Origin of the sequence: Flagellimonas amoyensis (genome assembly GCF_003058265.1) — a bacterium.
Classification (GTDB): Bacteria; Bacteroidota; Bacteroidia; order Flavobacteriales; family Flavobacteriaceae; genus Flagellimonas; species Flagellimonas amoyensis.
In genome coordinates this window covers 57672-173014 of sequence record NZ_QBUK01000010.1, presented here as the reverse complement: position 1 = coordinate 173014, position 115343 = coordinate 57672, and the positions used below count along the sequence as shown (strand labels likewise).

Below are 115343 nucleotides of genomic sequence, written 5' to 3'. Positions count from 1 at the left end.
GCCGGAAACTGTTTTTTGCACTTTTCGATAAACCGATCTTCCCGAGTCTGGGTCTCCACCGCTTGGCGGTAATGTTCATTGGTGTTCAAATATATGGTATCGGCCTCGGTCATCAGGTCAAAAAAGATCTTGTCAAACTCTTTGAGCCAACAGATGGTCTCTATGCCGGACACTTCAGTGGCCTGTTCCTTCGTCAATTTGGCCCCTTCCCATACGGCAATGTGGTCGTTGGTCTCCCTTACAAAAAGGATTTGCCTTTTCTTTTCGTCCATTGCATCAGGAAAGAGAAGCAGGATGGTCTCCTCCTGATCGGCACCGCTCAGATAGAAAATGTCGCGGGACTGTTCAAAGGGCAGGGTACTGTCCGCCCCGATGGGATAAATATCGTTGGAATTGAACACCGCAATGCTATTTGGCTTCATCTGCGCCATGAATTTTTTACGGTTCTTCACAAAAAGATTACTGTCTATGGGAAAATATTTCATCAGAATAAATTGATTTGTTCAAATGTAGGTAATTGCGATACCGAAGACAAATTGTTACCTTCCATTTCAAAACAAGAACATGCAGCTCACCCTTGGCATTCCTGCCCTCCTTTTCCCGGCCATTTCCCTTACCATGCTGGCCTATAACGCCCGCTATTTGGCCATCGCGGCCCTGATCCGACAACTGCACAAACAGTTTGAGGAAACCTCGGCCCATCCGTTGCGGCAACAGATCCAACAGCTGCGGAAACGATTGGGCATCATCAAGAACATGCAGGCCACGGCCATCATCAGTTTTTTGTTGGCCGCAGTGACCATGTTCATGGTCTATGTGGAACTGAACGTCTGGGCCAACATCATCTTTGGCATAAGCTTGATCTTTCTGGTAGTCTCATTGGTGCTTTCCCTCATTGAGGTACAGGTGTCCACCAAAGCATTGGGCATTCAGCTGAAGAACATGGAAAACTGATTTAACAGTATTTCCTTCGTTCATTGTGCATTTTTCGATGCTTTTTCTGTGTATTTAGTAGGAATGCGCCTCTGAATAGGGGTGTGAAATCCTATTGGTCTGCCCTTTCATTTATCAACTATCAATTGAAAGCAGGGTTGTGCCAAATAAAAGGTCACATCCATAAAACCACTCTCCTTGAAGCCTTTTGGCCTCTTTATCTTTGTTCCTGTTCATCAACAAAAGTAAATGCCCAAATCATGAAAAGTGTAAAAGAGTTGGATTTTTTCAAGAACATCCGGGAAATCAGGGAATACGAGTTCGGTATTTTTTATTTCTTCGATGGATTGGTCATTTCCGAAATGAACGAAGGGGAAACCTTTGATTGGTCCATTGCCGAAAAAATCATTGGTGCCGCATACGAAATCTTGGGCGAGGACAAACCCATTGCCTATATCTCCAACCGCATCAACAACTATTCCGTGGTGCCAACGGATTGGCTAAAATTCTACAAGAACAGGCACAAACTGGAGTTGTATTCCATTGTGGCCTACAACAAAAATGGCCTGGCCAGCATTATCTTGGAAAAAATGTTCTTCAAGGACAGTATCCGACAGTTCACGGACCTTGAAAGTGCCATTTCGTGGAGCTTGGCCAAGATACGCGGCAAAAATGATTGCCTATCCGCCTAAACGGAACACTCTATTTTATCGATTTGAAGTAAATTGTGTGGTTGTCTGGCCCACAATATGAGTCCTTGCTTGCGTTAGCGTTTCCTCTGCCCGTCTCTTTCCACAAATTGAATCATCTGTTTGGCCACATTGATCCCTGTTGCCTCTTCGATCCCTTTCAGCCCTGGTGACGCGTTGACCTCTATCAACAAGGGTCCCTTTTTGGACCGGATAAGGTCCACCCCGGCAATTCCCAGACCCAGATGCTTGGTTGCGTCCAGGGCCATGGATTTTTCCTTGGGGGTGAGTTGGACCGCTTCGGTGTCCGCCCCCCGGTGCACATTGGACCGGAAATCATCCAACCCACTGGTCCGTTTCATGCTCGCCACGACCTTGTTTCCCACGACAATCACCCGAAGGTCTTCCCCATTGGCCTCCTCAATGTACTGTTGCAACAGGATGCTCGTATTCATATTGTACAGGGTGTCGATCATGGATTTTGCCGATTTTTTACTCTCGGCCAAGATTACCCCTTTGCCTTGGGTGCCTTCTTGGAGTTTGATGATCACGGGCGCACCTCCCAATAGGTCCATCTGTGCCTCTACGTTATCAGGGTTGATGGAGAAAACGGTCTCTGGGATGGGGATTCCTTTTTTGGCCATGATCTGTAAAGTCCTCACTTTGTTCCTGGCCCTGATGATTCCTGTGGATCGGGCCGTGCTGAAGACCCCGTTCATTTCAAACTGCTTCACGATGGCAGCGCCATGTCGGGTGACCGTAGTGCCGATCCTTGGGATGATGGCATCAAAACCTTCGGTGATGTTGTCCTCCCCAAAATAGATCTGGGGCATGCCCTGGCCCAATTTTACCGAGCACTTGGTGTGGTCTATAAGCTCCACATAGTGTCCCGCCTTTTGGGCTTCCACAACTATTCTTCTGGTGGAATATACATTAAGGCTCACAGATAGGATGGCGATATCCATTGTAGTGTTCAGGTTTTGCCCGTTCAAATTCGGACAAATCTTTTGGATTTTGGTGCCGTTTTGAAAATTTCTTTCAGCTTTAGTGATTTTCCAATAGCAATCGCGGCAGGGTAACGACCACTTTTGTGCCCAATGCCTTCCCCGATGCATCCACAAGGTCCTCCACCAAAAAATGGAAATCCCCGGCGTATTTTTTGGAGTAGAAGTCCAGACGGTCGTTCACAATGGAGAGTCCCAGTGATTGGCTCTTCAACGGGTTTTGACTGTTCCTTAACCGTGAGGCCCGCCTTCCGATGCCATTGTCCTCTATGGTAATCTGCAAATCGTTGGAAGGTTCCAACAGTTCCACCTTCAGGCCGAGCTTTTTTTTCCCCTTTCGGGTGGACAACCCATGCCAAATGGCATTTTCGACAAAAGGCTGCAACAACAGGGAGGGCACCAGAAGTTCCTGCGCCTCTATGGAACCCTCCAACTCAAAAGTGTATTCCATGCCGTTCTTGAAACGGTCACTCTCTATCTCCACATACATTTTGATGATGCCCAGTTCCTCTTCGAGCGTGATAAGGTCCTTTCGGGAGCTCTCCAATATGCCCCGGATCAGTTTGGAGAACCTTCCCAGATAATAGATGGCCTTTTCTTGGTTGTTCTCTATAAAGTACGATTTGATCGAGTTCAGGGCATTGAAGATAAAATGGGGGTTCATCTGACTGCGAAGCGCATCCAAACGCAGTTGGGCAAACTTGTTCTCCACTTTGATGGCCAATTTTTCCGTCCGCTCCTTCTGCGCTTCGGAACTCAACCCCTCTATCTCCGCCTTTGTCTGCACCAACTCGTCCGACAAGGCCCTGTTGATGCTTTCCTTGATGGAATGGTTTTCTTCGAGCTGGTCAATGTACTTTTTCTGGACATGGGCCTTTTCCTTATAGACCATTTTTTGTTCCAGCCCTATGGCCAGTGCAAACAACAAACTTTCGAACAGTACACCCAAATAAAAGATATACAGGGTTTCCGTATTTGCGGTCTTTGCCTTGATGGAGTATAGTGAAATAATCAAATAAGAAACAAAAAGCGAGGACATCCCCAATAGGATATACCACTTGATGATCCTGTTCTGCTTGAGCACGAGACAAAATCCCCAAACAAAGGCGATCAAGTTCAACGGTAACAAAACAAATACCTCACAATAATCGATAAGGAACGATCTGGGGTTGACCAAGTACATCACCCAAAACGAAAAATAAAAAGGGGCCAATCCCAAATAGCCCCAATACACAAATTTCACAAACCTCGGATGGTCCTTTTTGAAGCCCATGATCTCCAAAATGAAGAGGGTGAACAGGAAGGAGGCCATCCATTGGGAAGGATAATGGAACCATTTTACAAAGGTCTTGCCCGCCAATGAGTTCACAAAATCACTGAAGAAGACCCCATCCACATATTTGATCAGGGTAAGCCCAGTGATCAGGGCATATAGGGCATAGAAAAGATAGAACCGCTTTTTGTGCTGAAAAAACTGGATCAGGAAAAACACGAAGAGGTAAAAAAGAACGGACACCACAAAGAACCCAAACCCATTTTGGTTGCTTTCCTTTAAGAAGTCCATCAGGCCTTTGAGCATAATTGATATTTATTGTGACATTCGATGGAGAAAAGCCTCTCTCTTGTTTCTGGATACCGGGACCTTTCGGTCGTTGGAAAGCACCAGATACCCATCGGTGCGTATATACTCGTCCACTTTGAGCAGGTGTACGATAAAGGAATTGTGTATCCTGAAAAATATGTGGCTGGGCAAAAGGTCCTCCAACTCTTTGAGTTTCTTGGAGACCAAGACCTGTTCGCCAGATTCCAAAAAGACTTTGGAATAGTTCCCGTCCGATTCGCAATACACAATATCGGCCACCCGCAAAAACAAGATCTTGCCACTTACCGGAATCTGGACCACTTGGGGGGCGCTGGCTCGTGATAGGGCCTCAAAAGTCTGCTCGAACTGATGCTGAAAACTTTGCGACCCGTTCAGCTTCTTCAACTTTTCTATGACCCCTGAAATATCGTCCTGGTCCACAGGTTTGAGAAGATAATCCACAGCACTTTCCTTGATGGCCTGGATGGCATATTGGTTGTAGGCCGTGGTGATCACAATGGCAAAATTTCGGTATTCCAGTTTGTCCAATAGGGAGAACCCGCTCATTTCCGGCATCTCTATATCCAGAAAGACACAGTCCGGCTTCAAATAATTGATGCCCGAAATGGCCTCCTTTGGGGAAGTGAACGTTTCAATGATGGAAATGAAATCGGGATATTTCCGCAATTCCCACGAAAGGCTGTTTATTGCCGCAACCTCATCGTCAACTATGATTGCCCTCATAACTCTGGTGTTCTTTGCCCCAAATTAAAAATAGAAGCAGGATCATTTCCCCCGTTAGTGATACTTGACCTAAAAAGGTGTACGTACGACAGTTATACCGTATGGATGGGAAATTTCTTAAAAATAGGAAGAAATGGTGTTCCGTACACAAAAAAGGGTTGCCGACGAATCCAATTGGGCCCATGGTACTAATTGAAAGTTTCCATAGCACGATAGCTCCTAGATTTGGCCTCATGAAACCCAAAAAATTTTGAAAATCATGAAAACAAATGTTTTATCTATCAAAACTGTATTGATTATAGCTTTGTCCATGGCATTGGTCACCTCCTGTTCGTCAGAAGACGGTGAGGATGGTGCAACCGGCCCACAAGGAGCGCAAGGTCCCGCAGGCCCCGCCGGCCCACAAGGTGATCAGGGTGCCCAAGGAGAGCAAGGGGAACCCGGTAGCGCCAATGTGATGTACTCCGATTGGGTAGATACCGAGTTGGGGAACAGTATCGTTGCCTCATCGGCTTCTTTTGACATCGAAGCTCCTGAAATTGGTCCAGACATGTTGAACTTCGGAACCATTCTGGTATATGGCCGAAGAATAGAGCTTCCTGGGGATGGCAATATTGTTTATCCGCTGCCCATTGTATTTGGTGCTGCCAGACAGCAATCTTACTTCTTTGTGGCAACAAGCGACAATATCAGGATTACGGTCCATGCCAATGAAGAAGGCGAAAGTGTAGGGGATGGATCCTATTTGGAACAATACAGATATGTGCTCATTCCAGGTGGAGTTTCCACTTCTGGAAAATTGGCATCCGACATGGACCTTTCCAAAATGAGCTATGAAGAGGTGATTGAATTGTTCAGTATTCCTGAATAACATCCTAGATAGCCCAAGTTCCCCCAACTATCAACACTTAAAATTGAAACACATGAAAAGTCAAATCTTCTTATTGGGCTTGTTGGCAACCATCTTCCTGGCCTGCTCTGGCGATGATGGGGAGGACGGTGCCATTGGCCCCCAGGGCATTCAAGGGGAGCAAGGACCTGAAGGCCCGCAAGGCGAGCAGGGGGAAACCGGAACCGCCAACGTGATCTATTCGGATTGGATTCCTTCCGGTTTTGAATCCCCTATTGCGGACATCAATGCCTCCTTCAGCATCCCGAATGTGGAAGCACTAACGGATGAAGTGAAGGCAAATGGTTTCATTGCGGTATATGGCAGATATACTTCTATCTATACCACTATCGATCCATTGCCCAAATCGCTTTATGGCCTACGCATGCAACATTATGATTTTTCAATCAATGACTTGAACCAAAATATTGTCATTAGGATTGCTTCCATTGATGGTTCGGATATTGAGATTCCCCTTTATGATGATTACCGTTACGTCATCATTCCCGGTGGGATCCCTGCGGCAGGTAAGATGGCTACTGACTATTCCCAAATGAGCTACGAAGAGATCGTGGCCCATTTCAACATTCCAGAATAAAACCCACCACCCCGACCATTCCAGGCCGGGGTTCTTTTAACACCACGATCATGAAATCGATAGCATACATCCTATTGGCCTTTTTGCCATTGATGGGTATGGCCCAAGAGAAAAACACCACCATCAAAGTGAGTGCAAAGGCCGTCCATATAGACCCATCCCCCACCTACAAGGCCACTGTTTCCCTAAGTTCTGCATTTGCCAGCTACGCCACCGATGGCATAGACCTGGAGCAGTTAAAATCCAACTACAAAAAGGCCTTGGAATCACATGGATTCGCTTGGAACGAGATCAAAGAGACCCCTTACGAATTTGGTTTTGAGACCATGGGGTATGACAAGGAAGGTGCCGTGTATGAGTTCACCACGACCTCAGCAGAAAGAATGAGGACCTTTCTGGGAATAAAATCGTTGGGCATACAACGCTTGAACGCCATTGCCATTTTGGAAATCGACCCCGATGAGGCAAGATCTATCAGTGAAATGGCACTAAAGGATGCCACCGCCAAGGCCACCGCCATAGCATTGGCCCTAGGGAAGCAACTTGGACCCATTGAAGTTGTGGAGGACAACCAGTTTACAGGAAAACAAATAGAGACCTCCATCTACTACGACCGTCCTGTCGGTGAATATGTGTACACCCTTCAGGTGGTCTTTGCGACCAAATAAGTAGCTGATTCTACTACATTTAACTATTGAAAACTTAATTGTATAAGCCCCTTAGGGGCTTTTTTTGATTTTCACGGACCTGTCCTTTCCTTAAAACGTTTCTAAATAAGAGGTTTCGTGCAGTTTATTGCTTGTTAAAAACTCGATCGTGCCGTAAATTTGTCTCAAAACCAGCACTAATGAGTGGATTGATAAAATCTTCAATTGCCCGCAAAGTGGTAATGGCACTTTCGGGTCTTTTTTTGGTTGTTTTTCTTACACAACATTTTACCATTAACATCACCTCGGTCATTGACCCTGACACTTTCAATTCTTGGTCGCACTTTATGGGGTACAACCCCTTGGTCCAATTTGTACTACAGCCCATTTTGATTGCTGGGGTGATCGTGCACTTTGCCATGGGCTTTGCCTTGGAAATCAAGAACAAAAAGGCAAGGGGCGGCAGTTATGTGAAGTACAAGGGCAGTGCCAATGCCCCTTGGGTATCCAGGAACATGATCTATTCCGGATTGGTGATCCTTGCCTTCTTGGCGCTCCACTTCTATGATTTTTGGGTACATGAGATGGCCTACAAGTACATCGAGGTGTCTCCCGAAGACCCTACGCGCTACTACCATGAAACCGTGGAGAAGTTTGCCCCGGCTTGGAGGACCATTATCTACGTAGTGGCCTTCTTCCTGTTGGCCCTTCACTTATGGCACGGGTTCTCCTCTTCCTTCCAGACCATGGGTTGGAACAACAAGTACACCCCGGCCGTAAAGACGTTCACTAAAATATTCTCGGTGGTCATTCCATTGGGCTTTGCTTTCATCGCCCTGTATCACCACCTTAACCCAATAACACATTAAGTATGGGCATATTGGATTCAAAAGTTCCATCTGGGCCTTTGGCCGACAAATGGACCAAACATAAAAACGATATCAACCTGGTAAACCCCGCCAACAAAAGGAACATCGATGTCATTGTTGTGGGTACAGGGTTGGCGGGAGGTGCCGCAGCAGCCACCCTGGCCGAGTTGGGCTATAACGTAAAGACGTTCTGTTATCAAGATTCACCTCGTAGGGCGCACTCCATTGCCGCCCAAGGAGGAATCAACGCAGCGAAAAATTATCAAGGGGATGGCGACAGTAACTATCGCCTTTTCTACGATACCATCAAAGGAGGGGATTACCGCTCCCGTGAGGCCAACGTCTACCGTTTGGCCGAGGTATCCGGAAACATCATTGACCAATGTGTGGCACAAGGAGTCCCTTTTGCCCGCGAATACGGAGGGCTTTTGGACAACCGCTCCTTTGGAGGGGTTTTGGTTTCCAGGACTTTTTATGCCAAGGGACAGACAGGCCAGCAATTGTTGTTGGGGGCCTACTCCGCTATGAACCGACAAATCAACCGTGGCAAGATCAAATCCTATACCCGTCATGAGATGATGGATTTGGTTTTGGTGGATGGCAAGGCCCGGGGAATCATTGCCCGTGACCTGGTCAGCGGAAAAATTGAACGGCACAGTGCCCACGCCGTGGTTTTGGCCACAGGAGGGTACGGAAACGTGTTCTTCCTTTCCACCAATGCCATGGGAAGCAATGTAATGGCTGCATGGAGGGCACACCGCAAAGGGGCCTTTTTTGCCAATCCTTGCTACACCCAGATCCACCCCACCTGTATTCCCGTCTCTGGGGAGCATCAATCCAAATTGACCTTGATGTCCGAATCGCTCCGTAACGATGGACGAATCTGGGTGCCGAAGAAAATGGAAGATGCCGTGGCCATCCGCGAAGGAAAATTAAAGCCCACGCAGATTGCCGAGGAAGACCGTGATTATTATTTGGAAAGAAGATATCCTGCCTTTGGTAACCTAGTGCCCCGTGATGTGGCCTCTAGGGCCGCCAAGGAACGTTGTGATGCCGGATTTGGCGTGAACAAGACCGGTGAAGCGGTATTCTTGGATTTCGCATCGGCAATCAAACGGTACGGGAAAGAGAAGGCACTGACTTCGGGCATCAAGGATGCCGATGAGGCCACCATAATCAAATTGGGTGAGGAAGTCGTTGAGGCCAAATACGGAAACCTCTTCCAGATGTACGAGAAAATTGTAGATGAAGATCCATATAAGACCCCAATGAAAATCTATCCCGCGGTGCACTACACCATGGGCGGACTTTGGGTAGATTATAACCTACAGACCACCATCCCCGGTTGCTATGCTGCCGGAGAGGCCAACTTTAGCGATCACGGGGCCAACCGTTTGGGAGCCTCAGCACTGATGCAAGGCTTGGCCGATGGCTATTTTGTACTGCCCTACACCATTGGGGATTATCTGTCCAAGGACATTAGGACCGGCAAAATACCGACCGATTCCAAGGAATTTGAAGAGGCTGAAAAACAAGTCCGGGACCGTATGGCAAAATTGATGGGAGGTACAGGTATCCACTCTGTGGACTATTACCACAAAAAACTGGGCAAGATCATGTGGAACAAATGTGGTATGGCCCGTAATGCCAAAGGATTGGAAGAAGCCATCAAGGAGATTGCGGAACTGCGCAAGGATTTCTGGGAAAATGTAAAGGTCACCGGAACCATCGAGAGCAAAAACCAAGAATTGGAAAAAGCAGGAAGGGTTGCCGATTTCTTGGAACTGGGCGAACTTTTTGCCAAGGATGCCCTGCACCGAAAGGAATCGTGTGGAGGACATTTCCGTGAAGAGTACCAGACCGAGGAAGGCGAAGCGCTCCGTGATGATGAGAACTTTAAATATGTGGCTGCTTGGGAGTACAAGGGCGAGCCTAAAGATGCCGAATTGCACAAAGAGGATTTGGTGTACGAAAATATTGAACTGAAGACACGATCTTATAAATAATTATTGGGTTACTAGGTTATTGAGTTATTGGTAATTGAACATCGATAAAACATAGTGGGAAGTTTCAAATCTTTCGAAGAATTGGCTTGTTGGAAAGAATCCAGGATTCTTCGAAACTATATCAAAGATGAGATTATCCCTTTATTGCCAAATCATGAAAAGTTTGAACTTATAAGTCAAATCAAACGTTCATCCCGTTCAGTTGGAAACAATATAGCGGAAGGATTTGGAAGGTTCAATTATCAAGAGAATATACAGTTCTGCCGTATGGCAAGAGGCTCATTGAACGAAACCCTGGATCATGTCATCATAGCAATGGACGAAGCCTATATCACAGTTGAAAAACTTGATGGTTTTAGAGAATTGCACAATAGAACATTAAAAATATTAAACGGTTATATCAAATATCTAAAGGATGCCAAACTCAATTGAGGTTTACACCAATAACCGATTAACTTAATAACTAGCAAAGCAATGAAGCTACATTTAAAAATATGGCGTCAGAAAGACGCATCCTCAGCAGGAAAAATAGTGGATTATACCCTTGACGGTGTTGAAGGGGACATGTCTTTCTTGGAAATGCTAGACATCCTGAACGAAGAACTCGTTTCCAAAGGAGAGGAGCCCGTTGAATTTGACCATGATTGTAGGGAAGGTATCTGCGGAACCTGTTCGCTACAGATTAATGGAGAACCACACGGCCCCGATAGATTGGTGACCACGTGCCAGTTGCACATGCGCAAGTTCAACGATGGGGACACCATTGTAATTGAACCGTTCCGTGCAAAGGCATTCCCGGTGATCAAGGACTTGATCGTGGACCGAAGTGCTTTTGACCGCATCCAACAGGCCGGCGGTTATATTTCCGTGAACACCTCTGGGAACACTGTGGATGCAAATGCCATCCCGATAAACAAGCATGCTGCGGACGAAGCCATGGATGCCGCTACCTGTATCGGTTGTGGTGCCTGTGTGGCCGCTTGCAAGAATGCCAGTGCCATGCTCTTTACCTCTGCCAAGGTTTCCCAGTTCGCCCTGTTGCCACAAGGCCAGGTAGAAGCTGTGGAGCGTGTGCAGAACATGGTGCGCCAAATGGACCTCGAAGGCTTTGGAAACTGTACCAATACCGGTGCTTGCGAAGTGGAATGCCCCAAAGGCATTTCGTTGACCAACATTGCCCGTATGAACCGCGAATACCTATCCGCTTCTTTGAAGGGATAAGCGTTCACCATATCAAAATACAAAACCCAAATTCCAGCTGGAGTTTGGGTTTTTTGTTATCTTACGGTATGCCCAAAAAATATTCACAGGAACGTATCAAGGTGCCTCGGTTCAATGAAGAATCGGGCTTCTATACCACGCCGGAGCGTTCCAAGATCATGGGCAAGATCCGCGGCAAGAACACCAAACCCGAATTGGCTTTTCGGAAAGCGTTGTGGGAGGCTGGCTATCGGTACCGTATCGATTATAAAAAACTCACAGGAAAGCCGGATATCGCCTTAAAAAAGTACAAGACCGTCATCTTTATCGATGGGGAATTCTGGCACGGGTACAATTGGGAGGAACGCAAGCATAAGATCAAGACCAATCGTGAATTTTGGATCGCAAAAATAGAGCGAAACATCCAACGGGACGAGGAAGTGAACGACGCCCTGGATGAAAAGGGCTATAAAGTGTTCCGCTTTTGGGAAACCGAAGTGAAAAAGGACCTGGACCGTTGTTTGGAAGAAGTGCTCACCCACTTGGAGCGGGTCAAATCTGCTTTTTCATGATCCGGAACACCTGGAGCACATCGTCCATGGAAACCTCAAAATCCTGATATTCGGGGGATGTATTCAGGTTATGACACTGCAACGCATTCGTTTGTCTGTTGAAACCCATGAGCTGCTTGCAGATGATCCTATCCGAACAGACCAAAATGTAGGGCCGGTTCCATAGGTTTTCATCGTTCTTGGTCAAGGTTTCCTTTTTGGTTTCCAATGCGAGCACAAAGGCCTTATTGGGGATGGCATCCAGAGTGGGGCCGTTCATGGAGTCGCCGGACACCTCAAAGACCCGATGGGGCCCTTCGTTCAAAAAATCGACAATAAACCCTGCTTGGAAGGGATTCTTCACGCTATCCTCCTTGAGGTTCTCGATGTATTTTTTGTTCCATTCCACAAGTACCAAGGGCGCCATGACCAAATATTTTCCATGGCTCAATGGATAGAACACACTGCCATGTTTGGTAAAAGGTTGCTTTTTAGTATAGGCCTCCCCCATGTCGTTCACTTCGTTGAGATAGAGTTCGGCAATGGTGAGATCAAAAAATTCAGCAATCTTGGTGAGGTTCTTTATGGGAATGTTGGCATCTTTCCTTTCGTAGAGCTGTATGGTACGCAGGCTAACGCCAATTTCTTCTGCCAATTGGGATTGGCTCATATCTTTTTTTCGCCTTAATTGCTTTATTGTGTACATATAATTATTATATTGTGCAATATTGTTACGCAATATGATATAGCTGCAGCAATTTCACCGCTTTCTGTAATTGGGTTACAAGCCAAATATAGAAAATAGGATCTGACCCCAACATATTTATTAACGGACTACAAAACCTTTACAATGGGCTCAATCAAAAATGCAGGCTTTGTCATCAAGAGCGATGACATCTTTTCACCAGAAGATTATGGAAAACCGATCAGTGAACGGCTATCGGAAATCCTTCGCAGGAATGTTACCAAAAACGACTATGCCAATATTGCGATCCGCAGCAATGTGAGCTTCTCCACGATTCGCGATGTAGTCTATCGCACCAACAGTTTGACCAAGACAAATGCCCAGGCCATTGCGCTGCTCATCCATGCGGCCTTTGAAAACTCGATTGCCCACAAACTGCGTGTGGAAGGGGACTCTCTGGTTTTGGGCAGTTTGCTAAAGGTATAGGCGAAAAGTGCCGTTGGAAGCCTTCAAAAATTAGGGCAAAAAAAAAGAGCCGGACAAATGTCGGCTCCAAGTTTTTCAGGGGGATACTGAACTACAGCATAAAAAGCTTTTTGATCAAAAGCATGAATCCTGTAAAAAAATCGTTTCTGTAGACTTGGACATTCTCGTCCATTGCTCTGTGGGTAATTTTGAATGCCATGGTTGTTTGGTTTTAATGGTTTAATTTGGGTCAAATAATCGATATAACCAAATATAAATCCGATAAACGGCAATTTAAAACTATTGTTGTGTAATGGTTTTAATATGTTGTAAAAAAATCAAACATAATTGCTAAATATTCATTTCGAGGATTTCTCCTTCCACAATAAGATTGCCCTCGGTGGCCGCTTCTATTTCCTCCACGGAGATTCCAGGAGCCCTTTCCAATAGCTTGAAGCCTTCCGGAACGACTTCCAACACGGCCAGGTTGGTCACGATTTTCTTTACGCAGCCTACACCCGTCAGAGGCAGTGTGCATCGTTTTAGGAGTTTGGACTCCCCTTCCCTATTGGTGTGCATCATGGCGACGATGATGTTTTCGGCAGAGGCCACAAGGTCCATCGCACCGCCCATGCCCTTCACCATTTTACCTGGAATCTTCCAATTGGCAATGTCACCGTTCTCGGCCACTTCCATCGCACCCAAAATGGTAAGGTGCACGTGCTTGCCACGGATCATCCCAAAGCTTAGGGCCGAATCAAAAAAGGAGGCCCCGGGAAGGGTGGTAATGGTCTGTTTTCCCGCATTGATGATATCGGCATCTTCTTCGCCCTCATACGGAAACGGGCCCATTCCCAATACCCCGTTCTCACTCTGGAACTCCACACTGATGTCGTCCCTTACAAAATTGGCCACCAAGGTGGGAATACCTATCCCCAAGTTCACATAATAGCCGTCCTTGACTTCTTTTGCGATTCGTTTTGCTATTCCTTCCTTATTTAGCATTGTAATTTTTTTTCATTGATTTACATACTTCTACCATCAACTCAACCATATTTTTAATTGCTCAAAAAGGGCTTCATTTTTGGAAAAGGCTCCATTGAACCCACAAACGACGTATAAATCGTTTTCTTCTTTATCAACGTTTGACGAGCCAAACCGTATTCGAATAGGTGCCCAAGTCAATCCCATACCTCTTGTTTGAAATGTATTGAACGTTTCATCATATCCATGGTAAAGTTGATTGATATCTTCTTTTGCAATATTGAATTCTACCATTTCATTTGAAAACTCATCATACCCTTTAAATGTGAATGCTGCATCGTTAATTGCAACCGAGCCTTTAAATCGATAGGGTGGTGGCGCCAACATGATGTGGGACTTTATCTTATCAATCCAACTTCTTTTCCCAAAGTCTGCCTTGAAAATCAGATATGCATTATCTATTACCATGAGGCTTCAATTCAAAAATATGTTTACTCCCTCTGTCTCACCGTTCGTTGTTCAATTCGTTTCTCGTAGTTCTTTCCTTGGAAAATGCGCTGTACAAATATGCCCGGGATATGGATTTGATTGGGGTCCAAACTGCCTGCCGGAAGGAGTTCCTCGACTTCTGCTACTGTGATGGTGGCCGCTCCGCACATACAGGGGTTAAAGTTGCGCGCTGTGCCCTTAAAGATGAGATTGCCGGCCTCATCCCCCTTCCAGGCCTTCACGAACGAGAAATCGGCCTTAAAAGCGGGCTCCAACACATACATTTTTCCATCAAACTCCCGGGTCTCCTTTCCTTCGGCCACTTCGGTGCCAAAGCCCGCAGGTGTATAAAAGGCTGGAAACCCGGCCTGGGCAGCACGGCATTTCTCGGCCAAGGTCCCCTGGGGCGTAAGTTCCACCTCCAGTTCTCCACTCAACATCTGTCGTTCAAACTCGTCGTTCTCCCCAACGTATGAGGATATCATTTTCTTGATCTGTCTTTTTTGCAAGAGCAATCCCAGGCCAAAATCGTCCACCCCGGCATTGTTGGAGATGCAGGTGATGTCCTTTGTGCCCAACCGGACCAGTTCGGCTATGGCATTTTCGGGGATGCCACAAAGGCCAAATCCTCCCAGCATGAAGGTCATACCGTCCGCAACCCCGCGCAATGCTTCTTCCACATGGGCAACTGTCTTCTTGATCATTCCATTCGAATTTTGGATTGCTTGAAATTACGATATTAATAAAAAAGCCCCAAGCAAATTGCAATTTGCTTGGGGCAAAGTTTTTGAACAGTTGTCCTATTTAGAAATCAAGATCGTCAAGGTCATCATCGGTATCCAAATCGTCCTGATTGTCCTGTGATTCTTTACTGCAATCTATATTGATGGACATTTCCTCTGGCACCTCAAAGGCATCCTTCGATACTTCGAGTTCTTCATTGGCATAGTTCTTTTTCATATAGAGGGCCCAAATGGGCAGTGCCATGGAAGCTCCTTGCCCGTAGGCCAAGCGACTGAAATGGATGGATCGTTCTTCACCACCTACCCAGACTCCGGTCACCAAGTTGGGCACCATACCCATGAACCAACCATCACTTTGGTTCTGGGTAGTTCCTGTTTTTCCCGCTATGGGGTTGTTGAGTTCATAGGGGTATCCGGTAATGATTTCCTTGTACATGGACTGGTTCTTTGCATAGGCATGTCGCAACCTGCCCCCTGATCCGTATTGGGTAACGCCTTCCATCAAATTGACCATGGCATAGGCCACATCTTTGCTCAGCACGTCCTTGGTCTCCGGGGTATATTCGTAGAGCACGGTCCCGTTTTTGTCCTCGATACGGGTCACCATCACGGGCTTCACATAGACCCCTTGGTTGGCAAAGGTCCCGTATGCGCCTACCATGTCATATACACTAAGGTCAACTGTTCCCAAGGCAATGGATGGCACTTCGAGTATTTCTTTTTGAATACCCATATTCTTGGCTATATTAACCACTGAGCCTGGACCCACACGATCAATAAGCTGAGCGGTAATGGTGTTCACGGAGTTGGCCAACGCACTTTTCAGGGTCATGTTCTCTCCAGAGTATTTGCCATCGGAGTTTTTTGGGCACCATGCATCAATATTTCCATGTTTTCCGGGTTCGATGCAATACTGGTTGTCCGGCAAGGTATAGCATGGCGAATATCGCAACTGGTCTATCGCAGCAGCATATACAAAGGGCTTGAAGGTGGATCCCGCCTGCCTTGCTCCTTGATACACGTTGTCATATTGGAAATGTTTGTAGTCGATTCCCCCTACCCATGCCTTCACGTGGCCTGTTTGTGGTTCCATGGACATCATGGCCGTCCGCAGGAAGGTCTTATAGTACCGAATGGAGTCCATCGGCGTCATAATGGTATCCTTTTCAAAGGAATCGCTGTTCCAATCGAAAACCATCATTTCTGTCTTTTCTTTGAACGATGCCCGAATCTCATTTTCAGATTTGCCTTCTCGTTTCATGGCCCGCCATCTGGGTGAGGTCTTCATGGCCCGCTCCATGATATTGTCTATTTCGAAGGTTTCCAAGTCCAGAAAGGGAGCTGTGGGGTTCCTATCGGGTGTATTCTGGTGGAAAAATTCGGCCTGTAGGTTTTTCATGTGTTCCTGCACGGCCTCTTCAGCATTGCGCTGCATTCGGGAATCAACGGTGGTGTACACCTTAAGACCATCCAGATAAATGTTCCACTTTTCGCCATCAGGTTTGGGGTTCTGGTCCACCCATACATTCAAAAACTTTTGCATGTACATCCTGAAATAGGTGGCCAATCCTTCGCGGTGGGACTCTGGGTTGAAGTTGATCTTCATCTCCAAGGCCTGAAGGGAATCACTTTCTTTTTCGGTGATGTAACCATATTTGGCCATCTGCCCCAAAACCGTGTTTCTTCGGTCTCGAACAAGCTGTTCCCTTCGCATGGGGTTGTAATAGGAAGAGTTTTTCAACATGCCGACCAAAACGGCCGATTCCTCTGTTTTCAGTTCGGAGGGCTCTTTGCCAAAATAGATGCGCGCCGCAGAGCGTATCCCATCCGCATTATAGTTGAAATCATAAATGTTGAGATACATGGCTATGATCTCTTCCTTGGTATAGTTTCGCTCCAAACGAGTGGCAATGACCCATTCCTTGATTTTTTGGGTATACTTGGTCCAGTTTTTGGCCCTAATCCCCACAAATAGCTGTCGGGCCAACTGCTGGGAAATGGTACTGGCCCCTCCCTTGCTTCCTAAAAACACAACGGCTCTCAATGTTCCCCTGGCATCAATACCAGAGTGATCATAATATCTAGCATCCTCCGTTGCGACCAAGGCATTCACCAAATTCTCTGGAAGGTTTTCATAGGCAATCGGAGTCCTGTTATCGTCCAAATAGAGTTTGCCCAAGGTCTCTCCATCCGAAGAAAGGAACTCGGTGGCCAAATTGGTCTCTGGGTTTTCCAAGCGTTCAAAAGTGGGCATTTCACCAAACGCCCCCCATGATGCCAATAAAAAAATCAATATGACCGAGAGAACGCCGGCCCCAAAGAGGATCCAAAACCATTTTATAAACTTAAAGTAGCCTTGCTGTTTCTTTTGACTTGTCTTTGCCATTATCAATTATTGGGTGCTTTTTCTATTTCCAAACCAATGTCCGTGATGCCTTCCAGAGCAGTAAGACCCTCAACATCACCGTTTTTCCGCATAGCATGCGAAATATTCACCTTATATACGCCATCCCATGGAAAAACGACGTTTTCTCGGTACCAAAGTCTATTTTCCTTCACACCACCCATTCCTTTGCCGAGCCATTCCCCAGAAGGTTCCGCCATTCGGTATTCCAAAGTGTCCTTCATGGTGTTGCCATCGGGATGCTCCAGTTCGGTGATCAAAAAAAGATTACTGAAAGGAAAGGTATTGTCGTTCCTGACATTGATGAACATATTGTAGGTCTGTGTACTGTCCAACCCCGAAACTTCAAACTGTAGGGTATCATCCATTTCCCATTTCCCGTCCTGTATGGGTCTGTACTCGGAAAAAACGAGTGCATCGTTGCATGAGGCCAGTACAAGAACGGCCATCACGAGGACCAAGGTGCTACTTCGCATTGGGTTTTGCTTTGGATTTGTTGTTTCTGCGTTTTTTGTTCCTTCGCTTGTTGTTCCTCTTCGGCTTGTCAAAACGGGTAAGGCTATCTTCTCCCACCACATTCTCGTATGCCGTTTTTTCCTCGCTGGTCGTATTCTCCTCTGCATACTCCTCAAGGGTTGGGGCTTTCTCGTTTTTCTTGTTCAGCTCCAAGATTTCCAATACTTGTTGTTTGGTCAGGGGATGCCAGTTCGCTGGTTCGTCCTTGTATGAAAACCACAGTGTTTCCTTGAAAATGTCTGCCTTTTGGCAGAAGGCCAGTCCTTTTTTGGTCATCAATTTGCTGTCCTGCGGAGGGAAATCCTTGAGGGCTTCCAAGTACACATCCAACTCATAGTTGAGACAGCATTTGAGTTTTCCACACTGTCCTGCCAGTTTTTGGGGGTTCAATGCCAGTTGTTGGTACCTTGCGGATGCTGTACTGACCGACCTAAAATCGTGTAGCCATGTGGAACAGCAAAGCTCGCGCCCACAGGAACCGATACCTCCCAATCGTTGGGCTTCTTGGCGGTAGCCGATCTGTCGCATCTCGATGCGGATCTGGAAGGCCTTGGCCATGTCCTTGATGAGCTGCCTGAAATCGACACGATCCTCGGCCGTGTAGTAAAAAGTTGCCTTAGATCCATCTCCCTGAAATTCCACATCGCTGAGTTTCATTTCAAGTTTGAGGGCTATGGCTATTTCGCGGGAGCGTTTTTTGATCTCTTCTTCCCGGTCGCGGCATTTTTGCCAAATGTCGATGTCCCTTTGGGTGGCCTTTCTATAGACCTTGGGAAGGGTCTTGTCGTCAGGAGCGGTTTTTTTTCGCTTCATCTGTACCCGTACCAGTTCGCCGGTAAGGGTCACCACGCCCACATCATGGCCGGATTTGGCCTGGGTGGCCACCACATCGCCAATGGATAGGGGAAGGTTTTCCTCGTTCCTGAAAAATTCCTTTCTACTGTTCTTGAAACGTACCTCAACGCAATCAAAAGGTTTTTGACCGTTGGGCAACGACATATTGGAAAGCCAGTCAAAGACCGTTAGCTTGTTACAACCATCAGTGCCGCAAGTTCCATTGTTCTTGCAACCACGCGGTTGTCCATCCTTGCCGGTTGAACAACTGCTACACGCCATATTTTGTATCTTGATTGAGGTCCTTAAAAAAATCGTTGTCGGCTCGATCGCGGTCGAGACGAACTGAATCCCAATGCACATTTCGACTGTTCCCTCAACTCGCTCAGGATCAACGCTCGATGTGACATTATAACTGTCCTTATTTTTTTAGAACTACCTCAATAGGGTTCATAAAAAATTACTCAAATGTAAATATAGCACAATTTGTTGCAGTGGTGAAATGCTACTTCTTGTATTTCAACACCGGGGAGCGTCCTTTTTTGAAAATCTTGTTGCTGGCCCCCTTGCCCTTGCGCAGTTTTTTTTGCTCTTCACGGGGCAATGCGTGCACTTCCTTGCAATCCACCGAACAGCAATTGTCCATGGCTGCTGCACATTCCTCGCACTGTAAAAAAAGTAGGTGGCAGGCTTCATTGGCACAGTTGACGTGGGTGTCACAGGGTTTTCCACATTGGTGGCAGTGGGAGATCACGTCCTCGGAAATGCGTTCGCCGCGTCGGTGATCAAAAACAAAGTTTTTGCCCAAGAATTTGTTCTCCAGATTTTTTGCCTTCACCTGACGGGTGTACTCAATGATCCCACCTTCCAGCTGGAACACATTTTTGAAACCTTTGTGCTTGTAGTAGGCACTGGCCTTTTCGCAGCGGATGCCTCCCGTGCAGTACATTACCAATTTTTTGTCCTCCTTGTGCTCGGCCAAGTCCCTTTCAATGATGTCCAAAGAATCCCGGAACGTATCCACATCGGGGGTAATGGCGTTCTTGAAATGGCCTATTTCGCTTTCGTAGTGATTGCGCATATCCACCAGCACGGTGTTTGGGTCCTCGATGAGTTGATTGAATTGTTCGGCCCCCACATGGACCCCTTTGTTGGTCACATCAAAAGTGCTGTCGTTCAGTCCATCGGCAACGATTTTTTTCCTGACCTTCACCTTCAGCTTCAAAAAGGATTTGTTGTCCTGTTCTATGGCAATGTTCAGACGGACGTTTTCCAGAAATGAGATACTGTCCAAATGGGTCTTGAACTTTTCAAAATGATCCGCAGGAACGGAGAGCTGGGCATTCACCCCTTCGTAGGCCACGTAAATCCGGCCCAGAACGTCCATTTCGTTCCAAGCAATGAATAGGTGGTTCCTCAAAATGTGCGGATTGCCGATGTGTGCGTATTTGTAGAAAGAGATGGTGAGCCGATCCTTGCCGGCCTCTTCAATGAGCTGTTCCCTTTCCTTTGCGCTTAACGTATTGTACAGTTGCATGCTATACCAATAATTTAAGTTAAAGAATGGTTTTCAATAAAAATGGCCACAAAGATAGGGATTCTTCCGGGCAGGAACGAAAAAGGACCCATAAATGGGTCCTTTTTTTAAACGTATTCCTTTCTTTTTCAAAGCGTAATTTTTCTCCCTCCTTGGCATTTCGGGCCCCGCAAGGCCCTATTGTTATGAGTCAGTACTCCTTAGATTCGATAAAATCAAAAAGGTTGCGTGGCTTTTGTCGTATGAAGAAAGAAATGGTATTTTAGCCTTCCTAATTATTTAAAAACCATGAGCAACGAGAAAGAAGCAAAACTGAAAGCGCTTAAACTGACCTTGGACAAACTGGACAAGACCTATGGCAAAGGTGCCGTGATGAAAATGGGCGATAGTGTGGTAGAAGATGTGGAGGTCATTTCTTCCGGATCGTTGGGATTGGACATTGCCCTTGGGGTGGGCGGCTACCCAAAGGGCCGGGTCATCGAGATCTATGGTCCGGAATCTTCCGGTAAGACGACCCTTACCCTTCATGCCATTGCCGAAGCGCAAAAGGCAGGGGGTATCGCAGCCTTTATCGATGCGGAACATGCCTTTGACCGTTTTTATGCCAAGAAACTGGGTGTCGACATTGACAACCTCATCATATCGCAGCCCGACCATGGGGAACAGGCTCTTGAGATTGCCGAAAACCTCATCAGATCCGGTGCCATCGACATCGTGATTGTGGATTCCGTTGCCGCACTTACTCCAAAAAGTGAGATCGAGGGCGAAATGGGCGACTCTAAAATGGGTCTTCATGCCCGCTTGATGTCACAGGCACTCCGAAAATTGACCTCGACCATCAGCAAGACCAAGTGTACCGTGATCTTCATCAACCAGTTGCGGGAAAAAATAGGGGTGATGTTCGGAAACCCCGAGACCACTACGGGAGGAAACGCCCTTAAGTTCTATGCATCTGTCCGTTTGGACATTCGGCGCTCCACACAGATAAAGGACACCGACGGCGAAGTACAGGGGAACAAGACCCGTGTAAAAGTGGTGAAGAACAAGGTGGCCCCTCCTTTCAAGACCGCCGAGTTTGACATCATGTATGGGGAAGGTATCTCCAAAATTGGTGAGATCCTGGATTTGGGCGTGGCCTATGAGATCATCAAGAAAAGTGGTTCCTGGTTCAGCTATGGCGACACCAAGCTTGGACAGGGTCGCGATGCCGTAAAAGCACTCCTCATCGACAATCCTGAACTTTCAGAAGAGCTTGAAGGCAAAATAAAAGAGGCCATTGCTGCCGTCAGTAAATAAGCCTGCTCACTTTATCCGGGCAAATTAACTTTTGGTTGTGAAAATCCTACGCAACCCTTGTGTATATCGTACATCTAGGGAATAAAAAAAGGATTTGTATGAAAAAAGTGCTTGTGCCCATTTTAGTTTTAGTGGCATGCTCATGGTTCAGTTCCTGCGACCTGAACGATGATTCCCCCAATTTTTATTTTGCCGCCCTAAATACCGTGGAGGCAGATGTTCCCGAGTTTTTTGAGTTCGGGGAGACCTACGATATTGAGGTTACTTACCAAAGGCCCAATAATTGTACCTTCTTTGAAGGATTTGATGTGACAAGGACCGACCAAACGGACCGTGATGTGGTGGTGATCGGTTCCGTTCTTGTGGATGAGGACGAGGCCTGTACCCAAGAAGTAACGGAGGTTGTGGCCACCTTACAGTTCCATGTGATATATACCGGCGAATATCATTTCAGGTTCTATGCCGGTGAAGACGAAAACGAAGAACCCATTTATTTGGAATACACGGTCCCGGTAGATCCGGAACCCGAAAACTGAGTAGCAACAATCCAAAATTGACCAACATTTGGATCTTGAAGAGCTGATACATAATTGTAAAAAAGGGAAACGCCAGGCACAGTCCGAACTATACCAGAGATATTCGGGTGTACTTTTCGGTATGTGCCTGAAGTACTCGCGGAACAAAATCGAGGCCGAGGACAATCTGCACGATAGTTTCATGACCATTTTCAGCAAGATAGACCAATACAGCTTTCAAGGTTCTTTTGAAGGTTGGATCAAGCGGATAACGGTGAACACCGTACTGCAGAAATACAGAAAGGAAAACCATCTCAACGTTGTTTCCGAAGAAATAGAGGACGAGGCCGAGGTGGAAACCGATCAAGCGGACATTAGCCTGTCCACCCTTTTGGGATACATACAGGAATTGCCGCACAAATATAGACTGACGTTCAACCTTTATGTTTTGGACGGGTACAGTCATAAGGAAATCAGTGAGATGTTGGGGACATCCACTGGAACCTCAAAGTCCAACTTGGCGAGGGCCAAGACCATTTTGAGGGAGAAAATAGAAAAAGAGAAAATAAACATTGCTTAAAGAACTTAACAATGGGGAAAAAGAATGTAGAGCAATTGTTTAGGGACACCTTTCGGGATTATCAAGAGACCCCGGACGAAAAGGTGTGGAGGTCCATAGAGGCATCCCTGGACAAGAAGCAAAAGAAAAGAGTGGTCCCGATATGGTGGCAGCTTGGGGGAGTTGCCGCAGCTTTGGTCATACTATTATATGTGATAGACCCTTTCGGAACCGAAGTGAAACAAGATGTGGAGCAGACCATTACCGATACGGAAAAAGGAACGGATCCCGTTTCGACCGACAAAAAAGCCGGCACCACAGATTTTAATGATCCGGGCAATACTGCCGCAACGGAAGGTCTGGCGAACTCTCCTGAGGAAAATGACGCCTCCAAGGTCCAAGATCGTCAAAATTCAGGCAATGGTGACTTCCGTACCAGTTCCGAAGGTCAAGTGGCCCAAACCAACAAAAAAACAGCTCCCAATGAACGGATAACTACTCCCAACATCCAAAACCCAACCGAAAAGGAGACCATGGCGGTCGCGGACAACGTCCAAAAAAGAAACAGCAACGATCAGGACAAGGTTTCCAAACAAGACGTGCTGCCGGACAAGACATCCAATGACAAGGACGCCATCGCGCTCAACAATGCCAAAAACCAATCCTTGGAAAAACAGACAGGTTCCGATATTCAGGCCAAAAAAGAAGAGCAGGCCATTGCCATGAACGAGGAGCAAGAGCAGCCAAAGGAAGAATCCGGGAAAAAATCCATTTTTGATGCCATCAAAGAGCAGGAAGCGGAAGAAGAGCTCATCGCCGCACAGGACAATTCCGGAAAATGGTCCGTTGGCCCATCTGTGGCCCCGGTCTATTTTGGCGCGTCGGGCAATGGATCACCGATTCATTCCGATTTCTCGTCCAACTCCAAGTCGGGCAACTTCAACCTGAGCTACGGCCTTACCGTGGCCTACGAAGTGGGGAAAAAGGTAAAGATCCGGTCAGGGGTACACAAAGTGAACTATGGTTATGATACCAATGATGTTGTGTTTTCCTCAACATTGCGGTCTTCTTCGAACGAGATGTTCGCCAACATTGATTACCGCCAAACTTCGGAGAGCCTTGTGGTCCAAAGTGCTAACAAATCCTATAGCAGCCCTATTGCTTCGGATGGCAAAGAGGTGCTGAACGCAACGGCGGCCCTAGACGGAAAAATGGTACAGCAACTGGGGTATATTGAAGTCCCAGTAGAAATCAACTATGCCCTAGTGGACAAAAAATTTGGGGTGGACCTCATCGGAGGGGTCAGTTCCCTTTTCCTCGTGGACAACTCCGTATTGTTGGAGTCTCAGGATCTGGTCACCGAAGTGGGCGAAGCGAACAATGCAAATTCCGTGAATTTCAGTGCCAATCTGGGCATGGGTCTCAATTATGACTTTTCCCCAAAGGTGCAATTCAACATAGAACCCGTGTTCAAATACCAATTGAACACCTTTTCCAATACTGCTGGCGTGTTCCAGCCCTTTTCCATCGGGGTGTACAGTGGCGTCAGTTTCAAGTTTTAGGAAACAAAAGGTTGGTTAGGAAGATTGCTCCTTTAAGCAATCACTCAGTGCCCCGTTGTTTTGCGGGGCACTTTTTTTTCCACTATCTCCGTTCGCAAATTTTTAGTACTTTGACTACCAAATACTAACCTCCATATTGTGGAACACGATCGGTTTGAAGATGTTCTCATTTATTTTTCAAAATCGCTTCTGGGAAAAGAAGGCGAAGAGAATATTCTTTGGGATATGGCCAAGAACTGTATCTCCAAATTGGGGTTTGAAGATTGTGTGATCTACCTTGTGGACAACAACGATATTTTGGTGCCAAAGGCCACACATGGCCCCAAGAAAACCCAAAACATTGCAAGCGTCCCCATAAAAATTCCGATAGGACAGGGCATCTCCGGGCATGTGGCCCAGACCGCCACGGCCGAGATTGTGGACGACACCTCAAAAGACCCTAGATATATCACGGATGGCACAACACGGCTTTCGGAAATCTGTGTCCCTATCATCTGTGACGGTGTGCTGTATGGCGTCATCGATTGTGAACATCCCGAACCGGGATTTTTTACGGACAGGCATCTTAAGATGCTTTCGGCGATCGCCTCCATATCCGCCATAAAAATCAAAAGTGCCAGGGACTGCAAGGCCCTCACGGAAGAACGGGAACGACTCATCCAGATTAAGGAAGAGATGGTGGAGCTCAAGTTCAGGACGCTGAGTTCCCAACTCAATCCCCATTTTGTGTTCAATGCGCTGAATTCCATCCAATATTTTGTCACTTCCGAGAAAAAGAAACTGGCCATGGAATACCTGTCCATGTTCGGCAAGCTCATCCGGTTCTATTTGGGGCAATTGGGGCAGGATAGTGTCAGTTTGAAGGACGAAATAGAGATGTTGAACGCTTATCTGACCCTCCAAAAGCTCCGCTATGATGGCCTGTTCGATTATGACATCTATGTCCAAGAAAACCTGAAGAAAACCGAGGAGGCCACCATTCCCTCCCTTGTGGTCCAGACCCTTTTTGAGAACATTATTGAGAGTGTCATGTCCCATCAACAAAAGGGGCAGCATTTTGAGATAGTGCTAAAGGTGTTCTCTGCATCGGTCATATTGGAAGTGGTCCACAACTCACAGAGCATGGAATCCGCCAACAATCTATCGGGATATAGGGAAGGTATTTTGCAATGGCAGGATCAGATCAAACTGTTGAACACGGTGAAGGGCTATAACATCACGAACTCCATTAACACCCTTTCGGAGCATAAACGATTGATCACCATAGAGCTTCCCCGACTTTTATAACTTTTCTTTACCCGACAAGTTCGTTCAAAATAAGCTCCCTCACCTCTTCCCTTAGTGTAGAGGTGTCCTCCACACTCAGGATACCGGTTTCAAAAAAGTGGTGTACCCTTGCCCGTATCTGCCCAGGCCCACCATGGTTCAGGGTGAAGGGAAACCGTTTTTTATTGTCGTGGAATGTCATGGGGACTACAGGAATCTTATGGGCTATGGCCATTTTGAAGGCCCCGTCCTTGAACTCATCCAGAACAACATCTTCCTCCGGTACTCCGCCTTCCGGAAATATGCAGATGCTCAGCCCTTGGTCCAGCCTTCGTTGCGCGCGACGGTACACCCCGGTCCGGCTCCGTATATCTTCCCTGTCCACCATAATACAGACCCTTTTATAGAAAAATCCGAAAATGGGGATTTTTACCAGTTCTTTCTTGCCCACAAACACAAAGGGATTTCTGCTCACGAGCAACATCAGCATAATGTCCAACATGCTGGCATGGTTGGCTACCAACATATAACTTTTGTCCCTTTCCATCTGCTGCTCCCTGGTTATCTTGGGAAAACATCCCATCCCGAACAGAATGGGCCTGGCCCAAAGGTTACGTGCCAACCAAAAGAATTGCGGATAGGTCCGTTCCGAAAGGGTCGCCATCAGCAAAAAGGGGAAGAAGAGGAAAATGGGAACCGCCACCAGCAGATAAAACCATACCCGATAAAGGAACTGCCCCATATGTTTGATTGTATCAAGCATGCGCTAATGTAAAGTTTTTCGGACTTTAAATTCCTGGGCAATCACAATATCCAAACCTTTTTCGTTGAGTTGATGTGTATCTCGAAAATATTTGGGAAATTGTGTTGACAATACCACTTTCTGTTTATCGTGAAAAACAACGTCTTAAGAAGATCATTGCTCATTATTGGTCTTTTCCTAATGGTTAAGGGTATGGCCCAAAATGGACCGCATATCCCTTTTAAGGTGTTCAAAAGCGAAAACGATTCCACGACATTCGATCAAATTTTTAAAGGAAGGGCATTTAAGTACCCCAAATCCTCGGAAGAAGCCAACCATAAATCAACCTATTGGCTACAGTTGGATTTCAGGGACAAAATTCCGCCTCTGTACAAGGATTCCGTATTCTATCTAAAGTTCAATTCCTTTGACTTTGGAGAACTTTATTTCTGGGACAAGGACCATGTTTCGAAACGACCCATTGGCCTTTTTGATGATAAGACTCAAGGAACAGAAATACCACTTACAAATTACTATTCAGAAGCCCCTATCGACCAAAATAGTTTAATTGACCAAAGATACTTATACATTAGGGCCAAACGGATAACTTTCTCTGAAAAACTCCAAAATTGGAGCTTTACCCTTCTGGCATCATCATCTGTAAAGAAATTAGATCTTGACGATCTGAAGAGCTTGTGGCCCTTTTATGCCTTTGCTGGGGGATGCCTGATCATCTGGCTATCCACCATAAGTTTTTACTTTTATCTAAGGAAGCTCGAGTTCCTGTTCTACTCCATTTACATTATACTTCTTTTTTTATATGTTTCTGGCGACATCCTAAGTTTGTATGATCATATCTTTAGTGGGAACCGCTTGTTGCACCACTGGTTTTCCCAAGGATCCCTATTGCTGGCCAATTTTGCCTACGGTATGTTTTTCATCTACTACCTCCGTACTAAAAAGGACTATCCCAAGATTCACTCTTTGATGTATGTGATAATGGGGTCTATTTTTTTGCCCATAGTGGTGATCATTGTCTTTTATTTTATGGATTACATGGCCGGCCTGAACTATATGATCTCAAGTTTTACTCACATGATCTTGGGGCTTTCCATTTTAGGACTGATCTATTTAGGGTTCCATGCAAAAAATGTTCTGGCCTATTTCGTGATTGCCGCATCGTTCAGTTTTATAGTCTCCTATGTATTGCACATCTATTTTGCTGACCCTGAAGATGGGTTGCTACTCAATAGTAGGTATTACTTGTTAATTGGATGTTCGTTTGAAATCATCATCTTCACCATTGGCCTCAATTATAAGGTACATCTGGAATTTAGGGAGAACACCCTGCTCCAACAGAAAGCACTAGATGAAAAGAACAAGGCACTTAGGGCGCAGATAAATCCCCATTTTATTTTCAACGCCCTTAATTCCATACAAAACCTGATCATTAAAAATGATATCAAATCATCTTTGAAGTACCTGTCCAGGTTCAGTCATTTGGCCCGAAACATCTTGGAAAGCTCCATACAACCCAACGCCACCATTGATGCAGAAATAGCAATGCTGAAAGATTATTTGGAGTTGGAGTCTCTCCGTTTTGACAACAGTTTCTCCTACGAAATCCATGTAGACGAAGGCCTTGATACCAGTTCTATTGAAATTCCCTACATGACTCTGCAGCCCTTTGTCGAGAATTCTCTGATCCATGGGTTGTTGCCCAAAATTGATGGGGAAAGAAAATTGACCATTAGTTTTAAAAAGAAGAACAATGTCCTTTTATGTCTTGTGGACGATAATGGGATTGGAAGAAAGGCTTCAGAGAATCTGGACAAGAGTTCATTTCGTGAAAAAAAATCCAGGGGAATGGAAGTTACTTCCCTACGCTTAAATGCCTTGGGTGGAAAGGCAAAGGGCTACCAAATCATTGACAAGACGGACCATAACGGGGAGCCCAGCGGAACAACCGTAATAATCGAACTTTGTTTATAAACCTTAGCGACTTCCTGGGTTGATTAAGTTCAATATTCTGTTAACTTTGTCCTCTTTATACTTTTATGGCCCGAATCCTCACAGGAATACAAAGCACAGGCACGCCCCACTTGGGAAATATTTTGGGGGCAATAGCACCCGCCATCGAAATGGCAAAGGACCCTAAAAACGACTCCTTTCTCTTCATTGCCGATATGCACTCGCTCACCCAGATAAAAGATGGAGCACTATTGCGAAGCAACACCTATGCCATTGCCGCCGCTTGGTTGGCCTTTGGACTAGATATTGAAAAGACCGTTTTTTATAGGCAGAGTGACATACCACAAACTGCCGAGCTGGCTTGGTACCTGAGCTGCTTTTTTCCCTATCAGAGGTTGACACTGGCCCATTCCTTCAAGGACAAGGCCGATCGTTTGGAAGATGTGAACGCCGGGCTGTTCACCTACCCTATGCTGATGGCCGCCGATATATTGCTCTACGATGCCGATATTGTTCCCGTGGGCAAGGACCAGCTCCAACACTTGGAAATGACCCGCGATGTGGCTTCACGCTTCCATACCCAGATGGGTGAGACCTTTGTAATGCCCGAGGCCAGGGTGCATGAGCAGACCATGTATGTCCCTGGAACCGATGGCGAAAAAATGAGCAAGAGCCGTGGCAACCTCATCAACCTGTTCCAGCCGGACAAACAGCTCCGTAAGCAGATTATGGGCATTGTGACCGATAGCACGCCCATGGAAGAACCGAAGGACCCTAGCAAAGACAATGTGTTTGCCCTCTACAAACTCTTGGCCTCTCCAGAACAAGTGGAAGAGATGAGTGCCAATTATTTGGCCGGAAATTACGGTTATGGTCATGCCAAGCAGGCCCTGTACGAACTTATCTTGCAAAAGTTTGAAGAGCCCCGCGAAAAATTTGAGTACTACATGAACCACACCGAGGAAGTGGACGAAGCCCTGGCCATTGGTGCCGAAAAGGCCCGAAAAGTGGCGAATACTGTTTTGGCAAGGGTACGGGAGAAGTTGGGGTACTAAAAGTTTTAAGTTCAGGAACCAAGTTCAAGCGCAACCCCATTCCATCGATCAGTTGAATTTATGTTATCCCATTCAATCCTTCTTTTGTTGTAATGCTTCGCTAAGCTCAGCATAACATTTCACCAAATGTTGAATCTTTTCAGGTCATTTTGGGGCATTGGTCGGATTTTCCCTATTATTTCCATGCGCAAAAAAATAGGTCAGCTATTGAAAATGGTCGCGCAATTCACGAAAACCAAGATAAGCTGTGGTTCTTTTCCGTTCAACTGCAGCCCAAAATAGATTGACTGTTCTGTGGTATCCCTCTTCGATGAATGGCAACAGGAAGCCCGTATGTTCCAAAAATATTTCATGCAAAACAGGATGAATGTCCCGATTTGAACGACCAAAGGGCAAGGTTTTAGGTCTTTTTTCCGCATCTCATCCTTCTATTGAAAATCGAGCATATTTCGCTGTCAAGAAATGGAAATAGCCTCTTTAGATCGCCTCGAACAGTTTCCCGGGCAATGGCCGGATCACACCCTTCATTTCCATGCCCAAAAGCGTGGACGAAGTTTTGAAAATGGGCAGATTGCACTCCAAAGCCACGGTGTCCAGTACCTGTTTTCCGTTCAACTGCAGATAGGAGTAGATAGACTGTTCTGTTGCATCCAGCTCGATGAACAGCTGTTTCTGCACGCTGGTTTCCCCCTTTTTAGTCTCCATATCCCACCCCAAAAGGTAGATCAGATCGGCCGCGGAGGTGAGCATGTGGGCCTTTTGGCCCTTGATGAGGTCGTTGCAGCCCTTGCTCAGCTTGTCCGTGCTTCTTCCGGGGAGGGCAAACACCTCCCTGTTGTAACCGTTCGCCAGATCGGCCGTGACCAGACTGCCCCCTTTTTCCGCGGATTCCACCACGATCGTGGCCTCGCTCATTCCGGCAATGATACGGTTCCGTCGTAAAAAATTCTCCCGGTCAGGATTGCTCGTACTCCAGTACTCGGTCATAAAACCCCCGTTTTCCTCCATCCTCCTTTGGTATTTCTTATGGGCCTTCGGATAGATCTGGTTCAGGCCGTGGGCAAGGCAGGCAATGGTCTGCAATCCCTTTTCCATGGCTGCCCGCTGCACCGTAATGTCCACTCCATAGGCAAATCCACTGACGATTATGGGGTCCAGCGGCGCAATCTCCTCAATAAAGGCTTCGCAAAAGGAGGTTCCATAATTGGTGACATTCCTGGTGCCCACCACGCTGATCAATCGTTGTTTCCCCAAATCCATGTTCCCCCGTTGAAAAAGCAGGATAGGGCCATCCACACAATGTTTCAGGTAGGCAGGATAATCCTCTTCCATAAAATAGGACACCTTGATACGTTCTTGGGAAAGAAAATTGTATTCAGATTCGGCCTCTTTGAGGTGTTCGGAATCGTGAAGGGCCTTGAGGGTCAACTTTCCAATACCATCGATCTTTAGAAGGTGGTGCAGTTTGTCCTCAAAAACTGCGGTTGGACTTCCGCAGTGTGCAATAAGTTTTTTGGCCGTCACATCTCCGATATTGGGAATGGCCTGCAGCCGTAGGGCCGCAATAATTTCAGGTTCAGTCATTTGATTTGGGCGTCAAAGTTGTTCACAAAATACGGTTTTTCAAATGTTGAAAAAAAGTGGGGCAGCCTGTTTTGTACTCTTTCTTTTTTTACAATATTTGTCCCCATGCGGATTGATGCCTACATAGAAAAATTATTGTTCGAGTACAATTGTGTCGTGGTTCCTGGATTTGGGGCCTTTTTGACGCACAGCACTTCCGCAAAGATCGATGCTTCCACAAGCACTTTGATCCCTCCTTCCAAAACGCTTTCCTTTAATGCCCAACTTTCCAAAAATGATGGTCTATTGGTCTCTTACATTGCCAAGGAAAAAAAACTGGGTTACGAGGAAATGTTGGGAGAAGTGGAAGAAGTGGCCAAAAACTGGAACTCAAAACTGGAACAAGGAGAAAGTATTGAGGTTTTTGGCATTGGAAAACTTTGGCACAACAAGGAGCGTAGAATCCAGTTCCAACCGGAGAACACCACCAATTTCCTGACTTCATCCTTTGGCCTGTCCACATTTGTGGCAACGCCCATACAGCGGGAAGTGCTCAAGGTAGAGGTGGAGGAGCTCGAAGAGCGCATCCCGTTCATCATCACTCCGGAAAAACGCGAAGCATCGCCCTTCCGTCCTTGGTTGAAATATGCCGCCATTCTATTGTTGGCCGTTTCTTTGGGAGTCACTTCCTACCGCACCTATGGTGATTTCCAACAAAAGGAGGTTGCCGCACAACAGGATGCCCAGCAAGAGGTTTCCCGTCTGATCCAAGAGGCCACTTTCTTTGAAAGTGCCCCGTTGGAACTTCCTGCCATCAACATTGAGGTCACCAAAAGGCAATTGGGCAAACACCACGTGATCGCTGGTGCCTTCCGCGAGGCCGCAAATGCCGAAAAAAGAGTGGAAGAGCTCAAGGAAAAGGGATACAACGCTTTCTATTTGGGCGAAAATCGATATGGGCTCCACCAAGTGGCCTACGATAGCTTTGAGGACCCCAAGCAGGCCCTTGATTTTTTAAAGCAGGTAAAATCCACGGAATCAAAGGATGCCTGGTTGCTTTCGGAGAAATAACCCTCCTTTCTTTAAAACCTTTCCACACTTCAATATCTTTGCGCAAAATATACAGGTATGCGCGTTAAAACCCCAAGTGAATCACGCACTGTGATGACCGATTTGGTATTGCCCAGTGAAACCAACCCCTTGAACAATCTTTTTGGCGGGGAACTCTTAGCCCGTATGGACAGGGCGGCCAGTATTGCCGCTCGCCGACATAGCCGTAGGATCACTGTGACCGCTTCGGTGAACCATGTGGCCTTCAATAGGGCCGTGCCCTTAGGCAGTGTAGTGACCGTGGAGGCTGCGGTTTCCAGGGCATTCAGTACTTCCATGGAAATCTTTATCGATGTGTGGATCGAGGACCGCTTCACCGGCGAACGCACCAAGGCCAATGAGGCCATTTATACCTTTGTGGCAGTAGATGATACCGGAAAACCTACGGAAGTTCCTCCTTTGGAGCCAGAGACCGACTTGGAGAAAGAGCGTTATGCCGCTGCCTTGAGAAGGAAACAGTTGAGTTTGGTGTTGGCAGGCAAACTGAAACCCGCAGATGCCACGGAACTGAAGGCGTTGTTCTTGAAAGATTAAAAAGTATATACTTTGATCCCGATGGAAGGGGCAAAAATTTGGGCATTCCTGAAAAATGTTTCCAGTTCAGGCGCAGTATCAATGTTCAAAAAATCCCAATAGTGTTCCAGTTTTACAAATACTCCCAGCGAATTGCTGAATCTATAACACAGGGCAAGGTTTGCCGCAACGGAAAAACCATCATCCATAAACTTTGTAGTGCTTTGTTTGTGCCTATATAGTACGTATCCCGCCCCAAAACCTGTTCGTACTGAAACTTGTTTGTCGTTTCCTAGAATTGTATAGGTAGCTACTGCATATATATGGGTTATTCCACTCTTCTCAATGGCCCCTACTTTCTCCATATCAATAACATCTCCTTTAAATTGGCTCCATTGAGCTCCAACAAACCACTTAGGTGCAACTAAAATCCTGCCGTCCACATTTATGCCATTTCTGATATCATATCCCTGGGAAAGGAAATTGTCCCCATATGCCTTTGGCAACATATAACTGATCCCGAATTCCACCAATACATTATCATCCATTTCTTTTTTCCCCATTTGTGCTTTCAGGGAAACCAAATTGAAGAACAGCGACACCAATAGAATCCCCTTTTTAAAACTCAAATCTGTACCCATTGGTTTCCAAATTATAAGGTATTTTGATGTTCTCTTCCGTAAGAATCCCATCATTGATCAAGGAATAATAAAACCGAATGGTATCTCCTTCTGGAATTTTTAGTGATACCACATTTTCAACTTCCAAAGGCATCAGTTCGCCCCCAATTTCCATTTCCCAATTCTTATTTCCCACAAAACTTGGATCGACATTGATTTCCTTGATTGAAGAGTCATACTGCAAAAGGTATACAAGAGTATCCTGCGTATTTGTTGTTCTGTGGATCTCAAATCTAGCGTCTTCTATCCTTCCAATCGCAACTGTGGGAATCTCGTACCTTGATCCATTCAACGGCAAAGAATTTATTCCCTTCACTGCCAATGTTGGCCAGTCATCGACATAATCCCTGTTTTCTTTTCCGTTGATTATCAAATAAATAAATTCCTGATTTTCGGGAGAAATTGTGGTGACCCCATAATTTCCTTCTGGTGTTGAACTAGATGCACCTATCAAATCAACATCTTCTTGGGTAGGGGTTAACCCCGGTAGAAATAGAATTGACTTTATAAACTCTCCTGAGGCATAGGCCTCAACAGGAAAATTTGGTAAGGATTCATTTTCGAAAGCCTTGACTTGACCCATGATTGACAGACGTCTGTTATCTTCATAGGACAACTCACATGAGCACGCAATGAATGCAAATAGGAGAATAAAACCATTCTTGTTCATGCATACAAGATACACTCCCATGAATTTGGCTGCATTGCTCTGGATTAAGTAATTGTTATGTGCTGGTTAAAAATCAAAATTATCGGGATTGGGACCAAAACGTTTGCCCCGGTCCAATTTATCCAAAGCTTGGATATCTTCATTGGTCAGCTCAAAGTCAAAAATATCGGCGTTGGAGGTGATCCGTTCCTTTTTGGATGATTTTGGGATGGTGACCACTCCTTTTTGAAGGTCCCATCGCAATGCGACCTGCGCTATGGTCTTGTTGTATTTTGCAGCCATCTTTTTCATGATATCAAGGGCGAAGATATTTCCTTGCATCAATGGCGACCATGCTTCGTATTGGATGCCCTTCGCATTACAAAAATCGATAAGGCCCTGCTGCACCAAATAGGGATGTAACTCCATTTGGTTGACCATGGGCACAACCTCTACCGAGGTCAGCAAATCTTCCAACTGGTGTTTCAAAAAATTGCTCACGCCAATGGCCCGAACGCGTTTTTCTTTATACAGGCGCTCCAAAGCCTTCCAGGTTTCCTTGGACAGCTCCCCTTTGGGCCAATGGATCAAATAAAGGTCCAAGTAATCGGTCCCCAAGCGTTTCAAGCTGGCATCGAACGCCTTTAACGTGGAATCGTAGCCCTGATCGGTGTTCCAGACCTTACTGACCAGAAAAACGTCCTTGCGGTCCACATTGCTTTCCTTGATGCCCGTGCCAACACCTTCTTCGTTATGGTAAATGGCGGCCGTGTCGATGTGTCTATAACCGTGGTCCAAGGCCTCCCTCACTGCATTGATGACTTCGCTCCCATCTTTGGATTGGTACACTCCCAGTCCAAAATAGGGCATGTGGACCCCATTGTGCAATTCAAAGGAGCCTTGTAAATCGGTAATCTTTTTCATGGTTTATAATTGATAGATCCAATCCTCAGGGTTGAGGCGACTGGAATCTTTGTATAGATAAAATTTCAATTTGGTAGTGCCGTCAAACCGGTCGGTATTTATGTCTCCCAAGAGATCTTTGGTGACCACTTTGTCCCCTTTTTTCACATACAAGGTGGACAGGTTATAGTAGGTGCTGATGTAATTCCCGTGTTTGATGGTCACGCCTTTGCTTCCTCCGGGAACTGAAATAATCGCGATCACCTCCCCTTCAAAAATGGCCCTGGCCTTGCTCCCTTTGTCCGTGGTTATGGTCACCCCGTTGTTCTGGTGCTTGATGCCCGGGTAGAGCTTGTCCGCATAGACCCCATATCCTTGGCTCTTGATGCCTTTTTCCACTGGCCAGATGAGCCTTCCTTTGTTGGAGGAGAAATTATCGGCCACCAATTTGGCCTCTGGGGTCAAGGCAAAAGTGGTGCTGGTGGTGGATTTGCCCGAACTCTTGTTGGAACTTGCAATGGCACTCTTGATCAATCGTTCTATCTCTCGATCGATCCTGCGGGCCTCTTTTTGCTTTTCGGCTATGGCTGCGGTATATTTTGCCTCATTTTGTTTCACGCTCCTTAAAAGGCTCCGCTGCGTTTCCACTTCTTTGGAAAGTTCGTTCTTCGCCCTTGTGTTTTCGGCCAAGAGCTGTTCCTTTTCCTTACGCTGTACTACCAAGTCTTGGTTGAGCTTGGCCAACTCTTCTGTTTTGGTGATAATGTTCTCCCCTTGCTTTTTTCGATGCTTTGCATATTGCTGCATGTATTGGAGCCGTTTGAAGGCTTGGTAGAAGTTTTCCGCAGATAGAAGGAACATCACCCGGTTACTCTGGGATTTATTTTGGTATGTCTTCTGGATGAGTTCTGCATAGTCCCCTTTGAGTGCATCCAGATCTTCCCTCAGCTTACTGATGCTCCTGATGTTTACATTGATTTGCCGGTTCAACAAATTGGATTGCTGGTTGGTGACCCTAATCAGTTCTTGACGGACATTGATCTTATTGTCCAAGGCCTCCATTTGATCCAAAATGGAACCTTTTTCCTTGCGCTCGGCAAAGAGCAGCCTATTGATTTCCTTGATTTCTTGTTGCAACCGCTCCCGTTTGGCCTCCAATGCCTTCTGCTCGCTGGTCTGGGCAAATAAAGGCATCGACACAAAAAACATAAGTGTCAGATAATAAAAACAATATGAAGTTTTAACTTTCATATTACTTCAATGTAATTTTATCGAATCCATTGGGCACTTTGTATGGAAAATTCATGGGTTTGTTCAACTCAAGGTTACGAAAACTTAAATCAATAGTAGTCACTTCCCCTTCATCCTCAGCCAATATCTTGATGTCCTCCGGTAAAGCATTGCCTGAAATATCCTGATAGGTATAATTTGCTTGCAGCTGTCTGGATTTATCGGGTTGTGCTATTTGCTGGGTCGAAATTTTAAAGTTTTTGGGCTCCAGTTGGAAAAGGATCTTAAAAAGCTGTCCGACTTTTTTGGGCTTCAATTGGTAACCGCCCGTATAGATTTCCGAGTCGTATTTGTCCTTTCTCAGATCCAAAACGGCATTGCCCAGCAAAAGGTTCTGTACTTTTTCAAAATCCAGGTCGGTACCCAAAAGTTGGCTCAGATAGCTGAAATCGCCATCGAAATATTCGTTCTGTAATTTATTGTAAAAAGAGACTTTTTCGGGGGTGATGTGGGCCTTTACCACTCCAAGGGGCGCGCTGATCCAGATCACCTTGTCCTTCTCCATCCTCAGGGTCACGTTCACTCCTTGCGATTCATCCCCATTGGAGTAATCGATTTTTATGCGACCGCTCAGCGTCTTAAAATTGGGCTGATTGAAATAGTGGTTGTTGATGATGTTCCTTACCGACAAACTTGGATCCACTTCCCCTCCGGTGACCGTCTTGGTACTCCTACATGCCCCAAGTGTGAGCAATAAAAGGAACACCCCCATCATTTTCACGCCTATGTTCTTCTGTTGCATTATAATCCTGAATTGATCTTGTTCAAATATTCGTTGGCCTTTTGTGTGTTGCCAATCTTGTTGTATGCTTTTGAAAGCTCCCTAAAAATGTTACTTTCCAAGGGTCCTTCGTCCAAAAGATAATCAAGTCCACTCTCCAAGACCTCAATGGCCTTGTTGGAGTCCCCTGTATTGTTGAGGGCCGTTCCGTAGGCGAAATAAAAATAGGGTTGCAGCGGATAGCTGTCCAAAGCTTCTTTTGAAACGGCGAGCATGCCCTTATAGTCCCCCTGTGACAGCAGCTCCTCAATTTGGGTGCGCAATATGGTCACGGCGTCGTTCTTGTCCGCCACGGGCCGTTCCGCAATGGTCGTTGCCGGTTTTGGAATGCTCTTTTGAAGGGAATCATTGATTTTCTGGGTCAGTTCAGAAGTCAACGGGCCATTATCGACTTCCTTCAACACCGCAAGGGCCTCCTCATATTTTTTCATCTTGAAAAAGGAAAGCGCCATGTTCTCCCTCAATTTGTTGTTCCGATAAGGTACCTGTTGCTTGATGGAGGCCCATGGACTGCCCTGCTTGTCCAAAATGGTGAGTAGATTGTCCAAATACCAATAGTCCGTAGGTTCGGACAGGAGAGCCTCAATGGCATATTGTTGGGCCTGGATGTATTTCTTGTCCAGCAAATAGGATTTGGCCAGTTCATAGTCCACCACGCTATTGGCCGGCTCCAATTGTTTGCATTTGAGGAACAGGTCTATGGCCCGATCGTAGTTTTGGATGCCCTTTTGTTTGAGCCCTTCGAAGAAATTTTCCTGAAACTCATCGGTATATTCTTCTAGATATACCTCGGCACTTTCTTCTTCTTGGGCATAGGTCGAATAGGACATCAGTGTAGATGCTCCCAAAACCATCCAAACAAGAAGTTTCTTTTTCATATTGACGTCCTAAGTCCCCATCAAACTAAAATCTATTTCAAAATCATTCCAAAACGGAATAATCCCCGATGCTAATGGATTCAAAATTACCATTAAAAACAACATGGTTGCCGATCATGGCATTGTCCAGGTTGGCATTGTAAATTTTACTGTCGCTTTGGATGATGCTGTTCTTTATAGTGGCATTTTCCAATATGGTATTGGCCCCGACCGACACATAGGGCCCTACCGTTGTGTTTTTGAGCACCACATTCTCCCCGATGAAACAGGGTTCAATGATGTTTGCATTTTCCTGCTTCACCGACCTGGCAATCATGTTTTCACCTTCCTTTTCCAAAAAGCCCAACATGCGTTGGTTGGTTTCCACGGTCACGTTCTTGTTGCCACAGTCCATCCATTCGTCCACTTTACCGGGAACAAATTTCATGCCTTTTTCCATCATGCGTTTGATCCCGTCATTGATCTGGTATTCCCCGCCGTTGGTGATTTCATTGTCCAAGACATGTTGTAGCTCATTTTTGAGGACTCCCACATCTTTAAAATAATAAATACCGATCACGGCAAGATCGGAAATGAACTCCTTTGGCTTTTCCACCAGTTCCACAATGTGATGGTCTGTGTTCAACTTGACCACTCCATAGGCCTCAGGGTGGTCCACTTGTTTTACCCATATCACACTGTCCGCGGACTTGTCCAGGTCAAAATCGGCACGGATCAAGGTGTCCGCATAAGCGATCACGGCAGGTCCGCTGAGAGATTCCTTGGCACTCATGATGGCATGGCCCGTACCCAATGGCTGGTCCTGTCGGTAAATGGAGCCTTTGGCACCCAATTCTTCGGCCAGTTGCATGAGACTTTCCACCACGTCGTCGCCAAAAAAGGCCGGATCTCCCAAAATGAAGGCCACTTCCTCAATGGGTTCGCCCAATACTTTGACAATATCGCTCACCAATCGGTGGACAATGGGTTTGCCTGCCACTGGAATGAGCGGTTTTGGGACGGTCAAGGTGTGCGGTCTTAAACGGGATCCTCTTCCCGCCATGGGTACGATTATTTTCATACTTTACCACCTGCAAAGGCAGGTGTCTCATTTTTTGTTGTTACACTTTTTCTACTCTCCCCTTGATGTAGCAAGGTTTATCGCAACTTATTATAGTTCAATTTCCAGTTAAGACTGATGTCAACCCAGTTAGGGTTAAAACTCCCTATTAAACTGACTTTCCAGTCTCTCTTCCACTTTTTCATTTGCCTTTCACGCTTCACGGCCTCTCCACCATCTATAAACTCTTCAAAATAAACCAATTTATCACAATTGTATTTGGCGGTAAAAGACCTTGGATAGACTTTCATCTTATGTTCTTTCACTCTTTCGTCAAGATTATTCGTAACACCTATGTAAAGCACTTCGTTTGCCTTGTTGGTCATTATATAAACATTCCAAAGTTTCATGGCTCTAATGGGTGTTTAAACTAATCGCTTCGTATCAGTCCGCATGAGATTCCTGCCTACGCAGGAATTTATTTAATACCCGTACTCCCAAATCCTCCTGCGCCTCTATCCGTTTCGGAAAGCGTTTCCACTTCGAGCCATTCTGCCCTTTCATGTTTGGCAATGACCATTTGGGCCACACGTTCGCCATTTTCGACGGTAAAATCCTCATTGGAAAGATTGACCAAGATCACCCCTACCTCTCCCCTGTAATCGGCATCAATGGTGCCGGGTGCATTGAGTACGGTCACCCCTTTTTTTGCCGCAAGGCCGCTACGGGGTCTCACCTGGGCCTCATAGCCTACAGGAAGTTCCATAAAAATCCCTGTGGGCACAATGGCACGTCCCAAGGGTTTCAGGACAACAGGCGCCTCTAAATTGGCCCTAAGGTCCATTCCAGCCGACGTCAAGGTTTCGTAATGAGGCAATTTATGCCCCGACTTGTTTATGATCTTAATCTCCACGCTTTAAAAAAATGCTTTTTAAATGATCTCCTTCCATCTTATACACTAACCCCAAAAATAGCAAAAACAGTATGCTGCCCCCTATTAAATTTCTATTAAAAACATAGAAGGAAAGTACTGAAAACACAATGGAAACCGAAAGATAGAACACGATTTTCCGCATATTGTAGGGGACTGGGTAATATTTTTTCCCGAAATAATAGGACAGCAACATCATGCTGCCATAGGCGGCCAGAGTGGCCATTGCCGAGGCCATATATCCAAATTTTGAGATAAAGCCGATGTTGATGACCAAGGTAATGAGTGCCCCAATAGATGAAATATAAGCCCCAAACCTGGTCTGGTCGGTCACCTTGTACCAAACGGAAAGGTTATGGTAAATGCCCAAACAGAAACTGCCCAACAAAATAATCGGCACCACATCCAGGGCTTCCCAATATACTGGGTTGTTCAACAGCAGTTTGCCCAAAGGATCTATAAATGCAATGACCCCCAAAAGGATGATACTCCCCAACACCACAAAATAATTCGTGATCTGGGCATAGGTCCGCTGTGGTTTTTCGGTCTTGGCATGGCTAAAGAAAAAAGGTTCCACACCCATTCGGAACGCGGTCCCGAACAAGGTCATGAAGAGGGCCAACTTGTAACAGGCCCCATATTTTCCCACTTCGGACTCCGCTATCCCCTCTGGTAATATTTCGGTCAACAGAATCTTGTCCAATACCTCGTTGATGGTAAAGGCAATACCGGCTACCATTACCGGTCCAGCATATTTCATCATTTGTTTCCAGAGCGGCAGATCAAAAACATATTTGGCCCTAAAATAGTTCGGCAACAATATCAACAAGGTAACGCCGCTCGCGATCACATTGGAAATCAAAACATAATGAATCTCCCAATCCGTCCTATAAATCGAGGTGAAAAGCCCCGTTCGGTCTTCCATGGCAAGCTTGGGCAACCATAGTAAAAAGAACACATTGAACGCAAGGTTTATGGCCACGTTGACGGTCTTCAGTACCGCATAGAGCATCGGTTTTTCATTGGCCCTGAGCAAAGCAAAGGGAACGATGACCAAAGCGTCCAACACCAATATATAGGTGGTGAACTCAATATAATCCGCATTGATGTTGGTCATGTCCGCCAGCCATTGCTTGACGGTCAGTGAAAAAATCAAAAACAACAAAGAGGTGCCCAATAGGGATACCAACGAAGTGGAAACGACCTTGCCCTTGTCATCACTCTTGTGATAAAAACGGAAAAAAGCGGTTTCCATACCATAGGCCAGAAAAACATTGAAAATGGCGATCCACGCATAGATGTTGGTGTACTGCCCATAGCCCGCCGCATTTTCAAAAACAGCGGTGTATAAGGGAAGCAGAAAGAAAGAAATGACCCTCGGCATCACAGTGGCCAAGCCATAGATAAACGTCTGCTTAAAAAGCCTTTTTAGCGGGTTCAATAGGTGCGTGTTCTTTAAAAACCTTGATTAGGTGCCACAAGTTACACAAAAGCCGTTAGTCGTGGTGCCAAGAAAAACAAAAAGGCCACCGAGGGGTGGCCTTATATACTTTATTTGAACAGTATATATTAATTGTTCAATGCCTCTGCACCGCCCACAATCTCGAGGATTTCGTTGGTGATGGCGGCCTGTCTTGCCTTGTTATAGGTCAGTTTCAACTGGTTCCTAAGGTCCTTGGCGTTATCGGTCGCTTTGTGCATGGCGGTCATACGGGCACCGTGCTCACTGGCAAAGGAATCCCTGATGGCCTTGTACAATTGTGTTTTGAGCGATTTCGGAATCAGTTCTTTTACGATTTCCACTTTGGATGGCTCAAAAATATAGTCTGCCGCCTTGGATGCATCTCCTTCCACACTTACAATGGGAAGGAACTGTTCTGTCATCACCAACTGGGTGGCAGCGTTCTTGAACTTGTTATAGACCAACTCGATCTTGTCATAATTGCCCTTGGTGAACTGGTCCATCAAAAACTCAGCAATTTCAGCCACATGGTCAAAGGTCAGATTATCATAGATGCTACTGTGGTTGGCCAATATGGCGTTCTTCTTGCGGAGAATATCGTTCCCTTTCTTCCCGATGGCCACAAAATCGACCTGCTTGCCTGCGTATTTTTCGGAAACCAAATTGTTGCTCTGCTTGATGATGTTGGTATTGAACGCACCACAGAGTCCACGGTTGGAGGTAATGGCCACAACCAAAACCTTGTTCACGGGTCTGTTATCCGCAAATTGACTTCCTCCATCACCGTCCAAGCTAGCACTCAAGCTTTGTAAAAGCTCGGTAAGCTTGTCCGAATATGGGCGCATGGCCGTGATGGCATCCTGGGCCTTCTTCAATTTTGCAGCAGATACCATTTTCATGGCACTGGTAATCTGCATCGTTGACCCGATGGATGATATCCTGTTCCGTATTTCCTTTAGATTCGCCATATTTATGTCAATTATGGGTTATGAGTGATGAGTTAAGAGTTCTTGACAATTGCCACAATGATTCGCATCAACTCTTCACACTTATCCATCAAATCTATGGGAACTTCCCTGCCTGTCGCTTCTAAAATCTCAAGCCAATACTTGGTTTCATCAGCTTCCTTCAAAGCTATCCCAAACTTATTCTTAAAGTCCTTTGTGCTAACCCCTCTTTGTGCTTCCCTGACATTGGCACCTATGCTGGTGCCGCTCCTCAGAAGTTGAGAGGCTATCTCAAAATCCTTGTTGTTCTTCAATTCATCACAGTAATGGACAATCTTGCAAGCAAACTCGAAACTTTTAATTCTAATTGGGCTGTTTTCCAGTTTGCTCATAACCCATCACTCTGAACTCTTAACCTTTATATTTATCAGAAAGATCTTTGCAAACAGCAGTCAAGGTATCTGTTACCTCATCGGTCAATTTACCGGCTTTAAGGTCATCCAATACATTCCTGTGCTTGGCGTTCAAGAACTCCAAAAATTCCTTTTCAAATTCTTTTACCTTGTCCACAGGCACATTGCGCAACAAGTTCTTGGAACCTGCAAAGATAATGGCCACCTGATCTTCCACGGTAAATGGATCGTTTTGACCTTGTTTCAAGATTTCCACGTTCCTACGTCCTTTTTCGATCACGTTCAAGGTAGCGGCGTCCAAATCGGAACCGAACTTGGCGAAAGCTTCCAATTCACGGAACTGGGCTTGGTCCAATTTCAAGGTACCTGCCACTTTTTTCATGGACTTGATCTGTGCCGAACCACCCACACGGGATACGGAGATACCCACGTTGATCGCTGGACGGACCCCTTGGTTGAACAAATCCTGCTCCAAGAAAATCTGACCATCGGTGATGGAGATCACGTTGGTTGGGATATAGGCAGAAACGTCACCCGCTTGAGTTTCGATGATGGGAAGGGCGGTCAATGAACCTCCTCCTTTTACGATGGACTTCAAGGACTCGGGAAGGTCGTTCATGTTCTTCGCGATCTCGTCATCCGCAATCACTTTTGCGGCACGCTCCAACAATCTGGAGTGTAGGTAGAAAACGTCCCCAGGGTATGCTTCACGTCCTGGTGGCCTTCTCAACAACAGGGATACTTCACGGTAGGCAACCGCTTGCTTTGAAAGGTCATCATAGATGATCAAAGCAGGACGGCCCGTGTCCCTAAAATATTCCCCGATGGCTGCCCCAGCGAAAGGAGCATATACCTGCATCGGCGCAGGATCTGAAGCGTTGGCGGCAACAATGGTGGTATAGGCCAAAGCACCTTTGTCCTCCAAGGTTTTTGCTATAGCGGCCACTGTAGATGCTTTCTGACCTACGGCCACATAGATACAGTAAACGGGTTTACCTGCATCGTAAAATTCTTTCTGGTTCAGGATGGTATCGATACAAACCGTGGTCTTTCCGGTCTGTTTGTCACCGATCACCAACTCCCTTTGTCCCCTTCCCACAGGAATCATGGCGTCGATAGCCTTGATACCGGTCTGCAAAGGTTCGTTTACAGGTTGTCTAAAAATAACTCCAGGAGCCTTGCGCTCCAAAGGCATTTCGTAGGTTTCACCGGAGATAGGTCCCTTACCGTCGATTGGATTGCCCAAGGTGTCGATTACACGACCAACAATTCCTTCACCAACGTTGATGGATGCAATACGCTCTGTTCTTTTTACAGTGGCTCCTTCCACAATTTCTTTGGATGGGCCCAACAATACCACACCGACGTTGTCCTCTTCCAGGTTCAAAACGATTCCCTGCATGCCGCCGTCAAACTCCACCAACTCCCCGTACTGGGCATTGGAAAGTCCATACACACGGGCAATACCGTCACCTACCTGTAGTACGGTACCCACTTCGTTCAAGGAAGCCGTAGCTTCGAAACCTGATAACTGTTTTTTCAAAATTGCTGAAACCTCAGCGGCTTTTACTCCTGCCATTTTTATAGACTATTTGTAAATTCTCTTTTTAAACCGTTCAATTTGTTGGCGATGCTGGCATCAAATTGGGTGTCGCCCACCCGAAGCACGAAACCACCTATGATGCCCTCGTCGATCTTGTTCTGGATGGTGACCTTGTTGCCTGTTGCCTTGGTGACCTCGGCAAGGATCTTTTTCTCCAGTTCGGCCGTCAAAGGTACAGCCGTGGTAACGTATGCCACTTCCTCACCTTTCTTTTTCTCATGAAGGATGATGTACTTCAGGGCCACTTCCTGCAACATTGCTATCCTTTTGTTGTCCAGCAAGGTTTGGATCAACCCTTTGGTGATCTCATTGGAACCTTTGAAGATTTCCAACAAGGCATTCTTCTTGACCTCGGATTTCACTACCGGGCTTTCCAAGACTTGCTGTAGCTCCCCGCTCTCGGATATCACGGCCGCAATGTCCCGCAAGTCATTTTCAACGGCATCTGCCGCTTTTTTCTCGACTGCGAAATCCAAAGTTGCCTTGGCGTAACGTATGGCTGCCCTGTTCTGGTCCATGGTACTAGTTCAATTTGATATCACCCAACATATCGTCAACCAACTTGAGTTGCTTGTCTTTGTTGGACAGTTCTTCTTTAATCACTTTTTCGGCGATTTCCAAGGAAAGGTTGGCCACTTGTGCCTTGATGTCGGCAACTGCGGCTTTCTTTTCACTTTCGATGGCAGCCTGTGCCTGCTTGATGATCTTGTCACCCTCGGCATTGGCCTGTTCTTTGGCTTCGGAAATAATGCTTTCCTTGATCTCCCTGGCTTCCTTCAAAAGCGCATCCCTTTCAGCTCTGGCTTCTTTCAACAGTTTTTCGCTGTCGGCGGTCACGTTCTGCATTTCCTTTTTGGCTGCCTCAGCCGCTTCAAGGGCATCTTTAATCCCCTCTTCCCTTTTCTCAACAGCATTCAAAATGGGTTTCCAAGCGAATTTTTTCAACAGCAACAACAGTCCAATAAAAAGAACCAATTGCCAGAAAAACAACCCCAAGGAAAACTGTTCCATTAACTTTTCCATATATCTCTACTGTGTTTTTTAAATTTTTTAAACTATATCATTTTAAAATGAAGGGCCACAGCCAACCGCTATGGCCTTCACTTTTCTTTCGGTGATTAAGCAGCAAAAAGAGCGGCGAAACCGATACCTTCAATAAGAGCGGCTGCGATCAACATGGCAGTTTGGATCTTACCAGAAGCTTCAGGTTGACGAGCAATGGCGTCCATTGCCTGACCACCGATTCTACCGATACCCAATCCTGCTCCGATTACGATCAAACCAGCACCTACGATGTTTGGAATTGTCATGATATATGTATTTAAATATTAAACGTTCTTACTTAATGATGATCTTCTTCCACTGCCATTCCAAAATACAGGGCAGACAGCATGGTGAAGATATAGGCTTGCAATGCGGCCACCAACAATTCCAATAGGGAAAGGGCAAAAGCTAGTGCAAACGACAATGGACTTCCTATCCAGTTCTTAAAAATGAACATCAGTCCAATAATACTCATCAATACTACGTGGCCCGCGGTGATGTTGGCATACAGACGTATCATCAATGAAAATGGCTTGATGAAGGTTCCCAACAATTCGATAGGGGCCAATATGATTTTCATGGGAACGGGTACTCCCGGCATCCAGAAGATGTGTTTCCAGTAGTTCTTGTTTCCAGAAAATGTGGTGATGAAATAGGTGATCAATGCAAGGGCAAAGGTCACCGCAATGTTGTTGGTGACGTTTACACCCAGTGGGGTCAATCCCAACAGGTTGATGATCCACACAAAAAAGAACACGGTGAGCAAATAGCTCATGTACTTTTTGTATTTGTGCCCAATATTGGGAACTGCGATTTCATCACGGACAAACACCACCAATGGTTCCAACACCCTTCCAACTCCCTTGGGCAAGTTGCTCTTTTTGTAGTTGCTGGCAACGGAACGGAACATCAAAAACATCAAAAGCCCCACAAGCGCAATGAAAACAACGTTCTTGGTAATGGAAAAATCCAATGGCTTTACATTGCTGGGGTGGGCATCTTCCACAACCAAGTTTTCCCCGAATGCATCTTCAACATGGGTTTCGTCGTTGTGATGGCCCTCAAATTCTATAGTGCCCTCGGCATCCGTTTTGTAGATCTTATTGTGGTAAAGGGTGTAGTAATTTCCATCCACTTCGGCCACTCCTTCGCCGTGCTTCAGTTTTGAAGAGGAGAAAACCTTCAGACCATTGTCCCAAAGGATAACGGGCAATGGGAAACCGATGTATTTGTGTTCGCCCTCGTCGGTAGTATAGGAATACAGGTTGAAATCATACGAATCCAGAAGGTGATGATCAATGTATTCCTTGATTTCGGTCTTCAAATCATGGGCGCCGGTTTCAACTTCCTCTGCTTCATGGCTTTGAGCCGATACAATTCCCGCAATGAAAAACATTACGGCTGCCAACTTTTTACTTAAAAACGAATATCGCATACACCTGCAAATATGGGTCCTGAAAAATTGGTGCAAAAATACATCGCTCCTTCAAAAGAAAAAAGCTTTTGCAACAATATTTCTCTTATTGCATTTTTTGTGCAAAATGGAACCTTTATCTCACAGTATTAAGCAGTTTCACCAAAAAATAGGTTTCCAGAAAAAGGGAAAATAGGTAGGGAATGAAAAAAGTTAGGAACTCCATGCGCTCCAGAGCGCCATCTTGTTTGTATCCGGGATAAAGAAATATGAAGAAAACCACAAACTTCAGCAAGCTGCCCCCCAGAAAGAAAAAGCCCAATAGATCCCTGTATTTATCCCTGAAGATATAAATAGCAAAAAAAATAAGGGAAGCCATAATCGTGTTCATGACGTAGCTTGCCACCAACTGGTTCCCGAATGGCTCGTGCCCCAGATTTCCCAGCACAGTGGTGTGTGCCCAAAGCAGCAGTCCCATCCCAATAAAAAGTACCGTTAGGAAAACAGAGGGGAAGAACTTGATTTTCAATTGTTGTTGATTTTCTTCAATTGCTGAACGACAAAATATATGGAAATGCCAACACCAAGAAGGGTACAGATGGGCAAGAACACCTTTTCGGTACCGAAATGGGCATCCAGCCATTGCCCTCCCTTTACGGCCAAATAAATGACAACGCCCATTTGAATGGCCGAACCAGACAAACGGGCTGCTGTGTTGATGTTGTTCTTTAGTTTGTCCTTAGGAGACTTTTGCTGGCTCATTGCTCTTTGCGGTCTCCAGTTTGGGTGCTGCGGTGGTCACCGGCGCCCCTTTGCCCATTACACAGGAAGCATTGAAGGTCGCTCCTGGCTCCACGGACAATTTGGCCACGCTCACCGTGCCCTCTATAATAGCCGATGATTTCAGGGAAAGCAGGTCCTTTACCAAAAGTTCGCCGTTGAACTTGCCTTCGATATCGGCATTCACGCATTCCACTTTTCCATTGATGTAGCCATCCTTGCCGATGACCACTTTTCCTGAGGTCTTTACATTGCCTTCGAGTTTGCCATCGATTCGGAAATCGGCCTCGGAAGTAATGTCGCCTTTGATCTTTGTGTTCTTTTCAATTCGGTTGGGCTGTCCGCCAAATTCAGTCATAGGCCTTGGTTTTTTGTTGTCAGAAAACATTGTGTTCTTGGGTTTTGGGGTTTAAAATTGTGCTTTGTATGATGCCAGGTTCTTATGGACCTGTATAATTTTATAGTTGTCCGATAAAACTACGAAATTCTCATCTTTAATGCGGTAGTCCTTATTGTTTTTTATGAGTTCCGCAAAGCCCAGGGCAAAGTCCTTCGACCTAAATCCATGCACCACCACAAATTCATCCTCCAACGTATAGATGTCCTTGGAAACCACATTTTTGTAGTTGAGTTCCTTTACCGCTTCCTCCAAACGGTTCTTCAGGGCCAGGGCCTTTTCATTGTCCTTAATCTTGAAGGGGAACACCACTTTCCAGTTGCCTGTTCCCTTTGATCCGGTTTCGGGTGAAAACTCCTTCGTCTCCAGTTTGGGCAATTGCTCTTCCACCATTTGTTCCGCCTTTTTTCCTTCGGGATTGTTGGGATAAGTGAGCGCCACATAGTTCAAGGCATCCTTGAAGGGCTCAAAACCTTGGAGACGACCAATGGCATTGGCCTTTAGCATTTCGAACTTGGGCACGATGGGGTCTCCCGTGAATTGTCCAATATAGATTTCGGACTGGGTGATCACCTGAAGGAACTCTTGGTCCTCATATAGTTTGTACAAAGCGGCATAGCGGGCATCGGGGCTATCGGTATTGCCCTCCAAAACGGCCTGTGGGTTCAGTAGGATCTCGGCATAGCGGGTATCGGGATGGTTGATGATGATGTCCTGCTTCATGTTCTGGGCCAAGGGACTCCCTGATTCCTCATAGATTTTGTAGAGGTTGTATTTGGATGGGAGAATCAACCGTTCCTCTGGATTTGAAGCCAATACCCGTTCCAACTTGGCCGCTGCGAGCAGATTGTCCCTGAACTTTTCCTTGTAGATCAATCCCAATTGGTAATTGGCAAAATTACGCTCGGTCTTCAAGCTGTCGATCACTTTGATGTCGGTCGGGATTTGGGACAGGTAAAACTCCACGGAGAACTTTTGGTCCTCGGTCAAGTTCTGGGGTTTTCCGTTCTCCACGATCTCTTGTCCCGTAGCCTCGGAAACCAAGGTCTTGGATTTGTTGCTCCATCGCCAGTCATCTTCCAAGGTGCGCTCGCCCCAACGGGTCTTGAAGTCATTTTTGCCATACCCCAAACTGGTGATGTTGTAAAAATAGAACTTGCCTTGGTTCTGCTTCCCTCCTTTGCTCTTGGCAAACGTGGCAAAACCGGCCTCGGTGCGTTCCTGTTGTTTTTTGTTCACCTCTTCCTCTTTCCTTTTCAGCTCGGCAATGTGTTCCTCAAAATAGGTCTTTCGCTTGGCCTCGGGCATTTGATAGAGGGTTATGACGCTATCGGCATGCTGTACGATGTCCTCATACTTGATCACGTCCTCAAGGTTGTCCAGCTTCTTTTTGATGTTACGGTGTTGTCTGGTATTTTCGGTCAAGTTGGTCAAGGTACTGTCATAATAGGCCCCAGAAACCTTGTACTCATCCTGATCAAAATAATAGTCCGCCAAACTTTGATAGTTCAGGGCATTCAGTTTGCGCTCGCCCTGTGTGGCGCGCAACGATTTGTTGTAATAGGCCAAGGCCAAGCTATCGGAACCGTTCGCCAAATGATATTGGGCCACCTCCCGGTAGATCTTGTCCAAAAAGGGTCGGTTTTCCCTGTTCGCTTCCAAATCGGTCAGGTATTCCAACAATTCCTCACTATTGGCATCGGTAAGTTCCGTGTTCTGTATTTTTTTGAGGTGGGCATTGATCATATAGACCCTTGGCGATTTCCTGTTCAGGGCAATGACCTTGTCATAGGCATAGTTGGCACTGTCCCGATACCCCAATTGGTCGTAAAGTTGTCCAATGATGAAAAGGTATCTCCCCTTTTCGGGGTTCTTTTTGGTATAGGCCTGTGATATTTTCAGTTTTTGGATGGCCGTGTCCGGAGCGTTCAGGTTGATATAGCATTGGGCCAGCACGGCATTGGCATCGGCATATTCCTGGTCATTCAGTTCCTCATACTTGAAAAGTCGCTTCAAATTCTTGATGGCCACTTCGGGATTGTCCAGACGCATGTTGGTCTTTTCGCGCCAAATGGTGGCCTCGTTGAGCTTGTCGCTCTCGGCATATTTTCTCAAAACATAATTGAAGGCTTCCAGGGCCGGGATGTACCGCTGGTCAAAATAGCGGGATTTGCCCAAAAGAAGGAAAGCTTCGTCCGTTTGAGGGTTCCGCTCCTCATCCTTGATGTCCATGCTGTGCTTTTGGATGGCCTTGGTGGCCTTTTCCTCCGCAATGATGAAGTTGGGGTTGTTGTCCTCGGAATCCAGTTTGATCTCATCGGTGACTTGCAGGCGTTCCACGGGAAGGATCTCCCAATAATCGTCCCGGTAACTCGCGTTGAGCTCCTCCCGACCTTTTTCAAAAGCAATATTGCCATTGTACAAGGTGTTGTACTTGGTGTTCAGCGCATGCCAATTGCGGTTGACAAACTTGTCCTTTTGTGTGGAACAGGCACTAAAAATAAGTCCCCCTGCAACTGTTGCAATGATAAGTGTGTGACGAAGATTCAAAATTACCGATGGTCTTGTGATAACCTTAACTCAAAAAAGTTGGGATTATTATAAGGCTCATCGACAAAATACAAGAATTTCCCCGACTGTGTTTTACCCCGCAAAGAAGGCTTCCAGTTCCTTCAAGGTCTCGGTAGAGGTGTGGATGTCCTTGACGATCTCGCCCTTGTTGAGCACCACGATGCGCTCGCACACCTCGGTGACATGGATCAAATCGTGGCTGGACACGAGTACCGTTACCCCCTCTTTGGCCGCTAGGTCCTTGATGATCCCTTTTAACCGGATCTGCGTGGTGGGATCTAGATTGGCAAAGGGTTCGTCCAGGATCACCACTTCGGGGTTGCCTATAAAACTGGCCACAATGCCCACTTTTTTCTGGTTTCCTTTGGAAAGGTCCCGCAAATATTTCTTTTGGCCCAAGATCTCGCCGTGGAAAAAATCCCCATAATTGGCCAACAGGGCATCCACATCCGCCTTGTTCCGTCCGCGAAGTTCCCCGATGAAGTAAAAATATTCCTCAGGGGTCAGGTAGCCAATCAAGAAAGATTCGTCAATAAAGGCGGAAGTGAACGGTTTCCATTCCTCGCTCTGGTCCACCTGAACCTCATTGTTGATGATATGTCCCGAACTGGGCTGGATCAAATCCAGCAATAGACTGAACAACGTGGTCTTCCCCGCCCCATTGTTCCCTACCAGGCCAAAGCTCTGCCCTTTTGGGATTTCCATGTGATCAATGTTCAAAACGGTGTTCGAGTTATATGACTTTGTCAAATTATGTACTGTGATCATGAGATTTCTTTATAGTGATTGGTTATTTCTGTTTGTATGCCAACAATGTCTTGTATTTCTCCTTTTTATAGATGCCCTCTATCATTTTGAACGCACGCTCCTTGAACACGAAGCCCATCAATCCAAAAGCGGCGACAAAGAGATACCCCGCCAAGGGACTAATCAGGAAATGGCCAATGGCATAGATGACCATGGGGAGCAGAAGCTTGGGCAAGGTCAGCAAGAGGGTCTTGGCATTGAAGGCCTGTTTGTCCCCAAATGCCTTTTTGTTGGAGGTGAGCTCAATGGGTGTCTTCACATAGGCCCCGCCCCAAAGCACCAGATAACTGTTGATGCCGATATTGTAAATGGCCCCCACCAAAACCGCAGCATAGGCCTCCCATCCAAAATACACATAAAATGTGGCCAGGATCGTGGAAATGACCGTGGCAATGATGATCAGGTACCATTTGGACGAAAGGTATTCCCTGTACTTGATGTTCTGGCTCATCATCAAAGGGTAATAGCTGCTGTCCCAACTGGGCACATATTGGCCAAAGCTGAACAGGAACCCGCCCGTGACAAAAATGCCGGCGAAGATCTTCCAGAAAGGACCGTCATAGGCCTCAATGGCCCCTGTGAAAAAGAGCAGTCCGTAAAAAACAAAGAAGAACCCGGTGAGTACGGCCGTCTTGGACCGCTTGTTCCTTTTGATGAGCTTGATGTCGTTCTTCAAAAAGGTGCCCAGATTGCCGAATCGGTTCAACCAATCCAGGTTTTCGGTACGGACCTCGGTATGTTTTTTGGCAAGGCCCCCATCCAGGTACATGTGTTTTTTGAAATAGCCAAAGGCCAAAAAATACAGGGCCAACAGCAAGGCCCAGGGAATGATGGCCGTCCATGGCATATCGTAGAAATAATCAAAAATGGGCTGTGCATAAAGTGTGATGTCAAACCACTGATAGAATTGGGAAATACCGGCCAATATCATCAATCCCGCAAAGACGTAAAAGACTGCATCCTTGTTGTTAACCATCACGTTGATGAAATTGTTGCAATAAATGATCGCCATCATTGCCAAATGCCACCCCACGACCTGGGCAAACGGATAGTTCTTGGTGAGCAACACCACGCTGAACGGGATAAAAAAGAACGCATGGGACCAGTTGAAGAACGATACCACCGTTTTTCCCAAAGAGAAGTTCACAACCTGGCTTTTCTTGAAGGGGAGGTAAAGCAGGGGTTTGATGTTGGTCACCGGCATTTTTTGGAGCATGTACCTAAAGACAAGGTCAAAGGTGAGGTAATACACCATAAAACGGTTCACCACCCGAAGCGGATTGCCCCAGCCGGCCTCGTCGATCATAAAATAGGCCCCAAAGCCCAATCCCAAAAAGACAGCGATAAAATAAAGGGCTCCGAGGGCCATCAAAATCTTGAACCAGATCTCGGTCTTAAAACTTGCCGAGCGGTAAAAGGATTTCCATTGGAGACCCAAAAAGTGTTTGAACATGGTCAGTCATTTTTAAGTAAGTATCTAAATTATTGGATTTGTTACAAAACCCATCCTTTTTCTAAAATTTAAGGTCAAAAAGAGGTTGAATGCTTAATTTTGCACCAAATTTTGTGTAGATGAGCGATTTTCATGCTTTAAAATTGGCCTCGGTGGATCGGTTGACCCCAAACGCGGTGGCCCTTACTTTCGAAATTCCAGAACACCTGAAAAGTGCCTATGCCTTCAAGGCCGGGCAATACATCACCATCAAACATACCATGGACGGACAGGAACTGCGCAGGGCCTATTCCATTTCTTCCCCACCTTCTTCGCAAACCTTGACCGTGGGCATCAAAAAAATGCCAGGTGGTACATTCTCTGTGTTCGCCAATGAAAAATTGAAGGCCGGGGATACCCTGGAAGTGATGCTCCCCGATGGAAGGTTCCTTTTTGAACCTAACGGCCCCAAAAACATTGCAGCCTTTGCAGCAGGAAGTGGGATAACCCCCATCATGAGCATTGGTCAGACCGTGTTGGAGAGCGACCCCGAAAGTGTGTTTGTGCTCGTCTTTGGCAACCAATCACCCGAAGAAACCATGTATTTCAAAGAAATACAGGAACTTAAAATTAAATATACCAATAGGTTTTTTGTTCAATATGTCTACAGCAGGTCCCACGAAGACGATGCTCTATTTGGACGTATAGAGAAGTCCACCATCAATTTTGTACTGAAAAACAAGTTCAAGGAAACCCAATTTGATGGCTTTTACCTTTGCGGACCTGAGGATATGATCCATTTGGTCTCCGATACCCTAAAAGGCAATGGCGTTGCCGAGGACAAGATCCATTTTGAACTCTTCACCGCCGATGACAGCGAAGATACCCTGGCCGAAGAACTGGAAGGCATGACCAAGGTGGAAGTCGTCTTGGACGACGAGACCTTCTCCTTTGTGATGGATAGGAAACACCGGGTGTTGGATGCCGTGCTCAAGGAAGATATAGACGCCCCCTACTCTTGTCAGGGCGGGGTCTGTAGCAGTTGTATCGCAAGGGTCAAGGAAGGGAAGGCTGAAATGGCCAAAAACCAGATATTGACGGATGGTGAGATTGCCGAAGGATTTATCTTGACCTGTCAGGCACATCCGCTGACCCCCACCTTAAAGGTGGATTATGACGATGTCTGATGTTGAAAGTATCAAGTCCAAACATCAAGTAGAAAAACATACACGCTTCTAATACGAATTTTACCAATTTTCAGGATTGCACTTTACTATTGATAGCATTCTGGAATCAAACTTCAACAACGGAATAACCCAATAACTGAATAACAGAACATGGCGACTAGGGAGCTTCTGACAAAAGTTTCTCTATGGCCCTACTTCCGTGCTCATAGCCGATACGATAGGCGTTTTCGATTCCCTTTTTATCCAGTACCCCGATTTTTTCCAGTTCCGCTGGTTCAATGAACAGGTTGCACTCGTGTAGTTTTTCCTTGTTCGATGCATGGATCATCAAACTGGTGACCCTACCTGCCAATTGTAAAGAATTCTTCAGGTCCTTCTTCTGCAAGGGCACAGTGATGGACACATTGCTCCCAATGATGAACTCCATCCGATTCTCCAGATATTCCTTTGGAAAGTTGTTCATAATACCCCCATCGGCATAGAGGATGCCCCCAATGTCCACCGGGCTAAAAACAGGTGGCAATGCCGCCGAGGCCAATAAGGGTCTGATCAATTCCCCTTCGTGAAAGACCTTCTCATATCCACTCAACAGATCTGTGGCCACTACGAACAAGGGCTTTTTCAACTTCTCAAAATCGTCTTCCGGGAAAAAGACCTTGAAAATATTGATATAGCGTTCCGTATCAATAAATCCGGGTTTGTTGATGGCAAAAAAACTATACTGGAACAAAGGGGTCTCCCGAAAGAAGTTGAGCATGCTCTCGGCAGAATTGCCGTTGGCGTAGAGTGCCCCCACTAGGGCCCCGATACTGGTGCCAGCTACCATTCCAGCCTCTATGCCGTGCTCCCTCATGGCCTTGATGAGCCCGATATGCGCCATGCCGCGCACCCCACCTCCGGAGAGGACCAAACCTATGGATTTGCCTTCTAGCATTATTGGTCTATGGAATTTATAACCCACAAAGTTAACCTTTTGCATTTCAGAGAGGGTTATCCCAATGCGGTATTTGGATTAAAAAACCATCAATCTTTACGATTTTCCAAACCCCCCCATCCATAACTCCGTAGGTGTAGATATAAACTAAAAATGTAAATCATATGAAATCTTTAAAGACATTCACCCTTGTGTCCGCGTTCCTTGCCTTTATGATATCCGCAACTGGAATATCACAGACCAAAATGGTAGGTGGAGCCCCAATGTACCCCAATAAGGACATTGTTTCCAATGCCGTGAACTCCAAAGACCATACCACCTTGGTCGCTGCAGTAAAAGCTGCGGATTTGGTGGGAACCCTGCAAGGCGAAGGACCTTTCACGGTATTTGCCCCGACCAACGATGCGTTTGCAAAACTCCCTGAAGGAACAGTGGAAACATTATTGGAACCAGAGAACAAGCCGATGTTGCAAGGCGTGCTCACCTATCACGTAGTGGCCGGGAAATACGGTTCCAAAGAGTTGAAACGATGGATCAAAAAAGGAAAGGGAATGGCCAAACTTACCACCGTAAACGGAGATACCCTTACCGCCATGATGGATGGCAACTCCATTAAAATAAAGGATAGTGCAGGAAATGTTGCATCGGTGACCATTGCCGATGTGAACCAATCCAATGGAGTGATCCATGTGATCGATACCGTTGTGCTACCTTCTGCAAAGTAGTTTTTTTGGTTTTTGGTTAGAGTGGAAAGGATGGCATTTACCATCCTTTTCCTTTTTTCTGAATCGATTTACCGACCAGCTAGTCTGTTTTTTGGCTTTGCGGTCGCTTTTTGGCACTGTTGTCGAAAATTTCTTCCCCTCATCTACATTGTCCTAACTTCCTCATTTTCAAAACCGACCCGCCGGTCTGAATGTTAAATCCTGGTTAGGGTGGCCAAAATTGTAATCCTGGCCGTGGCGTTTCGACCAAAATCGATAGTGATAATTGTTGTAAGTTTAGGTTCATCAACAATAGTATAACCGAAAAAAAAGGAAAACATGGCCAATTCATATTACGACCCCGCCGATCTGCGAAAATTTGGGAACATTACGGAATGGAGCGAGGAGCTCGGCACAAAATTCTTTGATTATTACGGTAAGGTCTTTGAGGAAGGCGCCTTGAGTGCCCGTGAAAAATCCTTGATCGCCCTCGCTGTGGCCCACGTGGTTAAATGCCCGTATTGCATCGATGCCTATACCAAGGACGGATTGCAACGGGGCATCACCAAGGAAGAAATGATGGAGGCCGTGCATGCCGGCGCCGCCATAGAAAGTGGGGCCACTTTGGTACATGGGGTGATGATGATGAACAAGTACAATAAACTTTCCATGTAATTTGGACCGCTTTGCTGTTAGATACTGGACCGCTGCGCGATTAGATGTTAGAATTCAGACAAAAGCAAAACATACCCAATTTCAAAAGCTTTTGCTACAATCATAGAATTTGATAAATGGAACAAAGCATATTGACCGACATAAAGAACGCCGCAAAAAAATCCTTGAAGGCACGCCATAATGAGCTGGCCGATACCCACAGGCAGATGGATATCCTCAACGGGGGTCTCTTTGCCGATGGGGAACTCCCCTATTTCAAGGACCAGATTGCCAAAACGGGACAGTTTCCGCTAAAGCCAAGGAAATTGGAGATCTTGCAGATCAATGTCGGGTATATGTGCAACCAGGTCTGTGAGCACTGCCATGTGGATGCAGGCCCCGACCGAAAGGAGATCATGACCCGGGACACCATGGAGCTCTGTTTGGAGGTGATCCGAAATACAGGGGCACACACCTTGGACCTCACCGGTGGCGCACCCGAAATGAACCCCGACTTCAGGTGGTTTGTGGAAGAGGCTTCCAAAGCGGGGATCAAGGATTTCATCGTCCGTTCCAACCTGACCATCATCTTGGCGAACAAAAAATACCACGACCTGCCCGAGTTCTTCAAAAAGCACAATGTGCACGTGGTTTCCTCCATGCCGCACTACACGAAGGGCAAGACCGATAAACAACGGGGCGATGGGGTCTTTGACAAATCCATCCAAGCATTGCAAAAACTGAACGAAGTGGGCTACGGAATGCCGGACAGCAATCTGCGCTTGGACCTGGTCTACAATCCTTCGGGGGCGTTTTTGCCTTCGGACCAATCGGCCATGGAACGGGATTTCAAAAAAGCGCTGAAAGCCGATTTCGGGATTGAGTTCCACAACCTGTTTGCCATCACCAACCTGCCCATTTCCCGGTTTTTGGACTATCTGATCGCGTCGGACAATTATGAGGACTATATGTATGCCCTAGTGGAGGCCTATAACCCTGCTGCTGTGGAAAACGTGATGTGCACCAATACCATCTCCGTGAGTTGGGACGGTTGGCTGTACGATTGTGACTTCAACCAGATGCTCGACCTAAAGGTCGCCAGTAAGGTGAAGCACATCAAGGATTACAATGAGGGTCTCCTTAACGACCGAAACATTGTGATTTCCCAACACTGCTATGGCTGCACGGCCGGGGCAGGTAGTAGTTGTCAAGGGACGGTGGCTTAGTTTGCCCCAAGAGGTCTTATTCCAAAAGCCTTCATGTAATTGAAACACTTGGATTTCACTGTATTCTTTATTTCATCGTAGTCAATAGCTGCTCCAAATTCTTTACGGTTGCCTTATATCCTTCGATGAAGCCCATTTCGATCATTTTCTCCATTCGCTCCAGAGATTCATTATATATAGTGATGCTTACCGTGGTGATTCCGTCTTGCTCACTGAAGGTATAATCCCAATCCGAGCCGGTGGGAGCAGGGTTTTCATCTTTGTCCGCAAAGACATTGTACAGTTTGAAATTGGTCTTTGGCGTGATGGCCCTGTACTCTTGAAGTATCCAACCCTCATGCCCCTTTGGGCTTACCATGGCATAAAACCTTTTTCCTCCTACTTCAAAATCCATGTATTTTGTCCTTGCCTTGAACGGGGCTGGTGCCACCCATTGGTCCAACAATTCGGCCTTGGTAAAGGCATCCCAGACCAAATCCAGACCTGCGTCGAACTCCCTTGTGATATAAACCGTTTTTGCGGCCTTGTCCACGGTAAAATCAAATTTCAATTTATTGCTCATTTTTATCTTTTTTCATGGTTAACAATACTTTGTCCAGTTGATTGAACTTGACTTCCCAAATCTTTCTAAACTGCTCCAGCCATAGATCCACCTCCTTCATTTTCTCAATTTCAAGCGAGTAATAAATTTCCCTGCCTTGCTGTTCCTGCCTCACCAGGTCACATTCGGACAAAATGCGCAAGTGTTTGGAAACCGCTTGTCTGGTGATATTGAAATTTTCCGCGAGGGCATTGGGCGTCATGGCATGAACCGCTATCAATGTAATTATAGAGCGCCTTGTGGGATCTGCAATCGCCTGAAAAATGTCTCTCCTCATCTTGATTATTATAAATATGAAACTAATCGGTTGCTAATTTATGTGCAACCATTCAGTTTCGCAAATTTATTTTGAAAAAAATAACGGAAAGGTGTTTTTATTGATTTTCAAATCAATATTAAGCTCAATCCACCACGGTAGGGAAAACTCCCCTTGTGCCCATGTCCACCACAGTTTCGCCCAACAGCGGTTCGTATTTGCCGTTACCATTGCCATCTTCCCATTCAAAACTGTTGTTGATGGATATGACCACTTCAATATTGATGTCTTGGGTTGCATTTGCCGGTATCACCAAAGCCGAGGGGAATTGTCCGGTGACCACACACGAACCTTCAGGGACCGGAGAGGTGTCGCTGATCGGGTTGGGCACCGTAGTTTGAATGGCATCTCCTTGGGTCAATTGGATAAAGGCAAACCCTTGAATGTTTCCTTTGGTCTCCAATCCAAAATACCCTTGTGCCCTGTTCCCGTTCACCGAAACAGTCTGGTCTTCGATAACGTAGCTCCCGATATAAGTGTTGTACCCTAAAAAGGAGGCCACAAAACCGTCCACATCAATATTGTCGTCCACGCCGTCCGGCCAATCGGGAATCTCGGTCTCCGCGCCTTCCAGGTTATATACAATTTTGTACTTCTGATATCCGACCGAAGCCCTAAAATATTCATACGTGCCTGCAGTGACATGGCTCAAAGGCACACTTAGGGTATTGATCTCTTCGTTAAAAAACACCTCACTGTTAAAATCAATGGCTTGTGCCCCACCGCTTCCCGTGGTTGCCGTCGAAATGATGGTGACCCCATCATCATAAGGTGTAAATTGATCCGTATATAAGCCAATGAAGTGCAGTCCCAAAACGTTAAAATCGGGGCTTTGGGCCGCATTTCCTTCGGGAACGGATGTTGGATTGCCCAGATTGTCCAAACGTTCCGCTTCAACATCCATGATAAACGTGATGTTCAATCGTGGCTCTTCGGCCCCTGGGTTTCCCGTTGATGGATCATCGGAACAGGAAAACAGGGATATGCCCATCAACACGGTAAATAGCAAGTTTGTTCTTTTCATAGTTTGTTTTTTTATGTGGTTTGGGTTTTTACGACCCAAAACGGATAGGGGAAGTTACACTATTTGATGTAACGAACAATATACGAAGCGTTTAGAATTTTACATGCCCTGTCGTCTGTTAGGGTGAATGGGTTCCCTTTGCAGTAAATGTGGTTTTGTACATCTTTTGTCCTGAAAAAACATTCCTTAAACCGACTTGTAAGTCGGTTGGTTTTTGGCGTTGGGCAGTAATTGGTCGATCTTCCAACATTTTACCGATTTTTCGTGCCGCTACGTCCTTAATTCTTTGGGTTGGCCACTTTCCGTGAAATCTTTGCTACAGACCGAACAGTCCAAACCCAAATCTTATGGAAATGACCCTCAAACGAAGAGAAACGATGCACCGCCTCTGTGGAAAAGGCCTTGAGATCTTCCACGCCAAAGGCTATTACAACACCAGTCTGGACGATATTTTGAACGAGCTCTCCCTCTCCAAGGGTGCTTTTTACCATCATTTCAAATCCAAAGAGGACTATTTCATCAACATTGTACAGAACCTCATCGTACAAAAGGTATATGCCTTGCTGATAGAACCCCTTAATACCAACGAAAATCCTTTGCCAGTCATCATCGAGAGTTTAGAGAACGCCTTGGACCCCGGCAAGAAGAACGAAATGGCCTATGGGTTCATGCTGAACGATTTTCTGACCGAATTCAACAAGCGGAACGAAGAGATCAGTGGGCAGCTCAAAGAAATCCTCAATGTCTGGGAGGTGAATTTGGTGTCCTTATTGAAAAAGGGGAAATTGGACGGCTATATTGCCCGCCATGTGGACTGCGAAGGGGTCGCAACCTATGTGATCGCTTCCTATTTGGGGATGCGCTCCCTGCTGATGGACAGTTCCAACAAGCAGTTGAGGTACCAGTACATCCAACAGTTGAAGCAATACTTTAACTCCATTGCCGCGCACAACGTAGCGGCCTAAGCGTCCAAAATCGTCAATAGCTTGTCCACTATGCGTTGTGGAGGGATGGTTTCCATGACCGACTCATAGCCTTTGGGCATTTTGTTCCCATACACCGAAGTGGGGATCAGCGGATAGGTCTCCCTGTTGGCCAATAGGGCATTTTCCAAGGGTTGGGCAAAAGGATAGAAGCCCGCAAAAGGGTGTGTGACCCCCCAAAGCGTCACCACTGGAATGCCATAATTGGCCGCCAAATGGGCATTGCCACTGTCCATGGACAGCATCGCATCTAAATTGGATATCAATTCCAATTCCTCCGAAAGGGTCAGCTTACCCGCCATGCAGAGCGCGTTTTCATGGGCCTCCGCCATGCTTTCCAACGCAGTGACTTCTTGGGCCCCTCCCCCAAACAACAAAATTTTATACCTATTGGTATTGTTGAGTTCCGAGATGACCTTTTTCATGAGCGACAAAGGGTACATTTTGCCCTCATGGGCAGCAAATGGCGCAACGCCTACCCACTTTTTGGTGTCCTGTGCCACCAAGCCCAATACTTTTTCTGAAAGTGGCAAACGTGCTAAGGGTTTGGCTTCGGATAGGTCGATGGGATAACCCAATTGGGCCATGACATCGGCATAGCGTTCGTGTGTGGTCCTCAACGGTTGGAAAACCTTGTTCCAGCTCCGGGTCAATGCCTTTTTCTCCCTTCTGCCCTTATCGATCTGTATAAAAGGGATGCTTTCCAAAGCGAAGTACTTTTTCAGTATCCGGCTTCGTAATACATTGTGGAGGTCGGCCACGGCATCGAACTGCAACGGTTTCAATTCTTGGTAGAGGCGCCAGAGTCCCAATAGGCCCTTATGGCGTTTTTTTACATCGGCTTCCAACACATTGACCCGTTCCAAACTCCCAAAAATGGGCATGAACGGTTTTTTAGTGAGCACGGTAATGTGGAGGTGCGGGTATTTTTGGGTCAGTCCATTGATGATCGGGACCGTCATGGCCACATCGCCCATGGCCGATAAGCGAATCAACAAAATCCGGGTGATGTTACCCTTTTTGTCCACGGAGCACTGGGTTGAGTTCCTCGTCGTTGTACATTTTCATCTGCTTGTAGACCTTCATGTACTTGTTCCCTGTCTCAATATCGACCAACAATTGGTCAATGGCGGCGGAAAGGTCCTTTTTCTGTTCCAACAGCACGGCCAGTTTGTCCGCACATTTTTGGATATGTTCCGGTGAGGCATCGGTACGGTTCACCTCTTCCTCCATGTGATAGATCTTCAGGGCCAAAATGGAAAGCCTATCAATGGCCCAGGCGGGGCTTTCGGTATTGATGCTGGCTGTTTTCAAGGTTTGTACCGATTGGTATTTATTCAAAAAATAACCGTCGATGTATTCCACGAGATCGGTACGGTCCTGATTGCTTGCGTCTATCTTGCGTTTCAGGTCCAATGCATCCACAGGATCAATCTCCGGGTCACGGATGATGTCCTCATAATGCCACTGTACGGTATCTATCCAGTTTTTTCGGTACAGTAGGTGTTCTATCTTATCCTTTGGATAAGGGTTCGTAAATTCCTGGTACACGTCGTCCTTTATGTGGTAGGTGTCAATACTTTTCTGGAAGATCCCAAAGGCAAAATCACTGAACATGATGCATCATTTTGGGCAAAGATATTGCTTTATGGATTAATCGTTGATCTGGAGCACAAAAAGCAACAGGGACACTGCGGCGAAAAGGATGAGTACGACCTCGCGACGCTTGGGCTTTTTCATCGCCTCAAAATAATTGGCCATAAAAACAGATGCCGGAAAAAAAGTGATTAGCACGGGCGATTCATCCGCTGGGGTAAGTAGCGTTATCACCACGCCCAGGGCAAAGGCCAAAAAAATGACCCGGAGCTGCAGCAGCTTGCCCCCTCCCACGTTCCGCAACCTCAGGAAGACCACAAAGGCCACCGCCAGTGCAAAAAGGATATAGATCAGGGCCTTGACGTTCAGTACTTCAAAAAAGGAACTTGTCCTAAAAATGCCCAACGAAAACTGATAGTGATCCTGAAAAAAATCCAAGGAGCCGTTTACCTTCAGAATCGTAAAGGTCAGGATAAAGATGGTGGCCACCCCCAGCAAGGGAACCAGCCAATTCTTAAAGGTTTTCCGGTCATACAAATTGATGACCACAAAGACCAAAAGCAAGAAAACGATGGCCCAATCGTAAAAAAGGCTCGCCACGACTATCAAAAGTGAGGCATCAAATATCTTGTGCTTTACATTTCTTGTGGATTTGATGGACAGCAGGCGCCAAAGGGCCAACAACAAGAAAAAGTTGGTGAAAATGGCATTCTTCAATTGGAGGTTCTCCGCGAATGCGATCACCAAAAGCACAAAAAACAGAATGGTATAGGAGTTGAAATCCGTGATCTTCTCGGTCCTCACCATCTGGTTGATGATGAAAATGCCCAGAAGCAGCACTACGAAGGCCAGTAGTTCAAAGGGAATTACATCGTTGATCTTTTGTTCTCCCAGCCCCAAAAACGCATTGGTGAAGTAAAAAAGAAACAAAAAGATGGCAAGGACAATATAGTTTATGGGCTTTGTTTTTCCGAAAAAGCTTGAAATCATCCTTTCTTTTGCTACTTTTGTAGCGTAAATATAGCCAAGATGAGCAAGTTTTTTTACGGTATTGAGGACTTATTTGTAAACCACCTTTTTGCCCCTTTGGATTTTTTCCGTTTCACACACAGCTGGTGGGGTGCCAACACCATCAACTGGATTTTTTTCGTCATCGGCTTTGTGGCCATGGTCTATTGGATGAAACAGTTGAAGATCTTTAACGACAAAAACGAAGAGGATAAGAGTATCAGCTCACACTCTTATCTATAGATCGAATCCTAGGTCTTTTCGATAGTACATCCCATCAAAATGGATTTTTTCCATGTTTTGATAGGATTTCTGCAACGCTTCCTTAAAATCTTTTCCAAAGGAAGTGACCGCAATGACGCGTCCGCCGTTGGTGACCACTTTTCCATCGGACAGCTTGGAGCCTGCATGGAACACAATGGAGCCTTCCACGTTTTCGGTCCCGGTGATCTGTTTTCCTTTTTCGTAGGCTTCTGGATATCCCCCAGAAACCGCCATTACCGTTGTGGCGGCCCTTTCATCGATCTGTAGGTCTATCTGGTCCAATGAGCCGTTGGCCATGGCCAAAAGTACCTCGACCAAGTCGCTCTTTAGCCTTGGGATCACCACTTCGGTCTCAGGATCGCCCATCCGAACGTTGTATTCGATCACTTTAGGCTCTCCCTTCACTTTGATCAAGCCGATGAAGATAAACCCAACATAGGGCAGATTATCCTTTTTAAGGCCCTCTACCGTCGGTTTTACGATTCTGGCCTCCACCATGTCTATAAAAGCGGAATCCGCAAAAGGAACCGGGGAAATGGCTCCCATACCGCCTGTGTTGAGGCCGGTGTCGCCCTCTCCGATTCGTTTGTAGTCCTTCGCGGTGGGCAAAATCTTATAGTTGGAACCGTCCGTCAATACAAAACAGCTCAATTCGATACCATCCAAGAACTCTTCGATCACCACTGTGGCACTGGCAGAACCAAATTTGGAATCCAATAGCATCGACTTCAATTCGGCCTTCGCCTCATCCAAATCCTGAAGGATCAATACCCCTTTTCCGGCAGCCAATCCATCAGCTTTGAGCACATAGGGAGGCTCCAGTGTTTCCAGAAAGGCATAGCCCGCTTCCACTGAATCCGATGTGAAACTTTCATAGGCAGCCGTGGGAATCTGGTGCCGCATCATGAACTCCTTGGCAAACTCCTTGCTCCCCTCGAGGGCGGCAGCTGCTTTTTGGGGTCCGATCACGGGAACATCCTTGATTTCGGAATCGTTCAGGAAAAAATCGTGCACCCCATTCACCAAGGGGTCTTCCGGTCCCACTACCACCAAATCGATTTGCTCTTTGAGCACCAGCTGTTTTATAGTTGCAAAATCGTTCACCCCCACCTCAACATTGGTGGCGATTTCGGCTGTACCTGCGTTACCGGGGGCTACAAAAAGTTTTGCTGTTTTGGGGCTTTGTGAGATTTTAAGGGCCAAGGCGTGTTCTCTTCCGCCAGATCCCAGGACCAGAATGTTCATGAATCGATGTTTTGGCAAAAATAACCCAATTCAAATTGAATTGAGGGAGAAAGTGGTTTTTCAGGCAGAAATTCAAAAATTAATTGGGATAGTATTTGACACGAATTGTCATGGAGGCACAGGCGTAAATAAAAATCCAAAGACAACAGGGAATCAATTGTTGCAATCCGTCCCATCCCAAAATTGCAATATTCCATTGTCCCCTTGAGGGGACTTCAGGGGTGTTCCCATAGTGGGGGCCAAGAATCTCGGAAAGCAGCGTACACCTTTGACACGAATTTCACTAATCTCCACCAATGTATTGCTGAAACAGTGGGCACTTCAAACAAATACAGGAAAATAGAAGGATAAGTCAGGGATTCCTGAACCGTCACTGCATTCCTCATTTCGAAATGACCCCGATTTGATTGATTTGCCTTTAAGGCAAAAAGTCCCTGTGTGCCTCCCATAGTTGGTCCTGTGGAAGGGATTTGAAGTAATCATATACTTTTTTGAGCCCTTCGGAGCGGTGTACCTTGGGTTCCCATCCCAAAATTTCCTTGGCCCGTGTGATGTCGGGCTGCCGTTGCAGGGGATCATCCTGCGGCAAGGGTTTGAAGACAATCTTCTGGTCCGTTCCCGTAAGCTTGATGATCTCCTCGGCGAATTCCAAGATAGTGGTCTCATCCGGGTTACCAATGTTGATGGGTTCCACATAATCGCTCATCAACAAGCGGTAAATTCCCTCGACTTGGTCATCGATATAGGTAAAGGAACGGGTCTGGGAGCCGTCTCCAAAAACCGTCAGATCTTCGCCTCGCAAGGCCTGACCCATGAAGGCCGGCACCACACGTCCGTCGTTCAACCGCATCCGGGAACCGTAGGTGTTGAAAATCCGGACAATGCGGGTATCCAGGCCATGGTGCCGGTGATAGGCCATGGTGATGGATTCCATAAAGCGTTTGGCCTCATCATACACTCCCCTGGGTCCAATCGGGCTTACGTTGCCATAATAGTCCTCGTTCTGGGGGTGTACCAAAGGGTCTCCGTACACCTCGGAGGTGGAGGCCACCAAGATACGGGCCTTGTGGTCCCTTGCCAGCCCCAAAAGGTTCAGCGTACCCAAAGAACCTACCTTAAGGGTTTCAATGGGAATTTTTAAGTAATCGATGGGACTTGCGGGTGAGGCAAAGTGGAGAATATAATCCATTTTACCGGGAACGTGCACAAACTTGGAGACGTCGTGGTGGTAGAAATCGAACCGGTCCAAGTGGAACAGATGCTCTATGTTCCTTAGGTCGCCCGTGATAAGGTTGTCCATCCCGATGACATGGTGGCCTTCGGCAATGAAGCGGTCACAAAGGTGCGATCCCAAAAATCCTGCTGCTCCGGTGATGAGTGTTTTTTTCATAATGACTTAGTACGCTTTTGCTTCTCCTCTGATTGCATTGAGCACGGTCTGGACAATAATCTTCAAATCTAGGAACATGGACCAGTTTTCAATATAAAAAATATCAAACTTGATACGGTTCTGGATGTCGTTTTCGGTCTCTATCTCGCCTCTGTACCCTCTTACTTGTGCCAATCCTGTGATTCCTGGTTTCACAAAATGACGCACCATGTACTTGTCCACACTCGTCGCATACTCATTGGTGTGCTTTACCATGTGGGGCCTTGGCCCCACTACGGACATAGTGCCGAACAACACATTGTAAAACTGGGGGAGTTCATCAATACTGGTCTTTCTGATGAATTTTCCAATTTTGGTGATTCGCATGTCGTTCTTTGTGGCCTGTATATCATCGGCATTATTGTTAGGGGCCATGGAGCGGAACTTGTAACAATAAAACTCCCTATTGTCTATTCCGTTCCTCGTCTGTCTAAAGAAAACCGGCCCTTTGGATTCCAAGGTAATCAAAAGCGCCAACAGAGGGGTCAACCACGACAGGAGCCCTAATATCACAATCAGTGAAAAGACGATATCAAAGCTTCTTTTCAGAAAAGCGTTTATGGAATCGTCCAAAGGAATGTCCCGCAAAGAAAGAACCGGGATGTAATCATAGTATTCAAACTTGAGCTTCTTGGAAAAGATGTTTTTGTTGTCCGGTATAAACTTGAGAGTCTTTAGGTTGTTGTCCGCAAAATTGACAAATTGGGCAATTTCCTCGTTCTTCAGCTCAGAGACCGAACAATAGATTTCATCAATATTATTTTCATGAATGTAATCGAAGCAATACTGTATTTGAAATCCCACTGATTTGGGTGAAAACTGTTTTATAAAATTATAGCCGTATTCCCTTCTTTCAGTGAAAACCTTCCGTAATTGGTCAGTTTTTTTATTCTTTCCAACAATAACAACATTCCTCAAATTGCCTTTTACCCTCTCACGATATTCCATTAGCAAGTAATAGCTCAGCAGTTTTACAGTTGAAATTATGGCAAGGACAAAAATGAAGTATTCCCCCAGGGCCAATCTACTTATGACGGGCTGCTTAAAAAACCCTATGAATGCATATAGGGTCAAAAAGAAAAAAACAAACTGGACGAAAATCAACCTGACAATGTAAGTTACCTTGGAAAACCGATATATGGTATAAAATTCATTCTTTGCAGATATGACAATCCAAGCAAGAGAAATGTATACATGAATAAGTAGGGGAGTCTGAAAATTAATAGGCAATAAATAAAGAAAAATATTTAGGACGCCTAAATCAATTGCATATGAAATGGGCGTTATTAAGTTAGAATATCTATGTTGTTTAAAAAACATATCTATGCGTTACTGCTGAGACATTCCAAGAGGTATTTTTCATATTGTCCATTAATTTTGTCCCACTTAAAATCAATCTCAATTTTATCAAGGTTGTTCTTGATCATATGGTCGTGGTCACTTTTTGTGAGAGACAATAAAGCGGCAACATCATTTTTATCTCTAAAATAAAAAGCATTGTCTCCTAAAATGCTTTTGTTGAAAATATTGTCATGTGCGGCTATTAAGCTCTGTGAAGCCATGGCCTCCAGTAAAGATGGGTTTGTACCTCCAACCGAATGTCCATGAAAATAAACCTTTGAAAAAAACCTTAAATTATTAAGGTGCTCAATATCATAAATGCCCCCAAAAAACCTGATATAAAGATTGTCTTTGTATTTGTCCCTTAGTGTTTCCCCGTAATTACTATTGTACTTGCCCACAACAACAAATGGGATGTTGTCGTTCGACTTTACTACACCGTCGAGAATAGTTTCAATATTGTTCTCGGGCTCCAATCGGGCTATCAACATGTTATAATTTTCTTCCATCAAACCATATGAATCAAGTACCGATTTGTCCGGCTTACCAAATATTTCAGCTCCGTAGGCAATATATTCGGAGTTCTTTTGATATGTTTCTTTGATGTAACTCTGAATTCCGATTGAGTCCGAAACCAAAAAGTCACTTGTATTTATGGCCCATTTTTCAGCCCTTTTCAAGAATTTTTGAACCAATCCATTATACTTAGACCTTTTCCATTCCAACCCGTCCATATTTGTGACGATGGTTGTCTTTTTTGGTAAGAGGCTGCCCCAAACCGAACTACTTGTATATCCAAGTTGTAAAATCAAATCAAAGTCTCTTTTTTTAGCATCGATTATACAATTTAGGTCATAGACAAACTGGCCAGCTGTTCCTATCTTGTCCTCCATGTCCCTTTTGTGTATGAGGTTCACTCCTTTATATTGTTTTTCTTGAAAGGGGTGTAAATGAGAATTATAGACATATACTTCATGCCCCGCATTTGCCATATATACTGAAAAATATTCTGTGAACTGCTCAAAGCCTCCATGGTGGTTGGGTATGCCCCTTGTTCCTATTATTCCAAGTTTCAAACTTTGTTATTTTTAATTAAAAATAGTACGTTAAAAAAATAGAAAAATAGAATTCCTTTATTTCTTATCAGTACAACCTCAAACAAGAATACAAATGTACAAAGTAGTAAAAATGCCAGAAAGGTATAATCATGATTAATAATGGCAATCCTAAAACATAACATCAGATATACAGCAAATAATATTAGCACTAGTATACCATAATTTAAAAGTATGTGTATAAATTGATTATGGACATTAAACCCAGCATACCAATTTGGTCCTAAATTGTAGGTGTATAAATAATAGTCAAAATAATCTTGAGACTGGGCAGGACCATATCCAAATATCAACTTACCATCTTGTATTAAATGATAAATACTAATCTTGGTCATTAAATATCTTAAGTCCAAGTCACTAATGGCCAGCTTATCCTGATATGAAAATAGCACTTTCTTTTCAAAATCATTAGTTGGTTCAAATACGACAATATTTTCCGAAAGCATCAATCCAGAATGAAACCGCTCTTTAAGAAACCCCAATCTTGTTGCCACAAACAAAACAACAATTATTGTTGAAAAAAGAACAACCCTTTTCTTCAGAGAAATTCTAACCATGGCAACATATATCGTGAAAATTACCAAATCCATTGCCAATATTGCTTTGGAGGCACTCAGTAACAACCCTGCCAAAAGAACAATAATCCCAAGTCCCCTAAATAAAGTAATGCCTTGTTTGTGTGTTTGTTCCACAAAACCAAAAAGTGCAAGCGATGCGTAAAGCGAAAAATAAACTGGATGCTGATCAAAAAGGGAGCTAAACTCATGAAATGTTAGCTCGGCCATCGTTTGTCCTTGTAAAAATCCAGCAAAAAAATTAACCATCAATGTAATTGTAGCCACTACCACGGCCCAACCAAAGAGTGTAATCAAACGATTGTATTGTATTGATTTGAGTTTCTGGTTGCCCAGTACTAATATGATCAATATCGGGATTAGATGCCGATCTAGCCTGGAAATACCCTCATAAAAGTCCTTTCCAAAAAAGGCCCAGACCACTACAATAAAAAAAAATATAACCGGAAAAAGAAAAACATACCGTTTCAGCTTTACCAAATTACTTGGTTTCAAAAAAAAAATATTGAATGCAAATGCAAGAATAAGTGCGAAATTGCCAATATTTATTTTAAATGGTATAGCTGAGACTACAAAGGCCAACAATAAGAAATTGATACTTTCCTTGTTTTTTAAGCTATTCAAAAGAATTTTAGCGGCCATTAAGTTCCAGTAAATTCAATAAAGTTTCTGTTTTATGCGCCCAGGAATGTTCATTTAAATCAATTGGTTTCCTATTATTTGATTCATCTTCCAACTCTTGGACAAATTCATTGGGCGAATTTACAAGATAAACATGTTCAGACAATTCTTCAAGCCCATTAGACGGTGTTCCAACCACTTTTTTACCAGTTGCCAAATATTCATAGACTTTAATTGTATTGGCTCCGGATTTTTTGCTGTCCTCAACAATATAAGGGACCATACAAATATCGAAACTGTTTACATAATTTGGGTATTCATCATAATGTTTGTCCCCCAAATAGTAAAAATTGTCGACTTTATTTATGGAATCGAATATTTCCTTGCTCAGGATTTGACCTACAAATACAAAGGAAGAGTTCTTTGCTTTATCCATGGTGGCATTTATTAAATCAACATCCAATAAGTGCGTGATTTTGCCTCCAAAGCCTACAATAGGACGTGGGATGTTCTTAATATCGGATGGCTCCTCAAAATTCCTGGCGGTAAATCTATTTACATCGACCCCGTTTTTCACCAAATGTAGACCTCGGGGATTGAAACTCTCCATAAAATATTGCACATTATCCGTGGAGTTGGTTATCCAAAAGTCGCAATATGCAGCTAATGAACTGTACGCTCCTTGAACCTGGTCCCTAATATTTGAATAAACATCAAATTTCATGAAGTTGTCCCAGGCATCGAAGACCTTTTTATTGGCCTGTAATTTTTCTATTAACCTTGGGGCAAAGATATTTTGGTTCAAGATTTTGCAGGTATTTTCATTTGCGCCTACAAACTCTATCGATTGTTTAATAAATTCAATAAAATTATTGTCTCCATACCTATCAATGAACCATTCAAATTTTCTAAAAATCTGTCCCAGAATATCAATTGATATGTAGTCTATCAAATAAAGCTCTTCATCAAGTTTATAAAGCGAGAATTTTCCTTTTTTTGAAAGCAATTCCCCTTTTATCAACCCTGGTTTTCGCTTTAGGTAAATTTCCAAGTGGGTGGTTGGCCGGTTCACTATTATTTTTGGACCAGGAAGTTTCGCAAGTTCTTCGATAAAATGAGAGTCCCTGGTCCTAAAGCCTTCCATTTGTATTTTTCTCCAATCATGAAATGGCACGACCAAAAAAATACTTTCCTCTAGGTTATTGCCTATTTTCATTGAAATTCGATTTTCATTTTTTTGTTTAACAGTGCGGATGAGGTTATAAACGGTGTCTTGGTTCCGCCTTTGCGATCTATGTAAATAGTATTGCCATTTTCAGAAAACTCCAAATACTTGTTCCCAGTAAAAAAATGCTCCAATATGTTGCCGGGAATAATAATGCTTTTACCATCACAACGGATGTCAATCCTGTCTATTACAATTGATTTTTGGTCTAAGTTTCTTCCTAAGTCAATTCTGAATTTTAAAACATTTTTCCGATCAACCAAGAAACTTATTAGTTCCGGTTCTCCGGTGCCTTTTATAACTTTTCTTATTTTATTTGATTCCGTAAACTTTTCATCAAGTGAATCAAGTGCATAAAACATATCAAAAATATCATCCATTTTGGCAGTGACCAAGACGTTTACAGTAAAACCCTCAGAAAAGGCCACATTTGAAACTAAAATGTCATTTTGCTCTTTTTGTTTAACACTACAAGAATTCAGGATGATATTTACTAAGCTTAGCGTCAATATCATTAAATGAAACGTTTTTAATTTGTTTGATTTTTTATCCAATATTTTGATGTTTTAAAAGCAGAGATAAAAAATTAGGAACATCATGTTCCTATTCCCGGTATTATTGAATCAATTATTTTTTCTATTCACAATTATAAATAGAGAAAGCATCATCCCTATATCATAATAGACATTTGTCATAAATAGATAGAAAAGTAATATAAACGTTAATAATATTCTAGATTCCCTATCCAAGCCAAGATATTTAATAATAGCGAACAACAATAATATAATTACCATTATACCTATAATGCCCAAATCATTATATGTCCATATCAATTGGGAAAAGTTCATTGCCTTTTTAAATTCCCCTGTTAATAGATTAAAATAATCATATGGTCCTTCACCAATAATTTTAAGTGGTTCCTGAAAATATGATATAACTATCTGCGGTCTTTTCGCATACCCCCTTTCGACTGCTTTTACGGATTCGCTTACCGTGTATTTATTTTTCAAAAAAAACAGTTCGGTTTGAATTTTTGGAACAGATAGTGCCAAATTCAACATAACATACCCTACTAAAAATATAGCAATTACCCCCGAATAGCGAATTCTTTTATTCGCCCAGATAACACCATAATAGGTGAGAACGATGAAGAACATGAGTTTCGTTAAATTAGATTCTAACAACAATATTGTTACACAGATATATCCCATTAGAAACCAAGGCATTTGCTTTCTACCTCCTTTTCTGTATTGAAATATTATTGCCAAAAAATAAGTCAACAGAAAAAACCCAAGTGAATGGTCTGCTTTAAGAAAAAAACTGCCAAACATAAAATCATAATCACCAATAAATTGATTTGAATTATTAAATTTTATCAAAAAATCATAGCCATATTTTTGAATCAAAATAACAGGTAATTGGATGATAATAAGTATTTTAAAAAAAAAGGAGCTTAATTTCTTTATATTTATACCTACTTTATTAAGCCCGTCCACTGCAAGAAAAACACCTAAAGGAACAAGGGGGAAAATAAAATAAAGTATTATTTTTTTTAGCTCTGTATTATTGATTGTTCCACTCACAATTATCAAGAAGACATAGAGGGAACCAATTAATATTGTATTTGACCCGGGCACCTTGCCATTCCTAGCAAGGATTGTCAATGAAGCAATTAGGTAAAGTAGTCCCAAAACAAGCATTGAATACAATGTGCTTGGAATACCAAGAAAAAATTGGAAAAAGCCCCCAAGTAAATAAACAGCAACCATTAAAATAATGAATAAAAATAGGAGAAGACTCTTCATAACATTTCTAATTCCTTAAATTCACTAGAATTTGTTTTTCCTTTTTAACCATTGCTTATTTTATAACCTATGCCTTTTCTCCTTACTATCAAAATAAAAACAGAAAGGGTTATGTGTGAACCCATATTTATATCCTCACATACAATCATAGAAAAAAGCATAAGAATCCCTATTGATGCTATGGCAGAACAATCAATATAACACCCTTTTTGCTTCTATTATTTAAATAAAGGCAGATCCTTGCGATGCCACGGCCATCCCCTTAAAGCCCAAATTTGTTTTTAACAAAAACATCGGGGTCGTGCTTATTGCCATTAAAAATAATGAAAACGGTTCATATCCTTTGTAAGTAGGTGCTCCAACACATAAAACAAAAAAACACCATAAAGAAAATACTTGGTTGTGTTAGGCACTTTTAAAGTATGAAGCACAATCAAATACAATACAACATAACAATAATGCTAAAAATAGCCTTATTGCGCTTTGATTGTGACATTTACTTAAGTTCGGACCAACGCTTTTCAATTTTTAAGGTCGAGGGCTATCTCCCACATTTTTTGGGTTTTTAACAACAAGGGGGCTTTAACCGCTTTGATGTTGTCGGCTATTGTTTTGTGGTTTTGTTCTATGCTTATAATCCTTTCTCTATTTATAGCCCAATCTACTTCTTCGGTTAAAATTCTGTCTTCCTGACTAAAATCCTTAAACAGCATTTCATATTTATGGCTCCAACTGGTTGCCAAACAAGGAACTCCTTGGCTTAAAGCACTAACAACTCCGTGAAAGCGGGAGGAAATTACCGTATGCGAATTTCCTATCAAGCCCTTTACTTCTTTGGCGGTAATACCATCTACAACGGGAATTTTTGTTTCGCTTACTGTATTAACTTCGTCACAAAGACTTTTATCGCGAAACCCTTCATGGTTTAGCATAAAAACAGGGAGCCCTTTTCTTTCGTACATGTCAATTATGTTTTTTAGCAACCCAATATATTTGTCTTTGTTGTTTTTTTTAGGGGAAATCATTTTATGGTTAGGAATAAGGCAAACCGCTCCTTTAAGATACTGGAAACGCTCGGGTATTATTCCCTTTACCGGAAGGGTAAAATCACATGATATATTAATTTTTTGTGCTTCTGCACCGGCATTGACAAGACATTGATATGATTGTTCATCTCTAGCATAAATCAAATCGGTGTATTGGCTAAGGATTTTAACCACTTGCTTTCCGTACGTTGTTTCGAACGGTCCAAATGCCTGTGGTAAGAGCACTACTCTTGTTTTGTTCTCCTTTAATTTTTTATAATACTTTTCTTTTTCCTTTACTTGTTCCGTAGTAAGTTTCCATTGGTCCGAAAATTGAAACCCTCCTGCGTCTAGCAAAAGATCAATATCCTTACGCACATGAAACTGTGTCAATTGCGTAATAGGAAATGGCCGACCCATCCGCCTAAAGATTTTTATTGGCCATTTACTCAACCATCGCATCTTGGGTATTTTTAGATCCAACTTGAAATCGGGAAGTAGTTTGGGATCAAATTCACCTGTGTGATTTAACCAAACCTCACTATTGGGATGGGTTGTTTCCAATTGTTCCAGTGCCGCCACTAGCATTAGTTCGGCCCCTTTGTTTTTAGTATCAATACCGTCTATCTGTATCTTCATTTAGTTGTACTTTCTAAATTTTTCAATTGCTCTTTTTTCAGAATATGCCACTTTTCCCTTCGGATCAGGATATCCGACTGCCATACACATAATGGGTCGTTGGAATTTTTTCAAACGAAGGGTTTTTTCCATTTTCCTTTCTAAGCTTTCAATATCAGGCCAGTTGATTGGGCAAGAACTGAGGCCCAAGGTTTCTAAAGCCAACATAAATGCCATGTTTGCCAAAGAAGCATCTATGTACACCACATGCCTGTCCCGTTCGTTAAAATAGGCATCGAGGTTTCCAACAACCACAATCATCATTGGGATATTGTGTTGATACCCTTTTATCCCCATTGGCAAGTTAGTTACCTCGTTCAATAATGTGGGTTCATCTATAATTCTATATTCAAATGGTTGGCGATTGCACGCGCTAGGGGATTGCCGAGCTGCCATTAATGCCCTATCAATTAAATCATGGGGGACGGGCTTATCCATGAACCACCTTACCGAACGTCGATACTGGGTCAAGGCCAAAAAATCCTCAAAAGATATGTTTGGTTTTTTCTTTTCGTTCCTTTCATATGGAGTAAGGGTTTCATGACCAGAAGTACTTTCCAACAAAGTATTACTTGAGCTTAAAAATCGTTTACGCTGATTTTCAATAACTGGATGTTCTGTGGTAACTTGAAAATATTCAGTTAACACATCATAGGACCATTGTATCTGAGGGTCAGAAGAAAGGTGGGAAACTTTATTTAAAGTCAAAAAATGGGAAACTGTTTCTTCAATAAAATCCAAAGCGAAAACATCGCGTCTTGGTTTCATTAGCAATCCTTTTTCTAGTCTGTGCGTGTTTCTTACCAAGGTGTAAAAATGCGCTTTTTCCTCCTTTATTTCCTTGGAATGCTGTGTCCTTCCAGCAAGAACTGCGTGATGTTCCCGTCTAAATTTTCCGGAAATAAAAAAATAATAAAACGAACTCAAAAAGGTGTTTTTAGACCAAAACCATAACAAGGATTTGTCTAATTTTTTCAATAATTCCTTGAGTTTAGTCATTCTTGTTCTTAATTAATGTTAAAAGGCGCTGCATCGTTTTTTTCTCCAAATAAAAAATCATACCGGCATAACTCAACCCATAGATTATCATTAATAGAAGTAAAGGGATTATCCCTTCACTTGTATTCATATTAGTCTTAATAAAGTAGGTCAATACCAGACTTATAGATAGTGCCATAACTGGTTTTAATACGGAGCTAAAAACCTGAGAAACCTTAAGATTAATTTCCTTTTTTAAAACCACTAATGCCGTTAAGACCAATCCAGACTTGTTAACCAAAATAGCATACGCCGCCCCAGTTAAACCTGCTACCTTTATGCCTAGTATGAGCCCTGGAATAAGAACTAATATTGTTAGTGTCATAATGATTTTCATTTCGAGTTCTGGTTTGCCAATGCCTCTTAATAAGGAAGCGAATGAATTAATCATTAAATGAATCATCATGGCCACAGACAATATCTGAATAGGGACAACCGCATCTTGCCACTTGTCGCCGAATATAAAAAATATAATTTCATGCGAAAACAAAAGCAAAAAACCCATTACAGGGTAAATCAAAATAGCATTAATCTTTATAATATTTAAGAAATAGTTCTTTAGTTTTTCACTGTTATCTTGGTTTTTACCAAAAACAGGAAACATTACATTGTTGATGATTTTGCTTAGGGTTTGCCTTAAGGTCTCAGTTAAATTAAACGCTAAAGAATATGCTCCAAGAGGTGAAGAACCCAACAATTTCCCTATTAATAAATTATCAATATTGTAGGTGAACGTACTAAATACCCTTGTCCCGGTTGCGTATGCTCCAAATCCAAAAATAGCTCTAAAATGCTCTCTGTCCCAATTCAGTTTTGGAGTCCATCTTACTATATAAAAATAAAAGAGCAAGGCCAATAAAGGGCTTAATACTTGATGTATAACCAACGACCACACCCCCGCGCCCATGAGTGCAGCAATGATCGCTGCGACACCCGCTAAAACAGAGGAGGTGTTCAATATTTTGGCAAGAGATTTAAAATCCATTTTCCTTACCAGAATAACATGGTGGATAAATGACATGGGAGTAATTATCACTGAGATGGAAAGTGCCGGAATGAGATAATTTAAAAACGGTTCATGATAAAACCAGGCTGCCGCGGGACCAACCAAAAAACTCATCAAAATATACAAAAAACAGCCCCAAATAATCCCTGAAATAAAGGCAGTGGGATACATACTTTGTGCCACACTATCTTCCTTTTTCTGGATGAGGGCAGCTCCCATACCTAGTTCCGAGGCGGCATTGGCCACTGCTATAAAAATGGAGCACATGGCCAGTAGGCCAAATTGTTCAGGTAAAAGGATTTTGGCCAAAATAAGTTGAACCAAAAAACGGAAGCCTGAATCCACAAAAAGCTGAACACCGGACCACTTTAAACCCGAAATTATTTTTTTTTGCTCGGTGTTCATTGTAACTTTTTAAGCAAATGAAAATATTCTATTTCAAGTCTTTTGTTTATAGCTATTTGAATTGATTTATCGCACATCTATAGTCTTATGTGTATTCTTAATTGCCACTTCACCTGTTTCATTTTTGATATAATTTCTGAAAACAGTCTAATTTACTATTGCGCATTTATTCTATTTCTATTCTTTTCCCTGTCCATTTCACAGCCACATTTCCCTCTCGATTTCTAATTATCAGATATATTTTATAAGCCCCTTTTTCTAAAAGATAACTGTTTATCCTTATCTGATATCCAGAACCATCATAAAGCTTTTCCTTTTCAAAATGTTTTGATACGTCCTTTCTTATTTTTCTTGAAAATTGCTGTTCTTTACTAACATAAATAAAATCCGTGCTTTTGATTAATCCAACGAACATTTCGTTGTCTTCAGCTTTTTTATCTTCTAAAAGCATCCAACCATCAAATATAACAGGGGTTTCTCCTTGCTTTATTCTATATGTTTTAGAAACAGAACCGTTTATTCTATCTATATAACCTATAAGTTTTGACCCGTCATCTATACTATCTTTTTTTAGTAAATCATTGTATAAAAAGTATTCGGGTAAAGATTGTAAATTGCTTGTACTGGATTTAATCCTATAATTTTCATTTAAATATTTGGACAAATAATTTGTGATTTTTATTGCTCCTTTATAATTTAAATGTTGATTGTGACCAATATCTTCTTTTGAAAAATAATGATATTCCAAATCTGGAAACACTTGGTTTAAATCTAAAAAATCAATTTCTCTTGAAGTAGCATAGGTTGATATTGCTTTATTAATTGAAGAGTACTCTATTTTATCACGAAAGACATTATAATATGGCATTGTCAATAAAAGAATTTTAATGTTGTTTCTCTTTGCGAGTTTCACTATCTCATCTAAATACCGCCTTTGCCTTTCTGCAATATTAAAATTACCAATGTTAAAATTAGTCGTTTTATATTTGGCCGCCATGCTTTTATTTAAAGGCCATATTGAATTGGATGTTCCAAAATAATTCTCCAACCCTTTGACATTTAGATTAGATTTAATTTCTTCAAAATCATTCCAATTGGCGTGGTTTTTAATATAGGGAAACCAGATGTCAAAAAAATCAGTTGGCGTATATAAGTCGTTGAATTCTTCAATTTTAAGAACGCTGAATTTTTTAGAGTCAAAACTTTGGTGTTTAATTCTTAAAGGCAGCTCACTTTCTGCAATTGACTCAGGTCCTAGAAAATAAATAGAATCCCCTGTTATTGAAAATGTCTCTATTACAATTAGCTCAGGAGTTTGATACTTTAATGCCTCTTTAATATTGTAATATGTTTGAGGTATTGTTTGTCCAGAGCTATATAGAGTATAAGCGTTAATCTTGTTCTTAGAGTTCAATAGTGCCCCATCAAGGCCATTCCCTAAGTGGGAGTTGCCAAAAAAAAGTAAATCCACACTTTGTTTTTTTTGTGCATAGAACCCTCTCCAAGTGAAATCCCCAGAATTACTTTTTGATAAAACAAAACCCAATTTTGAAACAAAAAAACTTGCCAAAACCAAAAAGAGCATTGCTTTAAAATATAACTGTATTTTTTTATTCCCCATTTTTAAAATTGAAAATATATAAATTCAGAAACCTCATTGGCACCATAAATACCAAAAGTGATAATAATGAAAAAAATGAACATATATATCAACCACCTTGAAAGGATACCTTGATTTCCTATCATTTTAATTAAGTTGGTGGTCTTGTTCATTTTCTCTACAACCAATAAACTTAAAATAGCTAAGAGTAACACATGAAATTCATTCTCCTTTAATCCTATTAAGTATAATTTTTCTCCAAATAATTCATAAAAGTTATTTGTAAAAAATCCCTTGATTATTGTTCTGGAATCTGCAAACGTGTTCGCCCTAAAAAATATCCATGCAAAATCTACGATTGCAAATGTTATTAGGGTAAAGAACAGCTTGTTGGAAAAGGTCCCGCTGCCCAGCCCAAGAAAGTTGTAGGCTTTGTGTCTTAAACCTTTAGTTGCCTTTTCCAAAACAATTACCGCTCCGTGAATAACTCCCCACAAAACAAATGTTATTGCGGCCCCGTGCCATAGTCCACTTACCACAAAAACAATGAACAGATTGAGGTACGTTCTATACTGTCCTTTTCTGCTGCCTCCCAAGGGGATATAGACATAATCCCTAAACCAAGTGGAAAGTGAAATATGCCATCGCCTCCAAAATTCTGTTATGGATTTGGACAAATAGGGAGAGTCGAAGTTTTTCATCAGGTCAAATCCCATGGTCCTCGCAGCGCCTATTGCAATATCAGAATAGCCAGAAAAATCACAATATATTTGGAAAGCAAATAGTATCGTGGCGATAATTGTCTGTATCCCCTCATAATCTCCTGGATTATTGTAAACCTCGTTCACGTACAAGGCAGCCCTGTCCGCTATCACCATTTTTTTGAACAAGCCGAATGCCATTAAAAGCAACCCAGACTTTACTTGGTCATAATTAAATTTATAGGTCTTGTAAAATTGCGGCAATAAATGCGAGGCCCGCTCAATTGGTCCTGCCACCAGCTGCGGAAAAAATGCCACAAAAGTGAAAAAAGCCAAGGGATCCTTCGTTGGCTTTAACTGCCCCCTATAAACATCTATGGTATAGCTTAATGTTTGAAAGGTATAAAAGCTTATACCCACGGGCAATATAATATTGAGGGTGCTTATCTCGATTTCCTTTCCAAACAGCCTAAACGAATCCACAAAGGTTTCGATAAAAAAATTGGCATATTTGAAATATATCAGGAAGCCCAGGTTTACAAACAAACTAATCCATAGATAGTTTCTTTTTTTGCGCTTTTCCCCAGTTTTATGGATTTGCTGGCCAATAATGAAATCAACCAAAGAGCTTATGACAATCAAAAACAAAAAGCGCCAATCCCACCATCCATAAAAAACATAACTAGACGCAAGAAGAAGGAAGTTTCTCCATCTTAAATTGCTGGAAAGTAGCCAATATAAAACAAAGACTATAGGAAAAAATATAGCAAAATCTAAAGAGTTAAAAAGCATTGTTTAAATTGTGTTATAATTTACCGCAATCTCGCTATTTTCTATATGTAAGCTAGTTAATTGAAGTTTTAGGATGTACATCCCAATTAGGGCATTTATTTGATACCACCTGTACACATATTCCCAATTGTCCATTGGTTCAAATAATTAATGTTATCGATTTTTGTGATTTCTTTCATTATAATCGAGCGTTTGCCAAAATGGGTAGTTCCAAATCTTTATGGGACACTTTAATGTTGTCAACAGGTATTTGCCAATCAATATTTAAGTTTGGGTCATTATAGATAATTCCTCCCTCCGAATCTTTGTTATAAAAATTATCACATTTATAAAAGAACTCGGCCGTTTCACTTAGCACAGAAAATCCATGACCAAATCCACGTGGAATAAAGAGTTGTTTTTTGTTTTCGGCAGATAATTCTACTGCAACATGCTGTCCGAAAGTGGGAGAATCTTGCCTAAGGTCAACGGCAACATCCAATACCTTTCCATTAAGGACACGCACCAATTTAGCCTGCGCATGTTCCCCTATTTGATAGTGTATGGCGCGAATTACACCTTTGGAGGAGTAGGATTGATTATCCTGAACAAAGTTGATTTTTTGTCCAGTGGCTTTGTTAAAAATATTGGAATTGAAACTTTCAAAAAAATAGCCTCTTTCGTCATTGAAGATATTAGGTTCTAATATAAAACAGCCTTTGAGCTTGGTTTCCGTTACCTTCATAAACTCTCTTTGTTCAAAATTCCCAAAAGATTTTTCCCGTAGCCACTTTTCATGAGTGGCTCCGCCAAAGCCTTGAATTGCTGTTTATTTATGTAACCCATTTCAAATGCTGCTGCCTCTATAGCGCCAATTTTTAAACCTTGTCTTTCTTCGATGACCTCAACAAATTGTGATGCTTGCATTAATGACTGGAATGTTCCGGTATCCAACCAAGCTGTACCCCTATCCAATATACTCACGTTAAGGGTTCCTCTTTTTAAATATTCTTTATTTACATCGGTGATTTCCAGTTCTCCTCTTGGGCTTGGTTTTATGTTTTTGGCAATTGTAACAACTTCATTGTCATAAAAATAAATTCCTGGAACGGCAAAATTGGATTTTGGCTCTATGGGCTTTTCTTCAATGCTAATTGCCTTTCCGTCATCATCAAATTCTACAACACCATATCGCTCTGGATCATGTACTCGATAGGCATAAATGATACCTCCTTCAGGGTCGTTGTTCTCTTGCAACAATTTTGACAGCCCTGATCCATAAAAAATATTGTCCCCAAGGATTAACGCTACTTTATCATCCCCGATGAACTCTTCTCCAATTATAAAAGCTTCCGCCAAACCATTTGGAGCTTCTTGTATAGTATAGGAGAAACTACAGCCATACTTTTTACCATCTCCCAAGAGTTCCTTAAATAGAGGAAGGTCTTTGGGTGTTGAAATGATTAAAATTTCCCTAATCCCAGAATACATTAGTGTTGACAATGGGTAGTAAATCATTGGCTTGTCGTAGATTGGCATCAATTGCTTGCTTACGGATAGGGTCAATGGATGTAATCTAGTTCCCGAACCTCCCGCCAAAATGATTCCTTTCATATTTCTCTGACTTTATTGATATTGCTTTTTGTAGTAGTCTTTATAGTCACCCGAAGTAACATGGTCCAACCAATCCTGGTTATCAAAATACCAATCAATGGTGATTTCAAGCCCCTCCTCAAAAGTTACAGACGGTTTCCAACCCAACTCCCTATTTATTTTGCTGGCATCGATCGCATATCTTAGGTCATGCCCCGGTCTGTCTTTGACAAATGTGATCAACTCCTGCGAAGAGTTTTCTTTCCTTCCTAATTTTTTGTCCATTAAGCCACACAACAACTTTACCAGATCAATGTTCTTCCATTCGTTAAATCCACCTATATTATAGGTTTCCCCATTTTTTCCTTGGTGAAATATTAAATCAATGGCCCTCGCATGGTCTTTTACATATAGCCAGTCTCTGGTATAGTTACCATCTCCGTAAACGGGCAAGGGTTTATTATTTATGATGTTGTTGATGAACAATGGTATCAATTTCTCTGGGAAATGGTTGGGTCCATAATTGTTGGAACAATTTGAAACCACAAAGGGTAAACCATATGTTTCACCATAAGCTCTTACAAAGTGGTCTGAGCTTGCTTTCGATGCTGAATAGGGTGAGTTGGGACTATATGCGGTTGTTTCGGTAAAAAAGCCTGTTTCCCCCAATGCTCCGTAAACCTCGTCTGTGCTAACATGATAAAAACGAAAACTTGGGTTCTCTTTTGCCAATTTAACGGACTGATTCAATAAATTAACCGTTCCAATCACATTGGTCTTAACAAAGGACAAGGGGTCGGAAATTGACCTATCCACATGAGATTCTGCAGCTAAATGAATAACGCCGTCGAATCTTTTTTCAACGAAAAGCTTTGTCAGGAAACCTTCATCTGTAATATCCCCTTTAATAAAAGTGTAGTTGTCATTATATTCAATATCCTTTAAGTTTTCAAGATTACCTGCGTAGGTAAGTGCATCTAAATTAAAAATTTGATATTCCTTATAATTTTCGACAAACCTTCTAACTACATGTGATCCAATAAAACCCGCTCCGCCTGTTATTAATATTTTCTTTATACTAGAATTTCCCATTAACTTAAATGAAGTTTCAAATAGAGATTAAACATTTAATTGTATCAATTAAGCACACTATTTTTAGGCCTCTTGGCTAATGTACGATAATTCCTATCCAAAACAAGCTTAGCATTTTTATCCAATCCATGTTCTAAAAGAATTTGTTTGGCAAAATCATACCATGTCATCGCCTTCCCATCAGTTACATGATAGGTCCCGTATTCTTTATCTCCCAGGATCACGTCTTCTATGATAAACTTGCTCAACGTTTGTGTATTGGTCGGACAGCCAATTTGCTCGTCAGTAATTCTCAATTCGGCTCCTTCCCCGGCCTTTTTTAAAATGATACGGTAAAAATTATGCCCAAATTTTTTACTATATAACCAAGATGTTCGAAGTATAAAATGATTTGGCATAACCTCACTAATATTCTGCTCTCCTTGTAATTTAGACTTCCCATATTCATTGATGGGGTTTGTTTTATCGTTGATTGTGTAAGGTGATGTCTTGGTGCCATCAAAAACATAATCCGTGGATATGTGAATCAAATCAACTTTATAATTTAAACAAACTATAGCAAGGTTTTTAACGGCATCTGCATTTATCCTGTATGCAAGCTCGGGCGATTTCTCGGCTTGTTCTACATTAGTGTATGCGGCACAATTGATGCAGTAATTAAACCCTCCTTTTATAAAGGTTTCTTCAAGTTTGCCAGTATCGGTAATATCTAGATCTGCAGAGCTTTTAAAATCAAAAAGCATATTGGTCATGTTTTTAGATAATTCCTTTATAGTTTGACCTAACTGACCTGTGGCACCGGTCACCAATATCCTTTTCATGGTTTGTTTTTAAAACTTGTAAATATTGACAAATAAATAAGTAGTAATGAGGTTTATTTCAAATAATATCCTATTAACTCTTATTATAGGTTTTCAAATATTTATTAAGCTCCAGCAATGCCAATACAAATATCACTAGGCCCAATAAAACCAAAGGAAGTATAAACTTATAACTGTTCCAAACTCCTTTTAATTCCACACCCCTTGTCGGAAAATCGCTGATTACGTTAATAATGGAGGATTTATTTGCCCTGTCCTTGTTCAAATTCACCAATTTCTCTTTAAGTACGTCCCTCTCCTGAACCAATGCAAGTTCCCTGTTTTGGGATTGCCCATTGTCCGCCATGTTGATACTGGTACCTTGCATGGGCTTTTCGGCCTCCTTTACCAACACCGTTCTATATAAGTTCTGCAGCGAATCTATCTCTACCAATTGTTGCCTGTAGATGGAGTCTTGTAACATTAAATTTTCGTCGTTAATTCTTTTCTGAAGCTTAAAGTATCCATTAACAGAGATGGAACCCAAGATAGCGGTTTGGGTTTTCTTGGCCACTCTATTATCAATGCTAATAAGAGAAATTTGATGGAACCTCGCATCCAATGAGTTGAAATTTTTCAAATAATTTTCAAAGTCTATGGTTTTGATGGTCGTGGTATCCAGCTCCCGAACAAACTCGTCAAACAATTTAATCTTTTGGTTCTCGTCGGAATAGGAATCAGCAAAGACTTCTTTAATACTTGCTGCTTCATGTTCGGTAATGTTAAGGGCTGTCGCCAAAGCAACCGAGTCTTGGGCCTCGGCCAAATCATTATAAAAGGCAATGTTGTTATAAAGCTGTTGTACACTATTAAAGTTAGGCTCAACCACCATTTTGGAAATGTACTTTTCTGGGAGAACTTTGTCCAAGATATAACCTCCTATTCCACCAAGTATAACAGCACTCCCAATGATGATTATGTTTTTTTGGATAAACAAAAGGGATAATATCACTATATGGAAAAAGCCATTAAATAGGCTTCCAATAAAATTGAAGAACTTCTGAAAGCCCCTGCCTATCATCTGAAACAGTTGTCCCAAATCTATTTCGTCCGATGTGTTCTGATTTGTGGGTTGGTCCGCCATACTATGAATTGAATATTTGTTTTAAAATCCTGTCCGTGATCAAATATGTGGGTTTTACCCCTGTTGTTCCCAAGCCTCCCGAGGCCAGGGTACTACCTGTTTCCAAAGGGTTGTCCGAGGCATAGTACGCATACCTTACCTTAACCCCCTCTTTGATGCTCTTTCTGATCTTTGATGCCGACTGCACTGCTTTTTGGTAGTGCACCCCTTCCATTTCCAAGCCTATCACGTTCCAAGTGGATTCGTAAAAGAACCTGAGCACGTCCTTGTTCTGCAACGACGTCCCCAAAACGGTCACCATGGTCCCTTCCATCACCTTAAGGCCCTGCCCTTCAAAATCAGCAGCACTCAGCTCATTGTTGAACGGGTAATTGTCCGCAGTACCCTCAAAAATATGGGCCGAAGGTATCATCAGATCCCCTTTGCCCCCTTCCAAAATGCCTGCCTTGCCCATAATGGAGACCGAGTCCACGTTCAAAAAATATTTTTCTGCACCTTCTTCATGGGGTTTCAACAATTCGTCTATGGTTTCATAGGCCTGTTCCCCGAAGGCGTAGTCCATCACAAATATAACGGGTTTTTCTTCCTCAGGCATTCCTTGGGGCAGTTCATAACAGCAACTTCCTTTCCCAAATTTGGCCGTATCGAATATCTGTACGTCGATATTGGTCCCGGATTGATCATCCAAAAAAACCATTCCGTTTTTCTCGGCCAGATGTTTCACTTTCTTGTTGAGGTTTTTGTTCTTTTCCGAACTCAGGGCCTCATAGATCTTTAAGGAATCGGCATCCGCAAATTCCTTGGCCAAAGCCTTTTTTGCGAAAAGGGAGTTCATCACACTGTGCATGTTCGCACTGATGATGTGTAGCGGCCTGTGGAGCAGATTGTTGTCCTTCAAGGTCTGCTTTATCTTATCGGCCCAGCGTTCCCCGTGGATGTGGTGGCCCAATCGTTCTCGCAACAACGGACTGAACGTTATGGTCCGCTTGTTTCCCGTGGTCTCTTCTTCTATGGCCAGTTTGCCCAACCAATAGACCACATTCAAAAAACGATCAGGATCTTCTGGGGTCTTGAGTTTTTCTTGGATATCGCCTACCTCATCAAAGGTCCTTCCCAAGATGTTTGCCACATGGATCATGGCGACCTCTCGCTGGTCGTCCCCCTTTTCTTCCTTCAACACAAACTCCGTCAACTTGTCCCAGTCCCGTATGGTCGCATTGCCCTCCTCAACCAATACCCTTCGGCATATTTTCCCGGATTCGATGAACAAAAAGGTAAGGTGGGTAAGAATGTCATAAATATCGCTCCTGCCCCGGGTTATCTCAATGTTCATCTGCTCATTGTCGATACGGTAGCAGTTTCTTCTCCGTTTGGGCGGAACAATAGGCTTTAAATGTGATTTGGAAAAACCTTCATCCGAAGTAAGGTTGATAAAACGGCACTCCTCTATGCCCTCGGGCAAACGTTCCAATACATAGACCAACCCGTTCAGTTCGGCCTTATCCTCGGCAACAGTGCCATAAATCTCTGGTCGTAAAAGGAGCAGGGCGGTCCTCAGTGCATTTCCGGAAACTCCCGAAGGTTTGTAGAAACCACGGTTGAGCAAATGGCGCATGGTAATGTACAAGCGCTCTATGGCGTTGGTGGACTCTTGTGCCCTTGTAGTCTGTTTTACTTGTGTTGCCATCATTACTTCTTGGCAAAAATACACGAATTCCCCTAATAGTAAGTCAATTCCTAACTATCTCATTTTAAATGGCTGTAATCCATCCGCCACCTTGCGGTCGTTGGAGAGGCGCTGCACCTTGTTCTGGCCTCCCAATTTGCCCACTGCCTTCATGTATTCCTGAAAACCACCAGGCTGGATAAACGTGATTACCAGGGGTTGAAGAATGTTTCCCGCGATCAAATCGTAGTAGTAACTGTTCTGTTTTTTCATACTTTCCTCCATGACGCTGGAAAACTTGGAAATGTCCGAAGGTTCCCTTTCAAATTCGATAAACCATTCGTGATAGGGCAATTCACCATTTTCCGGATTGGTCTGAGGGGCAACCGTGAACTCGTTGACCAAAGCATCGGTCTGCTCCACGGCCAACTTCAAGGCTTCTTCCACTTCTTTGGCAATGACGTGCTCACCAAAGGCCGAAATAAAATGTTTGATCCTTCCCGAAACCATGATCCGGTAAGGATCCTTGGAAACAAACCGAACGGTATCCCCGATGTCGTAGGCCCAAAGTCCCGCGTTGGTGGAAATGACCATGGCATAGTCCACATCGAGCTCAACATCAGCAATGGTGAGTCTTTTGCAGTCTTCGGAGAAAAATTCATCCGCCTTGATGAACTCATAAAAAATCCCCGAATCCAATAGTAAGAGCATACCCTTTTCCTTTTGCGAATCCTGATAGGCAAAAAACCCTTCACTGGCCGGGAACAGCTCTATGCTGTCCACTTTTCTTCCGATCAGGTTTTCAAATTTGGCGCGGTAGGGCTCATAGTTGACCCCTCCGTAAATGAACAACTGGAACTCTTTGAACAGATCGCCCACTTTTTGCCCGGTCTTTGCGTGTAGTTTTTCAAAATACATCTGCACCCAGGAAGGGATCCCGGCAATGACCGTCATGTTCTCTTGTTCGGTCTCTTCCACGATCTTGTCCACCTTCGTTTCCCAATCCTCTATACAATTGGTCTCCCAACTGGGCAATCGGTTTTTTTGCAGATAATTGGGAACGTAATGGGCAGATATTCCCGAAAGTCGCCCCAGTTTGATACCCCCTTTTTCCTCCAATTCCGGACTGCCTTGAAGAAAGATCATCTTGCCGTCCACAAAATCTGCATTGCCCGTCTCGTGGATGTAGCTCAAAATGGCATTTCTGGAGGCCTGCACCTGATACTTTATAGATTCCTTGGTGATCGGGATGTACTTGGCCCCCGAAGTGGTGCCCGAGGTCTTGCCAAAATAGAGGGGCTTGCCGGGCCATAACACATCGTTCTGTCCATTTATGATCTGCTGGACATATTCTTTCAATTCTTCATAGTCACGGACAGGTACTTTTTCCACAAAATCACTATGGGATCGGATGTGCTCAAAACCATGGTCCTTCCCAAATTGGGTCTGTTTGGCCGTAGCGATCAAGTCAAAAAAAACTTTTTGCTGGGCCTGCACGGGTTGGTTGGTCCATTTTGCGGTCCTTCGGGCCACTCTTCTGGCAAAAATCTTTGCGGCTAGTGCTTTTAATGACATTTAATCAAAGTCGATATAGTTCTGGGGATCTACTGGTTTTCCCTTTCTCCAAAGTTCAAAATGTAGGTGGGGGCCCGTGGTGAGCTCTCCCGTGTTCCCGATGGATGCAATGACCTCCCCTGCTTTGACCAGGTCTCCCTGCGATTTGGTCAAGGAGCCGTTGTGCTTGTACACCGAGGTAAAACCATCCTGGTGTTCAATGATGATGACATACCCTGTTTCCGAGGTCCATTCGGCAAAGAGTACCGTACCATCGGCTATGGATTTTACCGGAGTGTCCTTTGGGGCCACAAGGTCCACTGCAAAATGTTTGGTCTTGATGTCAAAGCCCTGTGACATGGTCCCGGTGATCGGTGAGAACATCAGTGTACCCAAATTCTCGATGTTCCGTTCAAAAAGGTTGTACTTGTCCTCCAACTCCACTTCTTCACGAAGGAGCAGATCTTGTCGTATGGGAGTAAGGTCCACTGTGGAAGGGTCCAGTTTGTATTGTTCAAAAAGGGAGTCGCGGTTTATTTGGTTGTTCTCGATATCCCCTCGCAAAACCATTCGGACATTGTCCAAATACCGATTGGTATAGTTAAGGACGGTGACCAAGGAGTCCGTTTTGTAGGTAAGCTCGGTGGCTTGGCGTTTCAACTTGGTGGAAGAATACCCAGGAATGTATTCCCTGAGCGGGGTAAAGGCAATGATCAAGGTGGTGAGCCCTATTAGCACGATAATGAACAGGGTTCCCGTGACAAAAACGTTGAGCCTGCTCAGCTTGAACGAAATCTTTTCCTCAAAGGTACTCTCGTTGAGGATCACCAAGCGGTACTTGTGCAGCAGCTTGCGCTTTATTTCCTTTCTTTTCTTTTTGTCCTTTGCCATAAGAACAAAGATAATCTTAGATTTTAATATAGGTGTTAAGCTTTTTAAAAAGCCTTGTATCAAATTCCTACAGCCGTCGCGAATTACTAATTTTCGTTAATCCGCTGCGCTCTTCCAGTTCTTTTTAGTAATTTTACCTTTCATTTAAAGGTTTTGCATTATGATTGCTCAAACTATGTTTTTAGGTATGCTCGGCCCATGGCAGATCGTGCTCATTGTTGTTGTGGTTCTTTTGCTCTTCGGAGGCAAAAAGATTCCTGAACTGATGAGAGGTCTTGGAAGTGGCATAAAGGAATTTAAGGATGCTTCCAAGGAAGAGGAAAAATTGGAAGGCGGAAGCAAAGAATCCAACTCCTAATTTTATACTTGACTTATCGGGTTTTTACATCAATAAAGCCCTCATTATTTGGGGGCTTGTCGATGAAGAACCACATTATTTTGGATTACACGCCAAAAATCCATTCGTTCACAACAAAAAATTACTCTCCCCCTCTTCTTCTTCTACTTTAGTGGTCAGAAATAAATGTTAAGCCCACTTGCTTAACCTCCAAATGGCACCAAAGCCATTTGTGCAGCTGGAGCGGTAATGAAAAGACATATCTTGCTTTTTCTTTTGTTGATTTCCCTTGGGGCCATGTCCCAGGAAACCTCTCTCATGGATAATGCCAAGGATATCACTCCTACTGTGGCCGGTTCCCAACTGCCAGCCCGGAAGAACAGTGTTGGCCCATCGGAACGTGAAGTCAACCGTGATGCGGCTCCCATTCTCCTTGAAAAAGGGATTACGGAAAAGCTGATTGCCCAAGGCAATGACTACTATTCAAAAATGTGGTATGCGGAAGCGGCCAGAATATTCGACCTCGTACTGGAGCAGCACAATGCGGAACATAGCATGGAACTGCTTTCCAAGGCCGGGGATTCCCATTACTTCAGTGGGAATCTGGAGAAATCCTATAAATGGTACCATGAACTGTACAGTCGTTATGCCGAAAAGATGCCTGAAGATGTTCGCTTCCGATATAACGAAACCCTAAAAGGGACCGGAAGGCCTCAAAACAATAACGCCAACAACCCTAAAACCTGGAAAAGTACCTCTTTGACCAAGATCAAGAACCTGTCCATAAATTCCCCCTATTCCGATTTTTCCCCCATGTTCCATAACAGCTCCGAGCTCGTTTTTGCCTCGGCTAGGGACACCTCTTTTTTGACCACCAGAAGATACCGTTGGACCAACCAACCCTTTCTGGACCTTTATGTGGCGCAAAAGAAAAATGAGGAAGGGGAGCTTTTCGGGACCAAAAAGTTTTCTCGGAAGATAAACACCAAATACCATGAAGCTTCCGTGGCTTTCGCTCCGGATCAGAAAACCATTTATTTCACCCGCAACAACTATGGCAAAAAACTGAAACGGGGAAAAGAAGGGGTGAACCACCTCAAGATCTACCGCTCCAAATGGGTGGATAATGAATGGACAGAGGCCGAGGAACTTCCGCTCAACAGTGAAAATTATTCCACAGGCCACCCGGCCATAAGCCCTGATGGCAAAAAAATGTATTTCGTTTCCGATAGACCCGGTGGTTTTGGAGAAACGGACATCTATGTGGTGGAGATTCTAGAAAATGGCAATTTCTCTGAACCCGAAAACTTGGGGCGGACCGTTAACACCGATGCCAAGGAGATGTTTCCCTTTGTTACGGAAGGGGCCCTTTATTTTTCATCGAGTAGGCCCATGGGGGTTGGCGGACTGGACGTGTATCGCTCCGATGTTTCCAATGGAATCTTTGGCGTAGCCGTCAACTTGGGAGAACCTATCAATAGTATTCGTGACGATTTTTCCTATATCATCGATGCCGCTGGCCAACAAGGCTATTTTGCATCCAACCGAAAAGGGGGCAAGGGGGATGATGACATCTATTCCTTTGTGCAAACAGAGAACCTCAACGCCATTTCCGGTGAGGTGAAGGATGTACAGAGCGGTGAGCTACTTGAAAATGCCACCGTACAATTATTGGACAGCGAAGGAACATTGCTTGCAGAATACAGCAGTAATGCCGTTGGAGGCTATATCTTCCCAAATCTGTCGCCCAACACCCCGTACACCATAAAAACGGCTAAGCGGGGCTATTTTGACGACAGTAGGGCCGCCAGTACAAAAGCCAACGAAAGGATTGTGGTCAATCCCACCCTCAAAGCCGCGAACGATATCATTGATACGGAAAAAAATATCGTGTCCCTGGACCCCGAAGCCATCCATTTTGATTTTGATAGTTTTGGCATCAAGCAAAGGGCCGCTCAAGAACTGGACAAATTGGTCGCGGTATTGAAAGCGCATAAAAATCTGGTGATCAAAATTGAGGCCCATACCGATGCCATAGGCGATGCCGCTTATAACAAATACCTTTCGGAGAAACGGGCTAATTCCACAAAGGACTACCTTATTTCACAGGGTGTTGATTCTTCCCAGATTGAAAGTGCCATGGGTTATGGCGAAGAGCGTTTGCTGAACAACTGCTCGGATGGTCAACGATGTGCGCCTGAAAAGCACCGACTCAATCGTCGGTCCGAGTTCATCATCGTGTCCCAATAAAGGGTTTTCTAAACCCGGTTTCGTCCATTTTTCAGACTCTTTTTCCCTTTTGCACCATTCATCGGATGTTTCTTCCGCCAAACGGCACGATCCGATTTTGCAGTATATCGATCAATAAGCGTGCTTTGCAGGATCTCGCCCTATGCTGATCACTTTGGTCTTTCTTTTTGAGCATTTCATCCCTTTGTTTTTCATCCGGGTCGTTGAATTTGAAACTTTGCCTTGTCTTTAAATCTTAAATCTGACTTATGAAAAAACTATTACTCGTTAAAGAAATTTATTTGGAAGGGTTCCGCAACTTGGGCCACATCATTATAGAAAAATACTTTAAGGTATTTGCCTGGTTTAGCTTCGCCATGTTCTTCATCGTGCTTTATGCCTTTGTTTACAGGATGGCTACTGGCTTTGCCTTTGATTGACCAACCTTAAGCATTTAAAGAACAGAAAAGCCCGACGCTATGCGTACGGGCTTTTTTGCTTTCATATCTTATTTGTTATTTTACTTGGAAACAGGTTTGGGGTCAAAGTCAACCGTCCTTAAGATGGCCTCCAGTTCAAACATATAGTCCCTCTTCTCCGTGGACGGGGCAAAGGTGAAGCCTTCCAAGACCATTTTCCGTTGGTTTTCCTCATCATTGATGATATAGGTAAGGAAAGGACCCGCCATCGGGTATCCGTGGATTTCCCACATTCCCTTGACCTCTACGGCTTTCTTACCTCCTATTTCCGTGGGGAAAATGTAGGGCGCAAAAGCCTTCTCCGTGATCATGTACGTGTTTTCGTTAGGGCCCGGGACATATTGCTGCCCCATGGAGTCCCGCATTTTTACGATGTCTTCCACAAAAGTGGAATCGTTCTTGAAGCTGTTCCATGGCATTTCATAGGCAATGATGTTCATGGTCCCTTTGGGGATCTGTATGTCCATCCAAACGAAATTCTTTTCCCGCTTGCCCACTTTGTAGAGGGATGGGACCTTCATACGCAGACCGAACTCTTCTTCCAATGCCTTATCCTCGCTCAGGGAACGGCCAAAACGCCTTTGAGCCTCGGCAATCTCCACTTCCCTGAAAGCTTTTATGGCCCTTGGCGCCAACGAATCCAAGTTTTGGATCATGATTTCTTCTGTTGCTCCGGTGACCACTGCTACTTTTTGGGGTTTAGAATAGGCATCGTCCTTAATGTGTGCCAAAGAGGTGGAGTCCTGTTCCACGTAGAGTACGGATCGGGAGTAGGTGGTGGTCCCTTTAAAGACCTGTGGGGGCACTTGGGTAATGCTGAATATGGGCTCTATTTGGGGCAGGCCCAACACTTGGGCAGCAAACTCGTCCCTGATCTTGTCGCCTACGGGTCCCTTCCATAGTTCGGTGTCCATGACCACCATCAAACTGTTTACACCTCCCGTGGATGGGGGAAGGAATCTTTCCTTGGGGCCTGAATCCTTACAAGCTCCCAACGCCAATAAAGCCATGGCGAAGCATAGTGTCCCTGATTTTTTCATCTTGTGTTAAATTTACGAAGAACAATCGCACAATTTAAGTTTTGTGCCTGGTTTTAGGTTATTGCCACTAATACCGTTCCATTCTCGTAAATTTTCAACAGAAACTCCCGGATATTTTTTTGAAATGGTCCAAAGGGAGTCCCCGGACTGTACCGTATGCACTTTGGAGCCACTGGCAGCCGCACTTGTGGAGGAAGGTTGCGGGGTGTTACTGGCCACATAGGGCTTTCTGGGAAAGATGGTCAATCGCTGACCGATCCTGAGGTTATTGCTGCGAAGTCCGTTCCAGCTTTTGATCTGACTGACCCCAACACCGTAACGTTCGGCAATTTTACCCAAATAATCCCCACTTTTTACTTTGTAGCGGATCTGGTCCTGCGCGGTCACCATCTCGGGCATGGTTTCCTTTTGGGATTCCAGTTCCTCTTTCACAAAGGCATAGATCTGCTCTTCATTGCTCACGAACTTGCCGATCTTGGTGGTTGGCAATCGCAAGGCATAATTTTTGCCCTCTACCTTTGGGATGACATTCAATTTGTAGGCAGGGTTCAGCATTTCGAGTTCCTCGGTGCTGATGTCCACCAATTTGGAAATCTGATCGAAGGTGATGAGGTTTTTTACATGAACGGTGTCCGTTTCAAAATAAGGTCTATCGGCTTTCTTATATTGAAGGCCGTGGTCTTCGGCATATTCAAAAATGTACATGGTGGCCAAGAACGCAGGAAGATAGCCGGCCGTTTCACGTGGAAGGAACGGACGAATGTTCCAATAGTTCTCATAACCGCCAGACCTTCTAATGGCCTTGTTCACATTGCCCGGCCCGGAATTGTAGGCTGCAAGTGCCAAATCCCAGTCATTGAAAATATCATAGAGCTTGGCAAGGTACTTACTGGCCGCCTTGGTCGCCATAATGGGGTCGTGGCGCTCGTCCACATAACTGCTCACGTCCAGCCCATACATTTTTCCTGTGCCGTACATAAACTGCCAAAGCCCTTTGGCACCCACTCGGGACTGCGCCCTAGGGTTAAGGGCGGATTCTATGATGGCGAGGTATTTGATCTCCAACGGAATGTTCTGGTTGTCCAGTTCCTGTTCAAACAACGGAAAGTAGAATTGACTTGCCGTCATCATGCGTTGCATCAGGTCCCTTTTGCGGGTCAAAAAGGATTTGATGACGCTTTCCAAAGAGGGGTTATAGACGATATTGAACGGGGTCTTCTCGTTCATTCTCGCCAAACGGGCCTTCAAAGTGTCCGTTGGGAGGTCCAGCACAAAAATGGAATCCTGTCCGGGGCCATTCTGTATCTCCAAGAGCATGTCGCTGAACAGGTCCGCACTGCTGTGGAGTTCTTTCAGCCAAAGGCTGTCATACCTTCTGGCCGCTTCAAGGTCCTGCAATTGGAACTTTTCCTCTCCATCCTGCTCCAGGGCAACAAATTCCCCATCGATCTTGATGTTGGACATTTTGACCGCTGGCACTTCCTCATCAGGAAACACAATGGAGTCCTGTTCTACCGATGGTATGGATTCCGACTCTTGGGCAAACAGATATGGGGTCGCGGAAAGCAACGCTGCACATACAGCAATTTTCAATTTTTGGCTCATTTGGACAGGGTTTGATTTTCTTGGGACAAACGAAAATGGGCTTTTTTTCCGAAAAAATAAAATTCCGGACCAAAAAACCTATTTTGCTTGGGTTCTCCCCAATAATCCCTAACGAAAAACTTAGTCCAATATTGCAGCGATTCCTGGCAATGTTCTGCCCTCAAGGCTTTCCAACATTGCTCCGCCCCCTGTGGACACATAACTTACCTTGTCCTCAAAACCGAATTGCTTCACGGCCGCGACGGAGTCACCACCACCTACCAAGGAGAATGCCCCATTTTTGGTGGCCTCGTCTATGAAATTTCCAATGGCGATGGTTCCTTTGGCAAAGCTTTCCATTTCAAAGACACCCACTGGACCGTTCCACAGAATGGTCTTGGAGTTTAGGATCACCTGTTTGAAGATATCCAAGGTCTTGGTCCCTGCGTCCAACCCTTGCCATCCATCAGGGATTTTGTCGACATCCACAAACTGGGTTTTGGCATTGTTGTCAAAGGCATCTGCTGCCAACACATCAACGGGTAGGTATACTTTTACATTTTTTGCTTCGGCCTTTTTCAAGATGTTGAGGGCCAGGTCCATTTTGTCGTCCTCACAGATGGAGTCCCCTACCTTTCCGCCATTTGCCTTGACGAAGGTATAGGTCATTCCCCCACCAATGATGAGGTTGTCCACCTTGTCCAGAATATTTTCGATGATGGTGATCTTGGAAGACACCTTGGATCCTCCCAAAATGGCGGTCACTGGTTTTTCTCCTGTCTCCATCACCTTGTCGATGGCCTTTATCTCTTTGGCCAACAGGTATCCGAAGCATTTATGGTCCGGGAAAAATTTGGCCACAATGGTCGTGGAGGCATGGGCACGGTGAGCGGTACCAAAAGCATCGTTCACATAGATGTCGCCCAATTGGGACAGTGCTTTGGAAAAAGCCTCGTCGCCAGCTTCTTCCTCATCGTGGAAACGAAGGTTTTCCAACAGGAGCACCTCTCCATCTTGAAGGTTTGCCACCGCATCTTCAGCTACTTTGCCCACACAGTCCTTCGCGAACTTCACTTGGACACCGATGATTTCGGAAACCGTATCAGCAATATGGGAAAGGGACATGTCAGGGTTCACCTTGCCATTGGGGCGCCCCAAGTGGCTCATGAGCACTGCGGAACCACCATCTTCCAATATTTTTACGATGGTTGGCTTTGCGGCCTCTATCCTACTAGTATCCGTGACATTGAAACTGCCGTCCAGCGGCACGTTGAAATCAACACGGATCAATGCTTTTTTTCCTTCAAAATTAAAATCATCAATAGTCTTCATGTAGTGTGTCTTTATGAGAGTCCCAAAAGTAAAGATTTCCTGCTTTTTGATCGGGAAGCTTTTGTTATATTTTTCAGGGTTTGATATTATATTATTGGGTTCGTGGGTTATTGAATTGTTTGGGGTTTCAGGTTTTTGGGTTTGAATCTTCCGACTCCTGACTTGTGACATCCCTGTTTTCAACCTTCTAAAAAATGTATCTTTGGGACATGCTTTTCAAAAACGTTTTAGGGCTTGAACATATCAAGAACCATTTGGTGACCACGGCCGAGACAGGCCGGGTGGCCCACGCCCAGCTCTTTGTGGGGCCGGAAGGTTCCGGTGTCCTGCCCATGGCCCTTGCCTATGCCCAGTATCTGCTCTGTGGCAATGCCGGGGGCGAAAACGAGGGCGGCAACATGGCCTGCAACACCAAGTGCCAGTCACTGACCCACCCCGACCTGCATTTTGCCTTCCCCGTTTCCAATTCGGACAAGGTGAAGTCCCATGCGGTGAGCGACCATTTTTTGGACGAATGGCGCCAGTTTGTAAAAGAACAGCCCTATGGCAACCTGTTTGATTGGTACCGATTGATCGGCATCGAAAAAAAACAGGGACAGATCGGCGTGGACGAGGCCCAGGATGTGGTGAAAAAGCTTTCGCTGAAATCGTACGAGGGTGGTTATAAGATCCTCATCGTCTGGATGGCCGAAAAGATGAACGTTTCCGCGGCCAACAAACTATTGAAACTTATTGAGGAACCTCCACAGAAAACAGTGCTGCTCCTATTGGCAGAAGAGGAGGAACAGATCATCAACACCATTCGGTCGCGCTGCCAAATACTGCACTTCCCCCCACTGGCCGAGCAGGTGATCACCGATGAGCTTATCCGGCAAGGGGTGAACCCGACCGAGGCATTTGCCATGGCCCAAGAGGCCAACGGCAATTTCAACAAGGCACTGGACCTCATGAACAAGGATTCCGAAGACCTCGTCTTTGAACGATGGTTTGTCCAATGGGTCCGTAGCGCATTCAAGGCCAAAGGCAACAAAGGGGCCATACAAGAACTCATTTTGTGGAGCGATGAGGTGTCCAAAATGGGTCGGGAGGTCCAAAAACAGTTCCTGAACTATTGCCTGAGCTTGATGCGGCAGGCCCTATTGCTGAACTATGGCGCCAAGGAGCTGGTACACACCAAGATCCATGTGGAGGGTTTTGACCTGAACAAGTTTGCCCCGTTTGTACACGAGAACAATATTTTGGATATTGTAAAGGAGTTGGAAACAGCTATTTTTCACGTGGAACGTAACGGAAACCCCAAGCTGATCTTTACGGACCTATCCATAAAACTTACGCGTCTCTTGCACGCCAAGGCCGCCTAAATATATTGATTCATGGATAATTTGATTTCAAATGCGACAGAGATCCTGTTGTTGCTTTTTTTGACCATTACTTTTTTGCAGAGTGGCATTGACAAGATGCTGGATTGGAAGGGAAACCTCGGTTGGCTCATCGGCCATTTTTCCAAATCCATTTTTAAGGGGAGTGTGCCCGCGCTTTTGGGGACCGTCTTGGTGTTGGAAATGCTGTCCGGCATCCTTTGTGGAGTGGGCGTCATCCAGTTTGTGATAGACGGTAACAGTTCCATCGGATTTTTTGGGGCCGTACTTTCTGCCATTACCCTTTTATTGTTGTTGTTGGGACAGCGTGTGGCCAAGGACTATGCCGGGGCTCAGACCATAGTGGTCTATTTGATTCCTACCGTATTTTTAGTGTATTTGATGCAGGGATAGCATTTTTCTGTTGATCTTTGTCGCTTTACCTTGAGTATTGCATTATGCTTATAAAAAAGATCGGCAAGATTAAATTGGATCGTTTTGTGCTGGCCATCATCTTGGTGGTGGTGCTGGCCTATTTTTTTCCCGGATTTGGAAGTAGGGACAGCCAAGTTCCCTTGGATAGCATAGCCAGTGTGGGCATATCCTTTATTTTCTTTTTCTATGGACTCAAGCTCAGTCCAGAGAAAATCAGGACAGGATTAAAAAATTGGCGACTGCACGTACTGGTACAGTTGTCTGTCTTTTTGCTTTTCCCTTTGATCGTATTGGCCTTTCATCCCTTGTTGGGTTCTGGCGAAAGCAGCGACATCTGGTTGGCCTTTTTGTTCATGGCGGCATTGCCCTCAACGGTTTCCTCTTCGGTGGTGATGGTTTCCCTGGCCAAAGGGAATATCCCCGCTGCCATTTTCAATGCAAGCATCTCGGGGCTTATCGGGATTATGGTCACACCTTTGTGGATGGGTGCTTTTTTGGAACAACAGGCAGGTGACTTTGACCTGCTGGATGTATATGTAAAACTCCTGACCGAAATCTTGCTCCCCTTGGTCTTGGGGTTGTTGTTGAACAGATATCTGGGCAAATATGCAGCCCGCTATGGTTCTTATCTGACCCTCTTCGACAAATCGGTCATTTTGCTGATCATCTACAAGAGTTTTGTGCATTCCTTTGAAGATAAGGTCTTCAGCTCTGTAAATCTCAAGGATTTTGCATTGATCTATATTGGGGTGCTGGGACTATTTTTTCTAGTCTATTATGTCATTGGTTTTGTGGCGAACAAACTTCATTTCAGCACCGAGGATAAAATAACCGCTCAATTTTGTGGCACTAAAAAATCCTTGGTCCATGGAACGGTCTTTTCCAAGATCTTGTTCCCTGCCTCCATGCCCATGGGAATCATCTTGCTCCCGCTCATGCTGTTCCATGCTTCACAGATCCTTATCATTGGTGTTATCGCCGGACGGTCTGCTTCAAGGGTTTCCCCTGACAAGTTTTAAGCAATTGGAGCGATTGTATTCTTGGTCTATTTTAATCCAGGGATGACCCTTTTTGTTAATGCTTTGTTGCCCTTGATGGTCCTGCGCACAAAACGATTTACATTTGCATTGTGATCATTCGCATCAGAAATAGCATGTTCAGTAGGTTCTTTTGGGGGTTCATGGCCTTATACCTCTTGAACATCAGCGTGGATGCTCCCGATCAATTGCCCGGTCATTTTCCTGAAGACCTTTGTTTCAACGACCAGGAAAGCATTGTTGAGCTCGTAGTAGAAAAGCTTCTCGGCTTTGAGAACGCTATTGCCGAATGTGATGACAACGATGCTGAAGAACACAACAATCAAGGAGGTAAAAAAATCACCCTATATTTTGCTTTTGACAAAAGTGGTTCCCAACCCATCTTCGGGTCCAAAAAAAAGCGACATCCAGACTTTGAACGCTTTTTGACCAACGGATTCCATCAACTGGATATCCCTCCGCCCAAAGCTTGATTTGTTTTTCCAAAGAACGGCCCCCCAATGGTTCAATCTACCGCTGGGCCATCATTTCATTATTAAAAAACAAATCGAATACAATGAAGTTCAAAAAAATATTGCTGCCAATCCTATTTTTGGCCGCACCATCCTGTTTGATTGCACAAATCAGCAACATAGAAAAAGACAGTTTATACCTTGTTGAGGTCGAAGACCAGAAAGAGCCCGACAAAGTTTTGCATGCAGAACCCCTATACATTGACCTGATACGTGATCTTGGTGCCAGAAAAGGGGAAAAAGAATGGAACATAGGCCTTGGCCTCACCGATAATCTAAGTTTTGACTCCTACGAGGCCCTCATCGAGTACGAATGGGCCCCAATGGACAGGCTTGGCCTTGAGGTGGAATTACCATTTACCTTCTATTCCTCCGTCAACGGTACCCCTAAAGAGGCCATACCTTCCAATAAGTTGAACAGCATCAAAGTTGCCTTTCAATGGTCCTTTTTTGTCAACGAGCCCATGGCCACATCAATGGCTTTTGGGTATATCAATGAATTTGAGTTGTCAGACTTTAAGGCTTTTGGAAGGCCCCTCATCACAGGAAATGTGTATAATCCCTTTTTTGTTGTTGCGAAACGCTGGGGCAACAATTTCCACTCCCTGATCTATACAGGGCCCATGTTCGAGCAGGTTTTCGAGGACAGTTCGTTCCACACTGCTTATGACATCAACACCAGTTTCCACTACATGATTCCTGGGACCAGGAACTTTATCGGTGTTGAATTCAACAAGACGATTGAAAAAGATGATTTTGACATGACCATGCGCCCACAAATGAGGCTTGGAATTGCGGAGAATTTGATGGTGGGGATCGTTGCAGGAATACCCATTGACAGGGAAAATGAGCGCATCAGCTCTTTCTTACGGTTGATTTGGGAACCCAAACACCGTAATTGAAAAACAAAAAGCCCATCAAGAGATGGGCTTTTTTTGTCTTTGGGTTATGAGGTAAAACTTCCTTGTAAAAAATTTACTCTCCGTATTTATCGTTCAAAATCTTTAGGATGGCAGCCGTAAGGTCTTGTGCATCCTCACCATAAAGTACGGCTCCACCGTCACCACCGCCCAAGATATAGGTGTAGCCATTTTCCTTTCCATATTTCTGGATTTCCTTTTTCACTTTTTTCACCAAGGAATCCATTTGGGTCTGGCTGGTCTGTTGCAACTGTTGTTCTTCCTGTTGCAATTGCTGTCCCACAAACTGTCCACGTTGTTGCAACTGGGCATATTCTTCCTGGGCGTTCTTTTGCGACATTTTCTCCGCCCTGACCTGAAAACCCTGAAGCTCCATCTGGAAGGCTTGGGAAATACTGTCCCTTTTCTTGCCCATCACATCGGCCTTGGTCTTGAACCTGGCCTCAAGATCGATCCGTTCCTGATAATCGTCCATCAGTTTCACGCTGTTCACAAAACCAATCTTGTTCTGTTGGCACGCCATAGCGATCAAGGCAATGGCAAGTACTCCTAATTTTTTCATCTTTCACGTTTTAAATGATGCGCAAAAATAGAAAAGCTTTTGGAATGCTTTCAACATCTTTCCAGGAACTGAAAAATTTGTTTTTCCCAGTCATAGGGAAAACTTATGGGAAACATGATACAAAATCGGCTATGATTATTGTTTTTGGGTCACATAAACGGGCTCTGTGGCCGATTTTTTTAAAGGGAATGGCATTGCAGGGCTTTGTGCCCAATCGTGGAACAGCGGGCCTAAAAATGCTTATTTCTTCCGTTTGAGGATGTAGATGAGGGAAGAATGCTCTTTGCTGAACATGGCCGCGAGGTTGGACCATAAACCGACGAAAAATGAGCTGATCAAATAAAATTTATTCCCTTTATATTTTTCCGACAGCATGGACACATAAAATGCATCGAACCACATGGGCCGGATGGATACCACTTCCATTCCGTGTGGATCAAAAAGTTTGGTGATGGAAGTTTTTGAAAAATGCCAAAGGTGTCGAGGCACATCATAACCCGCCCAATACGTTCCGTAATGTTTTGCATCGAATGATCTGAAATTGGGAACGGCGATGATCAATGTTCCCTCTTCTTCCAAAAGTGAGGTGATGTCATTTATCTGGTCTTGAAGATTGGGAAGGTGCTCCAGTACGTGCCAAAGGGTGATGGTTTGGAATTTTGTTCCGGAAAACCGATCCAGTTTCGGTTCTAAGGCCACACCCTTTTGCAAGGCGAGCTGTCTTGCGCCCTCGTTGGGCTCCACCCCTGCAACTTCGTACCCCTTGGATTTGACCAAAACCAGAAAATCTCCTGTTCCGGCACCTATATCCAACAAAGATTTCAATTTAATTTCTTGATTGTCAACGAGTTGAATTTTATTCCGAAGGTTTTTTTGCTTTACAGCTTGGTAAAGTTTATCCGTAAACGACTTTTTGGAGTCTGTATGGGAGATATAGTCCTCACTTTCATAATATGCTGCACTATTCTCAGGCTGTGGACTTGTAACCAGCATATCCAAGTCTTCATCCAAATGAAGTTCAAAGTCTTCTTTGGAAACAGAAAAATCTTTAGTTTTTAGGAAAAGCTTCATTAGGGTCGTTGCAGAAAACAATTAGTTCTGTGGTCGAATATAATCCAATAGTATGAATAGTGTCAAGTCATCAATCCGTATCGTAAAAAAATTTTACTTGATGTTCCACGTGGAACAAGCATCGTCCTATCTGCCCAAAAAGACCAAAAGCACACTAATATCCGCCGGAGAAACACCGCTTATTCGGGAGGCCTGAGAAATGGTCACGGGACGAATGGACTCCAACTTTTCCCTTGCCTCGTAGGAAAGTGATTTTAATTTGGAGTAATCAAAATGGTCCGGGATGCGAACATTTTCCAATCGATGCAGTTTGTCCGCATTGCTCTTTTCCTTTTCAATATACCCTGAATACTTTACTTCTATCTCGGCCTGTTCCATCACCTCAGTGTCCAAATCATGTTCCCTCACAAAGCCGGAAACCGAATCCAGTTGGAGCATGTGGTCCATGGTCACCTTTGGCCTTGAAAACACCTTGAAAAGTTTATCGGATTGACGCACCGATGCAGAATCAAGTTCTTCCAAAATGGGGTTCATCTCTTCAGGATCGAAGCTGGTCTTCTTGAAAAAGTCAACAAACAATTTGGACTTTTCTTGCTTCTCCTCCATCCGCTTCATGCGTTCTTCTCTCGCCAACCCTATTTCGTAACCCATGGGCGTAAGCCTCAAATCGGCATTGTCCTGTCTCAATAAGGTGCGGTATTCTGCTCTGGAAGTGAACATGCGATAGGGTTCTTCTGTTCCTTTCGTGATCAAATCATCTACCAAAACCCCAATATATGCTTCATCCCTTTTGAGTATAAAAGGTTCTTTTTCGTTGATCTTTAAATGCGCATTAATGCCGGCCATAAGACCTTGTGAAGCAGCCTCTTCATAGCCTGTTGTTCCATTGATCTGTCCAGCAAAATAGAGGTTGTTGACCAGCTTCGTCTCAAGCGTATGTTTCAATTGCGTTGGCGGAAAGTAATCGTATTCTATAGCATAGCCCGGTCTGAAAAACTTCACGTTCTCGAAACCTTTTACAGATTTCAATGCTTTATACTGAACATCTTCTGGCAGCGAAGTTGAGAATCCATTGACATACACCTCAACGGTGTTCCATCCTTCAGGTTCTACAAAAATCTGGTGGGCATCCTTGTCCGCAAAGCGGTTGATCTTATCCTCAATGGAAGGACAATAACGGGGGCCAATACTTTGTATCCGTCCGTTGAACATTGGAGACCGATCAAATCCTTCGCGCAAAAGATCGTGTACCAAAGCACTGGTGTGGGTCATGTGACAATCACGTTGAACCTTCAAAACGGGCGTGTCCAAATAGGAGAATTTCTCGGGTTTAATGTCTCCCGGCTGAGGCATCATTTTATCATAATCAAGAGAACGACCATCCACCCTGGGAGGGGTTCCTGTCTTCATCCGGCCACTATCAAAACCAAAATCCACTAGTTGTTCTGTAATTCCTGTTGCGGCCTTTTCCCCTGCTCTACCTCCTCCAAACTGTTTCTCTCCAATATGAATAAGGCCATTCAAAAAAGTACCATTGGTAAGCACCACTGCTTTGGATCTAATCTCTATTCCAAGGGATGTTCTCACACCAACTACCTTGTCCTTCTCAACCAAAAGACCCGTGACCATGTCCTGATAAAAATCGGCATTGGGTGTGTTCTCCAACGCCATTCGCCACTCTTCAGCAAAACGCATACGGTCATTCTGGGCCCTAGGACTCCACATGGCGGGCCCCTTGGATTTGTTGAGCATCTTGAACTGGATGGCGGATTTATCAGTAATGATTCCACTATACCCACCAAGCGCATCAATCTCACGGACAATCTGTCCTTTGGCAATTCCGCCCATAGCAGGATTACAGGACATCTGCCCAATGGTCTGGAGGTTCATGGTGACCAAAAGCGTTTTAGAACCCATGTTGGCAGCAGCAGCTGTTGCCTCTGCCCCAGCATGACCACCGCCAACAACAATTACATCATATTCCTTTTCAAACATACCTATTGTTCCACGTGGAACATTTTGATTTTCTCTTCTTCTTTCTGTCTCATCACAGCTTTCTCTTCGTCGGATTTGTCACCATATCCTATCAGATGAAGCAACCCGTGAGCCATCACTCTCAGCAGTTCATTGGTGAACTCCACGCCAAAAGTTTCGGCGTTCTCTTTGACCCTTTCGGTTGAAATAAACACGTCTCCCGAAATGGTGTTTGCCATCGTGTAATCAAAAGTAATGATGTCCGTGAGCGTGTCGTGGTTCAAGTACTGTTTGTTGAGCTCCAACAAATAGTCATCCGTGCAAAAAATATAATCAATCTGACCGGCAACAAATGACTCAGATTCCAAAATTCTAGTTATCCAATCGGAATAATTGGTTTTGCCCTCAAGGATAAGGTCTGATTTAAAATGGAACTCGATCATTATTGAAATACACTTTTACCTTCTTTTCGAAATTTTGGCGCAAAGGTAGTGCTTGTCTATTTAATATCTCTATGTCGTTCTGGTTATCTTTGAGCAGCTCAGACTTCGTGATAATGGGATTGGTAAAATCCATTTTATTGCCAGTACTCTCGCGTTGTTCTTTCATCCCCTGCTCCAAGGAGGCATTTTCCAACTTCATCAATTGGTGCTGAATGTTGTTGGCCTTGGTACGGTTTCGTTCCGTGATCCCATTCTCCAAAAGGTCATTCTGAAAATCCTCCATCTGCAACAAAAGCTTTTTGGCCAAGTCCTGATCCTCCTTGCGGATCAAATCCTGCAGTTGTTCCTCAAGTTTATCCCTAAGAAACTGTTGTTCCTTGTAAATCTCATAAAGCTCTCTCATGCCCATTTCATCGGTTTGGGAATTTGTTTTAGCCCCTCCATTGCCGTTGCCATTCTCTTGCCCTTGTCTTCCTTCCTTTCCATTCTCCCCATCACTGTTTCCTTGGCCATCTTCCTTACCTTCGCCTTCAGCTCCTTTCTGATCTCCACCTCCTTCGGGCTTGCCGCCCTGTTGGCCTTGTCCGTTCATTTTTTCCTGTATACCTTGTTGGCCCTTGATGATGTCCGGCAATTGAAAATCTTGTCCACCACTTCCTCCCTGACCGGAGCTCATGTTCTGCTGCAAGTTGTCCAAGATATTTGCCAAAAAATCGGCCAGAGCATTTGTGGCATTCACCACATACTGTTGGTAAGATGCCCCCTGATAGATTTGGTTCTCGGCAATACTTTCAAGTGACTTATCAATGTTATAATACACCTCCGTGATCTGTTCATTGACAAACTCGGACAACTCAACCCTTCGAAGGGATAGTGCAAACAAGCTGTCGTCCACATGTTCAAACAATCGCCTCAAACTCTGTTGGTCTTTTACCGTTTTGGAAAACTGGGAAATGTCCACGTCCGCACTTTGAAGGTTATCAAAAAGATTTTCCTGCTTGAAAGAAAAGGTGACTAGATTGTCCAAAATCTGACGCAACATTTCAGCATCTTCAGCGTCGCTTGAACCACCTCCTCCACCAGCACTTTGCTGCAGAGCTTTGCTCATTTCCTTCATTTTCTGAGCGGCGGATTTTTGCTTTTTGGAAGCATTGTTCTGGGAATTCAATTGCTGATTCCGTTGCGAAGATTGCTCTTGACCTTGTTGTTTGTTGATTTCCTCAAGCGCATCTTTTTGGTCTTGCTTAATGGATTCAGTCTCCTTTTTGCTGGTGCTGATGCCTACAGGTTTTATGAGTTCTTGATTGTCTTTCTCTACTTCCCTGATTTCCTTTTCAAGCTGATCGAAATCCTCATTCAATTTTTGCTGTTCCTTGTCGGAGAAATCCTGTCCAAGTTTCAGTTCGGATAAGGTGCTTTGCTTCTCCGAAAGTTTATCCAGCTCCTTGGCAATCTGTGCTACTTTTTCAGTAACATAATACCGCTTGGTGAGTTCTAAGATCTGTTCCAGGTTACGCGTATTCTTTCCTTGGTTTTTTCCTAATTCTTCCAGACGTTGTTGAAGTTCTTCTTTATTGATCTTATCTGCCAATTTGTTCAGTTCGTCCAGCAGTGCAGCATTCTTTTTGGCTTCCAACTCTTGACGCTCCAATCGTTCTTGCAGCATCTTCTTCATCTCACTATTCTCGTTCTTGTCTATGCTCTCATTAAGTTCATTGCTGAACTTCTTCATCAACTCTTCTTGTTGCTGTTGCTTTTGAAGAAAATCTTTGATCTGGTTCTTGTCCTCAAACCGCAATGACTTTTCTTCCTTCTGGTTTTGGTTGATTTTGGACAATGCCTGCTCCTGTTCCTTGAACTTTTCCAAAGAATTGCCCATTTTGGACAACGTAGTATTCTGAAATTCCAACTCTTTGTTTTTCAGTTGATTATCATCTAAAAAAGTAGTTGAAAAAGTCTGGCTTTTGGTGACTTTACCACCTCTAATGCCATCATTATCAACTACTTCGAAAAAGATTTTATAGTTTCTGCCCGGCTCCAGCTTCAATCCAGATGGAAAGGTGTAATAAAACTGATACACATTGCCGCCGGGTCGTTCTAGAGTGATCCGTTGTATATTCTCATTATCGTCACTTGGAAAGCACACCAAGCGTATCGATTGGATTCCATAATCGTCAGCGGCTTGGCCGGTATAAAATGACTGATTGGGATTCAGCGAATCCAAAACCTGCTCTACCCTAACCGTCGCACTGGCATCTTTGACGATGTCCAAAGAATACCCCAACCGTTCAAAATTGGAGACATGTTCGTTTGCAGTACTCAGCTCATAATCAAAATCAGTAAATAACCTATTGCTGAATGTGAAAGTGTTTCCCTCCTTCATGAACCCTTGAACGGTGTCCTTCGTGGTCATATCAATTCGCCCAATATGCAACCCTTCAATCTGCCAACTCACCTTTGTTCCTTCGGGAATGGAAGCATTGCCTGTTCCGGTGACGATTTCCGATGTTCTATTAAGATACTTCGGAAAATCCAATTGCATTTCAAAATCAGTCAATGCAGGAGTAGCAAAACTTTTGATGGTGTAACTTTGCGAGTCCCACCCGTTAGCGGTAAGGTAAAAACTGGTTTCGGCAACAGGGGCTTCAAACGTATAGGTGTAAATGCCCCCATCTTGCTTCAACAACAATTCTTTGCCTTCAATGACCATAGAAACGCGCTCAGGCCTGACATCTCCTTCAATCCCTACTTTGACCGTGAGAGGTTCACTGTCCAACACTTCAAGTTTGTCATTCAATATTCTGAAAGCGAATGGCGCCGGTCGCTCGTAGGCCAGATCATAATTGACCACCCTATTGTACGAATTGAAAAAAGAAACAATATTCCCCGTCACCCAGATGAACCCGAGCAAGACCAGTGGAATGACGATATATTTGGCGTAGCGGTAGCTTTCCTTAAAATTGATGGCTTCTGAGAAAGGAACAGCGCCAAGACTCTTAGACCGTTGTTCAATACTTGCCATCAAAAGATCAGATTTGTTGGGGTTGTCCGAAAGCTCGAGGAGGTTGTACAGTTTGTCATCCACTTCGGAAAAATGCTTCCCAATCAATTGGGAGGCTTCCTTGTTGCCGATACCCTTCCGTATCTTGAACAAATACAGCAAAGGAACTGCGATGAACCTGTAAAGCAGGAACAATTCAACCAATACGAAGAGCCAAAACAGCGCCAATCGCCACCCTTGGTTCAGCCACAAGAGGAATTCCAAAGACATGACGACAATCCAAAAAAGCAGTCCCAAACTCAAAAAAAGGAGCATTCCTTTGATCAATTGCTTGGTATAAAACCTTTTGGTAAAGCTTTCCAGCTTGGCCAATATGTCCTGATAGCTATTCAAAATCGATGTTATTTGCCACCAAATTACCTGATCCTGAATTAATGAGAAGAAATTTTTTGTTAAACATTGGACGGATTGGCCCCAAAACAAAAGGAAAGGCAACCTCAATCTACTTCCAAGATAGGCCATCACAATGTATCTTTGCAGCACAACTACTATAGCATGAGTGAGAAAGTAAGGGTTCGTTTTGCCCCTAGCCCCACCGGGCCATTGCATATCGGCGGTCTGCGCACCGCATTGTTCAACTATCTCTTTGCCAAAAAAAATGGCGGTGATTTTCTGCTTCGCATTGAGGATACGGACCAGAACCGTTATGTGGAAGGTGCAGAGGACTATATTATTAAAGCACTGAATTGGTACGGCATTCCGTTTGATGAAGGACCCGGCAAAGAAGGTGCATACGGTCCGTATCGCCAGAGCGAACGCAAAAACCTGTACGAAGCTTATGCTTTGGATCTCATTGAAAAAGGAAAGGCTTATTACGCCTTTGATTCTTCGGAAAGTTTGGACAACCACCGAAAGGACCATGAGGCCAAGGGCAAGACCTTCATCTATAACTGGCACAATCGATTGAAGTTGGTCAATTCCGTTTCGCTCTCCAAAGAAGAGGTGCAGCAAAAACTGGATGCCGGGGATGAGTATGTCATTCGTTTCAAATCGCCAGAGAATGAACAATTGTTGCTGAACGACATCATCCGGGGAGAGATAAAAATAGACACCAACATTTTGGATGATAAGGTACTTTTCAAAAGTGATGGCATGCCCACGTATCACTTGGCCAATATTGTGGACGACCATTTGATGAAGATCACCCACGTGATCCGCGGAGAAGAATGGTTGCCTTCTTTGGCGCTCCACCAACTGCTCTATGATGCTTTTGGATGGAAAGCTCCGCAGTTTGCACATTTGCCCCTCATCATGAAACCAGTTGGGAAAGGCAAACTGAGCAAACGTGATGGGGAAAAGGGCGGATTTCCTGTATTTCCATTATCGTGGAACGAATCCGAAGGCTACAAGGAAGCTGGCTTTTTTCCAGAAGCAGTGGTCAACTTTTTGGCGTTGTTGGGTTGGAATCCAGGCACAGAACAGGAAATCTTTACCTTGGAAGAACTGGTTCAAAGCTTCAGTTTGGAGCGTGTGAACAAGTCAGGAGCCCGCTTTGACCCAGAAAAGAACAAGTGGTATAATCAGCAATGGATGCAATTGAAAAGTGATGCAGAACTGGCTGAAATTTTTTCAAAAGTCCTTGAAAAACAATTAGATAAAAAGGCAAAAACTTTCAACACGGGCTATATCACCAAAGTAGTTTCACTTATCAAGGAACGGGCAAGTTTTGTCTCCGAACTTTGGGAATTGGGGAATTACTTTTTTCAATCCCCGACTTCCTACGATGAAAAAGCGGTGAGCAAACAATGGAAAGAAGACACCACACAGATCATGGGAGCAGTTGTGGGTATTTTGGAAGGCATTGACAACTTTGATACGGCTACTGTAGAAGCCCAAGTGAAGGAATGGATCTCCGAAAAAGAACTTTCTTTTGGAAAAGTGATGCCTCCCTTACGATTGGTCATTGTCGGGGAAATGAAAGGGCCACACCTGTTCGATATTATGGAACTCATTGGCAAAGAAGAAAGCATCCATCGCATAAAAAAGGCCATTTCTACTTTGTAGAATTGACGGATGTGTAACAAAACTTCATCGATGGCTACTTATTATGTGTCAGAGTTTTGTAATTTTCATTCCTAACATAAAATCTAAACACTATGGGCAACTATTTCCTAATTCCGATATTATTTTTTGCGCTTATCGTTCTGTTCAAGTTCTTCTTTATCGTAAAACAACAGACCGCTGTGGTCATTGAACGATTTGGCCGTTTCCAGAGCATCCGCAATTCAGGATTGCAAATGAAGATTCCGCTTGTGGACCGAATTGCTGGCCGCCTGAGCTTGAAAATCCAACAGCTTGACGTGATCGTGGAAACCAAGACCAAGGATGATGTATTCGTCAAACTGAAGGTTTCCGTTCAATATGTCGTCATCAAAGACAAAGTATATGATGCTTTCTATAAATTGGAATATCCACACGACCAAATCACATCCTACGTATTTGACGTGGTTCGTGCTGAAGTGCCCAAAATGAAACTAGATGATGTGTTCGTGAAAAAAGATGACATTGCCATCGCCGTAAAATCAGAACTGCAGGATGCCATGTTGGATTATGGGTATGACATCATCAAGACCCTTGTGACCGATATTGACCCGGACGCCCAAGTGAAAGCAGCCATGAACCGAATCAATGCTTCGGAGCGTGAAAAAATCGCCGCACAGTTTGAAGGAGATGCCGCAAGGATCCTTATCGTAGAAAAAGCAAAGGCGGAAGCTGAGAGCAAAAGACTTCAGGGACAGGGTATTGCGGACCAGCGTCGTGAAATAGCCCGAGGTCTGGAAGAATCTGTGGAAGTACTGAACAAAGTGGGCATCAATTCCCAAGAAGCCTCAGCACTGATTGTAGTGACCCAACACTACGACACGCTCCAGGCCATAGGCGAAGAGACCAACACCAACCTTATCCTGTTGCCCAACTCCCCTCAGGCGGGAAGCGACATGCTCAACAACATGGTGGCCTCGTTTACGGCCAGCAACCAAATTGGTGAGGCCATGAAAAAGCAGCAGAACAAAAAGAAAGAGGAATAATATCATTTCTCGACAAGAACAAAAAAGGCACCGAAATCGGTGCCTTTTCCATTTAAAGTATAAGGGTGGACTATTTAAAACTCTTTAGAATCTTACTGGTCACAAAAGATAGGGCCAGTTTTTTTGCTATTCCGCTGAACCCTCCCAACAAATTGGTGGGATAGAGTTCTTCCTTGGTGCTCTGAAAGGCATACTTCAGTTTCTCCTCATCAATCTCACGCTGTAGCTGCAGGATTTTCATGTCCTGCTCTATTTCATCAAACGAACTGTACTTCTTTCCTTTCATCATCAATCAAAATAAAATTCAGAAAACTTTCTCAACAAAGGAGACTCCAATCGTCTTCTAAACAAATAAATAAATAAACCAATCAGTATGTAAAAACCTCCTACAACAAGGAAACCTTGTGCATTGCTTTCCAACACATCCCCAATCCAGAAGGAAGCTGCAATGGAAAGCAATAACAGACCCATAGCCGCCATTGTCCCTATCAACAGTACCTTGGCGGTGACCGTGATTCCTTGCATCATCGACTTAAAGCTCTTCAATCGATAATATTGGATACTGCTATCCACATACGATCGAGCACTGTCCTCAGCTTCGGCGATATGTTCCTTGATATCGAACAGAGACATAGATTATTTTTGAAGTTGTGCGTTCTTCTTCCTTAGATCTTCCAACTTTTTCTCAAGGGCGACAATGATGTCGTCTGCCTTGTAGCTCATGTTGGACAAGGTGTCCTCCAACTTTTCCTCGAATTCAATTTTCTTCGCTTCGGCCGATTTCGTAAACTCGTCCTTGGCATTGGATATGCTGGTCGTGATATCCTCTTTGGCCCTAATGGCACTGTTCTTGATTTTTTTTCTGGTCTTCTTTCCCTTGTCGGGTGCATATAGGATTCCAACTCCAGCTCCAACCACGGCACCTGTCAACAGGGCCATCAATACATTTCCACTATTATTTGACATGATATAAATTTTTAGGGTTAATAAATTATTTTTTCCATTTGCACTAGGATGTACAAAATGCTTGTGACACTAAATTAGGCCAAGATGAAAGTCCAGCTTGATGCTATCCATGCAAAGATTGACGCTGAAACTAAAATTGTGTGAAAAAATGAAAATAAAGCCCAATAAAAGGGTTTTGGGAAGTTGTTCACGGAAATGGGTCCACCAAAAATGAAACCGCATAAAAAAGGCCCAGAACGGGCCATTTTTGATAGTTAAATGTTATTATAGGAGTTGCTATAATAGTTATTTGCAATGCTAGTCTTTTTGATCCAATTTGGCCCAAGTGTCCCGCAACGGTACCGTCCTGTTGAAGACCAAATGCTCTTTAGTGGAATCTTTGTCCACATTGAAATAACCCATACGCTGAAATTGGAATTGATCACCAATCTGTACATCTTTCAAACTAGGTTCCAAATATCCAGTAACCTTCTCCAAAGAATCCGGGTTGATGAATTCCAGAAAATCCTTGTCCTTGTGTGCACCTGGTGTTGGATCTGTGAAAAGACGGTCGTACAATCTCACCTCGGCGGTTACCGCATGCGGAATGGAAACCCAATGCAAGGTTCCTTTCACTTTTCTCAAGCTTTCCTCCGTCCCGGAACCACTTCTACTATTAGGGTCGTAGGTACATTGCACCTCTATCACATTACCGTCGGCATCTTTGGTGCAGCTTTCAGCCTTGATGATGTAGCCGTTCTTCAACCTAACCTCTCCATCCAACTTTAACCTGAAGAATTTACGATTGCCCTCTTCCCTAAAGTCATCCTGTTCTATGTAAAGTTCTCTGGAAAAGGGTACTTGACGATATCCAGCAGATTCATCTTCCGGATTGTTCTCCGCCTCCAACCATTCCTCTTTGCCCTCTTCATAGTTGGTAATGACCAATTTGAGCGGATTGAGCACTGCCATGACCCTAGGGGCAATCTTGTTCAAATGCTCACGCACATGAAATTCCAAAAGGGATACATCCACCACATTTTCACGTTTCGCAATCCCAATGGTGTCCGCAAAATTCCGAATGGACTCCGGGGTATATCCTCTTCTACGCAATCCTGAAATGGTGGGCATCCTTGGGTCGTCCCAGCCTGCCACAACACCACTTTCAACCAATTGGAGCAATTTACGCTTGCTCACGATGGTATGGCTCAGGTTCCTGCGGGCAAACTCGCGTTGCTTCGGGCGCAATTTATCTTTAGATACCAATTGGTCCAAAAACCAATCATACAGTTCCCTGTGAGGCAAAAATTCCAGTGTACACAAGGAATGAGAAACTTGTTCAATGTAATCGCTCTCCCCATGGGTCCAGTCGTACATCGGATAAATACACCAATCGGTATTGGTTCTGTGATGGGGCTTATGGAGAATCCGGTACATCACCGGATCGCGCATCAGCATATTGGAAGAGGCCATATCTATCTTGGCCCGGAGCACATGCTCCCCTTCCTTGAAATCACCGTTCTTCATGCCCTCAAAAAGTTGGAGGTTCTCCTCAACGGATCGGCCCCTGAATGGGCTGTTCGTTCCGGGTTCGGTCGGCGTTCCCTTTTGGGAAGCCATATCCCCAGAAGATTGGCTGTCCACATAGGCCTTTCCCTGCTTGATCAGCTCAACGGCCCAATCGTACAATTGTTGGAAATAATCCGAGGCATAACATTCCGTGTCCCATTCATAGCCCAACCAAGCAACGTCTTCCTTGATGGCCTCCACATATTCCTTTTCTTCCTTTGCAGGATTGGTGTCGTCGAACCGAAGGTTTACGGGAGCATTGTACCGTAGACCCAAACCAAAGTTCAGGCAAATGGAACTTGCGTGTCCCAAGTGAAGGTACCCGTTCGGCTCTGGAGGAAAACGAAATCTAAGACTGTTCGGAACATACCCGTTTCTTAGGTCTTCCTCTATAATGTGTTCGATGAAATTCAGCGATTTAACTTCTTCCGCCATATCAAAATTTTGAAGCGCAAATGTAGCAAATCCGCTCTTCATGGCTATGCTTCGCGCTATAGAGTATACAAAGAAAGCCATTTCACAACACTTTTGGAGCCGCCTACAACAATATCTTTCCTTTCGATGAAAATAAAAACATCTTTGTTATTAGAATACTATACGATTAAGGCAGCCAAAAGCAGCCTTATGGACTAATTACATTAAGGGGCACAAACTAACTAGGGCATTATTGCCTATAACCTCTTAAACCCTAACGGAGATGAAAACAAATGGTTCAACGTATAGCATACTGGTTCTGGCCATAGCTTTTATGCTATTTGGTGCCAGCACAGTACAAGCCCAGGTGCTGAACAAACCCGTGCCAGCACCAAACCCAAACATTGGTAGTGACGATCCTTGGGATGCCGCCTGTGCCTCGGACGGATATAATGAATACTACGTAAAATTCACGTGGATGCCCCCCATGGTGAGTTCCAATAACGAATTCATCTTGGAGCTTTCCGATTCGGATGGCTACTTCGGATCACCTAGGGAATTGGCACGAGTCAGTGACAAAAATACTATCCTGGATTTTAAATTCAAGTTCTCCTTGCCCTCGGATACCCGTGGCGAGAACTTTAAGTTCAGGGTGAGAAGTACCAGTCCCGCCAAGACCAGCCCTGCATCGGACGCTTTTTCCATGTACTTCATTGATTACAAATCTCCGTTGTTGATCAGTGAAAATGGCAGCGGATCCATCCCCTCTGGCGGTGAGATCCAAATCTGCGGTGGCGGTTCTGTGACCCTAAAACCACACAACATCCCAAATGCAGGAACCTATCGCTACAATTGGTATAGAAGCGGTACTCCATTGCCCGAAAAAACCGAAAGTATTACGGTTTCAGATCCTGGTATGTACTATGTGGAACTGGACTACGGCTCTGTCTGTTCGGGTTCCGCCAATACGCTTTCCAATACCATAACCATAGGCACTGGAACCAGCGCTGGCATTGCCCTCAATGGCCCAAGCAATGTGACCGTATGCCCTGGTGACACCCATACGCTTGAAGCCAATATCTCTGGAGGGGGCTACACCTATACTTGGTATAAGGATGGAAATATCATAAGCGGCCCTACGGTCAATGCAAGCACCTATGCCGTGAATACAAGCGCTTCAGGTTTTGAAGGTGCTTATGCCGTTGAAATAGGTGGTTCCGGCATTTGTAAAGAAAAATCAGCGGCTGTAACAATTTCGGCTACAGGATCTTATAATGTGACCTTGACAAGTCAAGAAAATATCGTGTTGTTGCCTTCACAGACCAAAACCCTATCCGTGAACACAACGGCGACTTCTCCCACCTATCAATGGTACAAAAATGGCTCGGCCATTTCTGGAGCTACAAACAGTTCTTTGAATATCAACGCGATAGGAGAATATTATGTGGAGGTGACCCAAAATGGCGGACCATGTACGGCTGCCCCAATTGCTTCTGCAAAAACCACTGTGGTTTCTCCTGATTCGTTTGAATTTGAAATCGATTTTGTGGGCAATTATACGTCATGTGTAAACTCAGATGCCACCCTTACCCTTACTGCTATCCTTGCGGTTAGTGACAGCGGTGCCAAAACGGATGTGACAGCCGACCTACAATCCTCTTTTACCTACCAATGGAAATGGAACGGAAACCTTGTGAATGGTGAAACTTCAAGGACCATCACGCTGTCCGATCATGAAACAAATGGCTCCTACTTGCTGACCGGTAGTATAGATGACTTCAACGCTACGTCCAACGCGAAAGACGTTACGCTCGTGGTGAATGAAACCTTGCAGATAAGTGCCAATGGTACCGTGCTTTGTGAAGGTGGTGAGGCCATTGTCCTGACCAGTTCCATGGACCTCTCTGGCAAATCCTTTGAATGGAAAAAAGATGGGGTTGTCATCGATACATCCTCTGAAAGCTTGACCGCAAGTGGAACAGGTGCCTATGAGCTTATCCTAAAAGAATATGATTGTCCGTTGGTTTCCAACAAAGTCAACGTTAGTGCCTTTGACGAATCGCTGTTGGTGCTGGACAAACCCAAAGACCTAGTCATCATAGAAGGAGAGACCCAAACCCTTACCGCAAGTGGTGCAGACTCTTACGAATGGTATGATGCAGGGAACAATTTGATATCATCACAAGACTCTTATAGCTTCCAAATGGAAGGGGAATACCTTTTGGTCGCCAGCTTCGGAACTTGCACCGTAAGCAGGGTCATCACAGTCACTTATAGGGACATGTTTGCCATACCCAATGTCATCACTGCCAATGGGGACGGTATCAACGACCTTTGGGTGCTGCCCAATACCTATTCTCGGGACCCAAATGTTCTCGTCACGATTTTCAATGAAAGGGGAGAACAGGTTTTCAGCCAAGCCGGCTATGAAAACAACTGGCCACAATCCACCACCTCGTTCAACAAACAGAGCATGATCTTCTATTACAAGATCACCAGGGGCGGTAAAAGCCTGAAACAAGGAACCATAACTGTTATTAAATAAGCAGAAATGCACACCAAAAAACCTCTACTACTACTTACATCAATCTTGCTACTTGTCTTTTCCGGAATGCACGGACAGGAGGAGGACTATTATGTACCCTACAATGTCCCT

Annotated in this window: 115 protein-coding genes (2 of these 115 cut by a window edge); 38 read left to right on the top strand and 77 right to left on the bottom strand. The window is 44.3% G+C overall.

Going from position 1 to position 115343, the window contains the following annotated elements; genetic code table 11:
* On the bottom strand, window positions 1-485 hold the 5' portion of the coding sequence (locus tag DB398_RS14750; RefSeq protein WP_108425214.1) for an aminopeptidase P family protein. Its footprint begins 808 nt before the window's first position; the window shows 485 of its 1293 coding nt (coding positions 1-485); the start codon lies at window positions 483-485; its stop codon lies beyond the left edge, outside the window.
* Window positions 486-564: 79 nt separating this feature from the next.
* On the opposite strand from DB398_RS14750, the gene DB398_RS14745 reads away from it, so the two are divergent.
* Together DB398_RS14745 and DB398_RS14740 are read left to right on the top strand one after the other, a co-directional pair.
* Window positions 565-954, top strand: a complete 390-nt coding sequence (locus DB398_RS14745; protein ID WP_108425213.1) for a DUF2721 domain-containing protein — start codon at window positions 565-567, stop codon at window positions 952-954.
* Between the two features lie 239 nt (window positions 955-1193).
* Complete coding sequence (locus tag DB398_RS14740; protein ID WP_108425212.1) at window positions 1194-1625, top strand: hypothetical protein; 432 nt, start codon at window positions 1194-1196, stop codon at window positions 1623-1625.
* Between the two features lie 74 nt (window positions 1626-1699).
* Here the strand turns inward: DB398_RS14740 and DB398_RS14735 are convergent, their stop codons facing one another.
* The 3 genes from DB398_RS14735 to DB398_RS14725 form a co-directional block, all read right to left on the bottom strand.
* Window positions 1700-2587: a RimK family alpha-L-glutamate ligase gene (locus DB398_RS14735; RefSeq protein WP_108425211.1), complete on the bottom strand. Its 888-nt coding sequence runs from the start codon at window positions 2585-2587 to the stop codon at window positions 1700-1702.
* Window positions 2588-2666: 79 nt separating this feature from the next.
* Complete coding sequence (locus DB398_RS14730; RefSeq protein WP_108425210.1) at window positions 2667-4205, bottom strand: sensor histidine kinase; 1539 nt, start codon at window positions 4203-4205, stop codon at window positions 2667-2669.
* Between the two features lie 9 nt (window positions 4206-4214).
* Window positions 4215-4952 carry a LytR/AlgR family response regulator transcription factor gene (locus DB398_RS14725; RefSeq protein ID WP_108425209.1) on the bottom strand — a complete coding sequence of 246 codons (738 nt, stop codon included), beginning with the start codon at window positions 4950-4952 and terminating at the stop codon, window positions 4215-4217.
* Window positions 4953-5211: 259 nt separating this feature from the next.
* On the opposite strand from DB398_RS14725, the gene DB398_RS14720 reads away from it, so the two are divergent.
* The 8 genes from DB398_RS14720 (at window position 5212) to DB398_RS14685 (ending at window position 11733) form a co-directional block, all read left to right on the top strand.
* The gene (locus DB398_RS14720; RefSeq protein WP_108425208.1) at window positions 5212-5823 is read left to right on the top strand and encodes a collagen-like protein; all 612 of its coding nucleotides are present in this window, start codon (window positions 5212-5214) and stop codon (window positions 5821-5823) included.
* 52 nt (window positions 5824-5875) lie between these two features.
* Window positions 5876-6439: a collagen-like protein gene (locus DB398_RS14715; RefSeq protein ID WP_108425207.1), complete on the top strand. Its 564-nt coding sequence runs from the start codon at window positions 5876-5878 to the stop codon at window positions 6437-6439.
* A gap of 50 nt (window positions 6440-6489) precedes the next feature.
* A complete protein-coding gene (locus DB398_RS14710; RefSeq protein ID WP_159076456.1) occupies window positions 6490-7107 on the top strand; it encodes an SIMPL domain-containing protein in 618 nt (205 codons plus the stop codon).
* A gap of 179 nt (window positions 7108-7286) precedes the next feature.
* Complete coding sequence (locus DB398_RS14705; protein WP_108425205.1) at window positions 7287-7955, top strand: succinate dehydrogenase cytochrome b subunit; 669 nt, start codon at window positions 7287-7289, stop codon at window positions 7953-7955.
* A gap of 2 nt (window positions 7956-7957) precedes the next feature.
* Window positions 7958-9961, top strand: a complete 2004-nt coding sequence (locus DB398_RS14700; RefSeq protein WP_108425204.1) for a fumarate reductase/succinate dehydrogenase flavoprotein subunit — start codon at window positions 7958-7960, stop codon at window positions 9959-9961.
* A 54-nt stretch (window positions 9962-10015) separates the two neighbouring features.
* On the top strand, window positions 10016-10393 hold the full coding sequence (locus tag DB398_RS14695; protein ID WP_108425203.1) for a four helix bundle protein: 378 nt from the start codon (window positions 10016-10018) through the stop codon (window positions 10391-10393).
* 42 nt (window positions 10394-10435) lie between these two features.
* Window positions 10436-11182 (top strand): succinate dehydrogenase/fumarate reductase iron-sulfur subunit, encoded by a 747-nt coding sequence (locus tag DB398_RS14690; protein WP_108425202.1) that lies wholly within the window; start codon window positions 10436-10438, stop codon window positions 11180-11182.
* Between the two features lie 68 nt (window positions 11183-11250).
* Window positions 11251-11733, top strand: a complete 483-nt coding sequence (locus DB398_RS14685) for a very short patch repair endonuclease (protein ID WP_108425201.1) — start codon at window positions 11251-11253, stop codon at window positions 11731-11733.
* On the opposite strand, the gene DB398_RS14680 is transcribed toward DB398_RS14685, so the two are convergent.
* The gene (locus DB398_RS14680; RefSeq protein ID WP_108425200.1) at window positions 11714-12418 is read right to left on the bottom strand and encodes an XRE family transcriptional regulator; all 705 of its coding nucleotides are present in this window, start codon (window positions 12416-12418) and stop codon (window positions 11714-11716) included. The genes DB398_RS14685 and DB398_RS14680 overlap by 20 nt on opposite strands.
* Before the next feature lie 144 nt (window positions 12419-12562).
* Here DB398_RS14680 and DB398_RS14675 point away from each other — a divergent pair, with 144 nt between their 5' ends.
* Window positions 12563-12883, top strand: a complete 321-nt coding sequence (locus DB398_RS14675; RefSeq protein WP_108425199.1) for a hypothetical protein — start codon at window positions 12563-12565, stop codon at window positions 12881-12883.
* 330 nt (window positions 12884-13213) lie between these two features.
* Here the strand turns inward: DB398_RS14675 and DB398_RS14670 are convergent, their stop codons facing one another.
* The 7 genes from DB398_RS14670 to trhO all read right to left on the bottom strand — a co-directional run bounded on the left by DB398_RS14670 (window position 13214) and on the right by trhO (window position 20369).
* Window positions 13214-13867 (bottom strand): CoA transferase subunit B, encoded by a 654-nt coding sequence (locus DB398_RS14670; RefSeq protein WP_108425198.1) that lies wholly within the window; start codon window positions 13865-13867, stop codon window positions 13214-13216.
* A gap of 36 nt (window positions 13868-13903) precedes the next feature.
* Window positions 13904-14314: a hypothetical protein gene (locus tag DB398_RS14665; protein WP_108425197.1), complete on the bottom strand. Its 411-nt coding sequence runs from the start codon at window positions 14312-14314 to the stop codon at window positions 13904-13906.
* Window positions 14315-14337: 23 nt separating this feature from the next.
* On the bottom strand, window positions 14338-15039 hold the full coding sequence (locus DB398_RS14660) for a CoA transferase subunit A (RefSeq protein WP_108425196.1): 702 nt from the start codon (window positions 15037-15039) through the stop codon (window positions 14338-14340).
* A 100-nt stretch (window positions 15040-15139) separates the two neighbouring features.
* Window positions 15140-17464, bottom strand: a complete 2325-nt coding sequence (locus DB398_RS14655) for a penicillin-binding protein 1A (RefSeq protein ID WP_108425195.1) — start codon at window positions 17462-17464, stop codon at window positions 15140-15142.
* Between the two features lie 2 nt (window positions 17465-17466).
* Window positions 17467-17958 carry a gliding motility lipoprotein GldH gene (locus tag DB398_RS14650; protein WP_108425194.1) on the bottom strand — a complete coding sequence of 164 codons (492 nt, stop codon included), beginning with the start codon at window positions 17956-17958 and terminating at the stop codon, window positions 17467-17469.
* The gene (locus tag DB398_RS14645; RefSeq protein ID WP_108425193.1) at window positions 17948-19114 is read right to left on the bottom strand and encodes a PSP1 domain-containing protein; all 1167 of its coding nucleotides are present in this window, start codon (window positions 19112-19114) and stop codon (window positions 17948-17950) included. The genes DB398_RS14650 and DB398_RS14645 overlap by 11 nt, the downstream gene beginning before the upstream one ends.
* Window positions 19115-19337: 223 nt before the next feature.
* The gene (trhO, locus tag DB398_RS14640) at window positions 19338-20369 is read right to left on the bottom strand and encodes an oxygen-dependent tRNA uridine(34) hydroxylase TrhO (RefSeq protein ID WP_108425192.1); all 1032 of its coding nucleotides are present in this window, start codon (window positions 20367-20369) and stop codon (window positions 19338-19340) included.
* Window positions 20370-20657: 288 nt separating this feature from the next.
* Here trhO and recA point away from each other — a divergent pair, with 288 nt between their 5' ends.
* The 5 genes from recA to DB398_RS14615 all read left to right on the top strand — a co-directional run bounded on the left by recA (window position 20658) and on the right by DB398_RS14615 (window position 25588).
* On the top strand, window positions 20658-21665 hold the full coding sequence (gene recA / locus DB398_RS14635; RefSeq protein WP_108425191.1) for a recombinase RecA: 1008 nt from the start codon (window positions 20658-20660) through the stop codon (window positions 21663-21665).
* A 98-nt stretch (window positions 21666-21763) separates the two neighbouring features.
* A complete protein-coding gene (locus DB398_RS14630; protein WP_108425190.1) occupies window positions 21764-22201 on the top strand; it encodes a hypothetical protein in 438 nt (145 codons plus the stop codon).
* 28 nt (window positions 22202-22229) lie between these two features.
* Window positions 22230-22760: an RNA polymerase sigma factor gene (locus tag DB398_RS14625; protein ID WP_108425189.1), complete on the top strand. Its 531-nt coding sequence runs from the start codon at window positions 22230-22232 to the stop codon at window positions 22758-22760.
* An 11-nt stretch (window positions 22761-22771) separates the two neighbouring features.
* Window positions 22772-24301 carry an outer membrane beta-barrel protein gene (locus DB398_RS14620; protein WP_108425188.1) on the top strand — a complete coding sequence of 510 codons (1530 nt, stop codon included), beginning with the start codon at window positions 22772-22774 and terminating at the stop codon, window positions 24299-24301.
* A gap of 138 nt (window positions 24302-24439) precedes the next feature.
* Window positions 24440-25588: a histidine kinase gene (locus DB398_RS14615; protein ID WP_234416324.1), complete on the top strand. Its 1149-nt coding sequence runs from the start codon at window positions 24440-24442 to the stop codon at window positions 25586-25588.
* A 7-nt stretch (window positions 25589-25595) separates the two neighbouring features.
* Here the strand turns inward: DB398_RS14615 and DB398_RS14610 are convergent, their stop codons facing one another.
* Window positions 25596-26330, bottom strand: a complete 735-nt coding sequence (locus DB398_RS14610; protein ID WP_108425187.1) for a lysophospholipid acyltransferase family protein — start codon at window positions 26328-26330, stop codon at window positions 25596-25598.
* 192 nt (window positions 26331-26522) lie between these two features.
* On the opposite strand from DB398_RS14610, the gene DB398_RS14605 reads away from it, so the two are divergent.
* On the top strand, window positions 26523-28301 hold the full coding sequence (locus DB398_RS14605) for a sensor histidine kinase (protein ID WP_159076455.1): 1779 nt from the start codon (window positions 26523-26525) through the stop codon (window positions 28299-28301).
* Between the two features lie 65 nt (window positions 28302-28366).
* A complete protein-coding gene (gene trpS / locus DB398_RS14600) occupies window positions 28367-29335 on the top strand; it encodes a tryptophan--tRNA ligase (protein WP_108425185.1) in 969 nt (322 codons plus the stop codon).
* A 477-nt stretch (window positions 29336-29812) separates the two neighbouring features.
* Here the strand turns inward: trpS and dprA are convergent, their stop codons facing one another.
* Entirely contained in the window at window positions 29813-30919 is a 1107-nt protein-coding gene (gene dprA / locus DB398_RS14595; protein ID WP_108425184.1) for a DNA-processing protein DprA, read from the bottom strand.
* Between the two features lie 105 nt (window positions 30920-31024).
* Between dprA and DB398_RS14590 the strand changes: the two genes are divergently transcribed.
* Complete coding sequence (locus DB398_RS14590; protein WP_108425183.1) at window positions 31025-31969, top strand: HU domain-containing protein; 945 nt, start codon at window positions 31025-31027, stop codon at window positions 31967-31969.
* 57 nt (window positions 31970-32026) lie between these two features.
* Complete coding sequence (locus DB398_RS14585) at window positions 32027-32542, top strand: acyl-CoA thioesterase (protein WP_108425182.1); 516 nt, start codon at window positions 32027-32029, stop codon at window positions 32540-32542.
* Here the strand turns inward: DB398_RS14585 and DB398_RS14580 are convergent.
* From DB398_RS14580 to DB398_RS14470, 23 genes are all read right to left on the bottom strand, one after another.
* The gene (locus DB398_RS14580) at window positions 32539-33162 is read right to left on the bottom strand and encodes a hypothetical protein (RefSeq protein ID WP_108425181.1); all 624 of its coding nucleotides are present in this window, start codon (window positions 33160-33162) and stop codon (window positions 32539-32541) included. The two genes, DB398_RS14585 and DB398_RS14580, sit on opposite strands and share 4 nt — an antisense overlap.
* Window positions 33140-33784, bottom strand: a complete 645-nt coding sequence (locus DB398_RS14575) for a hypothetical protein (RefSeq protein ID WP_159076454.1) — start codon at window positions 33782-33784, stop codon at window positions 33140-33142. The genes DB398_RS14580 and DB398_RS14575 overlap by 23 nt, the downstream gene beginning before the upstream one ends.
* Window positions 33785-33937: 153 nt before the next feature.
* Window positions 33938-34774, bottom strand: coding sequence for an aldo/keto reductase (locus DB398_RS14570; protein WP_108425179.1), 837 nt, complete (start codon window positions 34772-34774; stop codon window positions 33938-33940).
* 3 nt (window positions 34775-34777) lie between these two features.
* Window positions 34778-35962: a murein hydrolase activator EnvC family protein gene (locus DB398_RS14565; RefSeq protein ID WP_234416310.1), complete on the bottom strand. Its 1185-nt coding sequence runs from the start codon at window positions 35960-35962 to the stop codon at window positions 34778-34780.
* Between the two features lie 43 nt (window positions 35963-36005).
* Window positions 36006-36788: a lipoprotein insertase outer membrane protein LolB1 gene (gene lolB1 / locus DB398_RS14560; RefSeq protein ID WP_470295054.1), complete on the bottom strand. Its 783-nt coding sequence runs from the start codon at window positions 36786-36788 to the stop codon at window positions 36006-36008.
* A complete protein-coding gene (locus DB398_RS14555) occupies window positions 36785-37702 on the bottom strand; it encodes a tetratricopeptide repeat protein (protein WP_108425176.1) in 918 nt (305 codons plus the stop codon). Before DB398_RS14555 ends, lolB1 begins: the two co-directional genes overlap by 4 nt.
* 43 nt (window positions 37703-37745) lie before the next feature.
* Window positions 37746-38762, bottom strand: a complete 1017-nt coding sequence (locus DB398_RS14550) for a sugar phosphate nucleotidyltransferase (protein WP_108425175.1) — start codon at window positions 38760-38762, stop codon at window positions 37746-37748.
* 77 nt (window positions 38763-38839) lie between these two features.
* The gene (locus DB398_RS14545) at window positions 38840-39151 is read right to left on the bottom strand and encodes a GIY-YIG nuclease family protein (RefSeq protein ID WP_108425174.1); all 312 of its coding nucleotides are present in this window, start codon (window positions 39149-39151) and stop codon (window positions 38840-38842) included.
* A gap of 68 nt (window positions 39152-39219) precedes the next feature.
* Window positions 39220-39654, bottom strand: coding sequence for a dUTP diphosphatase (gene dut, locus DB398_RS14540; RefSeq protein WP_108425173.1), 435 nt, complete (start codon window positions 39652-39654; stop codon window positions 39220-39222).
* A complete protein-coding gene (locus tag DB398_RS14535; protein WP_108425172.1) occupies window positions 39644-41113 on the bottom strand; it encodes a lipopolysaccharide biosynthesis protein in 1470 nt (489 codons plus the stop codon). Before DB398_RS14535 ends, dut begins: the two co-directional genes overlap by 11 nt.
* Before the next feature lie 128 nt (window positions 41114-41241).
* A complete protein-coding gene (gene atpG, locus DB398_RS14530) occupies window positions 41242-42102 on the bottom strand; it encodes an ATP synthase F1 subunit gamma (RefSeq protein WP_108425171.1) in 861 nt (286 codons plus the stop codon).
* A gap of 32 nt (window positions 42103-42134) precedes the next feature.
* Window positions 42135-42473 (bottom strand): four helix bundle protein, encoded by a 339-nt coding sequence (locus DB398_RS14525; protein WP_108425170.1) that lies wholly within the window; start codon window positions 42471-42473, stop codon window positions 42135-42137.
* A 19-nt stretch (window positions 42474-42492) separates the two neighbouring features.
* Complete coding sequence (gene atpA / locus DB398_RS14520) at window positions 42493-44073, bottom strand: F0F1 ATP synthase subunit alpha (RefSeq protein ID WP_108425169.1); 1581 nt, start codon at window positions 44071-44073, stop codon at window positions 42493-42495.
* Window positions 44074-44075: 2 nt separating this feature from the next.
* Window positions 44076-44615: an ATP synthase F1 subunit delta gene (gene atpH, locus DB398_RS14515; protein WP_108425168.1), complete on the bottom strand. Its 540-nt coding sequence runs from the start codon at window positions 44613-44615 to the stop codon at window positions 44076-44078.
* 4 nt (window positions 44616-44619) lie between these two features.
* Window positions 44620-45120, bottom strand: a complete 501-nt coding sequence (locus tag DB398_RS14510; RefSeq protein ID WP_108425167.1) for a F0F1 ATP synthase subunit B — start codon at window positions 45118-45120, stop codon at window positions 44620-44622.
* A 95-nt stretch (window positions 45121-45215) separates the two neighbouring features.
* A complete protein-coding gene (gene atpE, locus DB398_RS14505; RefSeq protein WP_168796694.1) occupies window positions 45216-45407 on the bottom strand; it encodes an ATP synthase F0 subunit C in 192 nt (63 codons plus the stop codon).
* Between the two features lie 32 nt (window positions 45408-45439).
* Window positions 45440-46537, bottom strand: a complete 1098-nt coding sequence (gene atpB, locus DB398_RS14500) for a F0F1 ATP synthase subunit A (RefSeq protein WP_234416307.1) — start codon at window positions 46535-46537, stop codon at window positions 45440-45442.
* 154 nt (window positions 46538-46691) lie between these two features.
* Window positions 46692-47084, bottom strand: a complete 393-nt coding sequence (locus DB398_RS14495; protein ID WP_108425164.1) for a hypothetical protein — start codon at window positions 47082-47084, stop codon at window positions 46692-46694.
* Window positions 47081-47317, bottom strand: coding sequence for an AtpZ/AtpI family protein (locus tag DB398_RS14490; protein WP_108425163.1), 237 nt, complete (start codon window positions 47315-47317; stop codon window positions 47081-47083). The genes DB398_RS14495 and DB398_RS14490 overlap by 4 nt, the downstream gene beginning before the upstream one ends.
* Window positions 47295-47723, bottom strand: a complete 429-nt coding sequence (locus DB398_RS14485; RefSeq protein ID WP_108425162.1) for a bactofilin family protein — start codon at window positions 47721-47723, stop codon at window positions 47295-47297. Before DB398_RS14485 ends, DB398_RS14490 begins: the two co-directional genes overlap by 23 nt.
* Window positions 47724-47744: 21 nt before the next feature.
* Window positions 47745-50282: a type IX secretion system periplasmic lipoprotein PorW/SprE gene (porW, locus tag DB398_RS14480; RefSeq protein ID WP_108425161.1), complete on the bottom strand. Its 2538-nt coding sequence runs from the start codon at window positions 50280-50282 to the stop codon at window positions 47745-47747.
* A gap of 93 nt (window positions 50283-50375) precedes the next feature.
* Window positions 50376-51071, bottom strand: a complete 696-nt coding sequence (locus DB398_RS14475) for an ABC transporter ATP-binding protein (RefSeq protein ID WP_108425160.1) — start codon at window positions 51069-51071, stop codon at window positions 50376-50378.
* Window positions 51072-51093: 22 nt separating this feature from the next.
* The gene (locus DB398_RS14470) at window positions 51094-52563 is read right to left on the bottom strand and encodes a DUF5687 family protein (protein WP_108425159.1); all 1470 of its coding nucleotides are present in this window, start codon (window positions 52561-52563) and stop codon (window positions 51094-51096) included.
* 119 nt (window positions 52564-52682) lie between these two features.
* On the opposite strand from DB398_RS14470, the gene DB398_RS14465 reads away from it, so the two are divergent.
* Window positions 52683-53729, top strand: coding sequence for a ferredoxin--NADP reductase (locus DB398_RS14465; RefSeq protein ID WP_108425158.1), 1047 nt, complete (start codon window positions 52683-52685; stop codon window positions 53727-53729).
* Window positions 53730-53886: 157 nt separating this feature from the next.
* On the opposite strand, the gene DB398_RS14460 is transcribed toward DB398_RS14465, so the two are convergent.
* Complete coding sequence (locus DB398_RS14460; protein ID WP_108425157.1) at window positions 53887-54663, bottom strand: patatin-like phospholipase family protein; 777 nt, start codon at window positions 54661-54663, stop codon at window positions 53887-53889.
* 164 nt (window positions 54664-54827) lie between these two features.
* On the opposite strand from DB398_RS14460, the gene DB398_RS14455 reads away from it, so the two are divergent.
* From DB398_RS14455 to arsS, 3 genes are all read left to right on the top strand, one after another.
* Window positions 54828-55388, top strand: coding sequence for a fasciclin domain-containing protein (locus DB398_RS14455; protein ID WP_108425156.1), 561 nt, complete (start codon window positions 54828-54830; stop codon window positions 55386-55388).
* Between the two features lie 318 nt (window positions 55389-55706).
* Window positions 55707-56042: an arsenosugar biosynthesis-associated peroxidase-like protein gene (locus DB398_RS14450; RefSeq protein WP_072876596.1), complete on the top strand. Its 336-nt coding sequence runs from the start codon at window positions 55707-55709 to the stop codon at window positions 56040-56042.
* Window positions 56043-56158: 116 nt separating this feature from the next.
* Window positions 56159-57247, top strand: a complete 1089-nt coding sequence (arsS, locus tag DB398_RS14445; RefSeq protein WP_108425155.1) for an arsenosugar biosynthesis radical SAM (seleno)protein ArsS — start codon at window positions 56159-56161, stop codon at window positions 57245-57247.
* Window positions 57248-57314: 67 nt separating this feature from the next.
* Here arsS and DB398_RS14440 read toward each other — a convergent pair whose 3' ends face one another.
* The 3 genes from DB398_RS14440 to DB398_RS14430 all read right to left on the bottom strand — a co-directional run bounded on the left by DB398_RS14440 (window position 57315) and on the right by DB398_RS14430 (window position 59188).
* On the bottom strand, window positions 57315-57809 hold the full coding sequence (locus tag DB398_RS14440) for an SRPBCC family protein (RefSeq protein WP_108425154.1): 495 nt from the start codon (window positions 57807-57809) through the stop codon (window positions 57315-57317).
* Window positions 57799-58125 (bottom strand): ArsR/SmtB family transcription factor, encoded by a 327-nt coding sequence (locus DB398_RS14435; protein ID WP_108425153.1) that lies wholly within the window; start codon window positions 58123-58125, stop codon window positions 57799-57801. The genes DB398_RS14440 and DB398_RS14435 overlap by 11 nt, the downstream gene beginning before the upstream one ends.
* 124 nt (window positions 58126-58249) lie before the next feature.
* On the bottom strand, window positions 58250-59188 hold the full coding sequence (locus tag DB398_RS14430) for a hypothetical protein (RefSeq protein ID WP_159076453.1): 939 nt from the start codon (window positions 59186-59188) through the stop codon (window positions 58250-58252).
* Between the two features lie 347 nt (window positions 59189-59535).
* Here DB398_RS14430 and DB398_RS14425 point away from each other — a divergent pair, with 347 nt between their 5' ends.
* Window positions 59536-60153 (top strand): TetR/AcrR family transcriptional regulator, encoded by a 618-nt coding sequence (locus DB398_RS14425; RefSeq protein WP_108425151.1) that lies wholly within the window; start codon window positions 59536-59538, stop codon window positions 60151-60153.
* Here the strand turns inward: DB398_RS14425 and DB398_RS14420 are convergent.
* Genes DB398_RS14420 through DB398_RS14410 form a run of 3 tightly spaced genes read right to left on the bottom strand, consistent with a single transcriptional unit; the run spans window position 60150 to window position 62757 of the window.
* Window positions 60150-61199, bottom strand: a complete 1050-nt coding sequence (locus tag DB398_RS14420) for a glycosyltransferase family 9 protein (protein WP_417935558.1) — start codon at window positions 61197-61199, stop codon at window positions 60150-60152. The genes DB398_RS14425 and DB398_RS14420 overlap by 4 nt on opposite strands.
* Window positions 61183-61788, bottom strand: a complete 606-nt coding sequence (locus tag DB398_RS14415; RefSeq protein ID WP_108425149.1) for a DUF4254 domain-containing protein — start codon at window positions 61786-61788, stop codon at window positions 61183-61185. The genes DB398_RS14420 and DB398_RS14415 overlap by 17 nt, the downstream gene beginning before the upstream one ends.
* A gap of 36 nt (window positions 61789-61824) precedes the next feature.
* The gene (locus DB398_RS14410; protein WP_108425148.1) at window positions 61825-62757 is read right to left on the bottom strand and encodes a DUF6427 family protein; all 933 of its coding nucleotides are present in this window, start codon (window positions 62755-62757) and stop codon (window positions 61825-61827) included.
* A gap of 39 nt (window positions 62758-62796) precedes the next feature.
* Between DB398_RS14410 and DB398_RS14405 the strand changes: the two genes are divergently transcribed.
* Complete coding sequence (locus DB398_RS14405; protein WP_108425147.1) at window positions 62797-63018, top strand: DUF6341 family protein; 222 nt, start codon at window positions 62797-62799, stop codon at window positions 63016-63018.
* On the opposite strand, the gene purD is transcribed toward DB398_RS14405, so the two are convergent.
* From purD to DB398_RS14300, 21 genes are all read right to left on the bottom strand, one after another.
* Window positions 63013-64284 (bottom strand): phosphoribosylamine--glycine ligase, encoded by a 1272-nt coding sequence (purD, locus tag DB398_RS14400; RefSeq protein ID WP_108425146.1) that lies wholly within the window; start codon window positions 64282-64284, stop codon window positions 63013-63015. The two genes, DB398_RS14405 and purD, sit on opposite strands and share 6 nt — an antisense overlap.
* A gap of 418 nt (window positions 64285-64702) precedes the next feature.
* Window positions 64703-65674 (bottom strand): UDP-glucuronic acid decarboxylase family protein, encoded by a 972-nt coding sequence (locus DB398_RS14395; RefSeq protein ID WP_108425145.1) that lies wholly within the window; start codon window positions 65672-65674, stop codon window positions 64703-64705.
* A 6-nt stretch (window positions 65675-65680) separates the two neighbouring features.
* Window positions 65681-67033, bottom strand: coding sequence for an undecaprenyl-phosphate glucose phosphotransferase (locus DB398_RS14390; RefSeq protein WP_108425144.1), 1353 nt, complete (start codon window positions 67031-67033; stop codon window positions 65681-65683).
* A 2-nt stretch (window positions 67034-67035) separates the two neighbouring features.
* Window positions 67036-68130, bottom strand: a complete 1095-nt coding sequence (locus DB398_RS14385) for a DUF1972 domain-containing protein (protein ID WP_108425143.1) — start codon at window positions 68128-68130, stop codon at window positions 67036-67038.
* Window positions 68127-69386: an O-antigen ligase family protein gene (locus DB398_RS14380; protein WP_108425142.1), complete on the bottom strand. Its 1260-nt coding sequence runs from the start codon at window positions 69384-69386 to the stop codon at window positions 68127-68129. The genes DB398_RS14385 and DB398_RS14380 overlap by 4 nt, the downstream gene beginning before the upstream one ends.
* The gene (locus tag DB398_RS14375; RefSeq protein WP_108425141.1) at window positions 69376-70581 is read right to left on the bottom strand and encodes a glycosyltransferase; all 1206 of its coding nucleotides are present in this window, start codon (window positions 70579-70581) and stop codon (window positions 69376-69378) included. The genes DB398_RS14380 and DB398_RS14375 overlap by 11 nt, the downstream gene beginning before the upstream one ends.
* On the bottom strand, window positions 70578-71144 hold the full coding sequence (locus DB398_RS14370) for a hypothetical protein (RefSeq protein ID WP_108425140.1): 567 nt from the start codon (window positions 71142-71144) through the stop codon (window positions 70578-70580). The genes DB398_RS14375 and DB398_RS14370 overlap by 4 nt, the downstream gene beginning before the upstream one ends.
* Window positions 71145-71213: 69 nt before the next feature.
* Window positions 71214-72395, bottom strand: coding sequence for a hypothetical protein (locus DB398_RS14365; protein ID WP_108425139.1), 1182 nt, complete (start codon window positions 72393-72395; stop codon window positions 71214-71216).
* A gap of 521 nt (window positions 72396-72916) precedes the next feature.
* Window positions 72917-74059, bottom strand: coding sequence for a polysaccharide pyruvyl transferase family protein (locus DB398_RS14360; RefSeq protein WP_108425138.1), 1143 nt, complete (start codon window positions 74057-74059; stop codon window positions 72917-72919).
* Window positions 74060-75097, bottom strand: a complete 1038-nt coding sequence (locus DB398_RS14355) for a nitroreductase family protein (RefSeq protein ID WP_108425137.1) — start codon at window positions 75095-75097, stop codon at window positions 74060-74062. It abuts the gene before it with no gap.
* Window positions 75090-76547 (bottom strand): lipopolysaccharide biosynthesis protein, encoded by a 1458-nt coding sequence (locus DB398_RS14350; RefSeq protein WP_108425136.1) that lies wholly within the window; start codon window positions 76545-76547, stop codon window positions 75090-75092. The genes DB398_RS14355 and DB398_RS14350 overlap by 8 nt, the downstream gene beginning before the upstream one ends.
* Window positions 76548-76713: 166 nt before the next feature.
* On the bottom strand, window positions 76714-78168 hold the full coding sequence (locus DB398_RS14345; RefSeq protein WP_108425135.1) for a hypothetical protein: 1455 nt from the start codon (window positions 78166-78168) through the stop codon (window positions 76714-76716).
* 2 nt (window positions 78169-78170) lie between these two features.
* On the bottom strand, window positions 78171-79640 hold the full coding sequence (locus DB398_RS14340) for an MBOAT family O-acyltransferase (RefSeq protein ID WP_108425134.1): 1470 nt from the start codon (window positions 79638-79640) through the stop codon (window positions 78171-78173).
* Window positions 79641-79818: 178 nt separating this feature from the next.
* Window positions 79819-80364, bottom strand: a complete 546-nt coding sequence (gene rfbC, locus DB398_RS14335; RefSeq protein WP_108425133.1) for a dTDP-4-dehydrorhamnose 3,5-epimerase — start codon at window positions 80362-80364, stop codon at window positions 79819-79821.
* Complete coding sequence (gene rfbA, locus DB398_RS14330; protein WP_108425132.1) at window positions 80361-81233, bottom strand: glucose-1-phosphate thymidylyltransferase RfbA; 873 nt, start codon at window positions 81231-81233, stop codon at window positions 80361-80363. The genes rfbC and rfbA overlap by 4 nt, the downstream gene beginning before the upstream one ends.
* Window positions 81234-81245: 12 nt before the next feature.
* Window positions 81246-82304 carry a dTDP-glucose 4,6-dehydratase gene (gene rfbB / locus DB398_RS14325; protein ID WP_199913410.1) on the bottom strand — a complete coding sequence of 353 codons (1059 nt, stop codon included), beginning with the start codon at window positions 82302-82304 and terminating at the stop codon, window positions 81246-81248.
* A 44-nt stretch (window positions 82305-82348) separates the two neighbouring features.
* Entirely contained in the window at window positions 82349-83125 is a 777-nt protein-coding gene (gene rfbD, locus DB398_RS14320) for a dTDP-4-dehydrorhamnose reductase (protein WP_108425131.1), read from the bottom strand.
* A 73-nt stretch (window positions 83126-83198) separates the two neighbouring features.
* A complete protein-coding gene (locus DB398_RS14315; protein ID WP_234416306.1) occupies window positions 83199-84032 on the bottom strand; it encodes a hypothetical protein in 834 nt (277 codons plus the stop codon).
* Between the two features lie 217 nt (window positions 84033-84249).
* Window positions 84250-85938, bottom strand: a complete 1689-nt coding sequence (locus DB398_RS14310) for a DUF6909 family protein (RefSeq protein WP_108425129.1) — start codon at window positions 85936-85938, stop codon at window positions 84250-84252.
* Between the two features lie 51 nt (window positions 85939-85989).
* On the bottom strand, window positions 85990-87489 hold the full coding sequence (locus DB398_RS14305) for a GH3 auxin-responsive promoter family protein (RefSeq protein ID WP_108425128.1): 1500 nt from the start codon (window positions 87487-87489) through the stop codon (window positions 85990-85992).
* Window positions 87490-88359 (bottom strand): M23 family metallopeptidase, encoded by an 870-nt coding sequence (locus tag DB398_RS14300; protein WP_108425127.1) that lies wholly within the window; start codon window positions 88357-88359, stop codon window positions 87490-87492.
* Between the two features lie 160 nt (window positions 88360-88519).
* Between DB398_RS14300 and tatA the strand changes: the two genes are divergently transcribed.
* The 3 genes from tatA (at window position 88520) to DB398_RS18480 (ending at window position 91365) form a co-directional block, all read left to right on the top strand.
* Window positions 88520-88717: a twin-arginine translocase TatA/TatE family subunit gene (gene tatA / locus DB398_RS14295; RefSeq protein WP_108425126.1), complete on the top strand. Its 198-nt coding sequence runs from the start codon at window positions 88520-88522 to the stop codon at window positions 88715-88717.
* A gap of 228 nt (window positions 88718-88945) precedes the next feature.
* Window positions 88946-90946, top strand: coding sequence for an OmpA family protein (locus tag DB398_RS18690; RefSeq protein ID WP_199913409.1), 2001 nt, complete (start codon window positions 88946-88948; stop codon window positions 90944-90946).
* A gap of 248 nt (window positions 90947-91194) precedes the next feature.
* Entirely contained in the window at window positions 91195-91365 is a 171-nt protein-coding gene (locus tag DB398_RS18480; protein ID WP_199913408.1) for a DUF6747 family protein, read from the top strand.
* An 80-nt stretch (window positions 91366-91445) separates the two neighbouring features.
* Here DB398_RS18480 and DB398_RS14285 read toward each other — a convergent pair whose 3' ends face one another.
* The 3 genes from DB398_RS14285 to DB398_RS14275 form a co-directional block, all read right to left on the bottom strand.
* Window positions 91446-92444 carry a DUF4837 family protein gene (locus DB398_RS14285; protein WP_108425125.1) on the bottom strand — a complete coding sequence of 333 codons (999 nt, stop codon included), beginning with the start codon at window positions 92442-92444 and terminating at the stop codon, window positions 91446-91448.
* Between the two features lie 12 nt (window positions 92445-92456).
* Entirely contained in the window at window positions 92457-94049 is a 1593-nt protein-coding gene (locus DB398_RS14280; RefSeq protein WP_108425124.1) for a lytic transglycosylase domain-containing protein, read from the bottom strand.
* 120 nt (window positions 94050-94169) lie between these two features.
* Entirely contained in the window at window positions 94170-95360 is a 1191-nt protein-coding gene (locus DB398_RS14275; RefSeq protein ID WP_108425262.1) for a phosphoglycerate kinase, read from the bottom strand.
* A gap of 209 nt (window positions 95361-95569) precedes the next feature.
* On the opposite strand from DB398_RS14275, the gene DB398_RS14270 reads away from it, so the two are divergent.
* From DB398_RS14270 to DB398_RS14250, 5 genes are all read left to right on the top strand, one after another.
* Complete coding sequence (locus DB398_RS14270) at window positions 95570-96721, top strand: DNA polymerase III subunit (RefSeq protein WP_108425123.1); 1152 nt, start codon at window positions 95570-95572, stop codon at window positions 96719-96721.
* 12 nt (window positions 96722-96733) lie between these two features.
* Window positions 96734-97132, top strand: a complete 399-nt coding sequence (locus tag DB398_RS14265) for a DoxX family protein (protein WP_199913407.1) — start codon at window positions 96734-96736, stop codon at window positions 97130-97132.
* A 44-nt stretch (window positions 97133-97176) separates the two neighbouring features.
* Window positions 97177-98172 carry a bile acid:sodium symporter family protein gene (locus DB398_RS14260; protein ID WP_108425122.1) on the top strand — a complete coding sequence of 332 codons (996 nt, stop codon included), beginning with the start codon at window positions 97177-97179 and terminating at the stop codon, window positions 98170-98172.
* Between the two features lie 110 nt (window positions 98173-98282).
* Window positions 98283-98663 carry a hypothetical protein gene (locus DB398_RS14255; RefSeq protein ID WP_108425121.1) on the top strand — a complete coding sequence of 127 codons (381 nt, stop codon included), beginning with the start codon at window positions 98283-98285 and terminating at the stop codon, window positions 98661-98663.
* A gap of 83 nt (window positions 98664-98746) precedes the next feature.
* Complete coding sequence (locus DB398_RS14250; protein ID WP_108425120.1) at window positions 98747-99604, top strand: HAEPLYID family protein; 858 nt, start codon at window positions 98747-98749, stop codon at window positions 99602-99604.
* 73 nt (window positions 99605-99677) lie between these two features.
* On the opposite strand, the gene DB398_RS14245 is transcribed toward DB398_RS14250, so the two are convergent.
* The 5 genes from DB398_RS14245 to DB398_RS14220 form a co-directional block, all read right to left on the bottom strand.
* A complete protein-coding gene (locus DB398_RS14245) occupies window positions 99678-100184 on the bottom strand; it encodes an OmpH/Skp family outer membrane protein (RefSeq protein ID WP_108425119.1) in 507 nt (168 codons plus the stop codon).
* Between the two features lie 240 nt (window positions 100185-100424).
* Window positions 100425-101255 carry a class I SAM-dependent methyltransferase gene (locus DB398_RS14235; RefSeq protein WP_108425117.1) on the bottom strand — a complete coding sequence of 277 codons (831 nt, stop codon included), beginning with the start codon at window positions 101253-101255 and terminating at the stop codon, window positions 100425-100427.
* 126 nt (window positions 101256-101381) lie between these two features.
* Window positions 101382-103250: a tRNA uridine-5-carboxymethylaminomethyl(34) synthesis enzyme MnmG gene (mnmG, locus tag DB398_RS14230; RefSeq protein WP_108425116.1), complete on the bottom strand. Its 1869-nt coding sequence runs from the start codon at window positions 103248-103250 to the stop codon at window positions 101382-101384.
* Between the two features lie 2 nt (window positions 103251-103252).
* Window positions 103253-103672 (bottom strand): rRNA maturation RNase YbeY, encoded by a 420-nt coding sequence (ybeY, locus tag DB398_RS14225; RefSeq protein ID WP_108425115.1) that lies wholly within the window; start codon window positions 103670-103672, stop codon window positions 103253-103255.
* A complete protein-coding gene (locus DB398_RS14220; RefSeq protein ID WP_108425114.1) occupies window positions 103653-107066 on the bottom strand; it encodes a hypothetical protein in 3414 nt (1137 codons plus the stop codon). Before DB398_RS14220 ends, ybeY begins: the two co-directional genes overlap by 20 nt.
* Before the next feature lie 162 nt (window positions 107067-107228).
* Between DB398_RS14220 and gltX the strand changes: the two genes are divergently transcribed.
* Both gltX and DB398_RS14210 read left to right on the top strand, forming a co-directional pair.
* Window positions 107229-108737 carry a glutamate--tRNA ligase gene (gene gltX / locus DB398_RS14215; RefSeq protein ID WP_108425260.1) on the top strand — a complete coding sequence of 503 codons (1509 nt, stop codon included), beginning with the start codon at window positions 107229-107231 and terminating at the stop codon, window positions 108735-108737.
* Window positions 108738-108829: 92 nt separating this feature from the next.
* Entirely contained in the window at window positions 108830-109759 is a 930-nt protein-coding gene (locus tag DB398_RS14210) for an SPFH domain-containing protein (RefSeq protein ID WP_108425113.1), read from the top strand.
* 70 nt (window positions 109760-109829) lie between these two features.
* Here DB398_RS14210 and DB398_RS14205 read toward each other — a convergent pair whose 3' ends face one another.
* From DB398_RS14205 to DB398_RS14190, 4 genes are all read right to left on the bottom strand, one after another.
* Window positions 109830-110048 (bottom strand): DUF6327 family protein, encoded by a 219-nt coding sequence (locus DB398_RS14205; protein WP_234416305.1) that lies wholly within the window; start codon window positions 110046-110048, stop codon window positions 109830-109832.
* The gene (locus DB398_RS14200) at window positions 110048-110392 is read right to left on the bottom strand and encodes a hypothetical protein (protein ID WP_108425112.1); all 345 of its coding nucleotides are present in this window, start codon (window positions 110390-110392) and stop codon (window positions 110048-110050) included. The genes DB398_RS14205 and DB398_RS14200 overlap by 1 nt, the downstream gene beginning before the upstream one ends.
* Window positions 110393-110395: 3 nt before the next feature.
* Window positions 110396-110725, bottom strand: a complete 330-nt coding sequence (locus DB398_RS14195) for a YtxH domain-containing protein (RefSeq protein ID WP_108425111.1) — start codon at window positions 110723-110725, stop codon at window positions 110396-110398.
* Between the two features lie 297 nt (window positions 110726-111022).
* Window positions 111023-112708: a glutamine--tRNA ligase/YqeY domain fusion protein gene (locus tag DB398_RS14190; protein WP_108425258.1), complete on the bottom strand. Its 1686-nt coding sequence runs from the start codon at window positions 112706-112708 to the stop codon at window positions 111023-111025.
* Between the two features lie 262 nt (window positions 112709-112970).
* On the opposite strand from DB398_RS14190, the gene DB398_RS14185 reads away from it, so the two are divergent.
* Window positions 112971-115232, top strand: a complete 2262-nt coding sequence (locus DB398_RS14185; RefSeq protein WP_108425110.1) for a T9SS type B sorting domain-containing protein — start codon at window positions 112971-112973, stop codon at window positions 115230-115232.
* Window positions 115233-115238: 6 nt separating this feature from the next.
* On the top strand, window positions 115239-115343 hold the 5' end (the start) of the coding sequence (locus DB398_RS14180; protein ID WP_108425109.1) for a PorP/SprF family type IX secretion system membrane protein. Its footprint extends 1974 nt past the window's final position; 105 of the gene's 2079 nt are visible here — the first part of the coding sequence; it begins with the start codon at window positions 115239-115241; its stop codon lies off the right edge, out of view.

What these genes read in the sequence shown, in the direction of transcription:
- DB398_RS14690 (WP_108425202.1), top strand. Translation starts at nt 10,436, where the DNA reads ATGAAGCTACATTTAAAAATATGGCGTCAGAAAGACGCATCCTCAGCA.
- DB398_RS14685 (WP_108425201.1), top strand. Translation starts at nt 11,251, where the DNA reads ATGCCCAAAAAATATTCACAGGAACGTATCAAGGTGCCTCGGTTCAAT.
- rfbC (WP_108425133.1), bottom strand. Translation starts at nt 80,364, where the DNA reads ATGAAGGTAACGGAAACCAAGCTCAAAGGCTGTTTTATATTAGAACCT.
- DB398_RS14610 (WP_108425187.1), bottom strand. Translation starts at nt 26,330, where the DNA reads ATGCTTGATACAATCAAACATATGGGGCAGTTCCTTTATCGGGTATGG.
- DB398_RS14740 (WP_108425212.1), top strand. Translation starts at nt 1,194, where the DNA reads ATGAAAAGTGTAAAAGAGTTGGATTTTTTCAAGAACATCCGGGAAATC.
- DB398_RS14275 (WP_108425262.1), bottom strand. Translation starts at nt 95,360, where the DNA reads ATGAAGACTATTGATGATTTTAATTTTGAAGGAAAAAAAGCATTGATC.
- DB398_RS14485 (WP_108425162.1), bottom strand. Translation starts at nt 47,723, where the DNA reads ATGTTTTCTGACAACAAAAAACCAAGGCCTATGACTGAATTTGGCGGA.
- DB398_RS14305 (WP_108425128.1), bottom strand. Translation starts at nt 87,489, where the DNA reads ATGTCATTAAAAGCACTAGCCGCAAAGATTTTTGCCAGAAGAGTGGCC.
- DB398_RS14360 (WP_108425138.1), bottom strand. Translation starts at nt 74,059, where the DNA reads ATGAAGATACAGATAGACGGTATTGATACTAAAAACAAAGGGGCCGAA.
- DB398_RS14720 (WP_108425208.1), top strand. Translation starts at nt 5,212, where the DNA reads ATGAAAACAAATGTTTTATCTATCAAAACTGTATTGATTATAGCTTTG.
- atpH (WP_108425168.1), bottom strand. Translation starts at nt 44,615, where the DNA reads ATGGACCAGAACAGGGCAGCCATACGTTACGCCAAGGCAACTTTGGAT.
- DB398_RS14365 (WP_108425139.1), bottom strand. Translation starts at nt 72,395, where the DNA reads ATGAAGAGTCTTCTCCTATTTTTATTCATTATTTTAATGGTTGCTGTT.
- DB398_RS14555 (WP_108425176.1), bottom strand. Translation starts at nt 37,702, where the DNA reads ATGAAAAAGAAACTTCTTGTTTGGATGGTTTTGGGAGCATCTACACTG.
- DB398_RS18690 (WP_199913409.1), top strand. Translation starts at nt 88,946, where the DNA reads ATGAAAAGACATATCTTGCTTTTTCTTTTGTTGATTTCCCTTGGGGCC.
- DB398_RS14390 (WP_108425144.1), bottom strand. Translation starts at nt 67,033, where the DNA reads ATGTTTTTTAAACAACATAGATATTCTAACTTAATAACGCCCATTTCA.
- DB398_RS14630 (WP_108425190.1), top strand. Translation starts at nt 21,764, where the DNA reads ATGAAAAAAGTGCTTGTGCCCATTTTAGTTTTAGTGGCATGCTCATGG.
- trhO (WP_108425192.1), bottom strand. Translation starts at nt 20,369, where the DNA reads ATGCAACTGTACAATACGTTAAGCGCAAAGGAAAGGGAACAGCTCATT.
- purD (WP_108425146.1), bottom strand. Translation starts at nt 64,284, where the DNA reads ATGAACATTCTGGTCCTGGGATCTGGCGGAAGAGAACACGCCTTGGCC.
- DB398_RS14355 (WP_108425137.1), bottom strand. Translation starts at nt 75,097, where the DNA reads ATGACTAAACTCAAGGAATTATTGAAAAAATTAGACAAATCCTTGTTA.
- DB398_RS14435 (WP_108425153.1), bottom strand. Translation starts at nt 58,125, where the DNA reads ATGAGGAGAGACATTTTTCAGGCGATTGCAGATCCCACAAGGCGCTCT.
- DB398_RS14650 (WP_108425194.1), bottom strand. Translation starts at nt 17,958, where the DNA reads ATGCGAAGTAGCACCTTGGTCCTCGTGATGGCCGTTCTTGTACTGGCC.
- DB398_RS14470 (WP_108425159.1), bottom strand. Translation starts at nt 52,563, where the DNA reads ATGTTCAAACACTTTTTGGGTCTCCAATGGAAATCCTTTTACCGCTCG.
- DB398_RS14195 (WP_108425111.1), bottom strand. Translation starts at nt 110,725, where the DNA reads ATGTCAAATAATAGTGGAAATGTATTGATGGCCCTGTTGACAGGTGCC.
- atpB (WP_234416307.1), bottom strand. Translation starts at nt 46,537, where the DNA reads ATGTTTTTCATTGCGGGAATTGTATCGGCTCAAAGCCATGAAGCAGAG.
- DB398_RS14430 (WP_159076453.1), bottom strand. Translation starts at nt 59,188, where the DNA reads ATGAAAAGAACAAACTTGCTATTTACCGTGTTGATGGGCATATCCCTG.
- atpG (WP_108425171.1), bottom strand. Translation starts at nt 42,102, where the DNA reads ATGGCGAATCTAAAGGAAATACGGAACAGGATATCATCCATCGGGTCA.
- DB398_RS14190 (WP_108425258.1), bottom strand. Translation starts at nt 112,708, where the DNA reads ATGGCGGAAGAAGTTAAATCGCTGAATTTCATCGAACACATTATAGAG.
- DB398_RS14475 (WP_108425160.1), bottom strand. Translation starts at nt 51,071, where the DNA reads ATGATCACAGTACATAATTTGACAAAGTCATATAACTCGAACACCGTT.
- DB398_RS14280 (WP_108425124.1), bottom strand. Translation starts at nt 94,049, where the DNA reads ATGAGCCAAAAATTGAAAATTGCTGTATGTGCAGCGTTGCTTTCCGCG.
- DB398_RS14460 (WP_108425157.1), bottom strand. Translation starts at nt 54,663, where the DNA reads ATGCTAGAAGGCAAATCCATAGGTTTGGTCCTCTCCGGAGGTGGGGTG.
- DB398_RS14450 (WP_072876596.1), top strand. Translation starts at nt 55,707, where the DNA reads ATGGCCAATTCATATTACGACCCCGCCGATCTGCGAAAATTTGGGAAC.
- DB398_RS14210 (WP_108425113.1), top strand. Translation starts at nt 108,830, where the DNA reads ATGGGCAACTATTTCCTAATTCCGATATTATTTTTTGCGCTTATCGTT.
- arsS (WP_108425155.1), top strand. Translation starts at nt 56,159, where the DNA reads ATGGAACAAAGCATATTGACCGACATAAAGAACGCCGCAAAAAAATCC.
- atpA (WP_108425169.1), bottom strand. Translation starts at nt 44,073, where the DNA reads ATGGCAGGAGTAAAAGCCGCTGAGGTTTCAGCAATTTTGAAAAAACAG.
- DB398_RS14270 (WP_108425123.1), top strand. Translation starts at nt 95,570, where the DNA reads ATGCTTTTCAAAAACGTTTTAGGGCTTGAACATATCAAGAACCATTTG.
- DB398_RS14265 (WP_199913407.1), top strand. Translation starts at nt 96,734, where the DNA reads ATGGATAATTTGATTTCAAATGCGACAGAGATCCTGTTGTTGCTTTTT.
- DB398_RS14670 (WP_108425198.1), bottom strand. Translation starts at nt 13,867, where the DNA reads ATGCTAAATAAGGAAGGAATAGCAAAACGAATCGCAAAAGAAGTCAAG.
- DB398_RS14205 (WP_234416305.1), bottom strand. Translation starts at nt 110,048, where the DNA reads ATGATGAAAGGAAAGAAGTACAGTTCGTTTGATGAAATAGAGCAGGAC.
- DB398_RS14660 (WP_108425196.1), bottom strand. Translation starts at nt 15,039, where the DNA reads ATGATCAAGAAGACAGTTGCCCATGTGGAAGAAGCATTGCGCGGGGTT.
- rfbD (WP_108425131.1), bottom strand. Translation starts at nt 83,125, where the DNA reads ATGAAAAGGATATTGGTGACCGGTGCCACAGGTCAGTTAGGTCAAACT.
- DB398_RS14735 (WP_108425211.1), bottom strand. Translation starts at nt 2,587, where the DNA reads ATGGATATCGCCATCCTATCTGTGAGCCTTAATGTATATTCCACCAGA.
- DB398_RS14415 (WP_108425149.1), bottom strand. Translation starts at nt 61,788, where the DNA reads ATGTTCAGTGATTTTGCCTTTGGGATCTTCCAGAAAAGTATTGACACC.
- ybeY (WP_108425115.1), bottom strand. Translation starts at nt 103,672, where the DNA reads ATGATCGAGTTCCATTTTAAATCAGACCTTATCCTTGAGGGCAAAACC.
- rfbA (WP_108425132.1), bottom strand. Translation starts at nt 81,233, where the DNA reads ATGAAAGGAATCATTTTGGCGGGAGGTTCGGGAACTAGATTACATCCA.
- DB398_RS14550 (WP_108425175.1), bottom strand. Translation starts at nt 38,762, where the DNA reads ATGAAAATAATCGTACCCATGGCGGGAAGAGGATCCCGTTTAAGACCG.
- gltX (WP_108425260.1), top strand. Translation starts at nt 107,229, where the DNA reads ATGAGTGAGAAAGTAAGGGTTCGTTTTGCCCCTAGCCCCACCGGGCCA.
- DB398_RS14410 (WP_108425148.1), bottom strand. Translation starts at nt 62,757, where the DNA reads ATGATTTCAAGCTTTTTCGGAAAAACAAAGCCCATAAACTATATTGTC.
- DB398_RS14710 (WP_159076456.1), top strand. Translation starts at nt 6,490, where the DNA reads ATGAAATCGATAGCATACATCCTATTGGCCTTTTTGCCATTGATGGGT.
- DB398_RS14605 (WP_159076455.1), top strand. Translation starts at nt 26,523, where the DNA reads ATGGCCCAAAATGGACCGCATATCCCTTTTAAGGTGTTCAAAAGCGAA.
- DB398_RS14705 (WP_108425205.1), top strand. Translation starts at nt 7,287, where the DNA reads ATGAGTGGATTGATAAAATCTTCAATTGCCCGCAAAGTGGTAATGGCA.
- DB398_RS14490 (WP_108425163.1), bottom strand. Translation starts at nt 47,317, where the DNA reads ATGAGCCAGCAAAAGTCTCCTAAGGACAAACTAAAGAACAACATCAAC.
- dprA (WP_108425184.1), bottom strand. Translation starts at nt 30,919, where the DNA reads ATGACTGAACCTGAAATTATTGCGGCCCTACGGCTGCAGGCCATTCCC.
- DB398_RS14620 (WP_108425188.1), top strand. Translation starts at nt 22,772, where the DNA reads ATGGGGAAAAAGAATGTAGAGCAATTGTTTAGGGACACCTTTCGGGAT.
- DB398_RS14680 (WP_108425200.1), bottom strand. Translation starts at nt 12,418, where the DNA reads ATGTACACAATAAAGCAATTAAGGCGAAAAAAAGATATGAGCCAATCC.
- DB398_RS14645 (WP_108425193.1), bottom strand. Translation starts at nt 19,114, where the DNA reads ATGGCGTGTAGCAGTTGTTCAACCGGCAAGGATGGACAACCGCGTGGT.
- DB398_RS14375 (WP_108425141.1), bottom strand. Translation starts at nt 70,581, where the DNA reads ATGAAAATAGGCAATAACCTAGAGGAAAGTATTTTTTTGGTCGTGCCA.
- rfbB (WP_199913410.1), bottom strand. Translation starts at nt 82,304, where the DNA reads ATGGGAAATTCTAGTATAAAGAAAATATTAATAACAGGCGGAGCGGGT.
- DB398_RS14300 (WP_108425127.1), bottom strand. Translation starts at nt 88,359, where the DNA reads ATGGCAAAGGACAAAAAGAAAAGAAAGGAAATAAAGCGCAAGCTGCTG.
- DB398_RS14730 (WP_108425210.1), bottom strand. Translation starts at nt 4,205, where the DNA reads ATGCTCAAAGGCCTGATGGACTTCTTAAAGGAAAGCAACCAAAATGGG.
- trpS (WP_108425185.1), top strand. Translation starts at nt 28,367, where the DNA reads ATGGCCCGAATCCTCACAGGAATACAAAGCACAGGCACGCCCCACTTG.
- DB398_RS14565 (WP_234416310.1), bottom strand. Translation starts at nt 35,962, where the DNA reads ATGTTTTTTGTGTCGATGCCTTTATTTGCCCAGACCAGCGAGCAGAAG.
- DB398_RS14725 (WP_108425209.1), bottom strand. Translation starts at nt 4,952, where the DNA reads ATGAGGGCAATCATAGTTGACGATGAGGTTGCGGCAATAAACAGCCTT.
- DB398_RS18480 (WP_199913408.1), top strand. Translation starts at nt 91,195, where the DNA reads ATGAAAAAACTATTACTCGTTAAAGAAATTTATTTGGAAGGGTTCCGC.
- DB398_RS14655 (WP_108425195.1), bottom strand. Translation starts at nt 17,464, where the DNA reads ATGGCAAAGACAAGTCAAAAGAAACAGCAAGGCTACTTTAAGTTTATA.
- DB398_RS14545 (WP_108425174.1), bottom strand. Translation starts at nt 39,151, where the DNA reads ATGAAACTTTGGAATGTTTATATAATGACCAACAAGGCAAACGAAGTG.
- DB398_RS14525 (WP_108425170.1), bottom strand. Translation starts at nt 42,473, where the DNA reads ATGAGCAAACTGGAAAACAGCCCAATTAGAATTAAAAGTTTCGAGTTT.
- DB398_RS14380 (WP_108425142.1), bottom strand. Translation starts at nt 69,386, where the DNA reads ATGGCCGCTAAAATTCTTTTGAATAGCTTAAAAAACAAGGAAAGTATC.
- DB398_RS14260 (WP_108425122.1), top strand. Translation starts at nt 97,177, where the DNA reads ATGCTTATAAAAAAGATCGGCAAGATTAAATTGGATCGTTTTGTGCTG.
- DB398_RS14235 (WP_108425117.1), bottom strand. Translation starts at nt 101,255, where the DNA reads ATGAAGCTTTTCCTAAAAACTAAAGATTTTTCTGTTTCCAAAGAAGAC.
- DB398_RS14675 (WP_108425199.1), top strand. Translation starts at nt 12,563, where the DNA reads ATGGGCTCAATCAAAAATGCAGGCTTTGTCATCAAGAGCGATGACATC.
- DB398_RS14585 (WP_108425182.1), top strand. Translation starts at nt 32,027, where the DNA reads ATGCGCGTTAAAACCCCAAGTGAATCACGCACTGTGATGACCGATTTG.
- DB398_RS14285 (WP_108425125.1), bottom strand. Translation starts at nt 92,444, where the DNA reads ATGAAAAAATCAGGGACACTATGCTTCGCCATGGCTTTATTGGCGTTG.
- DB398_RS14700 (WP_108425204.1), top strand. Translation starts at nt 7,958, where the DNA reads ATGGGCATATTGGATTCAAAAGTTCCATCTGGGCCTTTGGCCGACAAA.
- DB398_RS14665 (WP_108425197.1), bottom strand. Translation starts at nt 14,314, where the DNA reads ATGGTAATAGATAATGCATATCTGATTTTCAAGGCAGACTTTGGGAAA.
- atpE (WP_168796694.1), bottom strand. Translation starts at nt 45,407, where the DNA reads ATGACAATTCCAAACATCGTAGGTGCTGGTTTGATCGTAATCGGAGCA.
- DB398_RS14185 (WP_108425110.1), top strand. Translation starts at nt 112,971, where the DNA reads ATGAAAACAAATGGTTCAACGTATAGCATACTGGTTCTGGCCATAGCT.
- DB398_RS14425 (WP_108425151.1), top strand. Translation starts at nt 59,536, where the DNA reads ATGGAAATGACCCTCAAACGAAGAGAAACGATGCACCGCCTCTGTGGA.
- tatA (WP_108425126.1), top strand. Translation starts at nt 88,520, where the DNA reads ATGATTGCTCAAACTATGTTTTTAGGTATGCTCGGCCCATGGCAGATC.
- DB398_RS14570 (WP_108425179.1), bottom strand. Translation starts at nt 34,774, where the DNA reads ATGAAAAAGATTACCGATTTACAAGGCTCCTTTGAATTGCACAATGGG.
- DB398_RS14440 (WP_108425154.1), bottom strand. Translation starts at nt 57,809, where the DNA reads ATGAGCAATAAATTGAAATTTGATTTTACCGTGGACAAGGCCGCAAAA.
- recA (WP_108425191.1), top strand. Translation starts at nt 20,658, where the DNA reads ATGAGCAACGAGAAAGAAGCAAAACTGAAAGCGCTTAAACTGACCTTG.
- DB398_RS14575 (WP_159076454.1), bottom strand. Translation starts at nt 33,784, where the DNA reads ATGGGTCAAGTCAAGGCTTTCGAAAATGAATCCTTACCAAATTTTCCT.
- DB398_RS14245 (WP_108425119.1), bottom strand. Translation starts at nt 100,184, where the DNA reads ATGAAAAAATTAGGAGTACTTGCCATTGCCTTGATCGCTATGGCGTGC.
- DB398_RS14310 (WP_108425129.1), bottom strand. Translation starts at nt 85,938, where the DNA reads ATGATGGCAACACAAGTAAAACAGACTACAAGGGCACAAGAGTCCACC.
- DB398_RS14405 (WP_108425147.1), top strand. Translation starts at nt 62,797, where the DNA reads ATGAGCAAGTTTTTTTACGGTATTGAGGACTTATTTGTAAACCACCTT.
- DB398_RS14580 (WP_108425181.1), bottom strand. Translation starts at nt 33,162, where the DNA reads ATGGGTACAGATTTGAGTTTTAAAAAGGGGATTCTATTGGTGTCGCTG.
- DB398_RS14510 (WP_108425167.1), bottom strand. Translation starts at nt 45,120, where the DNA reads ATGGAAAAGTTAATGGAACAGTTTTCCTTGGGGTTGTTTTTCTGGCAA.
- DB398_RS14465 (WP_108425158.1), top strand. Translation starts at nt 52,683, where the DNA reads ATGAGCGATTTTCATGCTTTAAAATTGGCCTCGGTGGATCGGTTGACC.
- DB398_RS14455 (WP_108425156.1), top strand. Translation starts at nt 54,828, where the DNA reads ATGAAATCTTTAAAGACATTCACCCTTGTGTCCGCGTTCCTTGCCTTT.
- DB398_RS14395 (WP_108425145.1), bottom strand. Translation starts at nt 65,674, where the DNA reads ATGAAAAAAACACTCATCACCGGAGCAGCAGGATTTTTGGGATCGCAC.
- DB398_RS14350 (WP_108425136.1), bottom strand. Translation starts at nt 76,547, where the DNA reads ATGAACACCGAGCAAAAAAAAATAATTTCGGGTTTAAAGTGGTCCGGT.
- DB398_RS14250 (WP_108425120.1), top strand. Translation starts at nt 98,747, where the DNA reads ATGAAGTTCAAAAAAATATTGCTGCCAATCCTATTTTTGGCCGCACCA.
- DB398_RS14590 (WP_108425183.1), top strand. Translation starts at nt 31,025, where the DNA reads ATGCGGATTGATGCCTACATAGAAAAATTATTGTTCGAGTACAATTGT.
- DB398_RS14715 (WP_108425207.1), top strand. Translation starts at nt 5,876, where the DNA reads ATGAAAAGTCAAATCTTCTTATTGGGCTTGTTGGCAACCATCTTCCTG.
- DB398_RS14345 (WP_108425135.1), bottom strand. Translation starts at nt 78,168, where the DNA reads ATGGGGAATAAAAAAATACAGTTATATTTTAAAGCAATGCTCTTTTTG.
- DB398_RS14745 (WP_108425213.1), top strand. Translation starts at nt 565, where the DNA reads ATGCAGCTCACCCTTGGCATTCCTGCCCTCCTTTTCCCGGCCATTTCC.
- DB398_RS14340 (WP_108425134.1), bottom strand. Translation starts at nt 79,640, where the DNA reads ATGCTTTTTAACTCTTTAGATTTTGCTATATTTTTTCCTATAGTCTTT.
- mnmG (WP_108425116.1), bottom strand. Translation starts at nt 103,250, where the DNA reads ATGTTTGAAAAGGAATATGATGTAATTGTTGTTGGCGGTGGTCATGCT.
- DB398_RS14200 (WP_108425112.1), bottom strand. Translation starts at nt 110,392, where the DNA reads ATGTCTCTGTTCGATATCAAGGAACATATCGCCGAAGCTGAGGACAGT.